The following is a 113,960-nucleotide window of genomic DNA, read 5'->3' on the forward strand; positions in this document are numbered from 1 at the left end:
AATGGTTCACAGCGTCCTCGCTGTGTTTTGTTTCAAAGGAACCTCGTCCCGACCGAACCGGCCGGAGACGGGGTATCAACATATCTGGCGTTGATTTTTGGCACGCTGTTGAGTTCTCAAGGAACGGACGCTTCCTTTGTACTCACCCGAGTATCTTCTCGGGCTTTCCTCCGGGCGCTTCCCTTCGGTGTTTCCAACACTATCAGTGTTTTTCCGTCCCCCTGACCACTCTCCCGTAGACATACGGAAGCGGACCCCGAGATAGGATCTGACAAGTTGGTTGCCGCTTGGGGTGGGACGCTCAGTGGCGCCGCTCGGCCCCGAGCAGGTCTACGACTGTACAGCGGGCTCCGGAGCAGGTGCAAATCCCCTGGACTGGTGGTCTAGACCACTAGGCGGTATCTTCCGTGGGGAACCCCGCATCTGACATACGCTGCTGGGCAGAGCCGCCCGTGGCAAGCGGTGCCGGCTCGCACGCGCAGCTCCACCCCTGGGAGGCTTCCCATGACCATCGTGACGTCCCCGCTCGCAGGACGCGCCATCGGACTGGCAGCAGTACCGGACCCCGTCTTCTCGGGAGCGATGGTCGGCCCCGGAACGGCGATCGACCCCGCGCGTGACGTGACCGAGGCCGTCTCCCCCGTGGACGGAGTCATCGTCTCGCTGCACCCGCACGCTTTCGTCGTGGTCGACGGCGAGGGGCACGGTGTGCTGACACATCTTGGGATCGACACCGTGCAGCTGAACGGCGAAGGGTTCGAGCTGCTCGTCAACAAGGGCGACACCGTGCGGCGCGGGCAGGCCGTGGTCCGCTGGGACCCGGCCGCCGTCGTGGCCGCGGGCAAGTCGCCGATCTGTCCTGTCGTGGCCCTGGAGGCCACGGCCGACGTCCTCTCCGATCTCCGCCTCGACGGGGACGTGAAGACCGGTGACACGCTCTTCGGCTGGCAGTGACGCCAGGTCCGTACCGCACGGGAAGTACCACAACCACCGCGGCGGCCGGGCCCGCCGCACAACCGGAGACGGGTGAGATGGAGACAACGCTGCGAGGCGTCGGTGTCAGCCACGGTGTGGCGATCGGCGAGGTTCGGCACATGGGCACGGCGGTACTGGAACCGCCTGCCAAGCAGATACCGGCGGAGGACGCGGAGCGCGAACAAGGACGAGCCCGCAAGGCCGTGGACGCCGTCGCGGCCGACCTGACGGCGCGGGGCAATCTGGCGGGCGGCGAGGCCCAGGCGGTGCTCGAGGCCCAGGCGCTGATGGCCCAGGACCCGGAACTGATGGCGGACGTGGAGCGCCGAATCGCCGTGGGGAGCACGGCGGAGCGGGCGGTCTACGACGCGTTCGCCTCGTACCGGGCCCTGCTGGCCGGTGCCGGCGAGTACCTCGCGGGCCGGGTCGCCGACCTCGACGACGTGCGGAACCGTATCGTCGCCCGGCTGCTCGGAGTGCCCATGCCAGGTGTGCCGGACAGTGACGAGCCGTATGTCCTCATCGCCCGCGATCTGGCTCCTGCGGACACCGCGCTGCTCGACCCGACGCTCGTGCTCGGGTTCGTCACCGAGGAAGGCGGGCCGACCAGCCACAGCGCGATCCTGGCGCGGGCGCTCGGTGTGCCGGCCGTCGTCGCGCTGCCGGGCGCCGGGGAACTCGCCGAAGGCACGGTGATCGCCGTGGACGGCAGCACCGGTGAGATCTTCGTGAACCCCAGCGCGGACAAGAAGGCCGAACTGGAGGCCGCCGCCGCGGAGCGCAGGGCCGCGCTGGCCGCGTCCAGTGGGCCGGGAGCCACCTCCGACGGGCACAAGGTGCCGCTGCTCGCCAACGTCGGCGGTCCCGCCGATGTGCCGGCGGCCGTGGAGGCCGGAGCCGAGGGTGTGGGACTGTTCCGCACCGAGTTCCTCTTCCTGGACGACAGCAAGCAGGCACCGTCGGAGGGGAAGCAGGTCGAGGCGTACCGGAAGGTGCTGGAGGCGTTCCCCGAGGGGCGGGTGGTCGTCCGCGTGCTCGACGCGGGCGCCGACAAACCGCTGGACTTCCTGACGCCCGCCGACGAGCCGAACCCCGCGCTCGGGGTGCGAGGGCTGCGGACGCTGCTGGACCACCCCGAGGTGCTGCGCACGCAGCTGACAGCGCTCGCCAAGGCGGCCGAGGGGCTGCCGGTGTACCTCGAGGTCATGGCGCCGATGGTGGCTGACCGCACGGACGCGAAGGCATTCGCCGACGCTTGCCGTGAGGCCGGGCTGCGGGCCAAGTTCGGGGCCATGGTCGAGATCCCCTCGGCGGCTTTGCGGGCGCGGTCGATCCTGCAGGAGGTCGAGTTCCTGTCGCTGGGGACCAATGACCTCGCTCAGTACACGTTCGCGGCCGACCGGCAGGTGGGTGCGGTGTCACGGCTGCAGGATCCGTGGCAGCCCGCGCTGCTCGACCTGGTCGCGCTGTCCGCGGAGGCGGCGAAGGCCGAGGGCAAGAGCTGCGGTGTGTGCGGTGAGGCGGCTTCGGATCCGCTGCTCGCATGTGTGCTGACGGGGCTGGGTGTCACCTCCCTGTCCATGGGTGCGGCGTCGATCCCCTACGTGCGGGCGACGCTGGCGAAGTACACGCTGGCGCAGTGCGAGCGCGCGGCGGCTGCCGCTCGGGCGGCGGACACGGCCGAGGAGGCGCGCGGCGCGGCTCAGGCGGTGCTGTCGGGCGAATGACCTCGTGCTGATCTCGTGTCGATCGGTTGCGGTCGAGGGGCGCTCCACCTGCGGGTGGGGCGCCCCTCGGGCGTTCAGTGGGGGTGTCCGTCCGAGGCGGTGCCTCCGTGGTCGGGGTCGTCCCCGAGGTCGGGCGGGGTGCAGTAGTCGACGCCGGACTCCGGGGAGACGAGGTCGCCGGACATCACGTCGGTGCAGTAGGCGTCGAAGACCTCTCCCGCGGTCAGGGGTTCGAGGCCGTCGCCGCGCAGGCGCCAGCCGTAGACCCGGTCCATGGTGTCGGGGGCGCTGGTGCGCATGACGAGTCCGCCGGGGCTTCGGGTGGCGATGCCGAGGGCGAGGACGGTGGCGAACTCCAGGGCCTCGGTCTCGTCCAGGCGGGTGGCTCCGTCGGGGTCCTGTTCCGCGCGGATGACGGCGACGAGTGCCTGGGGCTTGGAGGAGACGCTGCACACGAGGTGCCGTTCGCCCGGAGCGGCCGTGTCGAGGATGCGGGTGAGGAGGTCGGTGGCCCGGGCGAAGGATGTGCGGCCGATGTCCTCGCCGCAGCAGGCGCAGGTCCCGATCCGGGCGAGGAGCGTGGTGGCGTACTCCCAGGTGGCCTTGCGGACCGCTTCGTCGATCAGTTCGGGGACGAGTTCGGTGAGGGGTTGTCCTTCGTAGGGGACGGCGGCTCCCGTCGCGGCCAGTTCGGCGGTGAAGCGGGTGCGGCTGGAGGGGATGTCCGGTTCCAGGCCCGCCTCGGTGCAGAACTCCGCGTACTCCTCGGGGTCGAAGAGGGCGACGGTGGTGTGGTTGCCCTGCTCGGCGCGGGTGCGGAGCAGGGCTTCCACTTGGTCGAGGTAGGTCGTGTGGTCGTCGAAGGTGAAGCTGCGGTAGCGCCGCATGGCCGTGAAGTCGTGCTCGTCCGCGAGCAGGCCGATGGTGCCCGCGATCTCGCGGCGCAGGACCCTTCGCATGCTCTGGTGGCCGGTGTGTGCCATGGTTTCCCCCTGTGCGAGCAGTCGATCAATGCTCACTCACGGTAACCGGTGGCACTGACAACGGCTGCCGGCCCGGTGTGCGGCCGCGACGCCTGCCCGGCACCCGACGCCCGCTGCCCCGTCAGGCTCGGTCGCGCGCTCGTTCGCGGGCCAGGCCCTCGTAGAAGTGCAGCAGGTCGAGGTTGTCGATGGAGCCGGGGTTGACCGCCTTCTCCATGGGGGTGCCCTGGAGGAGGCGCTTGACGGGGACCTCGATGCGTTTGCCGGTGAGGGTGTGGGGGATGCCGGGGACCTCGATGATCTCGTCGGGGACGTGGCGTGGGGAGAGCTGTTCGCGGATGGTGCGCTTGACGCGGTGCAGGAGGGCCTCGTCGAGGGTCGCTCCCGGGGCGAGGTGGACGAAGAGGGGCATCCAGTAGCCGCCGTCGGGCTGTTCGATGCCGATCACGAGGGATTCCTTGATCTCCGGGAGCCGTTCGACCGCTTCGTAGATGTCGGCCGACCCCATGCGGACACCCTGGCGGTTGAGGGTGGAGTCGGAGCGGCCGTGAATGACGACGGAGCCCCGTGAGGTGACGGTGATCCAGTCGCCGTGGCGCCAGACGCCGGGGTAGGTGTCGAAGTAGCTGTCGTGGTAGCGGGTGCCGTCGGGGTCGTTCCAGAAGTGGATCGGCATGGACGGCATCGGGTTGGTGACGACGAGTTCGCCGACCTCGTCGGTGAGGGGTTTGCCGCTGGGGTCCCAGGACTGGAGGTCGGTGCCCAGGCAGGGGGCCTGGAGTTCGCCGATGTGGACGGGGAGGGTGGGGACGGCGCCGGCGAAGCAGGAGCAGACGTCGGTGCCGCCGCTGACGGAGGCGATCCACAGGTCCTCGCGGACCTCGTCGTGGAGCCAGCGGAAGCCGTCGGGCGGGAGCGGTGAGCCGGTGGTGCCGACGCACCGGACGCGGGAGAGGTCGTAGTCGCGGCCGGGGTGGACGCCGGCCTTGCCACAGGCCATGACGTAGGCGGCGGAGGTGCCGAAGAGGGTGGCGCCGGTGCGTTCGGCGACGCTCCACTGGGCGCCGGTGTCCGGGTATCCCGGGCTGCCGTCGTAGAGGACGACCGTGGTGCCGGTGAGGAGGCCGGAGACGAGGAAGTTCCACATCATCCAGCCGGTGGAGGTGTACCAGAAGAAGCGGTCCTCGGGGCCGAGGTCGCAGTGCAGGCCGAGTTGTTTGAGGTGCTCGACCAGGATGCCGCCCTGGGACTGGACGAGGGCCTTGGGCAGGCCGGTGGTGCCGGACGAGTAGAGCACCCACAGGGGGTGGTCGAAGGGGACCTGTTCGAAGGTCGGCTCGGTGTCCGCGCCCGTGAGGGCGGACCATTCCAGGGCGCCCTCGGGGGCGTCGGTGCCGAGCAGGGGGATGTGGACGACGGCGCGCAGGGTGGGCAGTTCGCGGCGGAGCTCGGCGACGGTGTCGCGGCGGTCGTGTTCCTTTCCGCCGTAGCGGTAGCCGTCGACGGTGAACAGGACGACCGGTTCGACCTGCTGGAAGCGGTCGAGGACGCTGCGGGCGCCGAAGTCGGGGGCGCAGGAGGTCCAGACGCCGCCGACGGCGGCCGTGGCGAGGAGGGCGACGACGGCCTGGGGGATGTTCGGCAGGTAGCCGCTGACGCGGTCTCCGGGGCGTACGCCGAGGGCCCGCAGGGCGTCGCTGAGGGAGCCGACCTGGCGGCGTAGTTCGGCCCAGGTCACGGGGCGTGCTTCGTGGGTCTCGTCGACGTGGAGGAGGGCCGGTTCGTCGGCGCGGGTGTTGGCGGCGCGCAGGGCGTGTTCGGCGTAGTTGAGGGTGGCTCCGGGGAACCACTGGGCGCCGGGCATGGCGCGGTCGCCCAGCACGCGCGCGTAGGGGGTGGAGAACCGTACGTCGAACCACTCGGTGACGGCTTTCCAGAAGGTCTCGAGTTCGTCGACGGACCAGCGGTGCAGGGCCGCGTATCCACCGTCGGCGGGGGCTCCGTGGTGCTCGGCCGCCCAGGTGTGGAACTGGGTGATCCGGGCCCGGGCGATGCGGTCCGCGTCGGGCTGCCAGAGCGGCGAGGGGTTCGCTGAGGTCATGGGTCGGCTCCCGGACTGTGCGCGTCGTGTGCGTCGGGCGCGCACGAACGGGGTGTGCGCGTGACGCGGCCACCACGGACGATGCCATGTGATCGACTTTGGCACCAGGGTGTGCCGGAGTTGGTCGGCGACATGAAGTGTGCCGTCACCATGGGTGAACGGAAGTTGAACGACTCACACAAACGGGCCGGTCAATGGCAGGGTGAGCCGCATGGACGGTCGTGACCTGGTGCGTTCGGTGAAGGCGATCGGTTCGGCGGGGGCGGTTCAAGGGCTGCGAACCGTGCGGGCCGCGTGGCGCAGGAGGCGTTCCGACGCCACCGGGTTGGCGGCGCGGGGCGCCGAGCGGGCGCGGGTGCCGGGGCCGGTGCGGGATGTGGAGCCGGGGCCGGGCGGCGGGATCCTGCGGTTCGACCGGACGGAGTTGCGGATCACCGTCGATGTGAACGGAGCCGTCTTCTGGGGCTGGGACGGGGCCGGGCAGGAGCCGTCGTACGCTCTCGCGGGCCGGTGCCCGGAGCCGGATCCGCGGGCCGAGCTGGAGCCGGACAAGGACGGCGGCTGGCGGGTCGTGGCCGAGCGGGTGACGGTCGTGGTGTCACGGCACGGCGCGGTGGAGGTGTGTACCCCAGGTGGGGTGATGTTGCGGCGTGATCTGCCGCCCCGTTGGTGGGAGCCGGTGGGCGGGGGCGAGGCGCGGTGGACGCAGCGCTCGGAGGTCGCGGCCGATGCCCGGTTCTTCGGTCTGGGCGGGCGCGCGGCCGGGCCCCGGCTGCGTGACGGGACGTATCGGCTGTGGAACACGGATCCCGGGCACGCGTTCGAGCCTGGTGATGATCCGCTGTACATCACGATGCCGGTGCAGATGGTGGTGGCCGACGCGGGGACGCATCTGGTGTTCCACGACTCCACGTGGGACGGCACGGTGACGTTGCGCGGGGGCGAGGAGGGCGCGGGGTCGGGGCACGACCGGGCCGGCACGTCGGAGCTGCGGATGTCCGGGGGGCCGCTGCGCTGTTGGGTGATCGTCGGTACTCCCGCGCGTGTGCTGCACGCCTGGGCGGCGCTGACGGGCGCTCCGGCGCTGCCGCCGGCGTGGGCGCTCGGGCACCATCACGCGCGGTGGGGGTTCGGCAGCGAGCAGGAGGTGCGGCGGGTCGTCGCGGGGTACCGGGAGCACGGGCTGCCGCTCGACGCGATCCATCTGGACATCGACCACTTCGACGGTCACCGGGTGTTCACGGTGGACGCCGAGCACTTTCCGAAGCTGCCGGACCTCGCCGAGGAACTGCGGGGGCAGGGCATCCGGCTGGTGTCGATCGTCGACGCGGCGGTCGAGGCGGAGCCGGGGAACGCCGTGTACGACAGCGGGACGGCGGAGGACGCGTTCGTGCGGGATGCCGCGGGGCGGGTCGTGGAGGGGTTGGTGTGGGCCGGGGAGTCGGTCTTCCCGGACTTCACGCGGGCGCGTACGCGCGCGTGGTGGGGCGGTCTGTACGAGGAGAGGCTCACACGGGGCTTCGCCGGTTTCTGGCACGACATGAACGAGCCGACGTCGTTCGTGGCGTTCGGGGAGAACACGCTGCCGCGGTCGGCCCGGCATGATCTGGAGGGCCGGGGCGGCGACCATCGGCAGGCGCACAACGTGTACGCGCTGTGCATGGCGCGGGCCGGCTACGAGGGGCTGCGTGAGCTGGTGCCCCAGGAGCGGCCGTTCATCTTCTCGCGTTCCGGGTGGGTGGGGATGCAGCGGTACGGGGGCGCGTGGTCCGGGGACGTGGCGACGGGCTGGCCTGGGCTGCGGGCGTCGCTGTCGCTGGTGCTGGGGCTCGGACTGTGCGGGGTGCCGTACTCGGGTCCGGATGTGGGCGGTTTCGACGGGAGCCCGTCGGCGGAGCTGTTCCTGCGGTGGTTCCAGCTGGGGGCGTATCTGCCGTTGTTCCGTACGCACGCGAGCATGCGGGCCGGGCGCAGGGAGCCGTGGGAGTTCGGGGACGAGGTCGTCGAGCACGCGCGCGTGGCGCTCGTCGAGCGGCGGCGGCTGCTGCCGTACTTCATGACGCTGGCCCACTGGGCGCGGCGTACCGGGGCGCCCTATGTGCGCCCGGTGTGGTGGGGCGCGCCGGAGAACAGGGCGTTGCGGGACTGTGAGGACGCGTTCCTGCTGGGTGGCTGTCTGCTGGTGGCGCCGGTGCTGGATCCGGGGGTGGAACGGCGTGCGGTGCAGCTGCCGCGGGGGCGCTGGTACGACACGGTGACCGGGAAGGCGTATCAGGGGCCCGGGCAGGTGGTGGTCGACGCTCCCTTGTCGCGGATCCCGGTCTTCGTGCGCGCGGGTGCCGTGGTGCCGGTCCGGGGCGCCGACGGCGGCCTGGAGCTGGAGGTGTGGGCACCCGCGCGCGGGCGGACGGGGGGCGGGCTCGTGGTGCCGGACGCGGGCGACGGCTGGGACGAGCCGGAGGTCGAGCGGTACACGACGCGCTGGGAGGGGCGGCGTGTGGTGGTGCAGCGGGACGGGGACGAGGGGCCGGTCGAGCCCGCGTACCCGGTGCGGGTCCGGGGGCTCGACACGGACTGAGCGCGGGTTCGGCTCAGATGTAGCGGCCGTCGAAGAACGCCTGTACCGCCAGGGTGTGCAGCGGGAAGGCGAGTTCGGTCGGTCTGCGCAGCAGGTGCCAGCCCTCCGTCTCGTCGGTGGCCGCGGGCGGCGGGAGGTTGGCCGCCGGGCGTTCGGGAAGCAGCCCGAACAGGAGCAGGTGGCCGTCGGGTGAGCTCATGGCGTCGGCGAGGCGGACGTCGCGGTCGGCCGCGCAGATGCCCGTCTCCTCCTTGAGCTCGCGGACGACGGCGTGCCGCCAGTCCTCCCGGTGGTCGATGAAGCCGCCGGGCAGGGCGGTGCCCCCGCGCGCGGGGGCGATGGTCCGTGTGATCACGACGAGGGCTGTGCCCTTGGTGTCGTACACGGGCTGGAGGGCCACCGCGACGGGGAGCGGATTGCGGTAGGCCACGGTGTGGCAGGCCTCGCAGGTGCGGGGCCAGCCGGAAACGCCCTCACCGTAGGGCGCTCCGCAACTGGAACAATGCGAGTCCGGTGCGGAGTTGGCGGTTGGGTGTTGATTTGCGGACACGCGGCGGACTGTATCCGATCATCTGCTGGTCGTCCTGTCGGGGCGCCGCAATGCGCCACCGCGCGGTCGGTGGGCGGGTGCGGGTGAGGGGCGGCCGGAACCACCCCCGTGGGCCCCGGCCACCCCTCACGGATACTGCGACGCCGGGAGGGGCCGGTTGGTTCGCTCCGGGGCCTGCTCAATTCGAATCGCCCGTGACAGACTTCTGACCGGTTCATATTTCTGACGGTCCATCAGATCTGTTGCCGGGGAGGCGCCTTGTCGCACGGTCGCACACCTGTGGTCACCGGCTGGTTCACCGGGGAGGACGACGGGTTCCGTCTTCTCGGCACGTGCTGCTCGGCGTGCGGTTCGGTGTTCTTCCCGCGCGAGGACGTTTTCTGCCGCAATCCGGGGTGCGGCGGGGGCGAGTTGCGGGAGGTGCCGCTGTCCCGGCGGGGTCGCGTGTGGTCGTACACCGACGCCAGGTACCGGCCTCCGTCACCCTACGTGTCCGATCCGGAACTTCCGTGGGAGCCGTACGCGTTGATCGCTGTGGAACTGGCCGCGGAGCGTCTCGTGGTGCTGGGACAGGGCGTTCCCGGGGTCACCGTCGCCGAGCTGGCGGTGGGCATGGAGGTGGAGGTCGTCCCCGGCGTACTGCACGAGGACGCGGAGACGACCTGGACGACGTGGCACTGGCGGCCGACGGGGGTGACGGCGTGACGGGTGAGGTTGCGGTGCTCGGCGCGGGCATGCACCCGTGGGGCAAGTGGGGCAGGAGTTTCGTCGAGTACGGCACGGCGGCCGCGCGGGCCGCGCTGGACGACGCCGGGATCGACTGGCGGGACGTCGGTTCGATCGTCGGGGCCGACACGGTGCGTGGCGGCTATCCGGGGTACGTGGCGGGGGCGACCTTCGCCAAGGCGCTGGGCTGGCAGGGGGCGCGGGTCACGAGCGTGTACGCGGCCTGCGCGTCGGGGGCGCAGGCGGTGGCCGCCGCCCGGGCCCAGATCCTGGGCGGTCTCGCGGACGTCGTGCTCGTCGTGGGTGCGGACGCGGCACCGAAGGGGTTCTTCCGGCCCGCGGGCGGGGACCGACCGGACGACCCGGACTGGCTGCGGTTCCGGGTCCTCGGCGCGACCAACCCGACGTACTTCGGGCTGTACGCGCGGCGCCGGATGGCGGTGCACGGCGACACCCAGGAGGACTTCGCCCGGGTCAAGGTGAAGAACTCGGCGCTGGGGGCGCTCAATCCGTTCGCGCGGTACCGCAAACGGGTCACCGCGGAGGAGGTCGCGGCCTCCGCCGTCGTCGCGGACCCGTTGCGGCTGCTGGACATCTGCGCAACCTCGGACGGGGGTGCGGCACTCGTGCTGTCCAGCGTGGAGTTCGCGCGGCGGCACGGCGTGGCCCGGCCGGTGCGCATCCGGGCGGTGTCCACGGTGACGCCGCGCTACCCCACCACGGTGCTGGATCTGCCGGACATCGCGACGGACTCCGCGGTGGCCGTGGAGCCGGGTGCCGAGGCGTTCCGGGCGTCGATCGCGCGGGCGGCGTACGAGGAGGCCGGCCTCGGACCGGACGACCTGTCGCTCGCCGAGGTCTACGACCTCTCCACGGCGCTGGAGTTGCAGTGGTACGAGGATCTGGGGCTGTGCGGCGAGGGTGAGGGGGCGAAGCTGCTGCGGGAAGGGGTGACGGCCCTCGGCGGCCGTATACCGGTGAACACGAGCGGCGGCCTCGCGTCCTTCGGCGAGGCGGTTCCGGCGCAGGCGATCGCCCAGGTGTGCGAGCTGGTCCGGCAGTTGCGGGGCGAGGCGGGTGACCGGCAGGTCGCGGGGGCGCGTGTGGGGCTCAGCGCGAACCAGGGGTTGTTCGGGCATGGGTCGGCGGTGATCGTGGTGCGGTGACGCGTGCGCGTCATCATGCTGCCGTGCCGTTTCGTCGGACACGCTCCGCTTCGTCGTCCCGGACCATCGGCTTGGACACGCGCGCGTGAAGGCAGTCATGGGCGCCGACCCGACCGGCAGAGGCCACGCAGCGACACATGCGCTGGGTCCGGTCGCACCGCTGACCGCCACACGCCCGTCCCTCGCCCCTGACCGCCGCGCCCCCTTCCGTGTCCCTGACCGCCGACACGCCCGTCCTCGCTTCTGACTGCCACGCCTCCGCCGCCACCACCGAGCCCCCGAGTCGCGCCCCTCCAGCGCTGCCGGGCCGTCGTCGTGGGCGGGCTGTCGGTGGTCCTTCGTCAGCATTGTTCGTCCGTGTCCTTGACGCCCCCTGGGTGCCGGTGAACACTTCCGGTGTCAGTCGGCATCGCCGCATTCGGGCGTCTTTGTGCACTGCGCCGCTCGGGTCTCCCGCCTGCCCATCGGGCCGTCCCCCACGGGCGATTCGGCTGCTACGGCACGCTCGTCACGGACGCCGGGCGGGGCGCGGGACCCTCCCTGCCTTCGGCTGAAGTAGCCATGGGAACGCACCCTGCACGCATGGTCCGGGGTCGATCACCCCGGGCCGGGGCCTAGGAGCCGCCATGAGCAACGGAGACATTTTCCTCGGCGAGGTCATCGGTACGGCGATCCTGATCCTGTTCGGCGCCGGTGTGTGCGCCGCCGTCACCCTCAGGTTCTCGAAGGCGAGGGCGTCGGGCTGGATCGTCATCGCGTTCGGCTGGGGCTTCGCCGTCCTGGCCGGCGCCTACACCGCCGCTCCCCTGTCCGGCGGGCACCTGAACCCGGCGGTGACCGTGGGCGTCGCGGTCGACACGGGAACGTGGGACAAGGTCTGGGTGTACCTGCTGGGCCAGTTGGTGGGCGCGATGCTCGGCGCGGTCCTCGCCTACCTGGTCTATCTCGCGCAGTTCCAGGCGAACGTCCGCAAGGAGGGCACCACGGAGGGCACGGCGGACGAGCCGACACCGACCCTCGGGATCTTCTCCACCATCCCCGAGATCAGGAACCCCGTCGCCAACCTGATCACCGAGATCATCGCGACGATCGCGCTGGTGCTCCCGATCCTCGCCTTCGGCCGCAACACGGGGATCGGCATCGGTCAGATCCCCGGCGAGGAGGCCGGCGTCTACGGCTCCGGCATCTCGGTGCTGCTGGTGTCGTTCCTGGTCGTGGGCATCGGTCTCTCCCTCGGCGGGCCCACCGGCTACGCGATCAACCCGGCGCGTGACCTCGGCCCCCGCATCGTTCACACCTTCCTGCCGATCCCGAACAAGGGCACCTCCGACTGGGGTTACGCCTGGATCCCGGTCGTCGGCCCGCTGGTCGGCGGGGTCCTCGCGGGCCTCGTCTACAACGCGGCCTTCTGACTCACCGCCGCAGCACGGGCGTCGAGGCAGGAAAACGACATGGAGACGCGCAGAGGCACAACACGCGCAAAGACGCGGAGCGCGTAGCGACGCAAGACGTGTATCGACGCAAGACGTGTATCGACGCAAGACGTAAGGGGATGTCATGCCGGACAACGCCCAGAAGTACGTCGCCGCCATCGACCAGGGCACCACCTCCAGCCGTTGCATCATCTTCGACCGGGGCGGCGCCATCGTCGCCGTGGACCAGCGCGAACACCGCCAGATCTTCCCCAAGCCGGGCTGGGTGGAGCACGACGCCACCGAGATCTGGTCGAAGGTGCAGGCGGTCGTCGCCGGGGCGATCGCCAGGGCGGGTCTGCGCCCGGACCAGATCAGCGCGCTCGGCATCACCAACCAGCGCGAGACGACCGTCCTGTGGGACCGGGCCACGGGCAAGCCCGTGCACAACGCGATCGTCTGGCAGGACACGCGGACCTCCGCGCTCTGCAACGAACTCGGCGGCCCCGACGGGCAGGACCGGTTCCGCGAACAGACCGGCCTGCCCCTGGCCAGCTACTTCTCCGGTCCGAAGGCCGCCTGGCTGCTCGACAACGTGCCGGGCCTACGGACCCGCGCCGAACGCGGCGAGATCGCCTTCGGCACGATCGACTCCTGGCTGATCTGGAACCTCACCGGCGGGACGGACGGCGGCCGGCACGTCACCGACGTCACCAACGCCGGGCGCACCATGCTGATGAACCTGGAGACCCTCCAGTGGGACCCCTCGATCCTGTCCGCGATGGACCTGCCGGAGGCCGTCCTCCCGGAGATCCGGTCCTCCGCCGAGGTGTACGGCACCGCCGTGGGCCAACTCGCGGGCGTCCCCGTGGCGTCGGCGCTCGGCGACCAGCAGGCGGCGGTGTTCGGGCAGGCCTGCTACGACGTGGGCACCGCGAAGAACACGTACGGCACCGGCAGTTTCCTGCTGCTCAACACCGGCAACCGGCCCGTGGCGTCGAAGAGCGGACTGCTCACGACCATGGGGTACAAGATCGGTGACGAGGCGCCGGTGTACTGCCTGGAGGGGGCGATCGCGATCACGGGCGCCCTGGTGCAGTGGTTCCGTGACCAGCTCGGCATCATCCGTACCGCCGACGAGATCGAACCGCTGGCCGCGAGCGTCGACGACAACGGCGGGGCGTACATCGTGCCCGCGTTCTCCGGGCTGTTCGCCCCGTACTGGCGCTCCGACGCCCGCGGGGTCGTCACCGGGTTGACGCGGTACGTCACCAAGGCGCATCTGGCGCGGGCCGTACTGGAGGCGACGAGCTGGCAGACGCGGGAGGTCGTGGACGCCATGTTCCAGGACTCGGGGGTGCGCATCACGACCCTCAAGGTGGACGGCGGCATGACCGGGAACAATCTGCTGATGCAGCATCAGGCGGACGTCCTGGGTGTCCCGGTGATCCGCCCCCGGGTCTCCGAGACGACGTGTCTGGGAGCCGCGTACGCGGCCGGGCTCGCGACCGGGGTGTGGAACGACCTGGACGAACTGAAGTCGCACTGGAGCAAGGACGCCGAGTGGACACCGTCCATGGAGGACTCCGTCCGCGACCGCGAGTACCGCAACTGGCGCAAGGCGGTGGAGAAGAGCTTCGGCTGGCACGAGGACGGCGCCGGCTGAGGGCGCGCCCTGAGGCCACGGCCCGTACCCCGGTCGGCGGGGGTGCGGGCCGTGCTCAGGTCGTGACGGTCTGGCGGTGCTCCGTGGTGTACGCCATCGCGTGCCGGACGACGGCGACCAGGACGTCCTTGACGGATTCCCGCCGGCGCGCGTCGCACAGCACGACCGGGACGTCGGGGTCGAGGTCGAGGGCCTGGCGGACGGTCTCCGGCGGGTAGTGCGCCGCCGTGTCGAAGCAGTTGACGCCGATGACGAAGGGGATGGAGCGGCGCTCGAAGTAGTCGACGGCGGCGAAGCAGTCCTCCAGGCGGCGGGTATCGGCGAGCACCACGGCACCCAGGGCGCCGGACGCCAGCTCGTCCCACAGGAACCAGAAGCGGTCCTGGCCGGGCGTGCCGAAGAGGTACAGGACGAGGTCCTCGCGCAGGGTGATGCGCCCGAAGTCCATGGCCACGGTGGTGGTGTGCTTGCCCTCCACACCGGTGGTGTCGTCGACCGGGCGGCCCGCCTCGGTCAGCACCTCCTCGGTGCGCAGCGGCTTGATCTCGCTGACCGCGCCGACGAGGGTCGTCTTGCCCACGCCGAAGCCGCCGGCCACGAGGATCTTGAGCGTGACGGGCTCGACCGGAGGTGTGCCGCGCTCAGTGCGCCCGAGGATCATCGGTCTCTTCTCCTGCTGGATGGTTGTCGCGCGACGGCGGACCGCGGCCCGCTCACAGCGCCCTGAGGCCGCTGATCACGTCGCGCAGAATACTCTCGTCCACCAGTTCGGCAGGCGGAACTGGACGATTCACATGGACCAGTTCCTCGTCGACGAGGTCGCCGACGAGGACCCGGACCACTCCGACGGGCAGGTCCAGTTCGGCGCCGAGTTCGGCGACGGACTGCGGGGTGTCACGGCACATCTCCACGATGCGGACGTGCTCCGGGGACAGCGAGTGGTCGTCCTCCGGATCGTCGACGTGGGGCTCCGCGACGACCACGGCGATCAGATCGAGGCGGTGCTGCACCGCGTGGCTGGTCCGGCCGCGCGTCATGGCGTACGGACGGACCACCGGTCCGGCCTCGTCGTCGAACCAGTGGCTTCTTCCCTGACCGTCTCGGCTCATGCCATCCCACTACCCGCCCTGGGGCAGATCGGTGCGTGGGGCGGAGCCCAGATGTACGCCGACCCGCTTGACCAGCAGCGTCATCTCGTAGGCGACCTGCCCGATGTCGGCCTCCGCGTCGGCGAGGACGGCGAGGGCGCTGCCGTCACCGGCGGCCGTGACGAAGAGGAAGGCCTCGTCCAGTTCGACGACGGTCTGACGGACGTTGCCCGCCTCGAAGTGGCGGCCGACGCCCTTGGCGAGGCTGTGGAAACCGGAGGAGACGGCGGCCAGGTGCTCGCTGTCCTCCCGGGTGAGCTCCTTGGAGACGCCCGTGGGCAGTCCGTCGCCGGAGAGCACGAGCGCCTTGCGGATGCTGGCGACGCGCTCCACCAGGTCGTCCAGGAGCCAGTTCAGCTCGCCGGACGTGCCGGTCGCGGTGGGCCCTTCGGCCTTCGGTGCGGTCATCGACCGTCCCCCTCTGTCGTTCCTCGTGGTGCTGAGACGTCCCGGGCGTCGTCGCCCTCGGCGTTCTCCTCGCGGCCGCGCTGCCAGCCCCGCTGGAGCGAGGCCATACGGCTGCGTACTTCGTCGGCGTCGCGTTCGGCGGTGTCCGGTCGGTCGGCGCGAGTCCTCTCGCGCTCGACCCGCCGGGCGAGGCCGTCCTTCAACTGCGGGGCCAGATTGGCCTGTCGGACTCGGCGGGGCAGCGGGCTCGGAGCTGATTCTGCCTGGTCGACCGTCGCGTCCGTACGCGGGGTGGGCGCACCCGGAACCTGCCGCGGTGCGCGGGGGTCCGGGCCGTCGGCGGCGGTCGTGCGCCGCCGTTGGGGCAGTGCCGGGGGCTCGTCCCCGCCGGGCAGGGCTCCCGGGCGGTAGCCGTCGGGGAGCGGGGCCGGCACGGGGCGGGCGGAGGGTTCGGCGCGGTCGCCGCGCAGGGCGGTGAACGGCCGTGCGTCGGCGATGCCCGCCTCGCGGCCCCGCGGGGGCTCGTCCTCGGTGCGGCGCGGCTTCTGACCCGTCACCGGGCGGCCGTGGGAGCTGACCAGGTGGGGTGTCCGGCGCTGCGGCAGCTGTACGGGGCCGACCGTGGGGTCGGGGTCGGTGAGGGGCGTCCGCTGCGCCTCACCGTCGTGGGCCGTGCGCGGGTCGCCGTCGACGCCGGTGAGGGGGCGGCGCGGCCGGAACTCGCCGCGCTCGCCGTCGCCGCCGAGGGTGGTCGGGAAGCCGCCGAGGGGGTCCAGTTCGACCGGCGCCTCCAGCTCCACGGGGCCGTCGAGGATGGCGGAGGAGAGGCCGGGCAGCCGGACCGGCACCTGGGAGAGGGCGGCGTTGCGCTCCTCCTCCAGCTGGGCCTCACGGGTGGGGTGGGCACGGTCGAGGCGGAAGCCGATGCCGTTGGTGTCGGGGACGTCGTCGGTGAGGAGGGCGTCGGGGATGAAGACCACGGCCGTGGTGCCGCCGTACGGCGAGGGCTGGAGGGAGACGCGGACCTTCTGCCGCTGGGCGAGCCGGCTGACCACGAAGAGGCCGAGCCGGTCGGTGTCGGACAGTTCGAAGTCGGGGGTCTCGGCGAGCTTCAGGTTGGCGTCGAGGAGCGCCTCGGCGGCCATGCCGAGGCCCCGGTCGTGGATCTCCAGGGTGAAGCCGTTGGCGACGCGCTCGCCGAGGACCTGGACCGCGGTGTGCGGCGGCGAGAACACCGTGGCGTTCTCGAGGAGTTCGGCGACGAGGTGGGTGAGGTCGGCGACGGCGGGGCCGGTGACGGCGACCCGCGGCAGCCGGCGGACCTCGATGCGCTCGTAGTCCTCGACCTCGGCGACGGCGGCGCGGACGACGTCCATGAGCTGGATGGGCTTGCGCCACTGCCGTGAGGGGGCGGCGCCGGAGAGGATGACCAGGCCCTCGGCGTGGCGGCGCATACGGGTGGTCAGGTGGTCGAGGCGGAACAGGTCCGCGAGTTCCTCGGTGTCGTCGGTCCGCCGTTCCATGGTGTCGAGGAGGGTGAGCTGCTTGTGGAGCAGGACCTGGCTGCGGCGGGCGAGGTTGACGAAGACCTCGGAGATGCCGCTGCGGAGCTCGGACTGCCGGACGGCGGCCTCGACGGCGGCCCGCTGGAGGGTGTTGAGGGCTTGACTGACCTCACCGATCTCGTTCTTGTCGTACTCCAGTCGGGGCACTTCGGTCTCGACGTCGACCTGTTCGCCCGTGGCGAGCCGGCGCATCACGCTGGGCAGGCGCACGTCGGCCGTCTCGTGGGCCTCCTGGCGCAGTCGGCGCAGGTCGCGGATGAGGACACGGCCGATGCGGACGGACATGAACAGCGAGACCAGGAGGGCGAAGAGACCGAGGACTCCGGCGATGACGGCCTTGAGGATGACGCCGGTGGCCAGGGGTCGCACCCGGTCCTGGTAGCGGTCGCCGGCCTCGATGCTGAGGTCGCGGAGGTCGCGGAGGACCGGTTCCACCGCGCTGTCCCAGCTCTTGGCGCTGACGCCCGCCCGCTGTCCGGCGACGGAGCCGATGACGTCCTGCTCGACCGAGCGCAGCGGCGCGGTGTTCGCGTTCCGCCAGTAGCCGGCGATGCGGTCGCGCTCGGAGGAGGGCAGCAGCGGCAGGGTGATGTCGTACAGCAGGGTCCGCTGCGCCACGAGGTCGGAGAAGTCGCGGATCTCGTCGCGGCTGATCCGGCCGGCGACGAGGACGGAGCTGAACAGGGCGTCCTCGCGGGAGAGGAGCTCACGGGCGCGGCCGAGGTTGACCAGGGCGCGGCCCTGCTTGTCCATCTCCACGTTGTCCAGCGCGGGGAGGTTGGACAGGAGGGCGAAGCACGGGTCGACCAACTCGTTGTAGAACTTGAGGCCCTGGGCGACGGTGACGGTGCCGTCGTCGACGCCCGTGCGCAGGGCCGGGAGGCCGTCGAGCGCGTTCAGGATGGTGGTGAGCCGCAGCGCGGTGGACTCGCCCATCTCGTCTCGCAGTTCCGCGTTCGTGGCGTGGTCGCGGAACTCGGCGACGGCCTTGTCGGTGGCGTCGCGGCTGCGTTCGAGGGCCTCGGCGGCGTCGGAGCCGCGCGGATCGGCGAGGAGGACCAGCGTCTGGCGGCGTTCCTGCTGGAGGACCCGGATGGTGTCCTCGGTGGGGAAGCCGATCTCCTCGACGATGTCGGCCACTCGGAAGAGGTCGCTCGCCGCACGCCCCGTCAGCACCGTGGCGAACGCCCAGACGCTGGTGAGGGCGATCAGGGGCACGAGCAACAGCGCCACGATCTTCCGGCGGATCGATTTCCCGCGAAAGCGCATGGCCTCCCCCAGCTCAACCCCCACCGGCCCGGGGGCACACATGTGCGTCAACAAACGGCGTGAGCCTACTACCGACACGGGGGTATCTCGAAGGGCCGTCGGATCCCACCACCCGCCCATGGCGAACCAGACATGGGGAGTTGTCCGTTCATTGGGGGAGATTGCCTCCCCCTGTCGGGCAGTTGAACCCATGGCATCCCGTCGGGGAAGTTGGCCGGTTGGCCGGATTTTTGCGTTCCTTGGGAATCTTTCGGCGTTCCTCGATCGTCTTTCTGTACGGGAATGGGGTGCGGAAGGGGCGACAGGCCCCGCAAGCCGCCCCCGGGTGGCGTAATTCGGAGGAAGTCGGGCACCAGAGGGGGGCCGGGTCTCGTGATCCCGGAGCTCTTGGTCCACCGGCGGTGGGGAGTGACAAGTTGATGGGCACGGCGGAGCGGCACATGGCGCTCGAGAAGGACACGGTGACACCACAGGCCGCGGCGAAGGCCGTTCGGGCGTCCGAGCGGGCCCCCGGGGCGGGCGAGGGTGCCACGGTGAAGGAGAAGAAGCCCGCCGCCAGGGACGAAGAGCGCGGGCATGACCGGGCGTTGTGGATCGAGGAGCCGGCACGCAGGCGCCGACTGCCCGACCCGGTGCGGACCGCGGCGGTGCGCGCGGTCCTCATCATCGCGGTGACGCTGATTCAGGCGATGGTGGCGGTCCTGTCCACCCTGGCCGGTTCCTGGCTGGCGTTCCCGATGGTCCTGAGCAGCGTCGCCAGCACGGTCGCGGCGACCTGGGGCGTCCTGGACGTCTGGGTGACCCGGCAGGTGTGGAGCCAGCGCAACGGCGTGGTGTCGGCCCCCAGCAGCACCGCGCGCGCCCTGCGGCGCGAGCGGCGGCGGGCCCGCCGTGAGGCGCGCGCGGCGGAGCGTACGCAGGCGCGAATACGCCGTCGGAGCGGGGCCGGCCAGCTCTCGCACCCGTAGGGGCGCGCGGCCCGTCCACTCGTTCCTCCTGGCGCTCCGTGCGGGCCCCCTGCGGGCTCCTCGGGTCGCTCCTCGGGGTGCGCCTTCCGGGGATCCCCTTCGGCGCCTCGTGTGCTCCACGCGGCGCGCCTTCCGGGGGTCCCCTTCGACGCTCCCGCACGGGTTCCTTCTGCCGTTCTTTCCGACCGGACGTGTCAACCGTCACATTTGGCCGGATGGTCTGCATAGAACGCGGTCTTCCGGTTAGGCGCTCAGCCGCAAGGGCGCCGGCACGGCGCTGACCAGGAGGAACGAGAGACATGCCCGAACTTTTCATCGGCGGAGCGTGGCGTGGCGCGCTCGACGGGCGGACCCGTGAGATCCGCTGTCCCGCCGACGGCAGCCTGGTCGCCGTCGTCGACGAGGCCGGCCGCGAGGACACCGTGGAGGCGATCGCCGCCGCGCGTCGCGCCTTCGACGAGGGCCCGTGGCCCACGACCCCGGCAGCCGAGCGGGGCGCCCTGCTGCTGCGGGTCGCCGACCTGCTCGTACGCGACAAGGACGCGCTCGCCCGCGCCGAGTCGCTCGACACCGGCAAACGGCTGGTGGAGAGCGAGTACGACATGGACGACATCGCGAACTGCTTCCGCTACTTCGGACACGCGGCCACCGCCGAGACGGGCCGGGTCGTGGACACCGGGCAGGACGGCGTCGACAGCCGGGTCGTGTACGAGCCGGTCGGGGTGTGCGCGCTGATCACCCCGTGGAACTACCCGCTGCTCCAGACGGCCTGGAAGGTCGCCCCGGCGCTCGCGGCCGGCAACACGTTCGTGCTGAAGCCCAGCGAACTGACCCCGCACACCGCGATCCATCTGATGCGGCTGCTGGAGGAGGCCGGGCTGCCGCCGGGCACGGCGAACCTGGTCCTCGGCGCCGGTCCCGAGGCGGGCGCCCCCCTCTCCGAGCATCCGGACGTCGACCTCGTCTCGTTCACGGGCGGCCTCCAGACCGGCCGGCGGTTGATGGCCAACGCCGCCGCGAGCGTGAAGAAGGTCGCGCTGGAGCTCGGCGGCAAGAACCCGAACATCGTCTTCGCCGACGCCGACTTCGACACCGCCGTCGACATGGCCCTCACCGCCGTCTTCCTGCACTCGGGCCAGGTGTGCTCCGCCGGCGCCCGGCTGCTGGTCGAGGACGCGCTGCACGACCGGTTCGTCGACGAACTCGTACGCCGGGCGGAGCGGATCCGGCTGGGCGGCCCGTTCGACGAGCGGGCGCAGACCGGACCGCTGATCTCGGCGGCGCACCGCACGAAGGTCGAGGAGTACGTCGCCAAGGGCGTCGCGGAGGGCGCGGTCCTGCGCTGCGGCGGCGAGCGGCCCACGGGTGAGGCGTACGACCAGGGCTTCTACTATCCGCCGACCGTCCTGGACGAGTGCGCGAGCACGATGTCCGTGGTCCAGGACGAGTCGTTCGGCCCCGTCCTGACCGTGGAGCGGTTCGGCGACGAGGCCGAGGCCGTACGGCTCGCCAACGACACGATCTACGGCCTGGCCGGCGCCGTGTGGACGACGGACGAGGCCAGGGCCCGGCGGGTGGCCGCCCGGCTGCGGCTCGGCACGGTGTGGATCAACGACTACCACCCGTACGTCCCGCAGGCGGAGTGGGGCGGTTACAAGCAGTCCGGCTTCGGACGTGAACTCGGGCCCGCGGGGCTCGCCGAGTACCGCGAGGCCAAGCACATCTGGCGCAACACGGATCCGGCACCCCAGGGCTGGTTCTCGTAACTCCCTTGCGACGAGGGGGACTTGAGGCGTGGGCATGACTCCTCTTCCGTGTCCCGCGGATGTGGTCCCCTTCCCTGCCCGTGCCCACGGGCACCTCACCCCGGCCCCCATCCCAGCCCCCTCCCGGCACACCGTAAGAGCCGCTCCCCCTTTCCCCGAGGCCCCCCAGGAGTCCGCTCATGACGACCATCGAGCAACCGACCGGACCAGAGAAATCGAACGACGACGCCGAACTCGCCGAGTTCGGCTACAAACCCGAACTCAAGCGCACCCTCGGCAACTTCCACACCTTCGCCGCCGGGATCAGCTACATCTCGATCCTCACCGGCACCTTCCAGCTGTTCTACTTCGGCTACAGCAGCGGCGGCCCCGCCTATTGGTGGTCGTGGCCCATGGTGTTCGTCGGCCAGTTCATGGTCGCGCTCTGCTTCGCCGAACTGGCGGCGCGCTACCCGGTGGCGGGCTCCGTCTACAACTGGTCGAAGAAGATGGGCAATCCGCATCTGGGCTGGCTCGCCGGCTGGATGATGCTGACCGCGTCGATCGTGTCCATCGCGGCGGTGGCGCTCGCCTACCAGCTGACGCTGCCGCAGATCTCCGATGTGTTCCAGTTCGTCGGGGACGGCACCGGCACCTACGACGTGGCGACCAACGCGGTCATCCTGGCCGCGGTGTTGATCCTTTTCACCACGCTGGTGAACGCCTTCGGCGTGAAGCTGATGGCCACGATCAACACGGCGGGCGTGTTCATCGAGTTGATCGCCACCGTGGTTCTGATCGCCCTGTTCGCCGTGCATATCACACGTGGCCCACAGGTCGTCCTGGAGACGAACGGCACCGGCGAGGGGTTCGGCGGCGCCGGGTACCTGGGCGCGTTCCTCGTGGCCTCGCTGGCGTCGGCGTACGTCATGTACGGCTTCGACACGGCCGCCTCGCTCGGTGAGGAGTCGCTGGACCCGTCCCGGAACGCGCCGCGCGCCATCATCCGGGCGATCATCGCCTCCTTCGTCCTCGGCGGTCTGATCCTGCTGCTGGCGCTGATGAGCGTCTCCAGCCTGAAGGGCGAGAGGCTGTCCACGGACGGTCTGCAGTACGTGGTGCTCGACGTGCTCGGCCCGACAGCCGGCAAGGCGATGCTCTGGTGCGTGCTGATCGCGGTCACGGTGTGCGCGCTCGCCGTGCACACGGCGGCGATCCGCCTGGCCTTCGCGATGGCCCGCGACAACAACCTGCCCGCGTCCTCACTGCTGGCCAAGGTCAGCCCGCGCTTCCAGACCCCGGTCCTCCCGGCCGTGATCATCGGCGTGCTGGCCCTCTCGATCCTGGTCGTGAACATCCGCCAGCCGCAGATCTTCACCGTGGTGACCAGTATCGGCATCATCATGATCTACCTCGCCTACCTCGGCGTCACCGTGCCGATGCTGGTGGCGCGGCTGCGCGGCACGTGGCAGCCGGCGGATGACGGCAAATTCTCCCTGGGCCGCTGGGGCGTCCTCGTCAACGCCCTCGCCGTCCTGTGGGGCACGGGCATGACCCTCAACCTGATCTGGCCCCGGGCCTCCGTCTACAACGCGACCGAGCCGTTCCACTGGTACCTGCGCTGGGGCGCGGTCCTCTTCGTCGGGCTCATCGCGGGCGGCGGCTTCGCCTACTACTGGTTCGTCCAGCGCCACAAGACCGGGGTGCTCGCCGACCACGCCATGACGGCCACCGGGACCGCCACCGGTCCGTCCACCACCGGTCCGTCCACCACTGGTCCGTCCACCACCGAGTCGTCCGCCACCGAGCCGTCCGGCCCGACGACGCCCCCCGCCCCGCCCGTCGCCTCCCCGGCGGCCGACTGACCGACCCGGTCACGGGCGGGCCGGGCCACCGACAGGGCCCCGCTCCCCGGGACCGGACACAGCACGCAACGCGCGGTCCCCGGCGCCGATCCGCCGGGGACGCCTGCAACGCAAGGAGGACAACTCCCCATGAGCCCAGAAGAGTTCGACTACGTCGTGGTCGGCGGCGGCACCGCGGGAAACGTGGTGGCGGCCCGACTGTCCGAGGACCCGTCGGTCACGGTCTGCGTCCTGGAGGCGGGACCCAGCGACGTCGGCGACGACGCCGTCCTGAGACTGGAACGCTGGATGGGCCTGCTGGAGTCCGGCTACGACTGGGACTACCCCGTCGAGCCGCAGACCAGCGGGAACAGCTTCATGCGGCACGCCCGCGCGAAGGTCCTCGGCGGCTGCTCCTCCCACAACTCCTGCATCGCCTTCTGGGCCCCCGCGGAGGACCTGGACGACTGGGCGGCGGCCGGCTGTACGGGCTGGTCCGCGGCCGACCTCTTCCCGCTCTACCAGCGGCTGGAGAACAACGACGCCCCCGGTGACCACCACGGCCGCAGCGGCCCGGTGAAGCTCCGCACGCTCAAGAGCGACGACCCGTGCGGGAACGCCCTGCTGGAGGCGTGCGCCCAGGCCGGGATACCGACGACGCCCTTCAACTCCGGTACGACGGTGGTCCGGGGCGCCAACTGGTTCCAGATCAACTCCGACGAGAACAACATCCGGCAGTCCTCCTCGGTGGCGTATCTGCACCCGATCATGGGCAAGCGGCCCAACCTGGAGGTCCGCACCGGCGTCCGCGCCAAGAAGCTGGTGCTGGAGGGGCGGCGCTGCGTCGGCGCCGAGTACCTCGACCCGGACCAGATCCACACCCGTACCGTCCGGGCCCGGCGTGAGGTCGTCGTCTCCTGCGGTTCCATCGACACGCCGAAGCTCCTGATGCTCTCCGGCATCGGGCCCGCCGAGCACCTGCGCGAGGTGGGCGTGGACGTCGTCGTCGACTCGGCGGGCGTCGGCGAGAACCTCCAGGACCATCCCGAGGGCGTCATCATGTGGGAGGCCGCCCAGCCGATGACCACCACGTCCAGCCAGTGGTGGGAGGCGGGCATCTTCTACGACACCGAGCCCGGCCTGGACCGCCCCGACCTGATGTTCCACTACGGGTCCGTGCCGTTCGACATGAACACCGCCCGGCACGGCTACCCCACGACCGAGAACGCGTTCTGTCTGACGCCGAACGTGACACGGGCGAAGTCGCGCGGCACGGTGCGGCTGCGCACCCGCGACTACCGGGACAAGCCGAAGGTCGACCCGCGGTACTTCACCCACGAGCACGACGTGCGGGTGATGACGTACGGGCTGCGGCTGGCCCGGCGGATCGCCGCGCAGCCGGCCCTGAGCGGATGGGCGGGGGCCGAACTGGCGCCCGGCCCCGACGTGCGGACCGACGACGAGCTGTTCGACTACATCCGCAAGACGCACAACACCGTCTACCACCCGGCCTGCACCGTGAAGATGGGCGCGGACGACGACCCCTCGGCGCCGCTCGACGCGCGGCTGCGGGTCAAGGGGGTCGAGGGGGTGCGGGTGGCCGACGGGTCGGTGATGCCGGATCTGGTGACCGTGAATCCGTGCATCACGACGATGATGATCGGCGAGAAGTGCGCGGATCTGTTGAAGGCCGACGCCTGAGCGGCCGGCCGCGCAGTTCCCCGCGCCCCCGGGAGGGGCTGCGCCCCTCCTTGGGCGCGGCCCCCGTCAGGCGGGGTTCGGTGTGGGGCGCTTGTACATCCTCGTCGCCGTGATCTCGCTGTGCACCGCCTCTCCCGCCCGGGGCTGCTGCGGCAGTCCCGGGCGGAGGTGTTCCTCGACGCTGATGTACTTCAGGCCGGCGCGGAGGTCGGCGTCGTTGCGGAGGCGGATGACCAGGGGGAACTCGGCCAGGGCTGTCGTGTCGAAGAGACCGGTCGTGTAGAGGAGCTGGACACCGAGGGCGTCCGACACGGCCCGCTGCAACTCCAGCAGGTATGTCGCGTTGGCCCGGCCGATGGGGTTGTCGAGGAACAGGGTGCCGGCGTGGCGGTGCTTGTCGCGGCCCCGGTCGTTGCTGCGGAGCGCGGCCATCGTGCAGTACAGGGCGATGGCGGCGGTGAGCAGCTGACCGCCGGAGAAGACGTCACCCATCTGTCCCACGGGGACGCGCTCGGCGCGGAGCACTGCGTCGGGTTTGAGGATCTCGACGGCGACGCCCTTCGGCTGGAGGGCCGCGCTGACGCCGCGCAACAGCAGGGACATGCCGTCGCGCCGCATGTCGGAGTTCTTCTTGACGGCCGCGCGGGTCGCCTCGTCGACGACCTCGCCGAGCCGCTCGGTGAGCGTCGCCTGGTCGGGTTCCTCGAAACGGATGCGGAGGAATTCCTGGCCGGACCACTCCCCCAGTCCCTCGGGGAGCCGGGACAGCCGCTGGGCCGAGCGCAGGGTGGCGAGCGCCGACTCCACGAGCCCCCGCAGCCGGTCCACGATCGAGTCGCGGTTGCGCTCCAGCTGCGCCAGTTCGTCGGTGAGGACCCGCAGCCGGGGCGCGAAGGCGTCCGCCCACTTCTGGGCGTGCTCGGGCAGCGCGGAGGCGGGCAGCTCACGGATCTGCTGGCGCGCGGGGGTGCGCACCTGCTCGTAGCGGGTGGAGTTGGCGTGCCGTACGAGGATGTCGCTCGCCTCGCGCACCGCGCCCTCGGCGGCGGAGAGGTCGGCGGCGCAGCCGCGCAGGGAGCGGCGGGCCTCGGCGGCGGCCTTGCGGGACTCTTCGAGGCCGCCCGGGTAGGGCTCGGGCTCCTCCTGGTCGTCGTCCGGGGTGTGGTCCCGCAGGAGATCCCTGAGCAGGGCGGCCGTCTCGTCGAAGCCGCCGGCCGCGTCCTCGGCGGCGCGGTGGGCCGTCAGCAGCTCCGCGTGGGCCTCGCGGGCCTGGGCCAGCGCCTCGGTGCGGGAGGCCAGTTCGGCGGTGGCGGTGCGCAGCAGGGCCTGGGCGTGGTCGGCGTCGCGCGGGACGGTCTCCTCGGGCAGCTCGGTGTGGGCCTCGCCGTCCTCGGGGGCGTGCCGTTCGGCCTCGCCGCGCAGCCGTCCGAGCTGTTCGCTCGCCGTCGACATACGGGTCTCCAGCAGTTGCACCAGCTCCTCGGCGCGGGCCGACGCGGCCTGCCGGGAGGGGCCGTCGGAGCCGTCGGGCGACTGGAGGAGCTGCTCGGCGCGGTTGCGGACCTTGTTGCTGAGCCGGTCCAGTTCCGCGCGGGCGGCGCTCTCGTCGCTCTCGGCCCGGGCCTGCTCGGCGCGCAGGTCGGCGCCCACGCCGACCTTCTCGTACACCTGGGAGGCGGCGCGGTAGGCCTCGCGGAGGGCGGCGAGGGGCTGCTTGGGCGCGTCGGAGTCCGCTTCCGGTACGTCGTCGGGGGCGCCCGCGATCTCCGCGCGCTCGGCGCGCAGCGCGCGGGCCGTACGGCGGGCGTCGTCGGCGGCGCGCTGGGTGGCGCGGCGGTCCTCGTCGGCGGCGCGGGCCCGCTCCAGGCAGACCTGGGCGCGGGCCTCGGACTCCGCGGCGTCGTCGGCGAGTTCACGGAGCTTGACCTGCCAGCCGGCGCGTTCACGCAGCCTGAAGGCGAGTCCGGCGAGGGCGTCGGCGGCGCGCCGGGCCTTCTGCGCGGCCTCCTGCCGTTCGTCCCGCACCTGGGCGGCCTCGGCCGCCGCCTCCTCGGTCTCCGCCCGCACGGTCCGGGCCTCGGCCAGCTCCGCCTCGGCCTCCTCGGCGAACGCGCGGGTCTCCGCCGCCGACGTGGCCAGCTCGGTGAGCCGGCCAGCCGGACAGCCCGTGCGCCAGGAGGCGAGACGGGCCGCGAGTTCCCGGTCCTTGCCGAGGCGTGCCGCCAGGGCCCGGATCTCCTCGTCGCGCTCGGTGGCGCGGGCGCGCAGGGCCTGGCGCTCCTCGTCGGCGGCGCGCTCGTCGTGCATGGCCGGGTTCGGCGGGACGAGGAACACCTCGGACGAGGCGCCGTCGCCCGCGTCCAGGGGCGGTGTCGGCGCGAGCAGGGCGGCGGCCGTGCCGACGGCGACGGCGGACCGCGGGAGCAGGGCCGCGTCGCTGAGCGCCGCACGGGCGCGGACGTGCGAGTCGGGGTCGGTGATGATGACGCCGTCGACCAGCTCCGGGCGGGCGGCGAGCACGCGCGCGTGGTCGGCGGGGTCGACGGCCTGGGCGAGGTACCGCCAGCCGGGCAGGGCGGGGATGCCGTGCTCGCCGAGGAACTCGACGGTGGCCAGGACGTCGGGGCCCGGCGGCAGCAGGCCGCCGTCGCCGAGGGCACCGAGGATGCGGGAGTCGTCGGCCGCGGCGGTGCGCAGCTCGAACAGGGTGCGCTCGGCAGAGGACACGTTCTCGTCGAGCAGCTCGCGCAGCTCGTCCGCGAAGCGGTCCAGCTCCTCGGGGGTGAGGGGGCCCTCTCCCGGGGAACCGGAGGTGTCGGCGCCGTCGCCCCCGGTGCGGGGTGCGGGTACCCCGGCGCGGTTCCTGCGGGCGGCCCCCGGCAGGCTCAGCAGTTCGGCGAGGCGCTCCTCCGCCGCGAGGGCCTCGGCGGTGCGCCGCTCCCCGTCGTACGCGCGCTCGGCGGCGACGGCGGCGTCGGCGGCGCGGGCGGCCGTCAGCTCCGCGCGGGCCTCGGCGGAGGCCGCCTCCCTGGCGTGCTCGGAGGCGCGTCGTGAGGCCTCCCGGGCGGTGTCCCAGGCGGCGACGGCGGTCTTCTCGGCGTCGCTGGCGGCGAGGGCGGCCCGGGCGGGGTCGGCGTCGGGCGCGCTGTCGTCGAGCCAGCCGGCCCGGACCGCCTCGGCGGTCTCCTGCTCGACCTCGCTGAGCCGCTGCTTCAGGTGCCCGATCTCGCTGCGGGCGCGCTGCGCCTCGGTGGCGGCGGCGGTGGAGTCCCGGTGGGCGGCCTCCCCGAGCTCCTGGAGGGCCGCCGACCGCTCCTCGCCCTCGTTGGCGAGGTTCTCGGCGCTCTCGGCGGCCGCGTGCAGGGCCCGTACGAGGTCGACGGCGGCCTTGGCGCGGGCGGCGAGGGCGGGGGCCGCGTCCCGCTCGGCCTCCTGGATGGCGGCGGCCACGCGGGCGACGCGGTCGGCGGCGGCGCGGTGCCTGAGCACGGCCTCGGCGGCCTGCCAGGCGGAGTGCAGGGTGCGCGCGTCGGCCAGTTCCCGTTTCTGGGCGGCGGCCGACTTCTCGGCGGCGGCCAGCGCGAGGGAGGCGTGCCGGTAGGCGAGTTCCGCCGCGATCAGCGCGCTGCGCTCGCGGGCGCCCTCGGCGTGGGTGACCGCGTACGCGGCGGCCGTGACCCGCTGGGCCAGATCGCTGCCCCTGACCCGTTCCCGGGTGGCCCGGGCGGAGAGTCGCCGGGCCAGGGTGCGGGTCCGCCGCTCGGCGGCCGTGTGGATGTCGCGCGCCCGTGACCGTGCCTCGGCGGCCTCCACGATCCGGCCGAGCAGGTCCACGGAACCTGCGGTGAAGTCGCGTTCGGCGATCAGCTCGGCCCGGCGGCCGAGCTTGTTGCCGAAACCGCCGACGAGGTCGGCGAGCCCGTCGGTGTCCCGGGTGTCCGTGACCGCGCGGAGCAGCAGGTCGGTGAAGTCGGAGTCCTTCTTCACCGCGAACAGGCCGGCTGCCTCGCCCTCGTCGGCGTTCATCTCCCGCTGGTAGCGGAAGAGTTCGGGGTCGAGGCCGAGGTCGGTCAGATGCTCGTTCCAGCGGTCGTGGATCTCCTCCCAGTGCACTTCGAGGTGCGGATACGCCTTGCCCGCCTCGGTGAGGGCGTCCCGGAACCCCTTCATGGTCCGCCGCCGCCCCTGCGCGCCGGAGGCGCCCTCGACGGGCGGCCGGACGGCGGTGGACTCGGCGACGGGGAGGTTGTCGAGGCTGAGGCCGGGGCCGGGCCGGAAGGAGTACCAGGCCTCCGCGAACTTGCGGGGGTCGTTGGAGACCTGACGTCCGCGCCACTCGCTCACCTTGCCCACGACGAGGCACTCACCGGTGAGGGTGTGCTGCCACTCCAGCGCGACGTGTCCGCAGTCGTCGGCGAGCAGGAACTTGCGCAGCACGCCCGAGCTGGCGCCGCCCAGGGTGTTGCGGTGACCCGGCAGCATCACCGAGAAGATCAGCTTGAGCAGGACCGACTTGCCGCCGCCGTTCTCCAGGAAGAGCACGCCCGCGGGCGCGGGCCGGCGCGGCGGCCCGGTGGGCTCCTCCTCGAAGAACTCCGCCTGCTGCGGCGCGGGGTCGGGCACCGGCTCGCCGACACCCCTCAGGTCCAGCACGGTGTCGGCGTAGCGCGCACCGGCCGGCCCGATGGAGTAGAGGCGGACCCGGGACAGCTCGTACATGGTGGGGGACTTTCGCGGTCGTGAGGGTGGTTCGTGCGGAGAGGTGGTGCGGGCGGGCGGTTCGGGGCGAGCGCGGGCGGTGTCCGCTGGTCGGGGCGGGTGCGGGCGGGTCAGGAGTGGAACGGCAGCCCGGCGTCGGCCACCAGCTCCAGGTCGTCGGTGTCGTCGGGCGGCAGCAGGCTGGCCGTGCCGTCGGTGACCGGGACGATCCCCAGGTCGAGGAGTTCGGCCATCGCGGCGCTGCCCGCCATGTCCCGCACCTGGAGCTGGTAGCGGGCGGTCGTGCGGTACGTACCGCCGTTGTCGTCGCCCGTGCGCTGGAGGAACCCGGAGTCGGTGAGGAAGCCCACCGCCTTGCCGACGATGCCGGTGGTGGAACCGGCGAGTCGGCGGGCGTCCTTGGTGGCTCCGGTGGAGCTGCGTCTGGCCCAGATCCGCCAGGCGGCCTCCAGTCCGGGCGCGTCCGTCGCCGGGTCGGTGTTCTCCCCCTGCTCCTCGGCGCGCTCCTCCAGCCGCCGGCAGGCCTGCCGTACGAACGAGTCGACCCCGTTGACCGACACGCGCCCGATGTAGCCGTCGTCCGCGAGGTCCTCCGGGCGGGGGAACGCCATCGCGGCGACCGCGAGGTGGGCGAGCCCGTGCAGGAAGCGGTCCACGGAGTCGGCCGAGGTGCGCCGCGCGTAGTCCCCCATGCGCACGGCGAACACGGAGTCCTCGGCGGCCGTCACCGCCATCCCGGCTCTCGGCGACACCTCCAGCACCACCAGTCCCAGCCCGGTGGCGACGGCGTCGGCGAGCCGGGCGAAGGCCGGGTCCTCGCGGTAGCGGCGCAGCAGGTCGCCGTACTCCTGGTCGCGGGCGGGCTGGAGCTTGGGCTGGAGCCCGAAGGCGACGAGCCGCGCCGCGTCGGCGGCGTCGGCGGGGGTGACGGCGGCGGCCACCGGAGCGGGGGCGGCCTCCGGCTCACTCCACTCGACGTGCTCGCTCACGGCAGCAACTCCTCGGTCTCGGAACAGGTCTCGAAGCAGCTGTCGCCGCGGGTCTCGGAACGGGGGACAGCGACAGCGGGGGCGGGTGGCAGGCGGCGTTCGGCCGGGAACCGGACGTGGGCCGGGCCCGGCCGGGGGCCGGAGGGCGCTCTCATGCCGCCTCCGAACGGTCCGCCGCCATCCCGGCCGCGTCCAGCAACGCCGTCCCCACGATGAGGTCGGCGCCGCCGAACTCCGGGTCGTCCAGCTCCGTCCCGTCGTCCACGGCGAAGAGCAGCTTCCCCTCCCCCTGCCGGTAGGCCGTGCCGACCGGCGGGCTGGCCGCGTGCACGGCCAGCAGGGCGACGAGGTAGGGCAGTTCGGGGTCGGACCGCCGGGCCTCGGCGAGCAGTCCCGACAGCCGTCGGGGCGCGTCGGCGGGCAGGTCCAGCAGCCGCATCGCCACGGCCAGCTGCTCCTCGCTGAACCGGCTGTCGTCCGGGGTGGCGATCAGGTCCGGCTCCGGCATCTCCGCGCCCAGGTGCTCCCGCTCCACCGGGGGTGTGAACAGGAGGTCGACGAGGTCCCCGAGACGCGGGGATCCCGGCGTACGCAGCCCCGTCCCGCGGGCGAAGAACGCGTCGGTCACCCGCCGGGCCTGCTCCACGGGCAGCGGCAGCAGCGGTGCGAGCAGATGGCCGTAGAGGTCGGTCCCCGAGGTCGTCATGGGGGTGGCGAAGGCCTGCCGGTCCTGCTCCGCACGGAACAGTGGGCCGGCCTCCAGCAGCCGGGACTGCAACTGGGTGTGCCGTCGGATGCAGTCCTTGACGATGTCGACGAGCTCGGCGGCGCGCCGCTTCTGCTCGGGGTCCTCGGACTCGTCGCGGGCCTTGCGGATGTTGGTGAGGATCGCGTTCTCGTGGCGGTAGCGGTCGGCGACGTGGTCGAGCGCCTCGGCGATCATGTCGGGGACGGCCTGGAGCCAGTCGACCGCGCGGACGTTGCGCCGGGTGGCGTCCAGGGCCTTGCGGAGGGTCTCCGAGTACTGCACGGTCCGGTAGCGCGCCTGTTCGGCGGCGAGCTGGGCGTCGGCGAGCCGGCCCCGGCTGATGAGGACCTCCAGCTTGACCTCTGCGGCGATCTGCGCGCTGGTGACGTCGGTGTCGAGGGCGCCCACGAGGACGTTGACGGCCTCGTCGGTCGTGCGGAGGTAGACCCCGCCTCCGTAGCCGGGGACCTCCTCGATCAGCTTGAAGTCGTAGTCGCGGCGCACATAGGTGCCGTCGGAGGCGAAGGTGCCGTAGACGGCGCGGAATCCGCGGTCGACGCTGCCGACGTTGATCAGGTTCTCCAGGACCCAGCGGGCGACCCGCTCGTGCTCCTCGACGGGTCGGCGTGGGGCCTGGGCGGCGATACGGGGGATGAGCCGGGCGACGATCTGGTCGTGGTCGGCGCCGGTGTCGAAGTCCATGTTGAGCGTGACCAGGTCGATGGCGGCGAGGGCGACCTCCGCCATGCCGTACACCGAGTACTCACCCGCGAGGTTGGCCTTGCGCGCGTCGAGGTCGTGCAGCGGCGCGGTGCAGGCGAGCGCGCGCAGCCGCCGCGCCAGGCCCTCGTCGGCGGCCGGGCCCGGCGCCGGGCGCGGCCCCGCGCTGAGCTGGGGCGGAACGCTGTCCGTCGATACGGGTGAAGTCACGGTGCACAGATTAGGTCCTGGGTCTGACAGCGACCCAAATCGCGGCGCCGGGCGGGCCACCGGGCCGGACGGAGAACGCCACGCCACCGGGCCGGGCGAACGCCGTGCCACCGGCCCTCACCCGAGATCACCGTCACCGGGCCGGGTCGCAACCCGCTCAGGACACGTCGGCCACCCGACGGCCGTAGACCTCGACCAGGCCCCGCAGCGAGTCGTCGAGGTACTCGGCCAGCATCTCCTCGGCCCGGTCGCGTTCGCCCCGCTGGAGGGTCCCGAGGATCAGCTGGTTCCGGGCCAGGTACGGCTCGTAGAGCTTGCGCGGGTTGTCCACCACGTGGAACGCGAGCCGTAGTTCGGCGAAGACGCTGCGCATGAGCTCGTCGGTGCGGGCGCTGCCCGCGAGGGCGACCAGTTCGCGGTGGAAGTGGATGTTGGCGGTGGAGACGCCCTTCCAGTCGCCCTCCCGCGCCTGCCGCTGACCGTCGGCGACCGCCTCGGCGAGCCCGTCGAGGCCGTACGGCGGCTCGCCGAGCCCCCGGACGACGGCGCACTCCACGAGCCGTCGGGTGCGGTAGATGTCCTCGACGTCCTGGACGGTGAGGACCCGCACGAAGACCCCGCGGTTCAGCTCGTGCACGAGGAGCCGTTCATGGGTGAGCAGGCGGAACGCCTCCCGGAGGGTGTTGCGGGAGACCCCGAGGGCGCCGCCGATGCTGTCCTCGGACAGGCGGGTGCCCGGCGGGAAGAAGCCTTCGGCGATCCGGCTCCGGAGGATGTCCGAAACCCGCTCGGCGGTGCTGGTGCGGCCCAGCAGGGCCCGGTCGTCGGCAAGTCCCGTCAGTTCGGCGGCCATGCGCCGAATTCAACCGCAGTCATCAGAACGAGACAACATGGGTATTGAAGGATCGTTCAACGATCCTCTACCTTGCTGGACAGGCGCCACGAACATGGCTCGGCACGCCGACACGGCACGACGGCACGACGGCACGACGGCACGGCTCACCCCTCACGCACCCTCCGTCCCTCATTGCGAGGTGCTCATGAGCTCGATCCCTCCCTCCTCCCCGGCCTCCACGACCACGTCTCAGCCCTCGGCGGGCGCACAGGCCGCCGACGACGGCGCGTTCGGCTGGTTGCGCGCCCTCGGCCCGTGCGGCCGCCGCGCCTTCGGTGGCGCGTTCGGCGGCTACGCCCTCGACTCGTACGACTACTTCACGCTGCCGCTGAGCATGGTCGCGCTCGCGGCCTACTTCGGGCTGGACAGCGGCCAGACCGGCCTGTTCACCACGGTCACGCTGGTCGTCTCCGCGATCGGCGGCGCCGCCGCGGGTGTGCTCGCGGACCGGATCGGCCGGGTGAAGGCCCTGATGATCACCGTGATCACCTACGCGGTCTTCACCGTGGCCTGCGGCTTCGCGCCCAACTACGAGACGCTGCTGGTCTTCCGGGCCCTCCAGGGCCTCGGCTTCGGCGGCGAGTGGGCGGTCGGCGCGATCCTGGTCGCCGAGTACGCGAGCGCCAAGCACCGGGGGCGCACGCTCGGCGCGATCCAGAGCTCCTGGGCCGTCGGCTGGGGACTCGCCGTGATCGTCTACACGGTGGTCTTCTCCGTCTTCGGCGACGACCTCGCCTGGCGCGTGATGTTCTGGACGGGCGCGCTGCCCGCGCTCCTCGTCGTCTGGGTGCGCCGCTCGGTGGAGGACGCCCCGGAGGCGGCCGCCGCGCGGGAGCGGAGCGCCGAGAAGGGCTCGTTCGCGGCGATCTTCCGGCCCGGTACCGCGGCGGCTCCCGGACTGCTGCGCACGACGCTGTTCGCGGTGCTGCTGTCCACGGGTGTCCAGGGCGGCTACTACACGCTGGCGACCTGGGTGCCGACGTATTTGAAGACCGAGCGCGACCTGTCCGTCGTCGGCACCGGCGGCTATCTCACGTTCCTGATCTCCGGTGCCTTCATCGGCTACCTCACCGGCGGCTACCTCACCGACCGGCTGGGCCGCAGGCGGAACATCTGGCTCTTCGCGGTGCTCTCGGCGCTGTGCATCCTGGCCTACGCGAACATACCGAGCGGCGCCAACGGCCTTCTCCTGGTGCTCGGTTTCCCGCTCGGGTTCTGCATGTCGGCGATCTTCAGCGGCTTCGGGTCGTACCTGAGCGAGCTGTACCCGGCGGCCGTGCGCGGCACCGGCCAGGGCTTCACGTACAACACCGGGCGCGCCGTGGGCGCCGTGTTCCCGACGACGGTCGGCTTCCTGGCGGACGGCTGGGGGGTGGGCGGCGCGCTGGTCTTCGGCGCGATCGGCTACGCCCTGGCGGCCGTCGCCCTCCTCGGCCTGCCGGAGACGCGCGGGAAGGAGCTGGTGTGAACCCCGCGACTGGTGTGAACCCCGCGACCGCACGAGACCTCCGGCTGTCCGACACCGACCCGACGCGGGACGGCGCTTCCTCCCTCACCTCCGACGACCGTCCCGTGACCCTGGTCGAGCCGCACGCGCACGCGTGGAGCCCCGGTGAGGCCCGCGCCCGGTTCCGCGCCGGGCTGCCGGGGCCCACCGCCGGGGTCGCCGCCGGGCACACCCAGGCGAACCTGATCTCGGTGCCCGCCGACTGGGCGTACGACATGCTGCTGTTCTGCCAGCGCAATCCGAAGCCCTGTCCGGTGCTCGACGTGACGGACGCGGGAGCCTGGACCACCCCGCTCGCCGAGGGCGCCGACCTGCGCACCGACCTCCCCCGTTACCGGGTGTGGGAGCACGGCGAGCTGGTGGCCGAACCGACGGACGTGGTCGACGTCTGGCGGGACGACCTGGTGTCGTTCCTCATCGGGTGCAGCTTCACCTTCGAGTGGGCGCTCACCGAGGCCGGCGTCCCGATGCGCCACATCGAGCAGGGCCGCAACGTCCCCATGTACGTCACCGGCCGTCAGTGCCGGCCCGCGGGCCGGCTGCACGGCCCGATGGTGGTGTCGATGCGCCCGGTGCCGCCCGAGCACCTCGCCGCCGCGATCCGGGAGAGCGCTCTGCTCCCGGCGGTGCACGGCGGCCCGGTGCACTGCGGGGAGGCGGCCGGCCTCGGCATCGCCGACCTGTCCCGCCCGGACTTCGGCGAGGCCGTGACCGCCGAGCCGGACGACATCCCGGTGTTCTGGGCCTGCGGGGTCACCCCGCAGGCCGCCGTGATGGCGTCGCGTCCACCGTTCGCGATCACCCACGCGCCGGGGCGGATGTTCCTGACGGACGCCCGCGACGAGCAGTACCGCGTGGCCTGAGCGAGAGCCCGGAACGAGCAGAATGGGAACCATGACCTCCATCGACCTCAACGCCGACCTGGGCGAGGGCTTCGGCCGCTGGCGGCTGACCGACGACGCGGAGTTGCTCACCGTCGTCACCAGCGCCAACGTGGCCTGCGGCTTCCACGCCGGGGACGCTGCCACCATGCGCCGGGTCTGCGAACAGGCGGCCGAGCGCGGCGTACGGGTCGGCGCCCAGGTCTCGTACCGCGATCTGGCGGGCTTCGGGCGGCGCGCGATGGACGTGCCGCCCGCCGAACTGGCGGCCGAGGTGGCCTACCAGATCGGTGCCCTGGAGGTCTTCGCACGCGCGGCGGGCACGCGCGTGTCGTACGTGAAGCCGCACGGCGCGCTCTACAACCGGGTCGTGCACGACGAGGCGCAGGCGGCGGCGGTGGTCGACGGGGTGGTCCTCGCCGACGCCTCGCTGCCGGTCCTGGGCCTGCCCGGCTCCCGGTTCCTCGACCTGGCGGCGGGGGCGGGACTGCCGACGGTCACCGAGGCGTTCGCCGACCGCGCGTACACCGCGCGGGGCACCCTGGTGCCGCGCGGCGAGGACGGCGCGGTGATCACGGACGCCGACGCGGTGGTCGGGCGGTCCGTGGAGCTGGCCCGCTCCGGCACGGTCGTCGCGCACTCGGGGGAACGCGTCCCCGTCCGCGCCCGCTCGCTGTGCCTGCACGGCGACACACCGGGGGCCGTGGGGCTGGCCCGCCGGGTGCGGGCCGGGCTGGCGGCGGCGGGGGTGCGTGTGGAGGCGTTCGTATGAGGGCGCTGCCGGTCGGTGATCGCGCGCTGCTGATCGAGGTGGACTCGGGCCAGGAGGCCGAGGCCCTCCACGCCGAGCTGCTGCGCCGCCGCGCCACGGGTGAGCTGACCGTGGAGGAGCTGGTCCCCGCGGCCCGTACGGTCCTCCTGGACGGTCTGGACGCCCCGTCCCGCCTCGCCGAGCGGCTCGTCTCGTGGGAGGTGCCGCCGGTCCCGCCACGCACGCAGGACGTCGTGGAGATCCCCGTGCGGTACGACGGGCCCGACCTCGCCGAGGTCGCCGCGCACTGGGGGGTCGACGAGGCGGAGGTCGCCCGTGTCCACGCGGCGGCCGAGTTCCGGGTGGCGTTCTGCGGGTTCGCCCCCGGCTTCGGCTACCTCACCGGGCTGCCGCGCGAGGTGCCGCGCCGGGCGACGCCCCGCACGGCGGTCCCGGCGGGTTCCGTGGCCCTGGCCGGTCCGTACACCGGTGTCTACCCGCGCTCCTCGCCGGGCGGCTGGCAGCTGATCGGTACGACGGACCTCGTCCTGTGGGACCCCGCGCGCGTGCCGGCCGCGCTGCTGACGCCGGGCACCCGTGTCCGCTTCACCCCGGTGGCGGCGCCATGAGCGACCGTGCCCTCGCCGTCGTCCGGGCCGGTGCCCTGACCACCGTCCAGGACCGGGGGCGGCCCGGCCACGCGCACCTCGGCGTCCCCCGCTCCGGGGCCCTGGACGGGCCCGCCGCCGCCCTGGTCAACCGACTGGTGGGCAACGCCCCCGAGGCGGCCGTCCTGGAGACCACCCTCGACGGCTGCTCCGTACGGCCGCGCGCCACGGTCACCGTCGCCGTCGGGGGCGCGCCCTGCCCGGTCACGGTGGACGGCCGCCCGGCGGCCTGGGGAGCGCCCGTACGCGTTCCCGGTGGCGCGCTGCTGGACATCGGGGCGGCACGCGCGGGGGTACGCGGTTATCTCGCCGTCTCCGGCGGCGTGACCGTCGAGCCGGTCCTCGGCAGCCGTTCCACGGACCTGCTGTCCGGTCTCGGTCCTCCCCCGTTGACGGACGGCACCGTGCTGCCCCTGGGACGCCCGACCGGGCCGCACGCGTACGTGGACGCCGTTCCGTATCCGGCGCCGCCCTCGGAGCTGGTCCTGCGGGTCACGCTGGGCCCCCGCCACGACTGGTTCACGGACTCGGCGCTCACCACCCTGGCCGCCCGGCCCTACACGGTGTCGTCGGCGAGCAATCGCATCGGGCTGCGCACGGAGGGCCCCGCGCTGGACCGCGCGCGGCCGGGTGAGCTGCCCAGCGAGGGCATGGTGCTGGGAGCGGTCCAGGTGCCGCCGGACGGCCGCCCGGTCGTCTTCCTCGCCGACCATCCGACCACCGGCGGCTACCCGGTGATCGCGGTCGTCGACCCGGCGGACCTCCCCGCCGCGGCCCAGGCCACACCCGGCACACCCGTGCGGTTCATCGCCGTGCGACACCGCCGCTGACCGCCCGCGCGACGCCGCCTCCACCCCTCTTCCTCAGCCGTCGCCTCACGCCACCTCCGGCCGCTGCTCGGACCCCGTCAGCGCCGCGAGGGCCGAGGCCACGGCGTGGGACGCGGTCAGGTCGAGGCGGGCGCTGGTGCCGCGTGCCCTGTGGCGTACCTCGGCGGCGGCGAGGGTGAGGAGCTGCGGCAGCAGATCGGTGCACCGCCGGGCCACCCACCCCGTGCCCGCCGTGGCCAGCCACCACAGACCGGCGGCGCGGGTCGGCACGGGCGAATCGGGTTCCGGTGAGGGCGCCGGGCCCGTCGCGAGCCCGGCCTCCGTGAGCAGCGCGTGGCAGCGGACGGCGAGCTGCCGGTGTCCGCGCTCGCCTGGGTGGAGCCGGTCCGCGCTCCACATGGCGCGGTCCGTCAGCCAGGCGCCCTCACTGGCGTGCAGATGGACCGCTCCATGGCGCTGGGACAAGGCGTGCACGACGGTGTTGACGGCCCGCTGCCGACGGGCGAGCGGCCGGGCGAGGGCTCCGGGCAGGCCGAGCATCGCGCCGGGGTCCGGCAGGCACGCGGTGAGCAGCTCGGCGCCCTGGTTCCGCAGGGCCCCGTACACCTCGTCCAGGCGGGCGGCGACGGCGTGGATGTCGAAGGTGCAGCGCAGGGTGTCGTTGACGCCGATGACGACGGAGGCGAGGTCCGGGCGGAGCGCGAGCGCGGCGGGCAGCTGGCGTTCCAGGACGTCGCGCGTCTGGGAGCCGCTGACGGCGAGGTTGGTGAACTCCCCCTCGGGGGCGAGTCCGTCGGCGAGCAGCGCGGCCCAGCCGCGCCGGCCGTCCGCGACGGGGTCCCCGACACCCTCGGTGAGGGAGTCACCGAGGGCCACGAAGCGCAGGGGTCTCATCCGACGCCCTCCCATGCCGGGCGGCCGACGTGCGCGTCGTGGGCGGCGAGGAAGGCGTCCACGGCGGTCTGCCAGCCGAAGCACTCCGCACGCGCGCGTGCCGCGTCCCGGCGTTCCCGCTCGGGTCGGTCCAGGAGCGACTCGACGGCGTCCGCGAAGGACGTGCCGCTGTCCGCCGCCGTGGCCCCGGCCGACCCGACGACCTCGGGCAGCGCCGAGGAGGAGCTGGCCACGACCGGCGTGCCGCAGGCCATCGCCTCCAGCGCGGCCAGCCCGAACGTCTCGGCGGGCCCGGGCGCCAGGCACACGTCGGCGGATGCCTGGAGGGCGCCGAGCAGGTGGCGGTCGGCGACATGGCCGAGGAAGGTGACGGGCAGCCCGCGGGCCCGCTGTTCGAGCCGGGCCCGCAGCGGTCCGTCCCCGGCGACCACCAGCACCGCGCGCCGTCCGCGCCGGAGCAGCGCCTCCAGCGCGTCGAGCGCCGTGCCGGGACGTTTCTCCACCGAGAGCCGGGAGCACATCACCAGCAGCACGTCGTCCTCGCGCGCGTGTCGCTCGCGCACCTCCGGATCCCGCAGCCCGGGGTGCCGCCCCACCAGGTCGACGCCCAGGGGGGCGCGGACGACGTTCCGGGCGCCGATCCGTACGAACTCCCGCTCGGCGAACTCGGTGGTGCACACCACGCGCGCGTAGGTGTGGGCGGTTCGGACGTTGAGGGCGTCGGCGGCCCGCCGGGCCATCGTCTCGGAGAGGCCCCAGGTGCGCAGCACCCCGTCGGCGGTCTCGTGGCTGACCATCACCGCGGGCACCCGGGCGCGTCGCGCCCATGCCCCGGTCCAGCGCAGGGTGGTGCGGTCGGAGACCTCCAGACGGTCGGGGCGGAGGGACTCCAGGAGGGACGCGACCCGCCGCTTGTCCATGAGGACGCGGTAACCGCCGGTGCCGGGCAGCAGGGGCCCGGGGAGGGTGATGACGCGGCCCTGCTCGGTCTCGCGGTCGGTGTACCGCTCGCCGGGCACGACGAGCACCGGGTGGTGCCCCGCCGCCCGGTAACCGCGGCCCAGCTCCCGCAGTGCGGTGCGCAGTCCGCCCGAGGCGGGCGCGACGAAGTTGGCGAGCCGCACGATCCGCAGGCCCGAGCGGGCGGCGTCGTTCCGTGCGGCCCCGGAGGAATCGCCGTTCGTGCGGGAGGAAGCCCCGTTCGTGCCGGAGGAAGCCCCGTTCATGCCGCCACCGCCGGGCGCGCCGCGAGCACCTCGGCGTAGTGCCCGATGAGCTGGTCGCCGACGGCGGCCCAGGTGCGCCCCTCGACCATGGCCCGCCCGGCGGCGCCGTAGGCCGCCCGTAGGGCCGGATCGCCGGCCAGCGACGCCACGGCGTCCCGCACGGCCGCGGCGTCGCGCGGCGGCACCAGCAGCCCGGTGCGGCCGTGTGCCACGAGGTCGAGCGGTCCGCCGGCGGCGGGGGCGACGACGGGCACGCCGCTGGCCATGGCCTCCTGCACGGTCTGGCAGAAGGTCTCGAAGGGGCCGGTGTGGGCGAAGACGTCCAGGGAGGCGAAGATCCGGGCGAGGTCGTCGCCGGTGCGGCGGCCGAGGAAGACGGCGCCGGGCAGGGCCTCGCGCAGCCCCGGTTCGCTGGGGCCGTCGCCCACGACGACGACCCGTACGCCGTCCAGGCCGCACACCCCGGCCAGCAGTTCGACCTGCTTCTCGGGGGCGAGGCGGCCGACGTAGCCGACGATCAGCTCGCCGTTCGGTGCCAGTTCGCGGCGCAGCGCCTCGTCGCGCAGGGCGGGCCGGAAGCGGACGGTGTCCACGCCGCGCTGCCACAGCTTCACCCGGGGCACGCCGTGTGCCTCCAGGTCACGCAGGGCGACGCCGGACGGGGCGAGAGTGAGGTCGGCGGCGGCGTGGACGGAGCGGATGCGCCGCCAGGCGGCCGCCTCGCCGGCGTGCACATAGGTGCGGGCGTAGCCGGCGAGGTCGGTCTGGTAGATGGCGACGGCGGGGACCCCGAGGCGCGCGGCGGCGGCCATGCCGCGCACCCCGAGGACGAAGGGGCTGGCCAGGTGGACGATGTCGGCCCGGTGCTCGACGATCGCGCCGGCCACCCGGCGGCTGGGCAGGGCGACGCGGACCTGGGGGTAGCCCGGGAGCGGGAGGGAGGGGACTCGGACGACGGGGCACGGCGCCTGGAGGTCGGCGCCGACCGCTGTGCCCGCGGCGGTGGCCGGGGCCACGACGAGCGGCGAGTGACCGCGCGCGACGAGGTGCCGCGCGGTCTGCAGGGCGCAGTGGGCCACGCCGTTCACATCGGGGGGAAAGGACTCGGTCACGATGACGACACGCATACCCGTGTTGTCGTCGTACCGGACGTGGCCGCGTCAACGTGGATCTTTCCGGACGAGGAACGTCCCATGAGCGTTGCGCTGCACATATGTCCAGGTCAGACCGTGTCCATGCCCTCCTGGCCTCCGGGTCACCGGCTGTTCACATTGCGGGCATGTCAGGACCGATTCGGCTGCGTACGGCTGTCTGGACCTCGGCCTCCTCGGCCGGGTCGGCGGCCAGTCGGCGGAGCTGGTCGACGACACGCGTGTCGCCCGTCTCGGCGTGCCGGGCGGCGATCTCGCGGGTGGTCTCCTCGCAGTCCCAGAGGCATTCGACGGCGAAGCCGGCCGGGAAGGAGGGGTCGGTGGCGGCGAGTGCGCGGGCGGCGCGGCCGCGTAGGTGGGAGGACGCCGTCTCCCGGTAGATGTGGCGCAGCACGGGTGCCGCGCAGGCGATGCCGAGGCGTCCGGTGCCGTCGACGAGGGTCCACAGGGTGGGCGCGTCGGGGCCCTCGCCGCGTACGGCCTCGCGCAGGGCGCCCAGCACCAGGTCGCTGTCCTGTGCGCCGCCCCGGCAGGCGAGCACGCGCCCGGCGGCCGCGCCCAGCGCGTCGGGCCGGTGCACCCAGCCGCGCGCCCGGTCGACGGCTGCCAAGCTGCGCATCCGTTCGAAGGCGTCGACGGCTGCCTCCACGACCATCGTGGTGCCGTCGGTCACCGCGCCCTCGATGAGATCGAGGGCGTCGGGATCGTTGCCGTCGGCGAGATAGCGCAGGGCGGTACACCGGGCGGCGTCGTCGCCGGACCGGGCGGCCTCGATGATCTCCGGCCGGTCCTCGGGGCCGGCGACGGCCGTGAGGCAGCGCGCGGCCGGCACATGGAGGACGGCTCCGCGTTCGACGCCTTGTCGGGCCCACTCGAAGACGGCGCTGACGCTCCAGCCGGGCCGGGGTCCGCTGGGCCGCATCTGCCGCTGCCAGCGGTCGAAGCAGCCGGTCTCGTGGGCGGCACGCACGCGGGTGGCGACCGCTTCGCGGGGGTCGTCGGCCCACAGCCGCCAGGGCCGGGGTTCGAAGGCGTCCCGGACGGTGGCGGCGAGTTCCGCCTCGCCCTCCGGGTCGGTGGTGAAGCGGGCGAGGACGGGCTCGGCGAGGGCGCGCAGCCCTTCGTCGTCGTCCCTGAGGGCCAACTCGTCCAGGGCCCACGCCCAGTTGGTGCCCGTGGCGGCGTACCTGCGCAGCAGGTCGAGCGCGTCCCGCCTGCCGTACGAGGCGAGGTGTCCGAGGACCGCGAGGGCGAGTCCGGTGCGGGACTCCTCGGTGTCCAGGACGTCCTCGGCGTCGAAGAGATGCCGTTCGATCTCGTCGAGTTCGCCGTGCAGGTCGAGGTAGAGCCGGGCGTAGTAGAGCGAGCGGTTCTCCACCTGCCAGTCGTGGCGGGGGTCGCTCAGCACACAGGTGTTCAGTGCCGCGAGCGCCTCGGCCCGCGGGGCGGTGAGCGCGTGCAGCGTGCCGTCGCCACGGCCCCGCTGCAGCAGGCCGAGCAGCGTACCGCTGGGCGCTATGAACGGTTCGAACATGGGAAACAGCCTCACATCAAGCGTCGACGCAACCGGGGATCTTGCTCTACCTGGCCGCGTGACAACACGTCGGGGCGCCCGCCGTTTCCTGCTTGCTGTAGACCATCTTCCTCTGCCTCTCGTCAGTGGCCCATGCGGACCGCATCACGGTCCACGTGGTGCGGCAACACCTGCCCAGCCATCGCGTCCGTGAATCACGACGTCATGATGACCCGGCGGTTCTTCCTGCCGCGACCGATATTTCCGGCGGCCCTGTACCGCCTCCCCCGTCTTTCGTTTTTTACCTGGTCAGAACATGTGGATCAGTGTGCGCCGAAGAGTTCCAGCAGCTCGGTCCTGCCGAACATCCGCGCTGTGTCCACGGCGTTCGGCGTGCCCTCCAGCGGGTCGGCGCCGCCCTCGAGAAGAACCCGGATGACACCGGCCTCTCCCTTGAAGACCGCCCCCGCGAGGGGGGTCTGCCCCCGGTCGTTGACGCGGCCCGCCTCGGCGCCACGGGCCAGCAACTCCCGTACCGCGTCGGCGTGGCCGTGGTAGGCGGCCAGCATCACGAGCGAGTCACCGCGGTCGTTGGTGAGTTCGGCCGGGACGCCGGCGTCGACGTACGCCACGAGCGCCTCCGTCTCGCCCCGCCGGGCCAGATCGAAGACCTTGGTCGCCAGCTCCACGACCTCCGGGTCGGGGGCTTCGCTCATCGCCCGGTCCACCTCTCTTCGCGTTGCCGCCACGAGCACGTGTGCTTCTGAGCGTACGACGACGGCGCCGCCGTACGGGTGAATCGCCAGAGTACTGGCTTCTCGCGCACATGAGCGGTCGCGGCCGAGGCAAAGATCACATCGAGTCACGCGTCGCGCGACAGCGCAGCTCGGGCGGCCGTACGTCCCCTCACCCACCCAGATGAAAACGTCGGAATTTCCATCATTTGCACCTTTAATCGTATGGATACATGCTGTGACCTTGGAAGAACTCATGGTGACTGTCCCCACCTACCAGGAGAACCCACATGATCCTCAACATCTCCGGCGTCGTTCTGCTCGGCGTCATCGTCTTCCTCTTCTTCCGCAAGGACGGCCTCAAGGCCTCGCACGCCATCGTGGTCACGCTCTTCGGCTTCTACCTGGCCAGTACGGGTATCGCCCCGAGCATCACGGCGGGGGGCGAGAGCCTCGCAGGCCTCCTCGGCGGGATCAAGTTCTGATCCCGTCCCCGTCCGTACGCACCTCCAGGAGACAGCCGTGGCCCGGGTCACCCTCCCCCGCATTCTGAGCAACGGCGGCGCGCATCTCGCCAAGAGCCGTGAGCTGGCCCGGACGGCGGCCGACGGCGCCACCGACGTCCTCCATCCGCTGATCACGATCACCCGTGGACTGCGCCGGCTGGCAGCGGCCGGCCGGCGCAGATGGGTGGAGACACCGGCGGACCGGCGCGGGTCACTGCTGTTCCTCGGCGCCTCGGTGGTCCTGGTGGTGACCCTCGCGCCGTACGGAGCGCTGCTCGCCGTCATCGCCCTGATGGCGGCGGCAGCCTGGGCGGGCCGCGACGGCGCGGCCCGCGAACCCACCGGCCCCGACGAGTCACAGACCCAGCGTCTGCGCTCCCTCTACGAGGCCCTGGTCCCCTGCTTCTCGGCCGCCGAGGACCCCGAGCCGCTTTACGCGCACGGCGGCGCCTGGGACAAGGTCTTCCCCACCTACGCGTTCGACGGCACCGGACGGATCTGCCATGTGCTGATCCACTACCCGGCGTACTTCGCCGACGGCGAGCCCGAGTCCCGGGCGCGTGTCGAGCACCTGCTGCACGCCAAGGCCGGCCGCGGCCGCGAGTACCGCTTCGACTGGGACGAGGAGGGCAACACCCTGTCCGTCAGCGTCCTGCCCCCGCTCGCCACCGACATCGCCGCCCAGCGCTTCGTGACGGCTCCGGGCGAAATGGTCCTCGGCTTCACCGACCCGGCGCAGGTCCAGCGCACGCTCCCCCTCTCCTTCGGGGAGGAGAAGCGCGACGTACCGCCGGTCGTCTGGCGCACCGACGCCCGCTCCACCGAACCCCATCTGCTGGCCGTGGGCGAACCGGGCAGCGGTACGACCACGCTGCTGCGCTCCATCGCCCTCCAGGCGCTGCAGCACGGCGACGTCGTCATCGTCGACGGCGCCGGCAGCGGCGACCACGCGTGCCTGACCGGCCGGGACGGCGTCCTCGCCGTGGAGAGCGGGCTCTCCGGGGCGCTGGCGAGCCTGGAGTGGGCGTCCCAGGAGACGGAACGCCGGCTGATCGCCACGAACCGCGCCCGCCAGGCGGGGCATCCGGCCCCGGACGACACCCAGCGCCCCCTCTGGCTGCTGCTCGACCGCCCGACCGTCCTGGCGCATCTGGCGGCGGCCGACGGGGGACGCGACCCGCACTCCCTCCTCCAGGTCCCCCTGCGCCACGGCCGGGCCGCGAACGTCACGGTCGTCGTGGCCGAGCACTTCGACCACCTGGACGCCCTCGGCGAGGCGGTGCTGCGTCACACCCGTGCCCGCGTGGTCCTCGGCCCGGCCACCCCCGAGCAGCTTCAGTCCGTCCTCGGGGCACCACCCCCCACGACCCCGACCGCCGACGTCCCCGCCGGCCGCGGTTACGCGCGCCTCGGCACCGCTCCCGTCCTGCGCCTCCAGGTCCCCGCCACTCCGGACCCCCACGACCCGGACGCCCCCGAGCCCCACCGCGAGTCGGTCCTCGCCCTTCTCCCGCCCCACACGACCCCGGCCGACGACCTGGAGGAACTCGCGGCAGCCGACAACTGACCGGCCTGTCGAGCACCGCGCCGGCCTGTCCGAGCGCAGCGTCGGGAGCCGCCCGATCCCCCTCGCGCCCGGCCGCGGACAGTCGTGCCTCCTACGCCACGAACGTCCGCGGCCCCTCGTTCCCCCCGGACGCCCCGCTCCGCACCAGCCGCGCGGCCGCGGCCAGGCGGGTCGCCGCCTCCTCCGCGACCGCCCCGCCCACGGTGAACGGCAGGCGCACATACCCCTCGAACGCCCCGTCGACCCCGAACCGCGGCCCGGACGGCACCCGGACGCCGACCCGCTCCCCCACCTCCGCGAGCCGCGACCCGGACAGACCCCCGGTGCGGACCCACAGCGTCAGCCCGCCCCGCGGCTCGGTGAACTCCCAGTCGGGCAGCTCCCCGCGCACGGCGGCGACGAGCGCGTCCCGGTTCTCCCGGGCCTGCTCCCGCCGCATCCCGACGGCCTGCTCCCAGCCGCCGGAACCCATCAGCCAGTTCACGGCCAGCTGCTCCAGCACCGGGGTCCCCAGATCCGCGTACGCCCGCGCCGCCACGAGGCTGCGGATCACCTCGGGCGCGGCCCGCACCCACCCGATCCGCATGCCCGCCCAGAACGCCTTGCTGGCCGAACCGACCGTGATCACCGTGGAGCCCGCCGGATCGAACGCGCAGACCGGCCGGGGCATCTCCACCCCCTCGTCGAGGTACAGCTCGGCCATGGTCTCGTCCACGACCAGCACCGTCCCCGCGGCCCGGGCCGCGTCGACGAGCCCCCGCCGCCGGTCCTCGTCGGCGAGCGCCCCCGTCGGGTTGTGGAAGTCGGCGACGACGTACGCGAGCCGCGGCGCCGCCTCCCGCAGCACCTGCCGCCAGCGGTCCATGTCCCACCCGGCGAGCCCCTCGGCCATCGCGACCGGCACCAGGCGGGCCCCGGCCTCCCGCATCAGCTGGAGGATGTTGGCGTACGAGGGCGACTCCACGGCGATTCGCTCACCGCGCCCCGCGAAGAGGTGGCAGATGGCGTCCATGGCGCCCATGGCACCCGTGGTCACCATGATCTGCTCGGGCATCGTCGGGATACCGCGCGCGGTGTACCGGTCGGCGAGCATCGAACGGAGCGCTGGCAGCCCGGCCGGATAGTCGCCGTGCGTGTGCGCGTACGGCGGAAGCTCCTCCAGGGCGCCCTGCACGGCGCGGGTCAGCCAGGGCTCGGGCGCGGGCAGCGCCGCGCACCCCAGGTCGATCATCGAGCCGAGCGCCTCCGGGGGCAGCGGCTCCAGACCGCGCGCCGGCAGCGGCTTGCCGGCCGGTACGGCGGTCCAGCTGCCCGCCCCGCGCCGGGACTCCAGGAACCCCTCCGTGCGCAGCGCCTCGTAGGCCGCGGCGACGGTCGTCCGGGAGACGGAGAGCGCGAGCGCCAGCTCACGCTCGGCGGGCAGCCGGGCCGCCACCGGCACGCGCCCTTCGAGGACCAGCAGCCGGACGCCGTCGGCGAGGGCGCGGTAGGCGGGCGGACGCTTGCTGCCGGGCCCACTGGGGCGGTCCTGCTGGGAGTTGAGCATACGAGCGAGCTGCGCGGCCCCGACCGCGGAAGTCCACTGAGACACGTTTCCAGTCCACCTTCCCCGAATTGGCCATGGAGCACATCACTCCTCAAGCCACAGGGTGACATGCGACAGGCCACTACCACCAACAAGGGGGACATCTCGTGTCCGCACACGGGCATCTCACGCGGCGCCTGCTTCAGCTCTACGTCGGTCTCGCCCTCTACGGCGTGAGCTCGGCGCTCCTCGTCCGGTCGGGTCTCGGGCTGGAGCCTTGGAACGTGCTCCACCAGGGCCTCTCCGAACGGACCGGCCTGTCGATGGGGATCGTCCTCACCATCGTGGGTGCCTCGATCCTGCTCCTGTGGATCCCGCTGCGCCAGCGCCCCGGCCTCGGCACGGTCTCCAACGTCCTGGTGATCGGCGCCGCCATGGACGCGACGCTCGCCCTGACCCCGGACGCCCGCACCTGGGCGGCCCGTATCGCGCTGATGGTCGTCGGGATCGTCCTGAACGGCGCCGCGACCGGCCTCTACATCGCCGCCCGCTTCGGCCCGGGGCCCCGCGACGGCCTGATGACCGGCCTGAACCGGGTGACCGGCCTGTCGATCCGTCTCGTCCGCACGGGCATCGAGCTGACGGTGGTCGCGACCGGCTTCGTCCTCGGCGGCACGGTCGGCGTCGGCACCCTCCTGTACGCCGTCTCCATCGGCCCGCTCGCCCAACTGTTCCTGCGCGTGTTCGCCGTCCCCTCGGCGTCCGGCAGCACGGTCGTTGCCACCGGTCCATCGGAGCGGGCCATACTTCCCGGGTGACCGCCCTGATACGCCACCCCTATCTCGACCATCCGGGCCCGATCGCCTTCGCCCACCGGGGAGGGGCGGCGGACGGCCTGGAGAACACCACGGCCCAGTTCCGGCACGCGGTGGAGTCGGGCTACCGCTACCTCGAGACCGACGTGCACGCCACGCTCGACGGCAAGCTCGTCGCCTTCCACGACGCCACCCTGGACCGGGTGACCGACGGGGCGGGCCGGATAGCGGACCTGCCGTGGAAGGAGGTGGGGCACGCGCGCGTGGCCGGCGTCGAACCGGTCCCCCTGTTCGAGGAACTCCTGGAGACGTTCCCCGACGTCCGCTGGAACGTGGACGTCAAGGCGGAGTCGGCGCTCCACCCCCTGCTCAACCTGATCGCCCGCACCGGCACCTGGGACCGCGTCTGCGTCGGCTCCTTCTCCGAGCCGCGCGTGGCCCGGGCCCAGCGCCTGGCCGGCCCCCGCCTGGCCACCTCGTACGGCACCGGCGGCGTCCTCGGGCTGCGGCTGCGCTCATGGGGGATCCCCGCCCCGCTGCGCCGCTCGGCGATCGCCGCTCAGGTACCGGAGTCGCGGTCGGGCGTGCCGGTCGTCGACCACCGTTTCGTGCGGGCCGCCCACGCACGGGGGCTCCAGGTCCATGTGTGGACCGTGAACGAACCGCAACGTATGCACCGTCTCCTCGACCTCGGCGTCGATGGCATCATGACCGATCACATCGACACGCTGCGCAAGGTGCTCGAAGACCGGGGGACCTGGGTCTGAGGCCGTCGCGCGGCCCTTCCCGGGGAAGCGAGGGGGCACGGGTGGGCACCGACACCGTGCGGACGGACGAGGCCGACGAGGCCGCGGACCGGCGACGCGAACAGCGCGGCTGGTACTTCTACGACTGGGCCTGTTCCGTCTACTCGACCAGCGTCCTGACCGTGTTCCTCGGCCCCTATCTGACCGAGGTCGCCAAGTCCGCCGCCGACCCGGACGGTTACGTCCATCCGCTGGGCATCCCGGTCCGTGCCGGCTCGTTCTTCGCGTACTCGGTGTCCCTGTCGGTGATCGTCGCCGTGGTGATCATGCCCCTGGTGGGCGCCGCCGCCGACCGCACCGGCCGCAAGAAGCCCCTGCTGGGAGCGGCCGCCTATCTGGGCGCCACCGCGACGGCCGGCATGTTCTTCCTGGACGGCGACCGCTACCTCCTCGGCGGCGTGCTCCTCGTGGTCGCGAACGCGGCGCAGTCCGTCGCGATGATGCTCTACAACTCCTACCTCCCCCAGATCGCGGCGCCCGAGGAACGCGACGCCGTCTCCTCCCGGGGCTGGGCCTTCGGCTACGCGTCGGGCTCCCTGGTCCTCGTCGCGAACCTGATCCTCTTCACCTCGCACGACAGCTTCGGCCTCTCGGAGGGCATGGCCGTCCGTATCTGCCTGGCCTCGGCGGGCCTGTGGTGGGGCGCCTTCGCCCTGATCCCGCTGCGCCGGTTGCGGGACCGCCGCAAGCCGTCGGCGGACACCGGGGAGGCCACCGCGCCGGGGCTGCGCCAGTTGGCGGCGACCGTCCGGGACATGCGCCGCCACCCCCTGACGCTCGCCTTCCTCCTGGCGTACCTGATCTACAACGACGGCATCCAGACGGTGATCTCCCAGGCGTCGGTCTACGGCTCCGAGGAACTCGACCTCGGGCAGTCCACGCTGATCGTGGCGGTGCTGCTGGTGCAGGTGCTCGCGGTGTGCGGCGCCCTCGGCATGGGCCGGCTGGCCCGCCGCTACGGCGCCAAGCGGACGATCCTCGGCTCCCTGGTCGCCTGGACGCTGATCCTCTCCGCCGGCTACTTCCTCCCGGCGGGGGCACCGGTCTGGTTCTTCGTCCTGGCCTCCGGCATCGGTCTGGTCCTCGGCGGCAGCCAAGCCCTGTCCCGCTCCCTCTTCTCCCAGCTCGTCCCGCCCGGCAAGGAGGCCGAGTACTTCTCGGCGTACGAGATGAGCGACCGGGGGATGAGCTGGCTCGGCCCGCTGCTGTTCGGTCTCACCTACCAGCTGACCGGAAGTTATCGGGACGCGATCATCTCGCTGGTCCTCTTCTTCGTGCTCGGATTCGCCCTGCTCGCGAGGGTTCCGGTGCGCCGGGCGATCGGCGACGCCGGCAATCCCGTTCCCGAGAGGATTTAGCACAGGAAGCGAAAGGGCTGTAGTGTACGCGTTTGGCCTGCCAGGCGTACCGTTACTGCGCGTCAAAGATGCCGAAACGCTGGGTGACATCTGCTGTCAGATGTGACAAACCGGGCGCCGGTGGGTACAACAAGGGCGGCTACGACGGCGACGCATGACCCGGAACGGGACACGGAACGGGAATCTTTACCGCCGACCGGACGTTGACCGGATGACGACGACAGCGACACCTGTCCTGTGGGCGACAAGCCCGGGAGGCACGATTCATGAGTGAGCGAGCTCTTCGCGGCACGCGCCTCGTGGTGACCAGCTACGAGACGGACCGCGGCATCGACTTGGCTCCGCGCCAGGCCGTGGAGTACGCATGCGAGAAGGGGCACCGCTTCGAGATGCCCTTCTCGGTGGAGGCGGAGATCCCGCCGGAGTGGGAGTGCAAGGTCTGTGGGGCCCAGGCACTCCTCGTGGACGGCGACGGCCCCGAGGAGAAGAAGGCCAAGCCCGCGCGCACGCATTGGGACATGCTGATGGAGCGGCGCACCCGTGAGGAACTCGAAGAGGTCCTCGAGGAGCGCCTGGCCGTTCTCCGCTCCGGCGCGATGAACATCGCGGTCCATCCGCGAGACAGCCGCAAGTCCGCGTAGCCCCCGAGGGGGCTGGGCGGCAGACCCAGAGCGCACGAACACCGCGGGCGCCGTACATCACGTACGGCGCCCGCGGTCTTCGTGCTTTCCCTGAGCGGCTTCCCGCCGACCCTCAGTACCCCAGGGGCGGCCGCGCGTCCCTCGGCTCGTCGGCGCTGCCCGGCGCCGCGTCCCTGATGACCTCGCCCGGGACGACCTTGCCGTCGGGCCGGTGGATCCGGGCCCGGGTGTACGCGTCCCCGAGCCCCCCGGCTCCCGCCTCCCGCAGTTTCCGCTCGAAGGCGCGCTCCGTGTACCGCCCCAGGGCCTTCTGCACCGGCGGCACCAAGAGCACCAGCCCGACCACGTCCGAGACGACGCCCGGCAGCATCAGCAGCAGGCCGCCCAGCATCAGGAAGCTGTTGCCCTCGTTCCTGCCGGCCTCGACCCCCGACGCCGCGCCGCCGCCCTGCTGTTGCAGTGTCTCGGTCAGTGACCGGAACGCCCGCCGCCCGGCCCGCTTGACCACCGCGGACCCGGCGAGGAACCCGGCGACCAGCAGCACGATCACCGCGAGCCCACTCGCCGCGTCCGCGACGACCGTGAGCAGCCAGATCTCCAGCACCAGCCACGTGGCGATCCCCAGGGGCAGGAACGTGCGCAGCCGGGAGCGCCGAGGCCGGGCGGGGTACGTCGGGGTCGAAGCGCCAGTCGTCATGCCCCCAGTGTGCCTGCCGCCGTCTCAGGACGGGATAAGGGAAACGATCAGCTCTTCGTGTCCGGGGCCGCGCTCCTGCTGTCGCGGCCGAGGACCTTGCCGACCCGTTCGCCGACGCCCCAGGCGGTGACCCGCCACAGCGCCTCGACGAGGATGTCGCGGCTCATCTTGGAGTCGCCGAGTTCGCGCTCGACGAAGGTGATGGGCACCTCGACGACGTGGTATCCGGCCCTGATCGCCCGGCGGGCCAGGTCGACCTGGAAGCAGTAGCCCTGGGAGGCGACCTCGTCGAGGCCGAGCCCTTCGAGGGTCTCCCGACGGAACGCGCGGTAGCCGCCGGTCACGTCGCGGACGGGGACGTCGAGCAGGACCCGGGAGTAGAGGCTGCCGCCGCGGGAGATGAACTCGCGGGACTTGGGCCAGTTCACCACGCGCCCGCCCGGCACCCAGCGGGACCCGAGGACGAGGTCGGCGCCCTTGAGCGCGGTCAGCAGCCGGGGCAGTTCCTCGGGCTGGTGCGAGCCGTCCGCGTCCATCTCGATCAGGACGCCGTAGCCGTGCTCCATGCCCCAGCGGAAGCCCGCGAGGTACGCGGCGCCGAGTCCTTCCTTGCCCTTGCGGTGCAGCACCTGGACCTGGTCGTCCTCGGCGGCCAGTTCGTCGGCGAGCTTGCCGGTGCCGTCGGGGCTGTTGTCGTCGGCCACCAGGACGTGCGCCTCGGGAACAGCCTTGCGCACCCGGCCGACGATGGTCTTGATGTTCTCCGCCTCGTTGTAGGTCGGAATGATCACCAAGGCCGTGCCGAGCGGGCCGAAGCGCCTCTCCTGGCCTGCTGCCGCGAGGGTCCCGTCGCCGTCGTTCACTGCTGCCCCTTCAAGTCCGTACGCAGGGGTCCACCATAGTGGCCACGGCCTGCGCCGGAGTGTCGCCTCCTGTCCAGAGGGGTCTCGATTCGACAGGGGGTGTGCGGGAGCACGCCTCGCGGGGCGTGTACGCCGGGACAGCACGCGGGGCGACCGGCGCGGAACGGACCGGGGCCGGCCTTCCGCCGACCACGGCCGGGGGCCGTCCGCCGCGGCGGACGGGGGCCCGGTGCCCTTCGGGCCGACCTGGGGCCCGCTGGCTGCGGGTCGACCGAAAGCCGTTGTCTACTGAGCTGCCGGGCCCCACCCACCCGACCGGGCCGGAACGTTCCCTCGCCGAGCGCGAACCCTGGGCCTGGCTGCCAGCGGTGGTGCGCCGGTGAGGCGCACCACCCCTGACCCAGCGGCGCTTCGACGACCGCGCGAAAGCTCCTCGGCCGGACGTCCGGTGGTGGACCCGGCCGAACCTACCGGCCTCCCTCCGCCCGCTGTCAAATGCCGTCTGACCTGCGGGTTTTTCGTATGCGGCCTGGTGAGCGGGGAGGATGCGCAGGTCGCACCGCGGGCGGGGCGGGCCGGCGCCCTCCCCCGCCCGCCGAGGAGATCACTCGCCCGGCCGTACGAAGACCGTGCGTCCGGCCACGACGGTCCGCAGACAGACGGGCAGGTCGGTGCCGGGGCTGAGATCGGGCAGGCCGGGGGTGCCGGAACGGGGGTCGGTGGACCAGCGGGCGACCCGGTCGTCGGGGGCCTGGACGACCAGCTCACCGGTGCGCCAGACCGCGTAGTCGGCGGGGGCGCCCGGGACGAGGACGCCCGCGTCGTCCCGTCCGACGGCCCGCCAGCCACCCCGCGTGTGGGCCGTGAACGCCGCGCGCACGGACACACGGTGCTCCGGTGTGCGGTGGAAGGCCGCCGCACGGACCGTGCCCCACGGGTCCAGGGGGGTGACCGGGCTGTCGGAGCCGAAGGCGAGCGGCACCCCGGCCCGCAGCAGGGCCGCGAACGGATTGAGGGCACGGGCGCGCTCGGCGCCCAGCCGCTGGGCGTACATGCCCTCCTCGCCGCCCCACAGCGCGTCGAAGGCGGGCTGCACGGAGGCGGTGAGGCCGAGTTCGGCGAAGGCGGCGACCGCGTCCGGGGTGAGCATCTCCGCGTGCTCGACGCGGTGACGGGCTGCCCGCACGCGGGCCAGGCCGACCTTCTCCGCCGCCGCCCGGACTCCGTCGACCACGGAGGTCACGGCGGCGTCCCCGATGGCGTGGAAGCCCGCCTGGAGGCCCGCCTCGGTGCACGCGACCACATGGGCGGCGACGGCCCCGGCGTCGAGGTACGCGGTGCCGGTGTGCGGGGCGTCGGCGTACGGCTCGTGCAGGCACGCCGTGTGCGAGCCGAGGGCGCCGTCGACGAAGAGGTCGCCCGCGGCGCCGACGGCCCCGAGCGCCTGTGCCTTGGCGACGTCCCGCTCGGCCCAGTAGCCGACGACCCGGGGGCCCTGCTCCTCGGCGGCGAGCCGCAGCAGCCCCGTGAAGTCGTCCTCGGAGGAGATCTCCGGGCCCGCGCACTCATGGACCGAGCCGATACCGAGGGAAGCGGCGCGGGCGAGGGCCGCGCGCTGGGCCTCGGTGCGCTGGGCGGGGGTGATGGCGCCGAGGGCGGTGGCCCGTACGGCGTGGTGGGCGTCGCGGGTGAGCGGGCCGTCGTCGAAGCGGTCGGCGCCCGGGACGAGGTCGAGCAGGGCCGTGGTGGCGACCGCCGAGTGGACGTCGATACGGCTCAGGTACAGCGGGCGTCCGCCGGTGGCCTCGTCGAGTTCGGCGCGGGTCGGGGGGCGGCCGCCGGGCCAGCGGGCGGCGTCCCAGCCGTGGCCCAGCAGGACGCGGTCGGCCGGGCGGGCGGCGGCGAATTCCCGGACGAGAACGAGTGCGGCCTCCAGGGAGGGGGCGGCCGAGAGGTCGAGGCCGGTGAGCGCGAGACCAGTGGAGGTCGTGTGCACATGGGCGTCGGTGAACGCCGGGGTGACCAGGGCGCCTTCGAGGTCGATCACCTCGTCGACGCCCTCGGCGAAGGCGTCGGCGGCGCCCTCGGACCCGACCCAGGCGATCTGTCCGTGTTCGACGACCATCGCGGTGGCGAACGGGTCGGCGGGGCTGTGGACCTCTCCCCCGCGCAGCAACACGGTTTCCGACGAGGCGGTGCGTTCACTCATGGGGGACAGTCTCGCGCCTGCCGCCGAGGAGGCCGCATCTGGGCCCGGGCCGGCGGCCGCCGCCCCCGGGGTCAGATCCGGGGCGGCCTGGCCTCGTAGGGGGTGGACAGCACCACCGTCGTGCGGGTGGAGACGCCCGCGAGGGAGCGCAGCCTGGCCAGCAGCTCCTCCAGCTCGTGGGGGGTGGCGACGCGGACCTTCAGGATGTAGTTCTCGTCGCCGGCGACGCTGTGGCAGGCCTCGATCTCGGGCACGCCGGCGAGGCGTTCGGCGATGTCGTCGGGGGCGCTGGGGTCGAACGGTTTCACCGAGATGAACGCGGTCATGGGCAGCCCGACGGCCTCCGGGTCCACGACCGCGGCATAGCCCCGGATGACACCGCGCTGCTCGAGTCGGCGCACGCGCTGATGCACGGCCGACGTGGACAGGCCCGTGGCCTTGCCCAGGTCGGTGTAGCTCATCCGCCCGTCCGCGACGAGCAGCTGCACGATCTGTCGGTCCAGCTCCTCCATGGCGCAAGAACCTACAGGGCGGTTGATCTCCTCGGATACCTCAGCGGCGCAGGTCATGACCGGTTCGTGATGTGACCGGGGGCCCGCCGCGGGCCGTCGGGGCGATCGGGCCGGTGGGCGGGGCATCTGCGAGCGGCATGTGACGAAGGCCACAGTGCCCGAACAGGCTTCGTGATGATCTCGTGATTACCGCCAACACGGGACGGGAAGTGCTTGCTGTGGTCGAGGCCGCAGTGCCCGAACGGCCCAGCCCGAGGGGGAGAATCCCATGCAGAGTCTTAAGCGCCCTGGTCGTACCGCGCCCAAGCGCCTCCAGTCGGTCATCGAGCCCGAGCCGGAGGGCGTCGAACCGGACGACGAGTTCGACGCGTACGACACCTTCGAGATGTTCCGGGTCATCTGCCCGGACTGCGCTCAGCCCATCGCCCTGCTGTCCGACGAGGACGCCCTGCCGGAGCACGCGCAGGTCGTGTCGCCGTGGAACCCGTTCGGGCTCACGGTCTGTGCGGGTACGGGCCGCGCGGCCACCGACGCCCGGTCCGCGGACGAGTCGGTGGAGCCGCAGGAGCAGGACACCGCCCTCCTGTTGACGCTCCCGCAGGGGCTCGACTGGCGGACGCAGCCTTTCTCGCACGTCGGCGGCCCGGGTTCGCGCCCGATGCGTGTGCCGATGACGCGCCGCCAGGCCGCCTGATCCACGGGCCGTTCGGCACTCCGTGTCCGCGGCCTCCCCGCCGTCGTGACCGCTCCTGAGACCTTCTGTCGTGGTCGCCCGCGCCATGGCGTCCTCCAGGCCGCCCTGGTGCGGGTCCGGTGCGTCCGGCGCACGGGCGTGCGCACGCCACGCCGACCGGGCGGTCGCGAACGCAGGCCCGATTCACCTGAGCGGTGACCGCCGCGGCGGTCACCGCGTTGACCCGGTATGACCCCTACGTACCCGGTGGCCGGACGTCGCCACCACATCTTCGTCCCGGCCCCGGCAGAATCGGTTTCCCAGGGGGCGGCCTCCTCACAGGATCCGCCCATCTACCGGGCCCTGATGCGGACATGGGCGGACGGGGGCCGCACCCTGCCGGGGCGTCATGACCCGGAGTGGGCGCGGCTGACGGCGCCCCCGAGCAGCCTCGGTCAGTTCGGCGCCGCCGGGGACCCGTTCGCCACGAGCAGCTCGTTCGGCAGCTCGGCGCTCGGGTTCCACGGGCCCTTCGCCGGCTCCCCCGTCGACTTCGTCAATTCGTTCAGCGTGACTCGGGACCCGCGAGGTGGCGGGCGATGACCATCCGCTGGATCTGATTGGTGCCCTCGACGATCTGCAGCACCTTGGCCTCGCGCATATAGCGCTCGGCCGGGAAGTCGGCCGTGTAGCCGTATCCGCCGAGGATCTGCACGGCGTCCGTGGTCACCTGCATCGCGCTGTCGGTGCACAGCAGCTTCGCCATGGCCGCCTGCTTGGAGAACGGCCGGCCCGCGTCCCGCAGCCGGGCGGCGGAGAGATACAGCGCGCGGCCCGCCTCTATCCGGGTCGCCATGTCGGCGAGCATGAAGCGCAGCCCCTGGAAGTCCGCGATCGGGCGCCCGAACTGCCGGCGGGACGTCGCGTAGGCGACCGCCTCGTCCAGTGCGGCCTGGGCCACGCCGATCGCGCACGCCGCGATGCCGAGCCGCCCGGAGTCCAGCGCGGACAGGGCGATCGCGAAACCCTGGCCCTCCTCGCCGAGGCGCCTGCCGTCGGGGACGCGCACCCCGTCGAAGTGGACCTGCGCGGTGGGCGAGCCCTTCATACCCATCTTCTTCTCGGGTGCCGCCCCGCTCAGCCCCTCGGCGTCGCCGGGCACCAGGAAGGCCGTGATACCGCGTGAGCCCTCGCCGCCGGTACGGGCCATGACCGTGTAGAAGTCGGCGATCCCGCCGTGCGTGATCCATGCCTTTGTGCCGGTGATCACCCAGTCGTCGCCGTCCCGCACCGCCTTGGTCCGCAAGGACGCGGCGTCCGAACCCGACGAGGGCTCGGAGAGGCAGTAGGCGCCGAGCAGGCCACCGCCGAGCATCGCCGGGAGGTGCTCGACCTGCTGCTCCTTGGTGCCGTAGGTGGCGAGGGCGTGGCAGGCGAGGGAGTGGACGCTCACACCGAGACCGACGGTGAGACGGGCCGCGGCGAGCTCCTCCAGGACCTGCAGATAGACCTCGTACGGCTGGTCGCCACCGCCGTACTCGGATCCGTACGGCAGGCCGAGCAGTCCCGACTCCGAGAGCAGGCCGAAGAGTTCGCGCGGGAAGCGACCGGCGTCCTCCTCCTCGGCCGCGTACGGGGCGATCTCCCGCTGCGCGATCTCACGGACGAGCGAGATCAGATCCCGGGCCTCTTCCGTGGGCAGTTGACGGTCCACCGGCTGCGGGGCGCGGTCGGGCATGGCGACGCTCTCCTCCCTGTCGGGCACTGCGGCGGCGCACACCAGGGATGGGGTGGCCCCGCCGGGTCTTACGGGCCGCGGCCGATGCTGCCCCCTCCGGATCTCGGAAGTGTGCTGGTCAGCGGCTGTGGCGCTTGGAGTATGCCCGATCGGCGGCATCGAGTCACCAGTTAACGACCGCTAATTAGAAGAAAGGTCGGGCGGCGAGCCGCCGAAGTCAATTGGTCCAAACCATTGACCGAATGGTCTAGTCCTCCTACTGTTCCGGCAACGCGCCATCGCGTCCATGCCAAGCGGCGGCCCCGCAGCCGCGCGAGGCGACACCCCGGCGCGCCACCAGCAGGTCGGCTTTCCTCCCCCGCTCACTCCCCGCCCCCTCACGAGGAGACCCCATGCCCCGACCGTCCCACCCCCGCGCCCGCTCCCGGGCACTGCTCTCCACCGCGTGCTGCGCCGCCCTCGGCGCGGGACTCCTGGCCGGCGCGGGCCCCGCGTCCGCCGGCGAGACGGCGGCCGGTGCGGCCGCACGGCAGGCGGCCCCCGGCTCCAAGGTCGTCGGCTACTTCATCGACTGGGGCATATACGGCCGCCAGTACTACGTCAAGAACATCGAGACGTCCGGTTCGGCGGACCGGCTCACCCACATCAACTACGCCTTCGGCAACGTCGTCGACGGCAGGTGCGCGCTCGGCGACCCCTGGGCGGACGCCGACAGGCCGTTCACCGCGGAGGAGTCCGTGGACGGCGTCGCCGACACCGACGGCCAGCCGTTGAGCGGCAGTTTCAACCAGCTCCGCAAGCTCAAGAAGCTGCACCCGAAGCTCAAGATCGTATGGTCGTTCGGCGGCTGGACCTGGTCCGGCGGCTTCGGCGAGGCGGCGAAGAACCCCGAGGCCTTCGCGAACTCCTGCTACGACCTCGTCGAGAACTCCCGCTGGAAGGACGTCTTCGACGGCATCGACATCGACTGGGAGTACCCCAACGCCTGCGGTCTCACCTGCGACACCAGCGGCAGGGAGTCCTTCGAGGAGCTGATGGCGGCCCTGCGCACACGATTCGGCAAGAAGGAGCTGGTCACCGCCGCGATCACGGCCGACGCCTCGAAGGGCGGCAGGATCGACGCGGCCGACTACGCGGGCGCCGCGAAGTACGTCGACTGGTACAACCCGATGACGTACGACTACTTCGGCGCCTGGGACGCGACCACCGCCCCGCACTCGCCGCTGTATCCGTACCCCGGCATCGCGAACCCGGTCTTCAACACCGCGTCGACCATCGCGAAGCTCAAGAGCCTCGGCATCCCGTCCTCCAAGCTGCTGCTCGGCCTCGGCTTCTACGGGCGGGGCTGGACGGGGGTCACCGCGTCGGCGCCCGGCGGCACCGCCACCGGCCCCGCCCCGGGCACGTACGAGGCCGGCTACGAGGACTACAAGGTGCTCAAGACCAGGTGCCCGGCGAACGGCAGGGTGGGCGGCACCGCCTACGCGAGGTGCGGAAACGAGTGGTGGAGCTACGACACCCCGGCGACGGTCAAGGGGAAGATGAAGTACAGGAAGGCGCAGGGCCTCGGCGGCACCTTCTTCTGGGAGCTCAGCGGTGACACCCCGGACGGCGAGCTGATCAAGGCGATCAACTGACACCGAGGCACCGCACGCGGGGCGGAGGGCCGACGGCGGGTCTCCGCCCCGTCCTCGATGGTCCGGCCGGTCAGCCGTCGCGGCGGGCCGGTGCCGGGGCGGCGTACGACGGGTCGATCTCCTCGATGGCGCGCAGCGCCCCGCCCAGCATCTTGACCAGCAGCTCGCGCATCGTGTCGCGGTCCAGCCCCGGGCGGTCGATCCAGTCGAGGGTGGCGCCCTCGACCCCGCAGACCCAGCCGAACAGTCCCATGCGGACCACCGGGGCTATGTCGCTCCTGCCGTAGGCACCCTCGGCGATGGTGGTGACGATGGCCTCGCGAACGCCGTCCCGGATGGCGTGCACCTGGGTGTCGAAGCCGACGCCTCCGCTGACGATGGTGCGGTAGGCGGCCTGGTTGTCCTGGGCGTAGCGCAGATAGCAGTCGATGGTGCGCTGCACCCGCTCCACCGGGGGCAGACGGAGGCCACCGGCCGCATGCGTGATCAGGTCGGCCACCGAGTCCTCGACGATCGCGAGGTAGTAGCCGCGCTTGGACTTGAAGTAGTAGTAGATCAGTCCCTTGGCCACATGCGCCTGCTTCGCGATGTCGTCCATCGACAGCGTGTCGTAGGACGTGTCCGCGAACAACCTGCGCCCGATGGAGATGAGTTCGGCGCGGCGCGCTAGGGATCGGTCGGTGCCCCGGGCCCGCGGACGTTCGATCCCACGCTGTTGACTGCTATTCAATTTCGGTCCTGGTCTCCAACTGCCAGCGGGACAACCCGCAGTATGGCAGACCCGCACCACCAGCTTGTTCGACTCTGATCGACAGGATCGGACGGTGGATCAGGCCTCGGGATCGGCAGGGGGGCGGGTCACAGCAGACCCAGCTGAACCACCAGCATCGCGACGACCACGACGAGGGTCCAGCCCATGAGGTGTTCGACGATCTCGGGGCCGTCGTCCTCGGGGCCGCCCGTGCGGGTGCGGACGTCGGCGGTGGCAGAGGTCGCGGTCATGGCAGCTCGCTGGTGTGATCGACGTGCGGTGGACTTCCCCCCTACCGTGCGTCCACCTTGCCACCGGTCGGGGCGGTCACGGCCGAGACCTTGGTCACACACGCACCCCGACCGCGGTGAGCGCCGCGCGCTGGCGGGCGGTGGGGCGCGCCGGGAAGTAGAGGTAGCAGACGCCGCCGGTGCCGGAGACGACCTTGCCCGAGGCGTTGTACCGCTTGGTCCGCAGCCAGATGTTCTCCCATTCGCGTCGCAGGTAGACGCGGCGCACCGCCTCGTTGGTCGCGGAGTTCGGGTCGTTGGCGATGACATCCCCGTCGGCGGTGAAGCCGATGACCGTCATCAGGTGGCCGGGCGTGCCGTAGCCCGCGCCCGTCAGCTCCGCGGCGAGGAACGACTGGGAGGTGATCACCGGGATGCCCGCCGCGATCAGCTTCTCCAGGTCGGTGAGCGAGCCCAGCCGGGTCACCACGCCCTGGAGGTCCCGGTAGCCGGCGGCGTAGGCGGCGTTGAAGGGCCAGTTCCCGCAGCCCTCGTACGCGTAGTCGTAGGTGAACCGGGCGGCGTGGCACACCTGCGGGTCCGCGAACTCCGGATTGACCCAGGCCAGGTCCTCGGTGCTGGGCCTCCGTCCCCAGTACTCGATGATCATCTGGGAGGAGGTGGGGCTGCACCAGGCCTCGCCGCCGTTGTCGTACTCCGGGTACTGGCCCTTGTGGGTCTCCTGGGAGTAGCGCGGGACGTCCAGCTCGCGTGCGAGGCGGGGGGTGGAGGCCGGGACGGTGAAGCGGTCGGGGACGTCGGAGCCCATCGCGCCGGCCCGCCAGACCGTGGGGGTAAGGCGGGTGCCGGGGGTGCGGTGGAGCGTCAGCCGCAGCCGGTACGAGGCCAGGCGCAGCCCCGTGGCCGGGTCGTCGATCGCGAAGGTGTCCGTCCAGACGCTGCTCCGGCCGTCCTTCTGCCCGTCGAGGGAGGTCCGCCGGATGTCCTTGTCGCCCGACGCCCACCGGCCCATCACGTACCAGGGGGTGTCGGTGCCGTCGGAGTAGGTGCCCCGCAGTTCGATCTGGATCCAGGTGCCGTCCGGGGTGCGGGCGTTCCAGGAGGGGATGACCTCCGTTGCGGGCACGGCGAGCCGGTGCGCGGGCGACGTCCAGGTCGCGTACTCCCAGGTGGCCGTGCGGCCGGTGTGCGGGTCGGTGTAGTCGGTGGTGCCGGCCGCGGAGCCGATCACCAGCCCCGGCCGCTTCCCGGCCCGCGCCCGGGTGCCCTGGGAGGTGCCGCCGCACCAGTCGGTGTACGACGTCCAGCCGTGGTGGTCGACGAGGCGCTCCGGTGCGCGCGCCGGGCGCGCGGGCGCCTCGGTCCGGACCGGTGGCGCGGCTGCGGCGGTGGCCGGAACCGCGGCTGAGCCGGCCGCCGCGGCGGCGGTGGCGACGGCTGCGGTCAGGACGGTCCTGCGGGACGGCTCGGAAAGTCTCGACATGGGCGGGTGACCCCCAGTGGTCCGGGAAAGACAGTTCAGACGCACGACTGTTCGCCAACTATGGACGCCGGACGCGGACTTCTGCCAGCATCTCGGGCCTCGCCACGCCCTCCAATATTGGTCGATACCACTGGCGCGTTCCGGTGCCGCCCCTCCCGGTGTTCAATCGCCCCATGCGTATCTCCCCCGCCTCCGAGGACCCCGCCGTCAGCGATCTGGCAGACCGGCTGCGGCTGCTGCCGCCCTCCTGCGGGCCGGTCCGGCTCATCGGCGTCGACGGGCACGCGGGCTCCGGGAAGACCACGTTCGCCGGGCGTCTGGCCCATGCGCTCGGAGACGCCCCCGTGCTCCATCTGGACGACATCGCCACCCACGAGGAACTGTTCGCGTGGACCGAGCGGCTGCTGGTCCAGGTGGTCGAACCACTGCGGCTCGGCGGGACCGCGCGCTACGCCCCCTACGACTGGCGGGAGCGGACCTTCGGTCCCCGCGTCGCCCTGCCGCCGGAACCCGTGATCGTCGTCGAGGGGGTCGGTGCGGGACGTCGGGCGTTGCGGCCGTATCTGGCGGGGCTGGTGTGGATGGAGCTGCCGGACGAGGAGGCCTGGGCGCGGGGGCGGGCACGGGACGGGGCGGAACAGAGTGAGTTCTGGGCCGGATGGGTCCGGGCGGAACGCCGGCACTTCGCCGAGGACCCCTCCCGGCCCTTCGCCGACCTGCTGATTCGTGGGGGAAAGGCGGGGTACGAGGTGCTGGCGGGACCTGGTGTGACTCCCCCTTCGAGGCCCGGCCTCACTCAGGGTGACGACCCATCGGCAATGTGCTGAACTTGTGAAGAGCAGCGCCGGAGAACTTCTCCGAGTGCCTCAACTCGGCTTGACCGAGGGCCCGTACAGGTCTTACGTTCTGAATGTGCGGCCCTTGGGAGCCGCCCTCCTACGCGAAGCCCCCGATTGTTCCCCCGTGATCGGGGGCTTCGTTTTGCCCTCGACCGGTCTCGGGGGCCCTCTGCCCCGCACGATTCCTTCACCCTCGGTCACCGTGCGCGATGCGCCCCGTCTGCTCCCACCTCGCGATTCGAGCCCTGCGGCACCCTTCGAAGGGCGCCCGACCCGCAGGTACGATGCCCTGGGTGCGACCTTCGGACGGTTGCGGCAACGTGACCCAAGCAACTCCCGTCCGCGGCACAGCGGTTCGAGAAGGCTGCCGACGGGCACCGGCCCGTTCGGTTTCCACACGGGGGCACGGTTTGTGGGGGACGTGATGGACTTCGGCTCTCGGGGCCCCGAGGCTCCGGCCGACCTCGCCTGGCTGCGAGGCGTGGACGCCTACACCATGGGCGCGTATCCGCAGGCGGAGGAGGAGTTCCGCGCGGCGGTGCGGATGGATCCGGGCATGGCCGACGGCTGGCTCGGGCTGCACGCGCTGCGGGTGGACACGACGACCGCCCTGCTGCGGATGTTCCGGCACCGGGAGCGCTTCGGTGAGCAGCGGGCCCGCCATCGGCGCCCCCTCAATTCCTGGTACTGGCTCGGCTGGTGGGTCCAGCCGGTCCTGGAGACCCCGCGCGACCTGCTCCTCGCCCATGCCTCGCACTGGCTGGACGGGCGCCACGTCCCCGAGCTGGACCGGGCGCTCGCGGGGCTGCCGCCGGTGGACGCCGACCCCCAGGTGCGCTTCCTGCACGCCTGCCGCGCCTACCTCGTCAAGGACTGGGAGCAGCTCGTCCGGCACACCGATCCCCTTCTCGACGATCCCCTGCTCGGAATCGAGGCCGGCCTCTTCGGCGGCATGGCCCGGGTACGGCTGGAGACGTACGGGCAGGCCGAGCCGCTGCTGTCCGCGGCGCTGATGCGCTGCCGCAGCGAGCAGCCGCAGCGCAAGGAACTGCGGTACTGGCTGGCCCGGGCGCACGAGGGGACCGGGCGCAGCGCCGCCGCGCTACCGCTGTACCGGGCCGTGCACCGGGTCGACCCGGCCTTCATGGACACCTCCGCGCGGCTCGCGGCCATCGACGAGGGCGACGGGTACGACGACGCGGCCGACCTCGCGGCGATCGCGCTCGCCGGGATCGGGCAGGACGCGCTCGACGGGGGCGACGGTCTCGACCCGCTCTTCGACGCCGACGGCCGGGACCTGAAGCTCTCCGATCCGGACCCCGTGCCGCCGGGCGGGCTGCCGCCGGAGGCGGGCGACACCTTCGTACGGCAGAAGTCCGCGGTGCGGGTCGATCCGCTGCCGGCCGGGCCGACCGACCCCGAGCTGCTGGAGGAGGCCCTCGCCGAGCTGGAGCGGATGGTCGGCCTGGAACCGGTCAAGCGGCAGGTCAAGGCGTTGTCCGCGCAGCTGAACATGGCGCGGCTGCGGGCCGGGCAGGGACTGCCCGTGCAGCCCCCCAAACGGCACTTCGTCTTCTCCGGGCCGTCCGGGACGGGGAAGACGACCGTCGCCCGAATACTGGGCCGGGTCTTCTACGCGCTCGGGCTGCTGGGCGGCGACCACCTGGTGGAGGCCCAGCGGGCGGATCTCGTCGGCGAGTACCTCGGCCAGACTGCCGTGAAGGCCAACGAGCTGATCGACTCGGCGATCGGCGGGGTGCTGTTCGTGGACGAGGCGTACTCCCTGTCCAACTCCGGGTACGGCAAGGGGGACGCGTACGGCGACGAGGCGCTTCAGGTGCTGCTGAAGCGGGCCGAGGACAACCGGGACCATCTCGTGGTGATCCTCGCGGGGTACCCGGAGGGGATGGACCGGCTGCTCGCCGCGAACCCCGGACTGTCGTCGCGGTTCACGACGCGGGTGGACTTCCCGTCCTACCGGCCGCTGGAGCTCACCTCGATCGGTGAGGTCCTCGCGGCGGAGAACGGGGACGTGTGGGACGAGGAGGCGCTGGAGGAGCTGCGCTCCATCGCCGGTCATGTCGTCGAGCAGGGGTGGATCGACGAACTGGGCAACGGGCGGTTCCTGAGGACGCTGTACGAGAAGAGCTGCGCGTACCGGGATCTGCGGCTGTCGGGGTATCCGAGCGTGCCGACGCGGGACGACCTGTCGACGTTGCGGTTGCCGGATCTCATGCAGGCGTACGGGGAGGTCCTGTCGGGGCGGGGGCCGCAGGATCCGTCGGCGTAGTGAGGGGGCGCCTTGTAGCTCGGGGGTGCGCGTCGGTTCGGCGGGTGCGGGTGGTTCGTGGTTGCTCGCGCAGTTCCCCGCGCCCCTGAAGGGAACGGGCCTACGGCCCGCCCCCACCCACCCGCACCCGAATTCGCGCCCTGCCCTCAGCTCGCCAGCACGTTCTCCGGGGATCCCGTCGTCCTCGGTTCTGCCAGGCGTACCGGCGGAGCCTGACGGTGGGCCGGGTCGCGGACCTCGCCCACGAGGAGTTCCAGGACGTCCTCCAGGGCGACCAGGCCGAGGACCTTGCCGGACGCGTCGACGACCTGCGCGAGGTGCGTGGCGGCGCGGCGCATGACCGTGAGCGCGTCGTCGAGCGGGAGTTCCGAGCGGAGGGTGGTCATGGGGCGCCACACCTGCTGGGGGACGGCCCGGTCGGAGTCCTCCACGTCGAGGACGTCCTTGACGTGGAGGTAGCGGCCCATGAACGCGCCGGTCTCCGCGACCACCGGGAAGCGGGAGTAGCCGGTGCGGGCGGTCAGGGCCACCACCTGGGCGGGGGTGACCGAGGGGCCCACCGTCACCAGCGAGTCGCGCTTGAGCAGGACGTCCGTGACCGGGCGGGAGCCCAGCTCCAGCGCGTCCTCCAGGCGTTCCTGTTCCTCGGGGTCCAGCAGTCCCGCCTGGCCCGAGTCCTCGACCAGCCGGCCGAGCTGGACGCTGGTGAAGACCGCCTCCACCTCGTCCTTCGGCTCGACGCGGAAGATCTTCAGGATGACCCGGGCGCAGGCGCCGAGGCCCACCGTGACCGGTCCGCAGACACGCGCGAAGGCGACGAGGCCGGGGCTCAGCCACAGCGCCGTCTTCTCGGGCGCCGCCATCGCCAGGTTCTTCGGCAGCATCTCGCCGATGACGAGGTGCAGGAAGACCACCACGGCCAGCGCGATGACGTACCCCAGGGGGTGGATCATCCCGTGCGGCAGATGGATCGCCTCGAACGCCGGTTCAAGCAGCTTCGCCACGGTCGGCTCCGCGACCGCGCCGAGCGTCAGGGAGCAGATCGTGATGCCGAACTGGGCCGCCGCCATCATCCGCGGCAGGTTCTCCAGGCCGTGGAGGACCTGCCGGGCCCGGGCCGTGCCGAGCGGTTCGATCTGGCTGCGGCGGACCGAGACCAGGGCGAACTCGGCGCCGACGAAGAAGCCGTTGGCGAGCACGAGGAGCAGGGCGAACAGGAGTTGGAGCGCGCTCATCGGGCCGCCTCCGCCAGGGTGAGGGGTTCGGGGGCGGGTGCCGTGCGCACGAGGCGTACCCGCTCGGCGCGGTAGTGCCCGACCTGGCGCACCGCCAGCCGCCAGCCGGGCAGCTCCGCCTTGTCGCCCGGCGCCGGGATCCGGCCGAGCAGGTCGGCGACGAGGCCCGCGACCGTCTCGTAGGGGCCCTCGGGCACATCGAGGCCTATGCGCTGGAGCACGTCGACCCGGCAGCTGCCGTCGACGTCCCAGGCGGGGCGGCCGTCCTCGGGCGGGGCGACGGCCAGTTCGGGCAGGTCCTGCCCGTCGTGCTCGTCGCGGACCTCGCCGACCAGTTCCTCGACGATGTCCTCCAGGGTCACCACGCCGGCCGTGCCGCCGTACTCGTCGACGACGACGGCGATGGGCTGTTCGCTGCGCAGCCGGGCCAGGAGCGGCTGCACGGGCAGCGACTCCGGCACGAGCAGCGGGGCCTTGGCGATATGGCCGACCGGGGTGTGCAGCCGATCCCGGGCCGGGATCGCGAGGGCGTCCTTGAGGTGGACCATGCCGACGATCTCGTCGATCCGCTCCCGGTAGACGGGGAAGCGGGACAGGCCGGTGGCGCGGGTCAGGTTGACCACGTCCTCGGCGGTGGCCGAGGACTGAAGGGCGCTGACCTTCACGCGGGGCGTCATCACGTTCTCCGCGGTCAGCTCGCCGAGGGACAGGGTGCGGACGAAGAGGTCGGCCGTGTCCTGTTCCAGGGCGCCGGCCTGCGCGGAGTGACGGGCCAGGGAGACCAGTTCGTCGGGGGTGCGGGCGGAGGCCAGTTCCTCGGCGGGCTCGACGCCGAGCGCGCGGACCAGCCGGTTCGCGACGGCGTTGAGGCCCGCGATGACCGGGCGGAACAGGCGGGAGAAGACGTACTGGGGGCCCGCGACGAAGCGGGCGACCTGCATCGGCCGCGACACCGCCCAGTTCTTCGGGACCAGTTCACCGATCACCATCTGCACGGCGGACGCCAGCAGCATGCCGACGACGACGGAGACCCCGGAGACCGCGCCTTCGGGTATGCCGATCGCGGTGAACGGGCCGTGGAGCAGCTCCGCGAGCGCCGGTTCGGCGAGCATGCCGACGACGAGGGAGGTGATGGTGATGCCGAGCTGGGTGCCGGAGAGCTGGAAGGACAGCTCCTTGAGGGCGCCCACCACCTTGTGGGCCCGGCGGTCGCCCTCGGCAGCGGCCTTCTCGGCGTCCGGTCGCTCGACCGTGACGAGGCCGAACTCGGCGGCCACGAAGAAACCGTTGGCGAGGATCAGGAGGAACGCGGCTGCGAGCAGCAGCACAGGGATGGTCATGCCGCCGCCTCGATATGTCGGGAGGGGGCGGCGCAGGTACTACAGGACGATCCGTCCATCGCTGGAAGGAGTCACTCCTCGAAGTAGCAGGGGGCCACTGGCGTACCCGGTGGCACAACAGTGGCGGAGGCGCAACGAAAACGCCTCCGCCAACAGATTAATCAAGACATGGGCCGGTACGGCAGGGGCGGCGGCCCTGAGTCGGCCCCGATCTTCCCCTGCGTCGGCCCCGAGCCTGCTCGGGGGCGCCCCGGATGCGCTCGCTGTCAGTCCGGGGTCACCCGGTGTCAGCCCCGGGGCTGTTCGGGTTCACCGACGGAGCGGGCCTCGACCAGTGCCCTCAGGGTGCGGGCGTCCTCGATGGCGTGCTGCTTGGCGATGCCGGGCTGGATGCCGAGCGCGGGCAGGCTGGTGCCGTCGGTGAGGTCGAGGAAGACCCAGGGGTCGCCGACCCGCAGGTTCACCTGGACGATCTCCGCCCAGCCGAGCCGGCGCCTCCCGGCGATGTTGACGACGGTCACTCCGGACTCGTCGGCGACCACCTTGGGCCGGGAGAGCAGACACAGCACCCCGGCGAGCAGGGCCGCCGTGAAGACGAAGCTGAGCCGCTCCCCCGGGCCGAGGGTCGGCAGCAGCAGGGCGACCACCGTGATGACCGCGAAGATCGCCGCGGCGGCGGTCAGCAGGACGGCCCGGGTGCGCCCCGGCCGGAAGGTGACCGGCAGGGCGGGCAGATCCGACATCGCGTACGACTCCCCGGAACTCAGAGGCGGCAGGCGTGGATGGCGGTGGTCAGGATGGCCCGGGCACCGATGTCGTACAGGTCGTCCATGATCCGCTGGGCCTCCTTGGCCGGGACCATGGCGCGTACGGCGACCCAGCCCTCGTTGTGCAGCGGCGAGACGGTCGGCGACTCCAGGCCCGGGGTGAGGGCGACGGCCTTCTCCAACTGCTCGACGCGGCAGTCGTAGTCCATCATCACGTAGGTGCGGGCCACGAGGACGCCCTGGAGGCGGCGCAGGAACTGCTGCACCTTGGGCTCGTTCTCCGAGGAGGTGTCGGCGTCGACGCGGCGGATGACGACGGCCTCGGATTTCATGATCGGTTCGCCGAAGACCTCCAGGCCCGCGTTGCGCAGGGAGGTCCCGGTCTCGACGACGTCGGCGATGACCTCGGCGACACCCAGTTCGATCGCGGTCTCGACGGCGCCGTCGAGGTGGACGACGGAGGCGTCGATGCCGTGGTCGGCGAGGTGTCCCGCGACGATGCCCTCGTACGAGGTGGCGACGGTCTTGCCCTTGAGGTCGGCGATGCCGGCCGCAGTGCCGGGCTTGGCGGCGAAGCGGAAGGTGGAGCGGGCGAAGCCGAGCGGGAGGATCTCCTCGGCGTTGGCGCCGGAGTCGATCAGCAGGTCACGGCCGGTGATGCCGATGTCGAGCCGGCCGGAGGAGACATAGATCGCGATGTCGCGGGGGCGGAGGTAGAAGAACTCGACCTCGTTCCCCGGGTCGACGATCCGCAGTTCCTTGGACTCCCGGCGCTGGAGGTAGCCGGCCTCATGCAGCATCTCCCCCGCAGGGCCGGACAGGGAACCCTTGTTGGGGACGGCGATGCGCAGCATGAGGCAGGCTTCCTTCGTTCTCGTGGGTGCTCGGATGTGTGCGGGGCGACGGCTCAGAGGTGGGCGTACACGTCGTCCAGGGAGATGCCGCGGGCGACCATCATCACCTGGACGTGGTAAAGCAGCTGCGAGATCTCCTCGGCGGCCGCCTCCTTGCCCTCGTACTCGGCGGCCATCCAGACCTCGGCGGCCTCTTCGACGACCTTCTTGCCGATGGCATGGACGCCCTTCCCGACCAGTTCGGCGGTGCGGGAGGTGGCGGGGTCGCCGTGGGCGGCCTTGTGCTGGAGCTCGGTGAAGAGCTCCTCGAACGTCTTCTTGGACATGGTGGGCCCCACACTACGCCGTCACGGGCGTGCCTCAGCGCCAGGGTTCGGATACTGAGCGGAGCGTCGCCGCGGTCGCCACGGCCGCGGTCACCGCCTCGTGCCCCTTGTCCTCGTTGGAACCCTCGATACCGGCGCGGTCCAGGGCCTGCTCCTCGGTGTCGCAGGTCAGTACGCCGAAGCCGACGGGGACTCCGGTGTCGACGGAGACCTGGGTGAGGCCCTGGGTGACGCCCTGGCACACGTACTCGAAGTGGGGGGTGCCGCCGCGGATGACGACGCCGAGGGCGACGATGGCGTCGTAGCCGCGGCCGGCGAGGACCTTGGCGACGACGGGGAGCTCCCAGCTGCCGGGGACGCGCAGGAGGGTCGGCTCGTCGATGCCCAGGTCGTGCAGCGCGCGCAGGGCGCCGTCGACGAGGCCGTCCATCACCTTCTCGTGCCACTGGGCCGCGATGACCGCGACGCGCAGGTCGCCGACGTTGCTGACGGACAGTTCGGGTGCGCCCTTGCCGCTCACGTTGCTCCTTGGTTCCTGATTCTCGTGCGTGTTGTTCGTGCCGCTGGTGTTACTGCTCGCCGCAGGTGGTCACGGTGGTCGTGTCCAGCCAGGGCAGGTCGTGGCCCATCCGGTCCCGCTTGGTGCGCAGGTAGCGGAGGTTGTGCTCGCCCGCGCGGACGGGCATCGGCTCGCGGCCGGTGACGGCGAGGCCGTGCCGGACGAGGGCGTCGGTCTTCTCGGGGTTGTTGGTCAGCAGTCGGAGGCTGCGGACGCCGAGGTCGCGGAGGATCTGGGCACCGGCGCCGTAGTCTCGGGCGTCGGCGGGCAGGCCCAGTTCGAGGTTGGCGTCGAGGGTGTCGCGGCCGCGTTCCTGGAGTTCGTAGGCGCGCAGCTTGGACAGCAGGCCGATGCCGCGTCCCTCGTGGCCGCGGAGGTAGACGACGACGCCGCGGCCCTCGGTGGCGATGCGTTCGAGGGAGGTCTCCAGTTGGGGGCCGCAGTCGCAGCGCAGGGAGTGGAAGACGTCGCCTGTGAGGCATTCGGAGTGGACGCGGACGAGGACGTCCTCGCCGTCGCCGATCTCGCCGTGGACGAGGGCGACGTGCTCGACGCCGTCGACGGTGGAGCGGTAGCCGTAGGCGGTGAAGTCGCCGAAGGCGGTGGGGAGCTGGGTCTTCGCCTCGCGCTTGACGGTGGGCTCGGAGGAGCGGCGGTAGGCGATCAGGTCCTCGATGGAGATGATCGTCAGGCCGTGCTTGCGGGCGAAGGGGATCAGCTCGGGCAGGCGCAGCATGCGGCCGTCCTCGCCGGCGATCTCGACGATGGCGCCGGCCGGGCGGAGGCCCGCGAGGCGGGCGAGGTCGACGGCGGCCTCGGTGTGGCCGTCGCGCACGAGGACGCCGCCGGTACGGGCGCGCAGCGGGAAGATGTGGCCGGGGCGGACGAAGTCGGTGGGCCGGGCCGTGCCGCTCGCCAGCAGTTGGAGCGTGGTGGAGCGGTCGGAGGCGGAGATGCCGGTGGTGACTCCGTGCTCGGGGGCGGCGTCGACGGTGACGGTGAAGGCGGTGCGCATGGACTCGGTGTTCTGCTGCACCATCTGCGGCAGTTCGAGCCGGTCCAGTTCGTCGCCCTCCATGGGGGCGCAGATCATGCCCCGGCATTCGCTCATCATGAAGGCGACGATCTCGGGGGTGGCCTTCTCGGCGGCGATGACGAGGTCGCCCTCGTTCTCCCGGTCCTCGTCGTCGACGACCACGACGGGGCGGCCGGCCGCGATGTCGGCGATGGCCTGCTCCACGGGGTCGAGCCCGAAGTTCTCGATGTCGTCGGTGCTGTAGAGAATCGGCGCCATGGTCATGCCGGGGCTCCTTCCAGGGCGGGCTTGCGGGACCGCAGCCACCAGTCGCGCATGCCCCACAGGACGAGCGCGCCGTAGATGATGTAGACGAAACCGGAGAAGGCGTAGCCGTTGGCGAAGTTGAGCGGTACGCCCACGAGGTCGACCAGCAGCCAGGCGAACCAGAACTCGACCATGCCGCGTGCCTGGGCGTACATGGCGACGATGGTGCCGGTGAAGATGTACGCGTCCGGCCAGGGGTCCCAGGACAGGGTGGGGAACGCGGTGAACAGTCCGCCGACGGCGAGGGTGCCGAGGACGGCGCCGGCGAGGAGGTAGCCGCGTTCGCGCCAAGTGGCGAAGCGGGGGGCGATGGCGCCGTCCGCGGCCTGTCCCTTGGTGCGGTTCCACTGCCACCAGCCGTACGCGGCGACGGCCATGACGATGACCTGCTTGCCGGCGCTGCCGGTGAGGTGGCCGGCGAAGGCGCCGAAGAGGATGAGCCCGGAGAGGAACTGCACGGGCCAGTTCCACAGGGAGCGCACGGCGCCGAGCGCGAGGGCGATCAGGCCGAAGATGTTCCCGATCATGTCCGACCAGCGGATCTGCTGGTCGAACACGGTGAAGGCGACCGAGTTCAGCGAGTTCACCGCGTGGCCCCTTGCGATCCGAGGAGCCGCTCGACGTACTTGGCGATGACATCGACCTCGAGGTTGACCGGGTCGCCGGGCTGCTTGCGGCCGAGGGTGGTCAGGTCGAGGGTGGTGGGGATGAGGCTGACGGTGAAGTGGTCGGTGCCGGCCTCGACGACGGTGAGGCTGATGCCGTCGACGGTGATGGAGCCCTTCTCCACGACGTACCGGGTGAGGTCGGCCGGGAGCGAGATCTTGACGATCTCCCAGTTCTCGGACGGCTTGCGCTCGATGACCTCGCCCGTGCCGTCGACGTGGCCCTGCACGATGTGGCCGCCGAGGCGTTCGCCGACTGCCATGGGGCGTTCGAGGTTGACGCGGGAGCCGACGGTGAGGGCGCCGAGGCTGGAGCGGTCGAGGGTCTCCGCCATGACGTCGGCGGTGAACCAGTCGTCCTCGTGCTCCACGACGGTGAGACAGACGCCGTTGACGGCGATGGAGTCGCCGTGCTTCGCGCCCTGGGTGACGACGGGGCCACGCAGTCGGAAGCGGGAGGCGTCGCCGAGGTTCTCGACGGCGGTGACCTCACCCAGCTCTTCGACGATTCCGGTGAACACTTCCCGGGTCCTCCTGCCTCGTAGGGCACGGACTCCGGGGCTGTCGAAGACGACAGGGATCAGCGGACAACGGCACAGGGGGCGACGCCGTGTGGAGGGCCCACTCCTGCTGGAGCAGGCCGACAACAGTCGGCGGCGCGCACACATGCCCACCCGCCGCGCACTGCCTCCCATCCGGACTTTAACCGTCGGTCCAGGAATTTCACCTGGTCAACCGGCCGCTGGAAGCGACCGGGTCGCGGACTATAACCGCCGGTTCGGACTTTCACCGACCCCGGAGTGCGCTGCTTCTGGTACATGGCCAGTGTGCCACGCCTGATCGGCACCCATGCGGGTGATGACTGTGGGGTGGCTCACAGATGGTGTCACTGGACTTCTACGGCGAGTGACGCGGAGGCCGGCCCCTGACTGACCACGAGTCAATGTCCGCCCCACCGGCCCCAGTCGGACCACGTCGAACCCAGTCGAACCACGCACCGGACCCATTGACCGAGTTGGTCTAGTCCTTTTAAGGTCGGCGATCGCGGTTACTCGTCCCGAAGGCGCACCGGCCGCCCCCAGTCGGCCCGGCGGCGGTGACGACGGCCCTTGCCCCGCCGCCGGGTCCCCCTTCCCCCTCGCCGACCGGGGGTTCCCCGCCCCCGTGTCACATTCCACGGGTGCTCTCCGGTCATAGCTACCGAAGGCGTTCGCGGGGAGCGCCGGTGTCGAAAGGGTGGACAGCATGACCACGATCCTGGTGACCGGCGGGACCGGTGTCCTCGGCCGGCGCGTCGCCGAGCGGCTGCGGGCGGACGGGCACGAGGTGCGGGTGCTCAGCCGGCACGCGCGGCCGTACGCAGTCGATCTGGTCGCGGGCGGGAGCGGGCTGGACCCGGCGCTGGCGGGGGTGGACACGGTGGTGCACTGTGCGTCCTCGCCGCGCGGCGGCGACGAGAAGGCGGCGGCGAACCTGATCGCCGCGGCGCGGCGAGCCGGGGTGGGGCACCTCGTGTACATCTCGATCGTCGGCGTCGACCGGGTGCCGTTCGGCTACTACCGGAGCAAACTGGCGGTCGAGCGGCTGGTCGAGGAGTCGGGGCTGGGCTGGACGACGCTGCGGGCGACCCAGTTCCACGATTTGCTCGTGACGCTCTTCGAGGGCCTGTCGAAGTCTCCGGTCATGCCGGTGCCGGCCGGGGTGAGCGACCAGCCGATCGCCGTCGCCGAGGTCGCCGACCGTCTGGCCGAGCTCGCCGTGTCCGCCCCCGCGGGCCGGGTCCCGGACATGGGCGGCCCGGAGGTCCTGAGCCTGCGCGCGCTGGCCCGCACCTACCTGACCGCCACCGGCCGCCGCCGCGCCCTGCTGACGGTGCCCCTGTTCGGCAAGGCGTACGCGGGCTTCCGCGCCGGGGGCCACCTGAGCCCGGAAAGGTCGGCGGGCAAGGGGACGTTCGGGGAGTACGTGGCCGAACGGTTCGGCGGGGGCCGGAGGACGGGGTGACCCGAGGGGCCACCGGGTCGGGGGCGGCCCAGGTCCGGGTCGGCGGCGGGCCACCCGAACCGGGCCGCCCTCGGCATCCCCCGCCGGGTGGGACTCCTACCGCGGCGGCGGTGTGAACAGCTCGTCCTGGGCCGTGTCCCTCGCCATGAGCAGGGCCCCTCGCAGGACGGCGGCGCCGCCGAGGGCGCTGGGCCGGACCTCGGTGGGCAGCGGCGACAGCGCCGCCAGCCGCGCCTCGACCCGGGCGGCGAGCTCCTCCCCTCCGGCCTGCCCGACCTCCCCTCCGAGCACCACACAGCCGGGGTCGAGTACGGCGACGACGGAGGCGGCACCGATGGCGAGACGATCGGCGAGGGCGTCGAGGAAGCGGACATGGGCGTCGGCCGACGGGCGGGTGCCCGGGATCGCGCGCGCGTCGCCCAGGGGGAGTACGGGAGTGACCGTCCCGTCCGACGAGGCGCCGGCCCCGCCCGCCGGACGCGCCTGCGGGGCGTTCGCGCCGGCCGGTGCAGCCGCGCTCCCGTCCGCCGGGGGTCGGCTCGTCGCCGCCTCCGCGGCCGCCCTCACCTGAGTGGCCGCGTACGGCTCGTTTCCGGCGGGGGCGGCGACCGACAGGCCGTACTCCCTGGCCAGGGAGTCGATCGCGGCGGCGGCGCCCAGGGAGTGGAAGCCACCCTCGCAGTCGGTGGCCGAGGGCAGGGCCGTGGTGCCCGGGACCGGGAGGAAGCCGATCTCGCCGGTACCGCCGGAGGCGCCGCGGCGGAGGGTGCCGTCGAGGACGACGGCCGCGCCGGTGCCGAGGCCGAGCCAGAGGAGGACGAAGGTGTCGCGGTCGCGGGCGGCGCCGTCCCGCTGCTCGGCGAGCGCCGCGAGGTTGGTCTCGTTCTCGACGAGGACCCGGGCCGGGAGGCGTTCACCGAGGGCGGCGGCCAGCCGGCGGTGCCATTCGGGCAGCCCGGTGCTGTCGCGCAGTTCGCCGGTGGCCGGGTCGATGAGGCCGGGGGCACCGACGACCATGGTGTGCAGCCGGTCGGCACCCGCCTCCTTCGCGGCGCGCTCGACGAGGCTGACGGCCTGCTCGACGGCGGGCCCGGTCCCCGCGTCGTCCGCGACGAGCACGGACGCCCGCGCCAGTTCCGTACCGAGCAGATCGGTGACGACGACCGTGACGCCCTCGGTGCGCACGTCGAGCGCGGCGAGGTACGCGCGGTCGGCGACGATGCCGTAGAGGCGGGCGTTCGGCCCACGCCGCTGCTCGCCCGACTCCCCCACCACCGAGATCAGTCCGGCCTCGGTGAGGCGCTCCACGAGGTCGGCGACGGTGGGCCGGGACAGACCGGTGAGCTGCTTCAACTGCCCCGCCGTCAACGGCCCTTCCTCCTGCAGCAGCCGCAGGGCGAGCCGGTCGTTGATGGCTCGGGCGGTGCTGGGTGATGCGGGCATGCCGGGATCCTCCCAGATCGACGACGCGGACAGCGCTCTCTATCTATCAGGCAGGGTTCCTGATAGTTTACGGCGGCGCGAGAGCGGGCCGGGAGGTCCGGAAGCGGACGGGTACGCCTGGAGTGCGGGTTCGAGGGCATTCGAGGAAGCCAGGGAGGGCGGAGAATGAGCGCGGTGGTCTACGAACGGCGCGATGTGCGGCGGGCCCGGTACGCCGTGGCCGCCGTCTTCGCCGTGCACGGAGCGGTGACCGGCTCGTTCGCGACCCGGGTGCCCTGGATCCAGGACCACGCCCGGCTCAGCGCGGGTGAGCTGGGGCTGGCCCTCGCGTTCCCGGCGATCGGCGCGTCCGTGGCGATGCCGCTCGCCGGCTACGTCAGTCACCGGCTCGGCGCCCGTACGGCGATGCGGGCCCTGATCTCGCTGTGGACCCTCGCGCTGATCCTGCCGTCCCTGGCGCCGAACCTGTGGACGCTGTGTGCCGCCCTGTTCGTGTACGGCGCGACGGCCGGGATGGCGGACGTGGCGATGAACGCGCTCGGCGTCGAGGTCGAGGCCCGTCTCGGCAAGTCGATCATGTCGGGGCTGCACGGCATGTGGAGCGCGGGCGCCCTCGTCGGCTCGGCGGCCGGCACGCTCGCCGCGCACCTCGGCTCGGACGCCCGGCTCCACCACGCGCTCGCGGCGGCCACCCTCACCGTGCTCGGCCTGGTCGCCTGTCAGTGGGTGCTGGACATCCGGGCCACCGAGGACGAGGAGCCGCCGCCCCGGTTCGCGTTGCCGCCCAGGTCGGCGCTGCTCATCGGCGCGGTCGGGTTCTGCGCGGTCTTCGCGGAGGGGGCGGCCCTGGACTGGTCGGCGGTGTATCTGCGGGACGAGCTGGCGACCTCGGCGGGCCTCGCGGCGGCGTGCACCACCGGGTTCATGCTCACCATGGCGGTGGCCCGGCTGGTGGGCGACGCGGTGGTGAACCGCTTCGGCGCGGTGCGCACGGTGCGGGCGAGCGGCGTCCTCGCGGCGCTCGGCGGTGTGCTGATCGTCGTCGCGAACCACCCGGCGGTCGCCATGGCCGGGTTCGCGCTGATGGGGCTGGGCATCGCCGTCGTCGTACCGCTCTGCTTCGCCGCGGCCGGGCGCAGCGGCCCGAACCCGAGCCTGGCCATCGCGGGTGTCGCGACCATCACGTACACCTCGGGACTGATCGCGCCGAGCGCGATCGGTGGTCTGGCGCAGCTGACCAGCCTGGTGGTGTCGTTCGGTCTGGTGACCCTGCTGGCGTGCGGGCTCGCCGTGTTCGCGGGGGTGCTGCGGGCCGGGGAGGGTGACCGGACGCGGATCAGTCGGCCGGACGCAGCAGTTCCCGACCCGAAGCCCTGAAGCCGTCGCTCCACGCGGTGGGCCGCAGGGTGTCCGCGTCCAGCCTGACGAGGACGCGGGTGCCCTGCGCGTAGGTCCGCGAGCCGTCGGCCGAGCAGAAGCGGAAGCCGTAGGTGAGGCCGGTGGTGCCGAGCCTCTCCAGCCACAGGTGCACGGCGTAGGTGCCGGGCCGGGTGACCGGCGCCTCGTAGCTGATCCGCAGTTCCTTGACCACGTTGCAGAAGTCGCCGGCGGCGGCCCAGTCGCCGTCGAAGCCGTAGCCCTGCTCCCGCCAGTGCTGGGTCCAGGCGCACTCGACCATCACCGGGTAGCGGGCGTTGTGCAGCATGCCGAGGGCGTCCAGGTCGTCGAAGTGCACGGTGACGGGGACGAGCCTGCCGTGGGCGAGGGCGGGGGCTGTCGGGGCTTCGGCGGTCACGGGTGGTGCTCCTGGGGAACGTCGGCACGGAACGGGACGCCCTCATCCTAAGCAACCGCTCAGTGCGGGCCGTGGGCGCGGGGCGCGGACCCGACCGCCGTGGACGGGAGCCCACGCCTCGGCCCGCCGGTACGGACGCGGGCCTCGCTCACCCCCGTGCCAGGTCGTACGCGTACCCCGGTGAGAACTCGCCGGCCTCGCCCCGGCACCCGTCGGACTCACCCGGCAGTTTCACCCACAGATAGGCGTCGATGCGGGACTCGCCGGTGGTGAGCGTCGGCGGGCGGCCGAGGCCCCGGCCCGACGGGTCGCACCAGGCGCCGTCGGTCGGGGCGCCGTTGCCGTTACGGCTGGTGTCGATGACGGCGCCGAGGTCCGCCGGGCCTCCGAGGGCGTCCAGCACCTTCCGGGTGTAGGCGATCTCCGCGTCGGTGCGGTTGAAGTTCGACACGTTGCTGAAGACGCCGTCGGAGGAGGCCGGTGCGGCGGCGCCCGCCAGGCGCAGCAGGGTGGCCTGTTTGTCGGGGGCGTTCCACTGCGAGTGTCCGGCGTCGTAGTAGACGCGGGCCTTGGGGTCGGCGTCCTTGAGGACGCGGCCGGCACGGACGAGCGAGGTGAACCGGTCGGCCCGCTCGTCGGCGGGGAGGCAGTCGGACTGGGCGATCGCGTCGGGTTCCAGGATGACGATGACCTCGTCCTCGCCCAGCCCGGCGGCGAACGCGTCGATCCAGGCGTCGTAGGCGTCCAGGTTCCTGGCGCCGCCCTGGGAGGCCCCACCGCAGTCCCGGTCCGGGACGGCGTACGCCACGAGGACCGGCACCCGGTCGTGCTCCGCGCCGCCGGAGGCGACCGCGGCGACCTCGGCGGTGACGGTGGCCGGGTTCGGGTCGGTGAACCAGACGGCCGCGGGACGGTCGGCGATACGGGACTCGATGACGGCGCTGCGCGGGTCGTCGGGGTGGGCCCGCACCCAGTCGCGGACCTGGGACCCGGGGTGCCGGTAGAGCTTGACGGGGGCGTCCGGCCGGGGCCCGGTGCGCCGACGGGTCTCCTCCACCGAGGGGCGCGCCCCGGGCGTCCGGGACGGTTCGGACGATGCCGGTGGTGAGGGCGAGGTCCCCGACGGGGACGGGGAGGCCGGACCGGGGTGGGACGGGTGGCCGGGCGGGCCGCCGGACAAGGTCCGGGCCTCTGCGGTGCCTCCGTCGCCGTCCAGTCCGGCCATCGCACCGGTGACGGTACCGGCGACGGCCACCAGCGACGCCGCGGCGATCATGGCGCCGCGGCGCACCTTCCGCCTGTGCGCGGCGCGGCGTGCGGCCAGTCGCTGGGCGCGTAAGCCTGCCACGTGGTGCTCCCCCCTGCTCCCGGACCGGGACTCACCGGCTTCCCGGTACGCGCCGCCGAGTCCGCGTTCCCCCGATCCGGGGATGTGCCGGGCACGGCGGCGTCGGTGTCAGCCTAGGCCTGGGACCCTGCCCCTTATGGCGCAGTTGGAACATTTCACCAATTCCGTGGACTCGGTGGACGCCGTCGTCGCCCGTATGCGGGCCCTCGACGCCGCCCTGCCCGAGCGGGACGGGATCGCGGTCTTCAACCGTGTCTACCTCACCGTCACGGAGGCCGTGGGCCGGCGTGTCGACGCCGGTTGCTTCGCGGATCCACGGGCCGCGATCGCCCTCGACGTGCGCTTCGCGGAGCGGTACCTGCGGGTGGCGGAGGGCGGCCCCGCACCCGCCTGCTGGCGGCCACTGCTGCAACTCCGGCGCCATCCCGGCGTACGTCCGCTGCAGTTCGCGCTCTCGGGCATCAACGCGCACATCGGGCACGATCTCGCGCTCGCCGTCGTGGACGCCTGTCGTACGCTCGGCTGTGAACCCGTCGACCTGGAGGACGAGTTCGAGCACGTGGGCGACCTCCTCGTCTCGCTGGAGGAGCGGGTGCGCGAGGAGCTGATGCCGGGCCCCGATCTGCTCCAGGTCGCCGATCCGCTCACCCATCTGCTCGGTGCGTGGAGCCTGGAGCGGGCCCGCGAGGCCACCTGGGCGGCGGCCAGGGCACTGTGGGCACTGCGCGGACTCCCCGATCTCGCCGAGGAGTTGGCCCACCGCCTGGACGCGGCGGTGGGGTGCGCGGGGCGGATGCTCCTGACGCCGCTGCCGCACTGAGCGGCGGCCGGCTCAGAGCCTGTGAACAAACCCCCGTCGCTCTCAGTCCTCCGGGAGTTCCACGGGCGCGATCTCGTCGTACACGTCGCCGGGGCCGGGGTTGGTCGCGTCAGTGGTGCCGCCGAGGTGGTGCATGACGCCCCAGACGGCGTTGAGCGCGGTCTGGATCGCGCCCTCCGCCCAGCCGGCCGTCCAGGAGATGTCGTCGCCGGCGAGGAAGATGCCCCGCTTGTCCTCGGGCAGCCGGTCCTGCATGAAGTGGGTGAACAGGCGCCGCTGGTAGCGGTAGTGGCCGGGCAGGTTGGCCTTGAAGGCGCCCATGAAGTAGGGCTCGTTCTCCCAGGACACGGTGACCGGGCTGCCGATGATGTGCTTGCGGATGTCGACCTTCGGATAGATCTCGCCGAGCGACTTCAGCATGACCTCCATCCGCTCGTTCGCGGACAGCGGCAGCCACTTCAGGCTGTCGTCGCACCAGGTGTAGGAGAGGCAGATGACGGCGGGCTTGTCCGGGCCGTCGTCGAGGAGGTACGTCCCGCGCGTCATCCGGTCGGTGAGCGTCATCGACATGACGTCCCGGCCCGTCGGGTTTCCCCTGTCGTCGACGGCCTTGTCCAGCCAGAACGGCCGGTCGACCGGCACGAACAGCTTCGAGCTCTCCATGTAGTGGGTCCGCTCGATCGCCGTCCAGTGGTCGATCGGGAAGAGCGAGTCGTCGCAGTCGATCTTCGACAGCAGCATCCAGGACTGGGCGGTGAACACGGCCGCCTGGTAGGTGCGGATGTCGCCGTCCGCGTCGGTCACGGTGATCCGGTTGCCGGCGGTGCGGTGCAGCCGGGTCACGGCGGGGCGGGGCGCGCCGTTCTCGTGCAGCGTGGCGAGGGAGGTGCCGTACGCCCAGTGCACGATCTTCTCGGGCTCGCGCTCCCACAGGCGCAGCGGGAGCTGCTGGCTGCCGCCGACGATGCCGCGGTGGTGGTCGTCGGCCTCGGTGTAGACGACGCGCAGGATCTCCAGGATGGAGTTCGGGAAGTCGGTGTCCCAGCCACCGGTGCCGAAGCCGACCTGGCCGAAGATCTCGCGGTGCCGGAAGGACTTGAAGGCCTCGGAGTCGCAGAGGAAGCCGTAGAAGGTCTGGTTGTCGAGCTTCTCCACGAGCCGCGCCCAGATCTCGCGGATGCGCGGGACGTCCCGCTCGCGCATGGCGCGGTTCATGTCGGAGAAGTCGGCGCCCTCGTCGAGGCACTTGTTCCAGGCTTCGGCGACATCGCGGTAGACCTGCGGGAGGTCGGCGATCGTCTCGGCGTAGTGCGACTCGCCCTTGAGGTCGACGACGGTCGAGGGCGTGGTCTCCGCGAGGGGGTTGGGGAAGGGCCGCGTCTTGAGGCCGACCAGGTCGATGTAGTGCTGGAGGGCGGTGGAGGAGGGCGGGAAGCGCATGGCGCCCATCTCGGCGGTGAGCGAGGGGTCGCAGCCCTCGAAGCCGACCGTGCGCAGCCGTCCGCCGATCCGGTCGGCCTCGTACACGACCGGCTTGAGGCCCATCTTCATCAGCTCGTACGCGGCCACGATGCCGGACAGCCCGCCGCCGATGACCGCGACCTCGGTGCCGTGCTCGGTCGCCGGGATCTGGCCGAGGCCCGCCGGGTGGGCCAGGAAGTCGTCGTACGCGTACGGGAAGTCCGGGCCGAACATGGTGATCGGCGGCTGCTGCTCGTCTGCGTGCTCGATGGCGTTGGGCACGGTGGACGTCATGGGGTACGGACTCCTTGCGGGAAAGCGGCGAGGGCGGGGCGGGAGGGAGACAGGCTCAGACGAGGGATGCGTAGAGACCCGGGCGGCGGTCCGTCAGATACGGGTTCGCCTCGCGGGAGGCCGCGACGAGGGCGGGGTCGACGTCGGCGAGGACGAGGTCCTCCTCGCGTCCGGCGCGGGTGCGCGCGACCCCGTCGGGCCCGGCCAGCGTGGACAGCCCGACGAACTCGAACTCCCCTTCCCGGCCGACCCGGTTGACGTACGCGACGTACATCTGGTTCTCGAAGGCCCGCACCGGGATCATCGACTCGGCGACGAACTGGAACGGATGCATCTGGGCCGTGGGCACCACCAGCAGGTCGGTGCCGGCGAGGGCGTGGGCGCGGACGTTCTCCGGGAACTCCACGTCGTAGCAGATCATGATCCCGACGCGGACGCCGTCCAGCTCGGCCTGGACGACGGGCTGCTCTCCCGGCGTGAAGTGGTCCCGCTCGAAGCAGCCGAAGAGGTGCGTCTTGCGGTAGTTGGCGAGCCGGGTGCCGTCGGCGGAGACGAGCTGCGCCGAGTTGAGGACGACCTCACCGGACCGCTCGGGGTAGCCGTATGCGACGGCGAGCCCATGGCGTTGGGCGATCTCCGCGACCGCGTCGGCCGAGTCGCCGTCGGCGGGCTCGGCGAGCCGGGCGATGTCGTCGCCGATCGCGTACCCCGTCAGGAACATCTCGGGGGCGATCAGCAGCCCCGCCCCGGCAGCGGCGGCGCGGCCCGCGGCCTCGCCGAGCACCTTGAGGTTCTCGACGACCGAGCCGGGGCGGCCGGAGCTCTGGAGCAGGGCGATGCGCATGCGCGTTCCTCACCGGAAGGAGGGGGTCTGGGGGTCATGTAGACGGTACGGGCGGCTGACCAGGCCGGACAAGGAGGAGCCGTTGCGCGCCGGTGAGCGGTTCATTGCGTCCTGGGGCGGGTCCGCGGCGATTCGTTGCGCGCTTCGGGCGGTGCTCTCCCGCCTGTGGGGCCCCGCGGGGCTGCCCCGTCACGGACGGTCTGGGGCAGCCCCACCGGGCGGGTGTCAGGGGCGTGCGGTGGACGTCCCCCTTCTCGCGACCAGGACCAGTGCCGTCACCAGGTAGGGCACCGCGAACACCGCGAAGACGGTGCTGTGGGCGTGGTGCGCGCCGAGCAGGGCGTACCCGGCGAAGACGGCGACGGTGGCCAGTTCGGTGCCCATGCTCGCCACCGAGGTGAGCGTCGCCCGGCGCTGCCCCTCGATACGGTCCTGGAGCCGGGCGTCGACGAGCACGTTGACCAGCTGGAAGCCGCCGAACGCCACACCCACGAGGGCGACACCGGCGGGGGTCGCCGTCAGGGCGCCCCCGGCGAGGGCGAGCGCCGAGACGGCGAGGACCACTCCGAGCCCGGTCGTGCCGAGGCGTTCGCCCACACCGGTCAGCAGACTGCCGACCGTGGGCCCGGCCCAGACCAGCAGCAGCAGGTACGGCACCGTCTGCTGGGCCACGCCGGTGTCGCGGACCAACAGCGGGGTGTACTCGTCGAGGGCGCCCCAGACAGCGCCGACCGCGGGGACCAGGAGCAGGGCTCCGCGCACGGAACGGCCGCGGCGGACCTCGGCGAGCCCGGTCCGCAGGGTCGTGAGGGTGGAGGCGCGGTCACCACCACCGGCGGCCGACGGACGGTGCTCGGGGAACCGGGTCGCCAGCGCCGCGGTCAGCACGCAGACCAGGACGCTCGCGGCGCCGACGGCCGGGTAGCCGCCGAGGTCGAGGACCGGCCCGGCCAGCGCCATCGCCGCCATCACGGCGATCATCCCGGCCGCCTGGGCCCGGCCGATCACGCGCGCGTACCGGTCGGCGGCGCCGAGCCGGTCCAGTTCGTCGTAGACCAGGGCCTCCAGCGCGCCGGAGCCGAGCGCTCCGCGCACGCCCCACAGCACGAAGCCGAGGGCGAAGGCCCAGTACGACGGCACGATCACCCACAGGGCGAAGCCGACGGCGGTGAGCAGCGGGCCGAGCCACAGCAGCAGCCGTCGGGAGACGGCGTCGGCCCAGGCGCCGGAGGGGACCTCCAGCAATATCCCGGTGATCGACCACAGGGCGAACAGCGAGGAGACCTGCCAGAGGGACAGACCGGTGTCGCTGAACAGCAGCGCGTACACCGGGTAGAGCAGCACGAAGTCGTCGAGGAACGCGTAGCCGTACAGCGTGGCCGTCAGCCGGCGGACACCGGTGGTCCGGAGGTCCGCGGGGCGGGGCGCACGCGCAGGTGAGAGTGTCATGGGGCCTTCCCGCAGGGGCGATTCGGACGTCGGAGGTACGGCGTCCGAGGCGGCCCTCGGGAGGCACGGCTGGTGGATCAATGTCGCCAGGTCATGGCACCGATGCTAGCCGGGCCGTCCCGCCCGGCCCAGGGAGTTTCGGTTGTCACTCCTCGGCGGCCGCGTCCAGTGCGAACGTCGTGACGACGGCGGCGTGGTCCGACGGCCAGTCGTTGTCCTCGACGTCCGGCCAGGTGCGGGGGGTGCCGCGCACGTAGGTGCGGGAGTCGAGCACGGCCAGGCCCCGGTGCAGGACGAAGTCGATGCGGTCCTGCGGCTCCGCGCGGCCGCTGCCGTCCTCGTGTTCGACATGGATCGGCGACCAGGTGTGGCCGGGCTCCCGCACGGGGTCGGGGTGGGCCTCGCGGTAGGAGTCGCGCAGGCCGGCCGCCTCGGCGGCCCTGGTCACCGGCCAGTCGACCTCGGGCCGGTCGAGGTGCGAGGGACTGTTGAAGTCGCCCACCAGGACGACCGGCACGGTGCCGTCGAGCTGCCGCAGGCAGTCCCGCAGCTGGCCGAGGCGCACCTCCTCGTGGGCGACCAGCTCGTCGGCGCCCAGCCCGTCGAAGGCGGCCTCGTAGGGTCCGTACGGCTTGTAGTCGAGATGGACGGTCCACACGTCGACCTCGGTGCCGGCGGGGGTCCTGACGCGGACGCCCGCCGCCCCGTAGAAGCCGACGTCCGGGTCGCCGAGGCGGGCCGTGATCGGGTGGCGGCTGATGACGCCGAGGTTGTCGCCGGCCCGGTGGTGGTGCCAGCCGAGCGCCTCGGCGAGTTCCTCGGCGGCGGTGCCGTACGTCTCCTGGAGGCCCACCACGTCGGCCCCGGTCTCGGCGATCACCGCGAGCTGTTTGGCGCGGTGGTCGCGGACCTTGGTACCGCCGTGCCAGAGGTTCCAGGTCATCACGCGCAGGGTGGGACCGGCGGGGGCGACCAGTCGGCGCAGGCTCGCCGGGGTCACGTCCTCCAGGCTCTCCCGTACGGTCCGGCCCGGCGCCTCGTCGATCGGCGCGAGCGAGGGCACCGCGAGGACCACGCAGCCCGCCGCCTCGGCCGAGGCGACACCGGTCTCGGTGTCCTCGACGGCCACACAGGCGGCGGGGTCGACGCCGAGGGCGCGGCAGGCGGCGAGATAGGGGTCGGGGGCGGGCTTGGTGTGCTCGGTGTCGTCGGCGGTGACGGAGACGGCGAACAGCTCACGGCCGAGGACGTCGAGGACGGTGTCGGCGACGGCGCGCGGCGACGCGGTGACCAGGGCGGTGGGGACGCCCTCGCGGGCCAGGGCCCGCAGCAGCTCCAGGGCGCCCGGCCGGGGCACGATCCCGGTGCGGACCCGCTCGGCGAACTCCCGGTGGAGCGCGGCGGCCAGTTCGCCGGGCGGCGCGTCGGTGATCGCGGCGAGCCAGGCGGCGGTGTGCTCGACCGGGCGGCCGAGGACGTCCGGCTGGTCGGCCCCGGTCAGCGCGTGTCCGAGGCCGGCGGCCACCTCTTCCACCGCGTCCCACCAGAGCCGCTCGGTGTCGACGAGCGTGCCGTCCATGTCGAACAGGGCGGCCTGCAACGGGGGTCGGGACAAGGGTTTCTCTTTCCGTGGGGGTGTCGGGACGATGCCCGGCTCGGCGGGAGCCGGGCGGGGTCATCGGTGTGGCACGTCGGCCGGGTGGCCGTCAGCGGATGGCACGCGGGCGAGGCGGGCGGCGCGGGGCCGCAGGGCTCGCTGGCAGCGCACCCCAAGACTCGGTGGCAGCGCACGGACCACAGGGCCCGGTCGCGGCGCGGCCCGCAAGGCTCGCTGACGGCACGTGGCCCGCAGGGCCCGGTCGCAGCGCACGGCCCACAGGGTCCGGTCGCAGCGCGGCCCGCAAGGCTCGGTGGCGGCACACGGCCCACAGGGTCCGGTTGCAGCACGTGGCCCGCAGGGCCCGGTCGCAGCGCGGCCCGCGGCGCGGGATGGCAGCGTCGCCCGGCGCGGGATGGCGGCGTGGCCCGGCGCGGGGTGGTCAGCGCGTGGCACGCGGGGCGACCAGCACCGGTCGCTCCGGGAGGCTCACGGTCACGGCCGCTCCCGCGCCGAGGGTCGCCGCCTCGTGGGTGGGCAGGTCGGCCTTGACCTCGGTGCCGTCGGCGAGCCGTACGGTGAGGCGGGTGGCGGCGCCGAGGAACGCGGAGGCGACCACGCGGGCGTCCCCGGCCTCCTCAGGCCGTACCCCGACCGCCTCCGGGCGCACGAGGACGTCCACCTCGTCGCCGGTCGGCGCCGTCCCGTCCACGGGCAGCCGCCGCCCGAGCACCTCGACCGTGGTGCCGTCCAGCCGTCCGGGGATCCGGCTCATCGTGCCGACGAACTCGGCGACGAAAGCGGTGGCCGGACGCCCGTACAGCTCGACGGGTGCCGCGCACTGTTCGAGCCGCCCGGCGTGCATCACGGCGACCCGGTCGGCCATGGACAGGGCCTCCTCCTGGTCGTGGGTCACGAACAGGGTGGTGATGCCCAGCTCCTGCTGGAGCCGGCGGATCTCCTCGCGGAGGGTGAGCCGCACCTTGGCGTCGAGGGCGGACAGCGGTTCGTCGAGCAGTAGAACGCGGGGCCGCAGGGCGAGCGCCCGGGCGAGGGCGACGCGCTGCTGCTGGCCGCCGGAGAGCTGGTGCGGGTACCGGTCGCCCTTGTCGGCGAGGCCCACGAGGTCGAGCAACTCGGCCGCCCTGGCGCGTCGTTCCGGCGTGCGCACCTTGCGCATGCGCAGCCCGAACGCCACGTTGTCGAGGGCGCTGAGGTGGGGGAAGAGGCTGTACGACTGGAAGACCATGCCGGCGTCGCGCCGGTGGGCCGGGACGCGGGTGACGTCCTCCCCGTCGACGAGCACCTCGCCGGCGTCGGGGTGTTCGAAGCCGGCGAGCATCCGCAGCGCGGTGGTCTTTCCGCAGCCGGAGGGGCCGAGCAGGGCGAGCAGTTCGCCGGGCCGGACGGTCAGGTCCAGTCCGTCGAGGGCGACGGTCGTCCCGAACTCGCGGCGCAGTCCCCGGAACTCGACGGTGGCGGCGGTGTCGGTGGTGTCGGTGGCGGTGGTCTCAAGGACGGTCATGGTTCATCCCCGTGAGGCGGAAGCGGTTCGGGCGCGTCCGCCGAAGGAGGCGAGCGCGAGGAGCATGGCCCAGGTGACGAGCAGGCTGAGCACCGAGACGGCGACGGAGAGCTGGGCCTGCGAGCCGCTGACGTTGACGATCCACACGGCGAACGGCCTGAAGCCCAGCAGTTGGGCGACGGTGAACTCGCCGAGGACGAGGGCCAGGGTGAGGAACGCGGAGTTCAGCAGGGCCCCGCGCAGATTGGGCAGCACGGCCCGCACCAGCGCCTGCGGCCAGTTCGCCCCGCAGCTGCGGGCGGCCTCGACGAGGGTGCGTACGTCCATGGCGCGCAGGCCGGCGTCGAGGGCCCGGTACACGAAGGGCAGCGCCATCACCACGTAGGCGAGGACCAGCACCACGGGGAAGTCGGGGTTCTGGATCGCGACGAAGGTCTGGAACAGCGGGGTGCGGGACAGGTGTTCGGGCCCCCACTTGAGCACGGTGCCGAGCCCGGCGACGAACGCGATCGGCGGCACCACCAGCGGCAGGGAGCACACGACCTCCACGACGGGCCGCAGCCGGGGCGCGCCGAGCCGCAGCGCGACCATGGCGGGCACCATCAGCAGCAGGACGACGGCGATGGTCGCGGCGGCCAGCTCCAGCGACAGCAGCAGGCTGGAGACGAAGCCGTCGGTGCCGAGGATCTGTGTGTACGCGTCGAAGGTGACGCCCTCCCCCGGCACGTCGACCGTGAAGACCACGGAGGCGGCGAGCGGGACGAGGAAGTACAGCCCGGCGCAGACGAGGACGAGCGGGCGCCACAGGGCGGGGCGCCGCAGGGCGCGCCCGGGGTTCAGGCCAGCCATCGGGCGCTCCGACGTTGCAGGGGCAGGTAGACGGCCATGACGAGTCCGGCGATGAGGACCATGTCGAGGCTGAGGGCGAGTGCCACGTTCTCCTGGCCGACGAGAACGTTGCCGGAGATGGCGTCGGCGATCTGGAGGGTGACCAGCGGGATCGAGCTGCCCACCATGGCCGCGGCGGTGGCGTACGCGGCGAAGGCGCTGCCGAAGAGGAGCACGAGTCCGCCGAGCAGGGAGGGCGCGAGGACGGGCAGGGCCACGTGGAGCCAGTACTGCAAGCCGGTGGCGCCGTTGTTCTGGGCGGCCTCCCGCCACTGGACGCGCAGTCCGTCGAGGGCGGGGGTGATGGTGAGGACCATCAGCGGGATCAGGAAGTACAGGTAGACGATGACCAGGCCCCAGAAGCTGTAGAGGTCCCAGCCCTTGTCCGTGAGGCCCAGCTGCCGGGTCAGCACACCGGAGTTGCCGAGGGTGGCGACGAACGCGAAGGCGAGCGGGACGCCGCCGAAGTTGGCGAGCACCCCGGAGGCGGTGAGCACGGCCTCGCGCAGCGCCGGGAAGCGGGAGGTCACCACGGCCTGGGCGAGCGGCAGCCCCAGGACGGCGGCGAGGCCGGCCGAGACGGCGGAGAGCTTCACGCTGCCGAGCATGGCCGTGAGGTAGGCCCCCTGCACGGAGGCCGTCATGTTTGCCGTGGTGTACGACGTGGCCCCGGTGCTCTGGTCCTTGACGGTGAACGCGCCGTTCAGCATGGCGAGGGCGGGCAGCCCGAAGGCGACGGCGACGAAGGCCAGCAGCGGGAGGACGGCGAGCCAGCCGCCGGCGCGGGGCCGCCGCTTCGGGGAAGCGGCGGCCACCAGCGGGGTGTCGGCCTCGGTGACGACGGCGGTCACCCGGAGACCGCCTTGGCCCAGCCCTGTCCGAGCACGTCCTTGGCCTTGGTCTGCTGGTCCTCGGTCGGGAACGCGGGGGTGCCCTCCACCTTGGGCAGCTTGGCCGCGGCCGTCTTGTCGAGCGTGCCGGCCTTCTCCATGGCGGGCATCAGGGCCGGGCGGGCGTATCCGGCGAGCCACAGGTTCTGGCCCTCGGCGCTGTAGAGGTACTCCTGCCACAGCCGGGCGGCGGCCGGGTGCGGCGCGTCCTTGTTGATGGCCTGGGAGTAGTACTGGGAGAACTTGCCGTCCGCCGGGACGACGACCTTCCAGTCGACGCCCTTGGACTTGAACTCGTCGGCGTACCCGGCGTTCAGGTAGTCCCAGTCGATGCTGATGGGCGTCTCGCCCTTCTCGACGGTGGCCGGGGTGGACTCGACGGGCGTGTAGTTGCCGTTCTTCTTCAGCTTGGCGAAGAAGTCGAGGCCGGGCTGGATGTCGTCGAAGGAACCGCCGCTCGCCAGGGAGGCCGCCCACACGCCGCCGAAGGCCGAACCGGACTTGGTGGGATTGCCGTTGAGGGCGACCTGGCCCTTGTACTTCGGCTTCAGCAGGTCGGCGAAGGTCTCGGGGCACTCCTTGACGCGCTTGGCGTCGCACCCGATGGATATGTAACCGCCGTAGTCGTTGTACCAGCGGGCCTTCGGGTCCTTCTGGCCCTCGGGGATGTCGGCGAACGCGGCGACCTTGTAGGGCGCCAGCAGCCCCTGCTGGGCGGCGCTCAGCGCGAAGGAGCTGCCGAGGTCGAGCACGTCGGGCGCGCGGTCCTGTCCCTTGCGGGAGGTGACGGCGTTGATCTCGTCCTGGCTGGCCCCGTCCGGGTTCTCGACCTCGATCTTGATCCCGTACTTCTTCTGGAAGCCGTCGATCAGCGCGCCGTAGTTGGCCCAGTCCCGGGGCAGGGCGATCGCGTTGAGCTTGCCCTCCCGCTTGGCGGCCGCGACCAGCGCGTCCATGCCGCCGAAGTCCTTGGCCGAGGTGGCGGTGGCCGCGTTGACGCCGTCGTCGGTGGTCGTGGACTCGGGTGCCGCGCCACAGGCGCTGAGGGTGAGGACGGCGGCGGCGAGGGCGCCGCCGATGACGGCGGTTCTCGGCGGGAAGAGGTTCACTGGGCTCTCCAGGGGTACGCGCAGGGGACGATCTGGGTGGAGCACTTGTCTGAACAAGTTGGCCTCATTAGGTCCGCGCTTCATATCACGCACGTAAACTCCGGCGAAATACTCGTGCACGTTTTCCCGCACAATCCCCGGCGGACGCGCTCCTTCAGCGGCCTCCTCCCCGGCTCGTTAGGCTGGTCGCGCTGTACACAGCCGGTGACCGGACGACGGAGGGGGATCATGGCCGCGCGACACGAGGAGATCGCCGAGGCGCTACGGCGCGCGATCGACCGTGAGGACTACACGGTGGGGAGTCTGCTGCCCCCGGAGACCGAACTCGCGGCCCGCTACGGCGTCTCACGCGGCACCGTCCGCCAGGCGGTGGCGACGCTGACCGCCGAGGGGCTCATCGGCTCACGTCAGGGCGCCCGCCGGGTGGTGCTGGCCGGCCGGCGCAGCCAGAGCTTCGCGGAGCTGCGCAGTTTCGCGCAGTGGGCGCGGGCGATGGGCCGGGAGGCGACGGGCCGGGTGATCACCCAGGAGTGGCGCACGGCCACGGCGGAGGACCGGGTCCGCCTCCAGCTCGACCCGGGCGCCCGCGTCCTGCGCGTTCTGCGGCTGCGGGGTCTCGACGGCCGGCCGGTCCTGCTGGAGCGCACGGTGTACGCGGACTGGATCTCCCCCGCCGTCGAGCACATCGAGGTGGACTGCCCGTCGGTCACCCAGCGTCTGCTGGACGACACCGGGCTGGTCTTCGCCTACGGCGAGCACGTCATCGACGCCGTGGCCGCCGGCGCTCAGGACGCCGAGCTCCTCGCCGTACGCCGGACCAGCCCCCTCCTCCGGGTCCGACGCGTCACCACCACCCGCGAGGGCCGCCCGGTGGAATGGTCCGACGACCGCTACCGCCCGGACGCGGTGAGCTTCAGCGTGCACAACTCGATCGGCAACAACGCGCTGGCCAGGAAGACCGCGGAGTGACGTGGAGCTCCCGGCCCACCGGACCCGCCGACGCCCCGGGCTCTCAGGTGGGCGACCCGGAGGAAAACCGCCGCAGCAAAGGTGAGAGAACGAGCACGGACTTCGTCCGCTCGACGAACGGCTCCCCCGCGATCCGCTCCAGCACCCGCTCGAAGTGCCGCATGTCCGAGGCGAAGACCTGCACCACGGCGTCGGCCTCGCCGGTGACCGTCGACGCCGCGACGACCTCCTGGTAGCGCTCCAGCCCCCGTTGGATGGTCTCCGGCGACGTGTTGCGCCGGCAGTAGATCTCGACGAACCCCTCGGTCTCCCAGCCGAGCGCGGCGGGATCCACCCGGACCGTGAACCCGGTGATGGCGCCGGTCGCCCGCAGCCGGTCCACGCGCCGCTTGACCGCGGGCGCGGACAGGCCGACGAGTTGGCCGATGTCGGCAAAGGAGCGGCGGGCGTCCTCGGCGAGGGCGTGCACGATGCGTTCGTCGAGATCGTTCAGCACTGCGGGTGGATCACTTCTCTGAAGTCGCGAGACGGGAGCGGCGATAGCCGTAACTGAAGTAGAACACGAGCCCGACGGCCATCCAGACCCCGAAGACGACCCATGTGATGGTGTCGAGACTGCCCATCATCCACACGCAGAACGCGAGCCCGAGCGCGGGCAGCACCGGCGACAGCGGCACCCGGAAGGTCCGCGGCATGTCGGGCCGCGTCCGCCGCAGCACCACGACCGCCACGTTGACCAGCGCGAACGCGAACAGCGTGCCGATGCTGGTGGCGTTGGCGAGCTCCCCGAGCGGAATCGCCGCGGCGAGCACCCCGCAGAACAGCGACACGATGACGGTGTTCACCCGAGGCGTGCCCGTCTTCGGGTGCACCCGCGAGAACACCTTGGGCACGAGCCCGTCCCGCGACATGGCGAAGAGGATGCGGGTCTGACCGTAGAGCACGGTCAGCACGACGCTGGCGATGGCGATGACCGCTCCGGCGGCCAGCAGCGTCCCCCAGAACGCGTCCCCCGTGACGTCCTTCATGATCCCGGCGAGCGCGGCCTCCGAGCCGTCGAAGCCCTTCCACGGCCGCGCCCCGACGGCGACGGCCGCGACCAGCACGTACAGCGCGGTCACGATGACCAGCGACAGCATGATGGCCCGCGGCAGGTCCCGCTGCGCGTTCTTCGCCTCCTCACCGGCGGTGGAGGCGGCGTCGAACCCGATGTACGAGAAGAAGAGGGTCGCCCCGGCGGCGCTGACGCCGGCCATGCCGAGCGGCATGAAGTTCTCGTAGTTGCCGGAGCGGAAGCCCTGGATGCCGATCAGGCAGAACAGCAGCAGCGCGGCGATCTTCACGACCACCATGATCGTGTTGGCGCGGGCCGACTCACGGGCGCCACCGAGCAGGAACGCCATGGCGAGCAGGACCACGATGAGGGCGGGCAGGTTGAAGATCCCACCGTCACCGGGCGGCGCCGACAGCGCGTCCGGGATGGTCACGCCGAGGGTCCCGTCGAGCAGCTCGTTCAGGTACTCGCCCCAGCCGACGGCCACGGCCGACACCGAGACCCCGTACTCCAGGACCAGACACCAGCCGCAGACCCAGGCGACCAGCTCACCCATCGTTGCGTACGCGTACGAGTAGGAGGATCCGGAGACCGGGATGCTGCCCGCCAGCTCCGCGTAGGAGAGGGCCGAGAACAGCGCGGTGAGGCCGGCGATCACGAAGGAGAGGGTGACGGCGGGCCCGGCCTTGGGGACGGCCTCGCCGAGGACGACGAAGATGCCGGTGCCGAGGGTGGCGCCGATGCTGATCATCGTCAGCTGCCACATGCCGAGGGAGCGCCGCAACGAGCCGCCCTCGCCCTGCCCACCCTCCGCGACCAGGCGTTCCACGGGCTTACGGCGCATCAGCCGTCCGGCGACACCGCCAGGTGGCGGGACGGGGTGACTCTGCTGCTGCGGGGGTGCGCCTTGGTCGAGCACGCGCCGGCTCCTTCGTCGAATGGGTTCAGGGCGAGAGAGGACCGACAGCACCGCAACCGAGGGCCACCGAGCAGGAGGTCCCCGCAACGCCACGTACAGCGCACGACCCTATGAGCCAGGGCTTTACATGCGTAATGCGGCAACCTTGCGCAGCCACGCAAGATCGTTGCGTTCCTCGGGGAGGGGCGTGCGTTCGTTGCACGCATGCTTCACACCGTTGCGATCGGTGTCTTTTCAGGCCGGCATGCGCGCAACGAAGTCACCCCTCACTCGGAGGACGTTCGGCGGCCGTTCAGCTCCAGCTGGCGTGCAGCGGCTTGCCTTCCGCGTACCCGGCCGCGCTCTGGACGCCCACGACGGCCCGCTCCGCGAACTCCTCCAGCGATCCCGCGCCGGCGTACGTGCACGACGACCGCACGCCCGCGATGATCGAGTCGATCAGGTCCTCGACCCCGGGCCGCGCCGGGTCCAGGAACATCCGCGACGTGGAGATGCCCTCCTCGAACAGCGCCTTCCGCGCCCGGTCGTACGCCGACTCCTCGCTCGTGCGGTTGCGCACCGCGCGTGCCGAGGCCATGCCGAACGACTCCTTGTACAGGCGACCGCCGGCGTCCTGCTGGAGGTCGCCCGGCGACTCGTACGTGCCCGCGAACCACGACCCGACCATCACGTTGGACGCGCCCGCGGCGAGCGCCATGGCGACGTCGCGGGGGTGCCGGACGCCGCCGTCGGCCCACACGTGCTTGCCGTACTTCCTGGCCTCCGCCGCGCACTCCAGGACGGCCGAGAACTGGGGCCGTCCCACACCGGTCATCATGCGGGTGGTGCACATGGCGCCGGGGCCGACACCGACCTTGACGATGTCCGCGCCCGCCTCGACGAGGTCGCGGACGCCCTCCGCGGCGACGATGTTGCCCGCAGCTATCGGCACCCGCGGGTCGAGGTCCCGCACCAGCTTGATCGCGCTGATCATCGACTCCTGGTGCCCGTGGGCGGTGTCGATGACGAGGGTGTCGACGCCGGCGTCGAGCAGCTGCTTCGCCTTGCCCGCGAAGTCGCCGTTGATGCCGACCGCGGCGGCGACGCGCAGCCTGCCGTTCGCGTCGACGGCCGGGGTGTAGAGCGTGGCCCGCAGGGCGCCCTTGCGGGTCAGGATGCCGGCGAGGCGGCCGTCCTGGTCGACGGCAGGCGCGTAGCGGCGGTTGGCGTGGTCAAGGCGGTTGAAGGCCTCGCGGGGGTCGATGTCCGCGTCGAGGAGCAACAGGTCCTTGGACATGACGACTTCGAGCTGGGTGAAGCGGTCGACCCCGGTCAGGTCCTGGTCGGTGACGACGCCGACGGGCCGCAGCTGGTCGTCGACGACGACGCCCGCGTTGTGGGCGCGCTTCGGCAGCAGGGCGAGCGCGTCGGCGACGGTCTGGTGCGGGTTGAGCACGATCGGGGTGTCGAGGACGAGGTGGCGGCTCTTGACCCAGGAGATGACGTCGGTGACGACCTCGATGGGGATGTCCTGCGGGATGACCACGAGTCCGCCGCGGCGGGCGACCGTCTCGGCCATGCGGCGGCCGGCGATGGCGGTCATGTTGGCCACGACGAGCGGGATGGTGGTGCCCGTGCCGTCCGGGGAGGCCAGGTCGACGCCCTGCCGCGATCCGACGGCGCTACGGCTCGGGACCATGAAGACGTCGTCGTAGGTCAGGTCGTACGCGGGCTGGATGTCATTGAGGAAACGCACGTGCCGCACATCCCAGTCGTTCAGAGGTGACCCCCTGACAGGACCGCCAGGGGGAAGAGCACGTACTTCATTGTCCCATGTCGGCGGGTATGGGCGTCCCCGACGGATCGTCCAGAGGACCGGGCGCGGGCTAGGAGGATCCTCCGAGCGCGAGCACGACGCGCAGGTCGGTGCCGGTGCCCGTCCAGCGGTCCGCGGCCTCGGCGAACACCTCCTGGGCGATGCTCCAGTCGTTCGGCTCGGCCAGCGCGTACTCACGCCACCCGTTGATCACGACCAGCCGTCCGCGTACGGGCGGGGCCCACGACAGGTCCGTGAGGCAGTCGGCGAGGGCGTCCCAGTTGCGGCCGAAGTGGTCGGGCAGGTCCAGGGCGCGGGCGCAGCGGTCCATGAACGCGGGTTTGTCGGTGACCCCGGTGAGGTCCAGCTCGACGTGGAGCCAGTCGCCGGCGCCCAGCACCTCCGCGAGTGTGCTGCCGCTCATCTCCGTACCGCCTTCGTCTCGGTACCGCCGTGACCGACGCCGGATGGCGCTCGGCCTCCTGCTCCGCGCGTTCTCCGCGTCCCCCGGTGCGCGGTCCCGCCGAGAGCGCGAGGGGCGGACCGCCGCGGCACCTTACGGTGCCGCCGCGCCCGCCCCTGCCCGGTTCCCGCCGGGACCCTCCGCTTCCGCTCCTGTGGCCGCTCAGTGCCCGTCCGGGTCCGCGCGGTTGAGCGCGGGGCGGGGGGTCTGTCCGGCCATCAGCAGGGAGTCCGCCGCGGAGGTGTCGGTGACGAGGCTGGTGACCAGCCCCGACCGCAGCACCGCGTCAATCGCCGCCGCCTTGCGCTGCCCCCCGGCGATCGCGACCACCTCGGGGATACGCCGGAGCTGATCGGCCTTGACCGTGATGCACCGCTCCCCGAGGTCCCGCCCGACCCGGCGGCCCTCGGCGTCGAAGAGGTGCGCGGACATCTCGGCGGCGACACCGAGGGAGGCGTAGTGGGCCCGCTCCTCGTCGCTGAGCATGTCGTGCACCGTGGAGATGCCCGCCTCCCAGGAGCCGATGGAGACACAGGCGACCGTGACCTTGTCGAAGTACTCGAAGGCCCGGGCGATCCCCGTCTGGTGGCGCAGCGCGGCCGCGGTGGCCGCGTCCGGCAGCAGCATCGGCGCGTAGATGGGGTGGGCGTCGCCGCCCGACACCTGCGCGGCCCGCCGTACCGCCTCCACCGAGCCGCGCTCGGCGGTCCCCGCGTCGTAGACACCCGTCAACTGCACCACCGTGCACGGCGGCAGCCGGTCGAGGGCGGCCGCCATGTGGATGGTCGAGCGCCCCCACGCCAGCCCGAGGACATCGCCCTCGTTGACCAGTTCACCGAGCAGGTCCGCGGCCACCTCGCCGAGGTTCTCGGGGTCGGGTGACTCCTCGGCCTCGGCCGGGGACTCGACGACCACGGCGTGCCGGAGGCCGTAGCGGGCACGCAGGGCGTCGGAACGCTCGGCGTCCAGTTCCGCGGGGACTCGGATCTCGATGCGCACGAGATCCCTTTCGAGGGCGGTCTCCAGGACACGGGCCACCTTGAAGCGGCTCACGCCGAACTCCTCGGCGATCTGGATCTTGGACTTGCCCTCGAGGTAGAAGCGGCGGGCCATCGCCGCCGCCTGAACCAGCTCAGCGGGTCCCATCCGCATGGCTGACCGGCCCGCCGACATACCCGACACGGCCATCTCCTCACTGCTCTTCACACATGGATACGCCGTTCATCCTTGCAGATCCGACGTTTTCGATCAGCCGGAAGGAACGCCGTTCACGTTTCCTTGGCCCGGAGGTCGTCTGACCTGCCCCGCTCGTCCGGCGGTCGCACGGTCGTACGACGAGATGGGTGCCTCAGTGGCCGCAGGCCCACCCCGCGGTGGCCGTGGCGGAGTCGGCCTGGGCGCGCAGCGCGCGGACCGCCTCGGCCGGGTCGTCGGCCCCGTACACCGCGGAACCGGCGACGAAGACATCGGCGCCCGCCTCCGCGCAGCGCTCGATGGTGGACGCGGCGACGCCGCCGTCGACCTGGAGCCACAGGTCGAGGCCGTGCTTGCTGATCAACTCGCGGGTCCGGCGGATCTTGGGGAGCATGATGTCGAGAAAGGCCTGGCCTCCGAAGCCCGGTTCGACCGTCATGATCAGCACCATGTCGAGCTCGGGCAGCAGGTCCTCGAACGGTTCGATCGGCGTCGCTGGCCTGAGCGCCATGGAGGCCCGGGCGCCCTTGGCCCGGATCTCACGGGCGAGCCGCACCGGTGCGGCGGCCGCCTCGGCATGGAAGGTGACGGAACCGGCACCCGCTTCCACGTACTGGGGCGCCCACCGATCAGGGGCCTCGATCATCAGATGGCAGTCCAGCGGCGTCTGCGTCGCACGGGCCAGGGACTCTACGACCGGCACACCGAGCGTGAGGTTCGGGACGAAATGGTTGTCCATCACGTCTACATGGAGCCAGTCGGCCCCTTCGACCGCCTTCGCCTCGTCGGCGAGACGGGCGAAGTCGGCGGACAGGATGCTTGGGTTGATCTGCGCGGCCATGGACCAAGCCTGCCATGCCCTCCGGGGGTAGCGGGGCCGGGGTGGGCACCGTGGTACGTCGGCCGCGGGCCGTCCGTGCGCGCTCGCGCGGTTCCCCGCGCCCCTGGGGCGGCGAGGTTGCGGGGGTCGTCATGACGGGGGGCCGGGGTGTCGGCCACCTGGTGTGCGGGCGGCGCGCGAAGTGGGTGGTGCTGGGGCTGTGGCTGGTCCTGCTCTTCGTGGTGGCGCCGCTCGCCTCCAAGCTGACCGACGCTCAGGACAACGACGCGGCGTCGTGGCTGCCCGGGTCCGCCGAGTCCACACAGGTCCTGCAGATGTCCGAGGACTTCCGGCCCGAGCAGATCCCCGCGGTGGTCGTCTACGCCCGGGAGAGCGGGCTCACCGCCGAGGACCGGGCGGCGATCGAGGAGGACGTGCGGGAGCTCAAACAGCTGACCGATCACGGGATCATCGGCGCCCAGACCCGGGGGCCGGTGTACGACCGGGCGACCGACCCGAGAGCCGCCCAGATCCATGTGCCGATCACGATGGACGAGAAGGGCTGGGAGCGGATCGCGCCCGCGGTCGACTCGATCCGCGACGACGTGGGTGAGGGCGGCGACGGGCTCGCCGTGCACATCACGGGGCCGGGCGGAACGAGCGCCGACTTCTCCGAGGCCTTCGAGGGCATCGACTCCACGCTGCTGCTGTCGGCGATGGCCGTCGTCATCGTGATGCTGCTGTTCACGTACCGCAGTCCGACCCTGCTGGTGATCCCACTGCTCGCGGTGGTCGCCGCGCTGTTCACGGCCCAGGCGCTGATCTATCTGCTGGCCGAGCACGCGGGGCTGACCGTCAACGGGCAGAGCGCGGGCATCCTCACCGTGCTGGTCTTCGGCGCGGGCACCGACTACGCCCTGCTCCTCGTCGCCCGCTACCGCGAGGAACTGCGCCGCCACGAGGACCGCCACGAGGCGATGGCGCTGGCCCTGCACCGGGCGGGTCCGGCAGTGATCGCCTCGGGAGCGACGGTCGTGCTGAGCATGCTGGTGCTGCTGGCCGCCGAGATGAACTCGACGAGCGGTCTCGGCCCGGTGGCGGCCATCGGCGTCACGGTCGCGCTGCTCGCGATGATGACACTGTTCCCCGCCCTGCTGGTGATCGTCGGCCGCTGGATCTTCTGGCCGGCCATCCCCCACTTCGGCACCGCCGACCCCACCGAGCGCGGGGTGTGGGCGCGGATGGGCCGACGGATCTCCGGCCGTCCACGGACGACCTGGATCGCCACGGCGGCCGCCCTGGCCCTCTGCTCGCTGGGCCTGATCCAGTTGCGCGCCGAGGGCATCGGCAACGCGGACGCGTTCACCGGGAAACCGGACTCGATCGTCGGTCAGGAGGTCTCCGCACGCTACTTCCCCGCGGGCAGCGGCGATCCCCTGGTGATCATCAGCAACCAGGCACAGGCCCGTGAGGTGGGCCGCACGGTCGCCGACACCGAGGGGGTCGTGCCGGACTCCCTGGGGCTGCCGCCGGGCACGAAACCCTTCCACGACGGCAAGGTCCTCTTCGAGGCGACCATGTCCGACCCGGCCGACAGCGAGGCCGCGAAGGACACCGTCGAACGGGTCAGGGACGCCGTCCACGCGGTCCCGGACGCCGACGCGCAGGTCGGCGGCGGCACGGCGGCCCTGCTGGACATGGACAAAGCCACCACCCACGACAATCTGCTGATCATTCCGCTGGTGCTGCTCGTGGTGCTGCTGATCCTCTGCGGCCTGCTGCGCGCGCTGATCGCCCCACTGGTGCTGATCGGCACGGTGATCCTGTCGTTCGCGGCGGCCCTCGGCATCAGCGCGCTCGCGTTCCGCCATCTCTTCGACTACGCGGGAGAGACGACGGACTTCCCGCTCTTCGTCTTCGTGTTCCTGGTCGCGCTGGGCATCGACTACAACATCTTCCTCACCACCCGGATCCGCGAGGAGGCCGCCCACCTGGGCACCCGCAAGGGTGTCGTGACGGGCCTCGCGGCCACGGGCGCGGTCATCACCTCGGCGGGCCTGGTCCTGGCGGGCACGTTCGCGGCGCTGACCACCCTGCCCATGGTCGCCTTCGCCGAGATCGGCTTCGCGGTCGCCCTCGGCGTCCTCCTCGACACGTTGATCGTCCGCTCCGTCCTCGTCACGTCCCTCTTCCTGGACATCGGCCCGAAGGTGTGGTGGCCGCACCGGCTGGCCCACGAGGACAACCACCGGCCCCCGTCGTCGGTCTGAATCGTCGTCAGGCGGTGGCGACGGGGTCCAGGGGGCAGCCGGTGAGCTGGTTCGACAACATGATGGACAAACTGGAGGACGTTCTGGAGGCGGGCGACCCGGACCGTCTGTGGACGGACTTCCTGGGGGCGAGCCACGACGTCTACGTCGCCGAGGAGGCGCTCCGGGAGGCCGAGGAGAAGCTGGCGGCCGCCCGGGAGCGCGCCCTGGAGGGCGATCTGGCGCCGGCACTCAAGAAGGAGATGCGCAGGGGCAGGCACACCCTGTCCGTGCTGGACCTGCTGCGCGAGGTGGGCGGCGACCACCCGGACCTGGTCCTCGCCCTGCTCCCCGAGCTGTACGACTGCTGTCTGGGCGTCAACAAGACGAGCATCTGGGGCCGAGAGATCCTGCACGCCCTCGGCCGGGCGACCGACCTCCACGACGCCCTCGCCCCGCTGGTCACCGGCACCCTGAACGACGACGACGAACTGTCGGACGTCTTCGCGATGAACGGCCTCGGCATGCTCCTCGACGACATCGGCGACACCCGCCTCCTGGCCCGGTGGCGCGAGGCGGTCCGCACATCACCGGACGCCGACGTACGCGACCTCGCGGACGACGACGACCCGGACGAGGAGACACCCGAAGAGACACCCGAAGAGACACCCGAGGAGACACCCGGGGAGCAACCGCCCGGCCGGGCGCGCCCCCGGGGTTAGACGGCGGAACCCGGCGTTCAGGCGGTGCGGCGGATCAGCGCCAGGTACATCGCGTCCGTGCCGTGCAGATGCGGCCACAGCTGGACGTCGGGTCCCTCACCGAGCGCCGGTACGCCCTCCAGCATGGGCCGGGCGTCGATGAGGTCGGCCGCGTCGCCGTACTGCTTGAGGACGTCCGAGACGACCGCACGGGTCTCGGCGAGGTGCGGCGAACAGGTCGCGTACCCGACGACACCCCCGACCCGTACGGACTCCAACGCGGTCTTCAGCAGGGCCCGTTGCAGCGGGGCGAAGTTGTCGAGGTCGTCGGGGCGGCGCCGCCAGCGCGCCTCGGGCCGCCGTCGCAGCGCCCCCAGACCCGTGCAGGGGACGTCCATCAGCACCCGGTCGAAGGAGCCGGGCCGCCACGGCGGACGCGTACCGTCGGCCGCGATCACCTGGTACGGCCCGGGGTTGCCGTCGAGCGCCTTTGCGACCAGACCGGCGCGGTGCGGCTGCTTCTCGGAGGCGAGCAGGACGGCACCGCGTTCGGCGGCGAGCGCGGCCAGCAGCGCGGCCTTGCCACCGGGTCCGGCGCACCCGTCCAGCCAGGCCCGGTCGGGCCCGTCGAGCGGCGCGTTCGCGAGGGCCAGCGCCACGAGCTGGCTGCCCTCGTCCTGCACACCGGCACGGCCTTCCCGTACGGCGTCGACGGCCCCCGGCTCGCCGCCCTCGGTGAGCCGCACGGCGTAGGGCGACCAGCGCCCCGGCATCGCGGAGTCCTCCCGGAGCAGTTCCTCGGTGGTGGCCCGGCCCGGCCGGGCGACCAGCGTGACCTCGGGCCGCTCGTTGTCCGCCTCCAGCAGGTCCTCGATCCCGGCCCGACCGCCGCCGAGCGAGTCCCAGAGCGCGGAGACGACCCATCGGGGGTGCGAGTGCACGACGGCGAGGTGGTCCTCGGGGTCGTCGTCGTACGGCGGCGCGACCCGCTCCAGCCAGCCGTCGAGGTCGTGCTGGGCGATCTTCCGCAGTACGGCGTTCACGAACTTGGCGCGGCCGTCGCCGAGCACGACCCGCGCGAGGTCCACGGACGCGGAGACGGCCGCGTGCGTCGGGATGCGCGTCCCGAGCAGCTGGTGCGCGCCCAGGCTCAGCACGTCCAGCACCGGCGGGTCGACCTCGCGCAGCGGCCGGTCCACGCACTCGGCGATCACCGCGTCGTAGGTCCCCTGCCGGCGCAGTGTCCCGTACACCAGCTCGGTCGCCAGCGCCGCGTCCCGCGCGTCGAAGGCGTCGGGTCCCTCCTTCTCCCGTGCCTTCCGCAGCAGCGGCGGCAGGACGAGATTCGCGTACGCGTCCCGCTCGTCGACGGCCCGCAACGCCTCGAAGGCGAGGAGGCGGACGGGGTCCTTCTGGGGCCGTCGGTACGGCTTGCCCGGCTTACGGGGAGGGCGGGACTGCTCACTCACGAAAAAGGTGCTCCGGATAAGGGATGAGATGCCACGACCAGCGTACGACGCGGGTCGGACGTGCGGTGGGGGCGCCGAGGAGCTGTCTCTCTAGACGGTGCGCTCGGTGCCGAGGGACTCCCCGGAGGAGATGCGTACACCGCGCGCCCAGTCGGCGGCCTTCATCGGCTTCTTGCCCTGGGCCTGCACCCAGAGCAGCTCCACGGCGTACGAGCCGGTCCCGGCGTACACGTTGTTCTTGCCGACCTCCAGCGCGCCCGGCGGGAGTTCGGTCCGCTCGGGGACCGGCGCGACATGGATGAGCTTCAGCCGCTCGCCCCGGAACGTGGTCCACGCGCCCGGCGCCGGTGTGCACCCGCGCACCACCCGGTCGACCCGCAGGGCGGGCGCCGCCCAGTCGATCCGCGCGTCGTCGACGGTGATCTTCGGGGCGAGGGTGATTCCGTCGGCGGGCTGCGGCACCGCCTTGAGGGCGCCGTCCTCGATCCCGTCCATGGTGGCGGCGAGCAGCCCGGCCCCCGCGAAGGCGAGCCGCGTCAGCAGGTCGCCGCTGGTGTCCGTGGACCGGATCTCCTCGGTGACCGTCCCGTACACCGGCCCGGAGTCGAGCCCCTCCTCGATGAGGAACGTGGACGCCCCGGTGATCTCGTCCCCCGCCATGATCGAGTGCTGCACGGGCGCGGCGCCGCGCCACGCGGGCAGCAGCGAGAAGTGCAGGTTGACCCAGCCGTGCGCGGGGACGTCGAGGGCGACGCGCGGCAGCAGGGCTCCGTAGGCCACCACCGGGCAGCAGTCCGGCGCGATCTCCCGCAGCCGGGCGAGGAAGTCCTCGTCCCGCGGCCGGTGCGGCTTCAGCACCTCGATGCCGGCCTCCTCGGCCCGCTGCGCCACGGGGCTCGCGACGAGCCGCCGTCCCCGTCCCGCCGGCGCGTCGGGCCGCGTCACCACCGCGGCCACCTCATGCCGCCCCGACGCGATCAGCGCGTCCAGGGCGGGAACCGCGACCTCGGGGGTACCAGCGAAGACAAGCCTCATGGGTGACTGTCGGCCTCTCGGACGGAACTTCAACAACCCCTGCACACAAGACACAGGACAACGCACCAGTCTATGCCCCCGGCTCCACACCGACCGCTCGCAGCCCGCACCTCGCGGTTCGGCCGTCCCGCACGGGCGGTGCGCGGGCGGGAGATCACGTCGCACAGCCATCCCCACGCGCCCTGCGCATATGCCCCCACGCCCCCACCCCGTTACCAGCGGAGCGAATCCGCGTTGGTCAAGAAAGAGTTGACCACTACCGACCGCAATCGCGGTACTTCCTTTTCAACGCCGGTTCGAGAGGCTTGTTCATGGCCGACCACGCAACCCACGACGCCCAGGCTCGGGCCAGCCTGCACTTGCTGGTGCGGGACATCGAGCGGGTCCGCCGGCAGGTGGACGCACTACGCACCCTCACCGCCCAACTGGGCAACGTCTACCGCCCGCGCCGCTCCGGCCCCTCCACGGGCTTCGTCGTCTACGGACGCGCCCCCGCCCCGACCGTCCGCCTCGCCCAGGAGCTGCGGGACAGCGTCGAGACCCTGGTCACGGCCGCCGTGGACTTCGACCGCTCACTCGGTTTCTCGTGGGACGCGGTGGGCTCGGCCCTCGGGGTGACCAAACAAGCGGTGCACCGCCGCTACGGCGCCCGCCGCGCCGCCGCCCAGGCAGCCGCCGAGGCGGAGCGCACGGGAGAGCCGCAGGGCACCCGCACCGTCAACGTGGGCTCCGGCCTGCCGACGGTTCCAGCGGCCCGCTCCATGCCGAGCCAGCTGCCCGGCCAGATGACGGGCCAGGTGCCCGGCCAGGTGCCCGGCCAGGTGCCCGGCCAGATGACGGGCCCGATGCCGAGTCAGATGCCCACGCAGCCGACAGCCGGCAGCCCCACCCTCCGGGACGAGGCAAGACCCACGGCTTTCCCCGGCCCGCGCAACGGCTGACGACACCCGGACCGCCTCCCGGCCCCCACCGGGAGGCAACGCCGTACGTCGGGCGGCGGCGCCCTGACGAGGCCCCGCGCTCCCCCGCTCCCCCCGCTCCCCCGCTCCCCCCGCTCCCCGGATCCTGACTCCCTGAGCCTCCTCACCCGATGTCGAGGGGATCCACCCGGATCCGCACCCCCTCGCCGCCCCCACGCGCCATCCGCGCGGCCTGCGCGGTCTTCAGCGCGGCGGCCAGCGCCGCACCGCTCCCCGGCGGCACCCGGATCAACGCCCGCTCCCACGCCTCCCCCGGCGGCGGTGCCCCCACCCGCCGGGCCCGCCCGGTCTCCACGACGGGCAACGGCACGGGCCCCAACACCTCCGCGTCCGGGGGCAGTTCCACGCCGCCCAGGAAGTCGGCCACCGCCTGGGCCGTACCCGACACGGCCGCCATCCGGGACACCGGCGGAAACCCCAGCTCGGCACGGTCAGCGAGCTCCCGCACCGCGTGCCCCACCGGATCCCACCGTACGAGCGCCTGCACGGGCCGCAGCGTCGGTTCGGCGACCACGACGACCGTGCCGCCCGCCCCCTGGTTCCGCACGAGCGCGGCCGCCCCGATCCACCGGCGCAGCGCCTCCTCCCCGGCCCGCAGATCCGGGCGCCCGAGCATGGCCCAGCCGTCGAGCAGCAGAGCGGCCGCGTACCCGCCCTCGGCGACCGGTTCGGCGCCGGGTGTACTCACGACCAGCGCGGGCGTCCCCGGCACGGTGTCGAGCACGTGTTCCCGCCCGGAGGTCCGCACCGGCACGGCGGGAAAAGCCCGCCCCAACTCCTCGGCGGTACGCCGCGCCCCCACGACCTGGGCCCTGAGCCGGCGGCTCCCGCACTCCGGGCAGCGCCAGCCCTCCTCCTCACGCCCGCACCATCCGCACACCAAGGCACCGGCACCCTCCCGCGCCTCCAACGGCCCCGCGCAGTGCCGGCACCGGGCGGGCTCCCGGCACTGCGCACAGGCCATCCTCGGCACATATCCACGCCGGGGCACCTGGACGAGGACGGGCCCGTCCCGCAGCCCGTCCCGGGCGACCTGCCAGGCGAGGCTGGGCAGACGCGCGGCCCGGGCCGCCTCGTCGCGCGCCAAGTCCCCGTCCCCGACGGTCCGCACCAGCGGCGCGACGGCCCGCACCTGCTCCCTGGTGGCGACGATCGGCGCGGCCCACCCGCTCTCGACGAGCTGGGCGGCCTCCACGGTGCAGCTCCAACTCCCCAGCAGGAAAGCGCCCTTGTCCCGAGTCGCCCGCAGCTCCAGCACCTCCCGCACATGCGGGAAGGGGGCGTTGTCATCGCTGTGGCCGGCGTCGCCGTCGTCCCAGACGACGACCAGTCCCAGGTTCCGCACGGGGGCGAACATGGCGGCCCGGGTCCCGACGACGGCCCGTACCGCTCCCCGCCGCACCGCCAGCCACTCCCGGTACCGCCGCTCCTGCCCCGCGTCGGCGGTCAGCAGCGCGTGCTGCCCCTCCCCCAGCAGCTCCCGGAGAGCCTCGTCGACCCGCGCGGCGGGCCGCCCCGCCGGTACGACGACGAGCGCGCCCCGCCCGGAGGCCAGGGCCGCCTGGACGGCCCGCCCGATCTCCTCCGCCCAGTCGGGACCCGGCAGGGCGGTCCACACGGCACGCGGCGAACGACCGGCGGCCAGCGCCCGCAGAAACTCCGGGCCCCGCGCGTACCTCGCCCAGGACCCCGGTTCCGGAGCGGCCGGAGCGGGCGGCGGCGCACCCGCCTCGGCCGCCTCGGCCCGACCGTGGCGCGGCGGCACGGCCAGCTGAAGCACATCCGCGAGGCTCCCGGCGTACCGGTCCGCCACCGCCCGTGCGAGCCCCAGCAGCTCCGGGCTCAGCACCGGCTCCGGCGACACCACCTGGGCGAGCGCGGCCAAGGGCCCCGCGTAGTCCGACTCGGCGACCCGCTCGACGAGGAACCCGTCGATCAGCGAGCCGCCCTCCCGCCGCCCCTCCCGGACATTGCGCCCCCCGGCCCCGAAACGCACCCGCACCCGCACCCCCGGCTGCGCGACGGCGTCCAGTTCCTCGGGCACGGCGTAGTCGAAGTACCGGTCGAGATGCAGCACCCCTTTGTCGACCAGCACCCGGGCAACCGGCAGCTCCTTCGCCAGGGCGGCCCCCCGCCACGTCCGCGGCTTGGCCCGCGGCGCCCTGGCCTTCTTCACGGCCTCCCGAATGAGCGCGAGCTGCTCCGGCCCCGCACCCCCCGCGTCACCACCACGCGTCCCGTCCTCGCTGCTCACGCCGGTATTCTCCCAAACCCCACTGACAACCGAGGGCGCCCGCCGGTCCGGGATCGGCGGGCGCCCTCGGCCCGGTGACAACGCCGAGGCCCGGCGCCCCCAAGGGGACGCCGGGCCTCGGAACGAACCGCGGGTTCCGCGTGCTACAGACCCGCCGCCTCGCGGAGGGCGTCGACGCGGTCCGTGCGCTCCCACGTGAAGTCGGGGAGCTCACGGCCGAAGTGGCCGTACGCGGCGGTCTGGCCGTAGATCGGGCGGAGCAGGTCGAGGTCGCGGATGATCGCGGCGGGGCGGAGGTCGAAGACCTCGTCGATCGCCTTCTCGATCTTGTCCGTGTCGATCTTGGCGGTGCCGAAGGTCTCGACGAAGAGACCGACGGGCTCGGCCTTGCCGATGGCGTAGGCGACCTGGACCTCGCAGCGGGAGGCGAGGCCCGCGGCGACCACGTTCTTGGCGACCCAGCGCATCGCGTACGCGGCGGAGCGGTCGACCTTGGACGGGTCCTTGCCGGAGAAGGCGCCGCCGCCGTGACGGGCCATGCCGCCGTACGTGTCGATGATGATCTTGCGGCCGGTGAGGCCGGCGTCGCCCATGGGGCCGCCGATCTCGAAGCGGCCGGTCGGGTTGACCAGGAGGCGGTAGCCCTCGGTGTCCAGCTTGATGCCGTCGTCGAGGAGGGCCTTCAGCTCCGGCTCCACCACGAACTCGCGGATGTCCGGGGCGAGCAGCGACTCCAGGTCGATGTCGCTGGCGTGCTGCGAGGAGACGACGACCGTGTCGAGGCGGACCGCCTTGTCACCGTCGTACTCGATGGTGACCTGGGTCTTGCCGTCGGGACGCAGGTACGGGATGGTGCCGTTCTTGCGGACCTCGGACAGGCGCTTGGACAGACGGTGCGCCAGGAAGATCGGCAGCGGCATCAGCGTCGGCGTCTCGTCCGTCGCGTAGCCGAACATCAGGCCCTGGTCGCCGGCGCCCTGGCGGTCCAGCTCGTCCTCGTCGCCCTCGACCCGGTTCTCGTACGCCGTGTCGACACCCTGCGCGATGTCCGGGGACTGCGAGCCGATCGACACCGACACACCACAGGACGCGCCGTCGAAGCCCTTCTTCGACGAGTCGTAGCCGATGGCCAGGATCGTGTCGCGGACGAGCTGGGCGATCGGCGCGTAGGCCTTGGTCGTGACCTCGCCGGCCACGTGCACCAGGCCGGTCGTGATGAGCGTCTCCACCGCGACACGGGACGTGGGGTCCTCGCGCAGCAGTGCATCGAGAATGGCATCGCTGATCTGGTCAGCGATCTTGTCGGGGTGACCCTCGGTCACGGACTCCGAGGTGAACAGGCGACGGGACACAACGCTCCCTGTGGTTGCAGCGGCTGCTGGCTGATCATTGGCGGACGGGACGGGGGCTGCGCCCGGCGTCGTCCTTGAACAGTTTATCGGTCGGTCTCGACCACCGGCCCACCCGTCTCGCCTCTCGGGAGCTCTGTGACCTGCGGCACGTGCATTCTGCCCAATGGCCGTCGCTGTCCGCCAGGGTCGCCACACCCCTAAGTTGCGGACTGTTCACGGTCCGTGGCGCGAATGGAGCAGTCAGCCCAGTCGGCGCACGACCAGATCCCACACCGTGTCGGCCAGGGCTTCCTTCGGACCGTGGGGTACGGCCGTCTCGCTCCCGTCGGCTCCCAGCACCACGGCCTCGTTCTCCTCGGAGCCGAAGGTCTTGCGTTCCCCCACCTCGTTCACCACGAGGAGGTCGCAGCCCTTGCGCGCCAGTTTGGCCCGGCCGTTGGCGAGGACGTCGTCGGTCTCCGCGGCGAAACCGACGACCAGTTGCTCCGGACGGGGGCGGTCGGCCGCTATCTCGGCGAGGATGTCCGGATTACGAACCAGGACGATCGGCTCGGGGTCCTGGCCGTCCTTCTTCTTGATCTTGCCGGTGGCGTAGGTCTCCGGGCGGAAGTCCGCCACGGCGGCCGCCATCACCACCACGTCCGCGTCCGGCGCCGCCTTGAGCACCGCCTCGCGCAGCTGGACCGCCGTGCCGACGCGGACGACGTCCACGCCCGCCGGGTCCGGCAACCCCGTGTTCGCCTCGATCAGTGTGACCCGGGCGCCTCGGGCCGCGGCCGTGCGGGCGAGGGCGTACCCCTGCTTGCCCGACGAGCGGTTGCCGAGGAAGCGGACGGGGTCGAGGGGCTCCCGGGTGCCGCCGGCGCTGACCACGACGTGCCGTCCGGCGAGGTCCGGCCCGGCGGTGCCGCGGGCGAGCACCCGACGGCAGACCTCGAAGATCTCGGCGGGGTCGGGCAGCCGGCCCTTGCCGGTGTCGACGCCGGTCAGCCGGCCCACGGCCGGGTCGATGACGAGGGCGCCGCGGCGGCGCAGCGTCGCCACGTTCTCCTGGGTGGCGGGGTGCTCCCACATCTCGGTGTGCATCGCGGGGGCGAACACGACGGGGCAGCGGGCGGTGAGCAGGGTGTTGGTCAGCAGGTCGTCGGCGAGGCCGTGGGCGGCCTTGGCGAGCATGTCGGCCGTCGCCGGGGCCACGACGACGAGATCGGCCTCCTGGCCGATGCGGACGTGGGGCACCTCGTGGACGCCGTCCCAGACCTCGGTGGAGACCGGGTTGCCGGAGAGCGCGGACCAGGTGGCGGCACCGACGAAGTGCAGCGCGGAGTCGGTCGGCACGACCCGCACGTCATGCCCGGACTCGGTCAGCCGGCGCAGCAGCTCGCACGCCTTGTAGGCGGCGATGCCACCACTGACCCCCAGAACGACCTTCGGCTTGCCCACCGGGCCTCCCCGCACTCGAACCCGAACCCGAACCTGACAGACGTACACCGCGGCGCGGGAGCGCGTCGGCGTACGCATCCATCACACACCACAGGCCCGACAGTCGCGCTGCCGGGCCTGTGGAAAAACCTACCGCGGTCCGCGGATATGACTATCCGAGGAAACCGTCGTGTGCTGCTTACGCGGGGCCGTCGATGGCCTCGGACGTCAGCAGACCCGCGTTGATCTCGCGCAGGGCGATCGAGAGCGGCTTCTCGTGGACGTGCGTGTCGACGAGGGGACCGACGTACTCGAGGAGACCCTCGCCGAGCTGCGAGTAGTACGCGTTGATCTGGCGGGCACGCTTGGCCGCGTAGATCACGAGGCTGTACTTCGAGTCCGTGGCCTCGAGGAGCTCGTCGATCGGCGGGTTGATGATGCCCTCGGGCGCGGAGATGGAAGAGGACACGCTCTACCTTCCGATGGATGGGAAAGATTCAGTGTGCATCGTCAGTGACGATCACACAACGTCCATCAAGGCTAGCAGCTCGCGGGCCACGTCCTCGACGGAGGTGTTGACCAGGGTGACGTCGAACTCCGGCTCGGCCGCCAGTTCGACCTTGGCCGCGTCCAGGCGGCGTTCGATCACCTCGGGCGGTTCGGTGCCCCGGCCGGTGAGCCGGCGGACCAGCTCGTCCCAGGAGGGCGGAGCCAGGAACACCAGCTGGGCGTCGGGCATGGTCTCTCGGACCTGCCGGGCGCCCTGGAGGTCGATCTCCAGCAGGACGGGCTCGCCGCGCTCCAGGCGTTCGAGCACGGCGCCCCGTGGGGTGCCGTAGCGGTTTCCGGCGAACTCGGCCCACTCCAGCAGCTCGCCGTTGGCGATCAGCTTGTCCATCTCGTCGTCGGTGACGAAGAAGTAGTGGACGCCGTCCTTCTCGCCGGGGCGGGGCTTACGGGTCGTCGCCGACACCGAGAGCCAGACCTCGGGGTGTGCCTTGCGCATATGGGCGACGACCGTGCTCTTGCCGACCCCCGAGGGGCCGGAGAGCACGGTCAGCCGCGGACGTACGTCCGGGGGCTCGGGGGTCGTCCCCCGGAATGTTGCAGCCATGCAGCGATTATTCCAGCAATCCCGGAGTGCCCGGGACTTCCTGTCCGGAGTACCCGGATCAGGAACCGGTGCTGCCGAACTCACGCTCCAGGGATGCGATCTGGTTGGAGCCGAGGCCGCGTACACGACGGCTCTCGGAGATGCCGAGTCGCTCCATGATCTGCTTGGCGCGGACCTTGCCCACGCCGGGCAGCGACTCAAGGAGGGCGGAGACCTTCATCTTGCCGATGACGTCGTTCTCCTGGCCCTGCTTGATGACCTCGTGCAGGGAGGCGCCGGAGTGCTTGAGTCGATTCTTGACCTCGGCCCGCTCCCGGCGAGCCGCGGCGGCCTTTTCGAGCGCGGCTGCGCGCTGTTCAGGGGTAAGGGGCGGAAGAGCCACGCCTACGTCACCTCGGATGTCGAACTGTCGGATACGGACCGGTGAGGAACCTAGTCGCCCCACACCTGGGGAGTACGGGCAACACGCCTGCCCGTTCTCCCCCTACTGCCTGGAGGGCGTGGGAGGTGCCCTCACTCGTCGGAGACTAGCGGCCAACTCCGCCAGAGTCAGCGAGAACAGCGGAAAAGTCCTGGTCAGCCTCCCTGGAGTCGGACATAAGCCGCATAATGCCCCGGATTTGAGGATGTATTCAGACTCAAGCCGTCCGGTAAGCGCCGCCGGAGCACTCATCGGAGGTCTCAGGCGGCCTCCACGGCGCCCCTGATCTCGTCCGCGAAACGATCCGAGGCGTCACGCAGCGCGACGACATCGGGGCCGTGACGAAGAACACCCCGGCTGACATTGGGCACCACATGGCGCACGGCCGCCCCGAAGACCGCCGGGAGATCGGACGGGGTGGCCCCCTGCGCCCCGATGCCGGGCGCGAGGAGAGGTCCGTTGATCTGAAGGTCGTACGAGGAGAGGTCGCCGAGCGTGGCGCCGACGACGGCACCGAAGGATCCCAGGGGCTCCTCCCCCGCGTTCTCGGCGGCAAGGTGCGCCAGCATCGTCGCCCCGACGTCCCGTCCGGCGGCGTCCTCCGTGCGCAGGGCGTGCTGCACCTCGCCGCCCTCGGGGTTGGAGGTCAGCGCCAGCACGAACAGCCCGGCGCCGTTCTCCCGCGCGAGGTCCACAGCCGGCTTCAGGGAGCCGTAGCCGAGGTACGGCGAGACCGTCAGCGCGTCCGAGAACAGGGGCGCGTCCTTGTGCAGGAAGGTCTCGGCGTACGCGGCCATGGTGGAGCCGATGTCGCCGCGCTTGGCGTCCATGACCACCAGCGCGCCGGCCGCCCGCGCCTCCTCGACGGACTTCTCCAGGACGGCGATGCCGCGCGAGCCGAAGCGCTCGAAGAACGCGCTCTGCGGCTTGAGGACCGCCACCCGGCCCGCCAGTGCCTCGACGACGGTCCGGCTGAAGCGCTCCAGGCCCGCGATGTCGTCGTTCAGGCCCCAGGCGGTGAGCAGGGCGGAGTGCGGGTCGATCCCGACGCACAGCGGGCCGCGTTCGTCCATGGCGTGGCGCAGTCGCGCGCCGAAGGGCTCGGTCATGCCGTCTTCTTCCTCACGTCGGCGCCGACCGCGTCGGCGAGGGTGGCGTACGGGCTGGTGCGCAGCCGGGCGGCGAGGCCCTTGTGGACGGCGCGCGCCCAGAAGGGGCCCTCGTAGACGAAGGCGCTGTAGCCCTGGACGAGGGTGGCGCCGGCGAGGATGCGCTGCCAGGCGTCCTCGGCGTTCTCGATGCCGCCGACGCCCACCAGGGTGATCCGGTCGCCCACGCGCGCGTAGAGGCGGCGCAGGACCGCGAGGGAGCGGGCCTTCAGCGGGGCGCCGGAGAGTCCCCCGGTCTCCTTCACGAGGGAGGGCTCGGAGATCAGGCCGAGTCCCTCGCGCGCGATGGTGGTGTTGGTGGCGATGATCCCGTCCAGGCCCAGCTCCACGGCGAGGTCGGCGACGGCGTCGATGTCCTCGTCGGCGAGGTCGGGGGCGATCTTCACCAGCAGCGGCACCCGGCGGGTGCGCACCGTGCGGTCGGCGGCCTCGCGGACGGCGGTCAGCAGGGGCCGCAGCGCCTCGGTGGCCTGGAGGTTGCGCAGACCGGGCGTGTTGGGCGAGGAGACGTTGACGACCAGGTAGTCGGCGTACGGGGCGAGGCGCTCGGTGGACTTCACGTAGTCCGCGGCGGCCTCCTCCTCGGGGACGACCTTGGTCTTGCCGATGTTGACGCCCACGACCGTCCTGAAGACGGGGTTGCGGGAGGCCAGTCGGGCGGCGACGGCCAGTGAGCCCTCGTTGTTGAAGCCCATGCGGTTGATCAGTGCCCGGTCGCCGACCAGGCGGAACAGCCGCTTCTTGGGGTTGCCGGGCTGCGCCTCGCCCGTGACGGTGCCGATCTCGACGTGGTCGAAGCCCAGCATCGACATCCCGTCGACGGCGACGGCGTTCTTGTCGAAGCCGGCGGCCAGCCCGAACGGGCCGTGCATCCGCAGCCCGAACGCCTCCGTGCGCAGTTCCTCGTAGCGGGGCGCGAGCGCGGCCGCGACGTAGGTGCGCAGCACGGGGACGCGTGCGGCGAGGCGGATCCAGCGGAAGGCCAGGTAGTGGGCCTCCTCGGGGTCCATCCGGGTGAAAACCAGACGGAAGAACAGCTTGTACATCTCGAAGTCCTCGGGTCCTCATGAGGGCTCACGGCCTCATGACAGGTGTCCTCATGAAGAGGGGGACACCGTTTCCGGTGTCCCCCTCAGGGCTGCTAGTCGCGGGCCGCGATCAGGTGTTCGGCGTGTTCCTGGAGTGAGCGCACCCCGACGTCACCGTGGTTGAGCGCGTCGATGCCCTGGACGGCCGCGGCGAGCGCCTGGACCGTCGTCAGGCACGGCACGGAGCGGGCCACGGCGGCCGTACGGATGTCGTAGCCGTCGAGGCGGCCACCGGTGCCGTACGGGGTGTTGACGATGAGGTCGACCTCGCCGTCGTGGATGAGCTGGACGATGGTCTTCTCGCCGTTCGGGCCGGTGCCCTCGGACTGCTTGCGCACCACGGTGGCGTTGATGCCGTTGCGCCTCAGCACCTCGGCCGTGCCGGACGTGGCGAGCAGTTCGAAGCCGTGGGCGACCAGTTCGCGGGCGGGGAAGATCATCGAGCGCTTGTCCCGGTTGGCGACCGAGATGAACGCGCGGCCCTTGGTGGGCAGCGGGCCGTACGCGCCGGCCTGCGACTTGGCGTACGCCGTGCCGAAGACCGAGTCGATGCCCATGACCTCGCCGGTGGAGCGCATCTCCGGGCCGAGGACCGTGTCGACGCCGCGCCCGTGGATGTCGCGGAAGCGCGACCACGGCATGACGGCCTCCTTGACGGAGATCGGCGCGTCCAGCGGGAGCTCGCCGCCGTCGCCGTTCTTCGGCAGCAGGCCCTCCTCGCGCAGCTCGGCGATGGTCGCGCCCAGCGAGATCCGGGCGGCGGCCTTGGCGAGCGGCACCGCGGTCGCCTTCGAGGTGAAGGGGACCGTGCGGGAGGCGCGCGGGTTGGCCTCCAGGACGTAGAGGATGTCGCCGGCCATCGCGAACTGGATGTTGATCAGTCCGCGGACGCCGACGCCCTTGGCGATGGCCTCGGTGGAGGCGCGCAGGCGCTTGATGTCGAAGCCGCCGAGGGTGATCGGGGGCAGGGCGCACGCCGAGTCGCCGGAGTGGATGCCGGCCTCCTCGATGTGCTCCATGACGCCGCCGAGGTACAGCTCCTCGCCGTCGTAGAGGGCGTCGACGTCGATCTCGATCGCGTCGTCGAGGAACCGGTCGACGAGTACGGGCCTGGAGGGGCTGATCTCGGTCGACTCGGCGATGTACGCCTCCAGGCGCGCCTCGTCGTAGACGATCTCCATGCCGCGTCCGCCGAGGACGTAGGACGGCCGGACGAGGACGGGGTAGCCGATCTCGTCGGCGATGGCCTTGGCGCCGGCGAAGGTGGTCGCCGTGCCGTGCTTCGGGGCCGGGAGGCCGGCGTCGGCGAGGACCTGGCCGAAGGCTCCGCGGTCCTCTGCGGCGTGGATGGCCTCCGGGGAGGTGCCCACGACCGGTACGCCGTTGTCCTTGAGCGCCTGCGACAGTCCCAGCGGGGTCTGGCCGCCGAGCTGGACGACGACGCCCGCGATCGGGCCGGCCAGCGACTCGGCGTGCACGATCTCCAGCACGTCTTCCAGCGTCAGCGGCTCGAAGTACAGGCGGTCGGAGGTGTCGTAGTCGGTGGAGACGGTCTCCGGGTTGCAGTTGACCATCACCGTCTCGTAGCCCGCGTCGCTGAGCGCGAAGGAGGCGTGGACGCAGGAGTAGTCGAACTCGATGCCCTGGCCGATGCGGTTCGGGCCGGAGCCCAGGATGATGACGGCCGGCTTCTCGCGGGGCGCGACCTCGCTCTCCTCGTCGTAGGAGGAGTAGAAGTACGGGGTCCGCGCCGCGAACTCGGCGGCGCAGGTGTCGACCGTCTTGTACACCGGGCGTACGCCCAGCGCGTGCCGGACCTCGCGCACGACGTCCTCGCGCAGCCCGCGGATCTCGCCGATCTGCTGGTCGGAGAAGCCGTGCCGCTTGGCCTCGGCGAGCAGGTCGGGGTCGAGCTTGTCGGCGGCGGCCAGCTCGTCCGCGATCTCCTTGATGAGGAAGAGCTGGTCGACGAACCAGGGGTCGATCTTCGTGGACTCGAAGACCTCCTCCTGGGTGGCGCCGGCGCGGATGGCCTGCATGACGGTGTTGATCCGACCGTCGGTCGGCCGGACCGCCTCGCGCAGCAGCTCCGCCTTGTCGCCGGGCTCCCCGACGAAGGTGAACTGGCTGCCCTTCTTCTCCAGCGAGCGCAGGGCCTTCTGGAGGGCCTCGGTGAAGTTGCGGCCGATCGCCATGGCCTCGCCGACCGACTTCATGGTCGTGGTGAGCGAGGAGTCGGCGGAGGGGAACTTCTCGAAGGCGAAACGCGGGGCCTTCACGACGACGTAGTCGAGCGTCGGCTCGAAGGAGGCCGGGGTCTGCTCGGTGATGTCGTTGGGGATCTCGTCCAGCGTGTAACCGACGGCGAGCTTCGCGGCGATCTTGGCGATCGGGAAGCCGGTCGCCTTGGAGGCGAGGGCGGACGAGCGCGAGACACGGGGGTTCATCTCGATGACGATGACCCGGCCGTCCTCGGGGTTCACCGCGAACTGGATGTTGCAGCCGCCGGTGTCGACGCCGACCTCGCGGATGATCGCGATGCCGACGTCACGCAGCACCTGGTACTCGCGGTCGGTGAGCGTCATCGCGGGCGCGACGGTGATGGAGTCACCGGTGTGCACGCCCATGGGGTCGAAGTTCTCGATGGAGCAGACGACCACGACGTTGTCGTGCTTGTCGCGCATCAGCTCCAGCTCGTACTCCTTCCAGCCGAGGATGGACTCCTCCAGGAGCACCTCGGTGGTCGGCGACAGGGTGAGGCCCTGGCCTGCGATGCGGCGCAGCTCCTCCTCGTCGTGCGCGAAGCCG

General features: G+C 72.3%; 95 protein-coding genes and 1 riboswitch (1 of these 96 running past the window's edge). Of the genes, 33 read left to right on the forward strand and 62 right to left on the reverse strand.

The genetic code is table 11. The features are described from left to right. Window positions 1-504: 504 nt before the first annotated feature. Window positions 505-954 carry a PTS sugar transporter subunit IIA gene (locus SMA5143A_RS09005; protein WP_107462381.1) on the forward strand — a complete coding sequence of 150 codons (450 nt, stop codon included), beginning with the start codon at window positions 505-507 and terminating at the stop codon, window positions 952-954. Between the two features lie 77 nt (window positions 955-1,031). After that, complete coding sequence (gene ptsP / locus SMA5143A_RS09010) at window positions 1,032-2,702, forward strand: phosphoenolpyruvate--protein phosphotransferase (protein ID WP_107462382.1); 1,671 nt, start codon at window positions 1,032-1,034, stop codon at window positions 2,700-2,702. Between the two features lie 74 nt (window positions 2,703-2,776). Here ptsP and SMA5143A_RS09015 read toward each other — a convergent pair whose 3' ends face one another. After that, complete coding sequence (locus SMA5143A_RS09015; protein ID WP_107462383.1) at window positions 2,777-3,685, reverse strand: hypothetical protein; 909 nt, start codon at window positions 3,683-3,685, stop codon at window positions 2,777-2,779. A gap of 121 nt (window positions 3,686-3,806) precedes the next feature. After that, window positions 3,807-5,786, reverse strand: a complete 1,980-nt coding sequence (locus SMA5143A_RS09020; RefSeq protein WP_107462384.1) for an acetoacetate--CoA ligase — start codon at window positions 5,784-5,786, stop codon at window positions 3,807-3,809. A 211-nt stretch (window positions 5,787-5,997) separates the two neighbouring features. Between SMA5143A_RS09020 and SMA5143A_RS09025 the strand changes: the two genes are divergently transcribed. Further along, on the forward strand, window positions 5,998-8,364 hold the full coding sequence (locus SMA5143A_RS09025) for a glycoside hydrolase family 31 protein (protein WP_107462385.1): 2,367 nt from the start codon (window positions 5,998-6,000) through the stop codon (window positions 8,362-8,364). Between the two features lie 13 nt (window positions 8,365-8,377). Here the strand turns inward: SMA5143A_RS09025 and SMA5143A_RS09030 are convergent, their stop codons facing one another. Then, window positions 8,378-8,914 carry an NUDIX domain-containing protein gene (locus SMA5143A_RS09030; RefSeq protein ID WP_055521558.1) on the reverse strand — a complete coding sequence of 179 codons (537 nt, stop codon included), beginning with the start codon at window positions 8,912-8,914 and terminating at the stop codon, window positions 8,378-8,380. 279 nt (window positions 8,915-9,193) lie between these two features. Between SMA5143A_RS09030 and SMA5143A_RS09035 the strand changes: the two genes are divergently transcribed. From SMA5143A_RS09035 to glpK, 4 genes are all read left to right on the forward strand, one after another. Beyond that, complete coding sequence (locus tag SMA5143A_RS09035; RefSeq protein ID WP_107462386.1) at window positions 9,194-9,619, forward strand: Zn-ribbon domain-containing OB-fold protein; 426 nt, start codon at window positions 9,194-9,196, stop codon at window positions 9,617-9,619. After that, window positions 9,616-10,806 carry a lipid-transfer protein gene (locus tag SMA5143A_RS09040; protein WP_107462459.1) on the forward strand — a complete coding sequence of 397 codons (1,191 nt, stop codon included), beginning with the start codon at window positions 9,616-9,618 and terminating at the stop codon, window positions 10,804-10,806. Before SMA5143A_RS09035 ends, SMA5143A_RS09040 begins: the two co-directional genes overlap by 4 nt. 626 nt (window positions 10,807-11,432) lie before the next feature. After that, window positions 11,433-12,218 (forward strand): MIP/aquaporin family protein, encoded by a 786-nt coding sequence (locus SMA5143A_RS09045; RefSeq protein ID WP_107462387.1) that lies wholly within the window; start codon window positions 11,433-11,435, stop codon window positions 12,216-12,218. A 145-nt stretch (window positions 12,219-12,363) separates the two neighbouring features. Beyond that, window positions 12,364-13,884 carry a glycerol kinase GlpK gene (gene glpK, locus SMA5143A_RS09050; protein WP_107462388.1) on the forward strand — a complete coding sequence of 507 codons (1,521 nt, stop codon included), beginning with the start codon at window positions 12,364-12,366 and terminating at the stop codon, window positions 13,882-13,884. Between the two features lie 55 nt (window positions 13,885-13,939). On the opposite strand, the gene SMA5143A_RS09055 is transcribed toward glpK, so the two are convergent. The 4 genes from SMA5143A_RS09055 to SMA5143A_RS09070 are packed head-to-tail and all read right to left on the reverse strand — an operon-like array spanning window position 13,940 to window position 18,274. Further along, the gene (locus tag SMA5143A_RS09055; protein ID WP_107462389.1) at window positions 13,940-14,545 is read right to left on the reverse strand and encodes a GTP-binding protein; all 606 of its coding nucleotides are present in this window, start codon (window positions 14,543-14,545) and stop codon (window positions 13,940-13,942) included. A gap of 52 nt (window positions 14,546-14,597) precedes the next feature. Continuing rightward, complete coding sequence (locus SMA5143A_RS09060) at window positions 14,598-14,993, reverse strand: DUF742 domain-containing protein (RefSeq protein WP_055541244.1); 396 nt, start codon at window positions 14,991-14,993, stop codon at window positions 14,598-14,600. A gap of 9 nt (window positions 14,994-15,002) precedes the next feature. Next, complete coding sequence (locus SMA5143A_RS09065; protein ID WP_055717220.1) at window positions 15,003-15,440, reverse strand: roadblock/LC7 domain-containing protein; 438 nt, start codon at window positions 15,438-15,440, stop codon at window positions 15,003-15,005. Then, on the reverse strand, window positions 15,437-18,274 hold the full coding sequence (locus tag SMA5143A_RS09070) for a sensor histidine kinase (RefSeq protein ID WP_107462390.1): 2,838 nt from the start codon (window positions 18,272-18,274) through the stop codon (window positions 15,437-15,439). The genes SMA5143A_RS09065 and SMA5143A_RS09070 overlap by 4 nt, the downstream gene beginning before the upstream one ends. 440 nt (window positions 18,275-18,714) lie before the next feature. On the opposite strand from SMA5143A_RS09070, the gene SMA5143A_RS09075 reads away from it, so the two are divergent. The 4 genes from SMA5143A_RS09075 to SMA5143A_RS09090 all read left to right on the forward strand — a co-directional run bounded on the left by SMA5143A_RS09075 (window position 18,715) and on the right by SMA5143A_RS09090 (window position 24,532). Further along, a complete protein-coding gene (locus tag SMA5143A_RS09075) occupies window positions 18,715-19,242 on the forward strand; it encodes a hypothetical protein (protein ID WP_258193453.1) in 528 nt (175 codons plus the stop codon). 299 nt (window positions 19,243-19,541) lie between these two features. Then, window positions 19,542-21,008, forward strand: a complete 1,467-nt coding sequence (locus SMA5143A_RS09080; RefSeq protein WP_107462392.1) for an aldehyde dehydrogenase family protein — start codon at window positions 19,542-19,544, stop codon at window positions 21,006-21,008. Between the two features lie 179 nt (window positions 21,009-21,187). Then, a complete protein-coding gene (locus tag SMA5143A_RS09085; RefSeq protein ID WP_107462393.1) occupies window positions 21,188-22,852 on the forward strand; it encodes an APC family permease in 1,665 nt (554 codons plus the stop codon). Between the two features lie 129 nt (window positions 22,853-22,981). After that, entirely contained in the window at window positions 22,982-24,532 is a 1,551-nt protein-coding gene (locus SMA5143A_RS09090; RefSeq protein ID WP_107462394.1) for a GMC family oxidoreductase, read from the forward strand. A 66-nt stretch (window positions 24,533-24,598) separates the two neighbouring features. Here the strand turns inward: SMA5143A_RS09090 and SMA5143A_RS09095 are convergent, their stop codons facing one another. The 4 genes from SMA5143A_RS09095 to SMA5143A_RS09110 form a co-directional block, all read right to left on the reverse strand. Beyond that, entirely contained in the window at window positions 24,599-29,251 is a 4,653-nt protein-coding gene (locus SMA5143A_RS09095; protein WP_107462395.1) for a hypothetical protein, read from the reverse strand. A 110-nt stretch (window positions 29,252-29,361) separates the two neighbouring features. Beyond that, complete coding sequence (locus SMA5143A_RS09100) at window positions 29,362-30,240, reverse strand: hypothetical protein (protein ID WP_055540884.1); 879 nt, start codon at window positions 30,238-30,240, stop codon at window positions 29,362-29,364. Window positions 30,241-30,391: 151 nt separating this feature from the next. After that, a complete protein-coding gene (locus tag SMA5143A_RS09105; RefSeq protein ID WP_107462396.1) occupies window positions 30,392-31,918 on the reverse strand; it encodes a hypothetical protein in 1,527 nt (508 codons plus the stop codon). Between the two features lie 157 nt (window positions 31,919-32,075). Then, a complete protein-coding gene (locus SMA5143A_RS09110; RefSeq protein WP_055540886.1) occupies window positions 32,076-32,771 on the reverse strand; it encodes a GntR family transcriptional regulator in 696 nt (231 codons plus the stop codon). A gap of 187 nt (window positions 32,772-32,958) precedes the next feature. Here SMA5143A_RS09110 and SMA5143A_RS09115 point away from each other — a divergent pair, with 187 nt between their 5' ends. From SMA5143A_RS09115 to SMA5143A_RS09135, 5 genes are all read left to right on the forward strand, one after another. Beyond that, a complete protein-coding gene (locus SMA5143A_RS09115; protein ID WP_107462397.1) occupies window positions 32,959-34,281 on the forward strand; it encodes an MFS transporter in 1,323 nt (440 codons plus the stop codon). A 104-nt stretch (window positions 34,282-34,385) separates the two neighbouring features. Then, a complete protein-coding gene (locus SMA5143A_RS09120) occupies window positions 34,386-35,183 on the forward strand; it encodes a putative hydro-lyase (RefSeq protein ID WP_375136472.1) in 798 nt (265 codons plus the stop codon). Window positions 35,184-35,214: 31 nt separating this feature from the next. Next, entirely contained in the window at window positions 35,215-35,973 is a 759-nt protein-coding gene (locus tag SMA5143A_RS09125; protein WP_107462461.1) for a LamB/YcsF family protein, read from the forward strand. Continuing rightward, window positions 35,970-36,581: a 5-oxoprolinase subunit B family protein gene (locus tag SMA5143A_RS09130; RefSeq protein WP_107462398.1), complete on the forward strand. Its 612-nt coding sequence runs from the start codon at window positions 35,970-35,972 to the stop codon at window positions 36,579-36,581. The genes SMA5143A_RS09125 and SMA5143A_RS09130 overlap by 4 nt, the downstream gene beginning before the upstream one ends. Beyond that, window positions 36,578-37,450, forward strand: a complete 873-nt coding sequence (locus tag SMA5143A_RS09135; protein WP_107462399.1) for a biotin-dependent carboxyltransferase family protein — start codon at window positions 36,578-36,580, stop codon at window positions 37,448-37,450. Before SMA5143A_RS09130 ends, SMA5143A_RS09135 begins: the two co-directional genes overlap by 4 nt. Before the next feature lie 45 nt (window positions 37,451-37,495). On the opposite strand, the gene SMA5143A_RS09140 is transcribed toward SMA5143A_RS09135, so the two are convergent. From SMA5143A_RS09140 to SMA5143A_RS09165, 5 genes are all read right to left on the reverse strand, one after another. Beyond that, window positions 37,496-38,344 (reverse strand): SGNH/GDSL hydrolase family protein, encoded by an 849-nt coding sequence (locus SMA5143A_RS09140; protein WP_107462400.1) that lies wholly within the window; start codon window positions 38,342-38,344, stop codon window positions 37,496-37,498. Continuing rightward, window positions 38,341-39,570, reverse strand: a complete 1,230-nt coding sequence (locus SMA5143A_RS09145; RefSeq protein WP_258193454.1) for a glycosyltransferase — start codon at window positions 39,568-39,570, stop codon at window positions 38,341-38,343. The genes SMA5143A_RS09140 and SMA5143A_RS09145 overlap by 4 nt, the downstream gene beginning before the upstream one ends. Then, a complete protein-coding gene (locus tag SMA5143A_RS09150; RefSeq protein WP_107462401.1) occupies window positions 39,567-40,697 on the reverse strand; it encodes a glycosyltransferase family 4 protein in 1,131 nt (376 codons plus the stop codon). Before SMA5143A_RS09150 ends, SMA5143A_RS09145 begins: the two co-directional genes overlap by 4 nt. 139 nt (window positions 40,698-40,836) lie before the next feature. Beyond that, a complete protein-coding gene (locus tag SMA5143A_RS09155; RefSeq protein WP_107462402.1) occupies window positions 40,837-42,255 on the reverse strand; it encodes a HEAT repeat domain-containing protein in 1,419 nt (472 codons plus the stop codon). A 302-nt stretch (window positions 42,256-42,557) separates the two neighbouring features. Continuing rightward, window positions 42,558-42,950 carry an ankyrin repeat domain-containing protein gene (locus SMA5143A_RS09165; protein ID WP_055519899.1) on the reverse strand — a complete coding sequence of 131 codons (393 nt, stop codon included), beginning with the start codon at window positions 42,948-42,950 and terminating at the stop codon, window positions 42,558-42,560. A 308-nt stretch (window positions 42,951-43,258) separates the two neighbouring features. Between SMA5143A_RS09165 and SMA5143A_RS09170 the strand changes: the two genes are divergently transcribed. Together SMA5143A_RS09170 and SMA5143A_RS09175 are read left to right on the forward strand one after the other, a co-directional pair. Further along, window positions 43,259-43,453, forward strand: coding sequence for a hypothetical protein (locus tag SMA5143A_RS09170; RefSeq protein ID WP_055714125.1), 195 nt, complete (start codon window positions 43,259-43,261; stop codon window positions 43,451-43,453). A 37-nt stretch (window positions 43,454-43,490) separates the two neighbouring features. Beyond that, the gene (locus tag SMA5143A_RS09175; RefSeq protein ID WP_107462403.1) at window positions 43,491-45,041 is read left to right on the forward strand and encodes an ATP-binding protein; all 1,551 of its coding nucleotides are present in this window, start codon (window positions 43,491-43,493) and stop codon (window positions 45,039-45,041) included. 91 nt (window positions 45,042-45,132) lie between these two features. Here SMA5143A_RS09175 and SMA5143A_RS09180 read toward each other — a convergent pair whose 3' ends face one another. Beyond that, window positions 45,133-46,632 carry an SCO1417 family MocR-like transcription factor gene (locus SMA5143A_RS09180; RefSeq protein WP_107462404.1) on the reverse strand — a complete coding sequence of 500 codons (1,500 nt, stop codon included), beginning with the start codon at window positions 46,630-46,632 and terminating at the stop codon, window positions 45,133-45,135. Window positions 46,633-46,733: 101 nt separating this feature from the next. On the opposite strand from SMA5143A_RS09180, the gene yczE reads away from it, so the two are divergent. From yczE to SMA5143A_RS09200, 4 genes are all read left to right on the forward strand, one after another. Continuing rightward, the gene (yczE, locus tag SMA5143A_RS09185; RefSeq protein WP_107462405.1) at window positions 46,734-47,384 is read left to right on the forward strand and encodes a membrane protein YczE; all 651 of its coding nucleotides are present in this window, start codon (window positions 46,734-46,736) and stop codon (window positions 47,382-47,384) included. Beyond that, entirely contained in the window at window positions 47,381-48,148 is a 768-nt protein-coding gene (locus tag SMA5143A_RS09190) for a glycerophosphodiester phosphodiesterase (RefSeq protein WP_107462406.1), read from the forward strand. The genes yczE and SMA5143A_RS09190 overlap by 4 nt, the downstream gene beginning before the upstream one ends. 41 nt (window positions 48,149-48,189) lie before the next feature. Continuing rightward, a complete protein-coding gene (locus SMA5143A_RS09195) occupies window positions 48,190-49,545 on the forward strand; it encodes an MFS transporter (protein ID WP_107462407.1) in 1,356 nt (451 codons plus the stop codon). A 266-nt stretch (window positions 49,546-49,811) separates the two neighbouring features. After that, complete coding sequence (locus SMA5143A_RS09200; RefSeq protein WP_003977404.1) at window positions 49,812-50,186, forward strand: RNA polymerase-binding protein RbpA; 375 nt, start codon at window positions 49,812-49,814, stop codon at window positions 50,184-50,186. A 112-nt stretch (window positions 50,187-50,298) separates the two neighbouring features. Here SMA5143A_RS09200 and fxsA read toward each other — a convergent pair whose 3' ends face one another. The 4 genes from fxsA to SMA5143A_RS09220 form a co-directional block, all read right to left on the reverse strand. After that, the gene (gene fxsA, locus SMA5143A_RS09205) at window positions 50,299-50,883 is read right to left on the reverse strand and encodes an FxsA family membrane protein (RefSeq protein ID WP_107462408.1); all 585 of its coding nucleotides are present in this window, start codon (window positions 50,881-50,883) and stop codon (window positions 50,299-50,301) included. 47 nt (window positions 50,884-50,930) lie between these two features. After that, window positions 50,931-51,746 carry a polyprenol monophosphomannose synthase gene (locus SMA5143A_RS09210; RefSeq protein WP_107462409.1) on the reverse strand — a complete coding sequence of 272 codons (816 nt, stop codon included), beginning with the start codon at window positions 51,744-51,746 and terminating at the stop codon, window positions 50,931-50,933. A gap of 604 nt (window positions 51,747-52,350) precedes the next feature. Next, window positions 52,351-53,955, reverse strand: coding sequence for an amidohydrolase (locus SMA5143A_RS09215; protein WP_107462410.1), 1,605 nt, complete (start codon window positions 53,953-53,955; stop codon window positions 52,351-52,353). 71 nt (window positions 53,956-54,026) lie between these two features. Next, window positions 54,027-54,467, reverse strand: a complete 441-nt coding sequence (locus tag SMA5143A_RS09220) for an Lrp/AsnC family transcriptional regulator (RefSeq protein WP_033532524.1) — start codon at window positions 54,465-54,467, stop codon at window positions 54,027-54,029. A gap of 268 nt (window positions 54,468-54,735) precedes the next feature. On the opposite strand from SMA5143A_RS09220, the gene SMA5143A_RS09225 reads away from it, so the two are divergent. Continuing rightward, window positions 54,736-55,161, forward strand: a complete 426-nt coding sequence (locus tag SMA5143A_RS09225) for a hypothetical protein (protein WP_107462411.1) — start codon at window positions 54,736-54,738, stop codon at window positions 55,159-55,161. 544 nt (window positions 55,162-55,705) lie between these two features. On the opposite strand, the gene SMA5143A_RS09235 is transcribed toward SMA5143A_RS09225, so the two are convergent. Beyond that, window positions 55,706-56,878, reverse strand: a complete 1,173-nt coding sequence (locus SMA5143A_RS09235) for an acyl-CoA dehydrogenase family protein (protein ID WP_107462413.1) — start codon at window positions 56,876-56,878, stop codon at window positions 55,706-55,708. Window positions 56,879-57,270: 392 nt separating this feature from the next. On the opposite strand from SMA5143A_RS09235, the gene SMA5143A_RS09240 reads away from it, so the two are divergent. Continuing rightward, window positions 57,271-58,515, forward strand: a complete 1,245-nt coding sequence (locus SMA5143A_RS09240) for a glycoside hydrolase family 18 protein (protein WP_107462414.1) — start codon at window positions 57,271-57,273, stop codon at window positions 58,513-58,515. Between the two features lie 70 nt (window positions 58,516-58,585). On the opposite strand, the gene SMA5143A_RS09245 is transcribed toward SMA5143A_RS09240, so the two are convergent. From SMA5143A_RS09245 to SMA5143A_RS09255, 3 genes are all read right to left on the reverse strand, one after another. Then, window positions 58,586-59,245, reverse strand: a complete 660-nt coding sequence (locus tag SMA5143A_RS09245) for a TetR/AcrR family transcriptional regulator (protein WP_107462415.1) — start codon at window positions 59,243-59,245, stop codon at window positions 58,586-58,588. A 128-nt stretch (window positions 59,246-59,373) separates the two neighbouring features. Beyond that, the gene (locus SMA5143A_RS09250; protein ID WP_107462416.1) at window positions 59,374-59,517 is read right to left on the reverse strand and encodes an SCO1431 family membrane protein; all 144 of its coding nucleotides are present in this window, start codon (window positions 59,515-59,517) and stop codon (window positions 59,374-59,376) included. Window positions 59,518-59,611: 94 nt separating this feature from the next. Continuing rightward, window positions 59,612-61,000, reverse strand: coding sequence for a peptidase C39 family protein (locus tag SMA5143A_RS09255; RefSeq protein ID WP_107462417.1), 1,389 nt, complete (start codon window positions 60,998-61,000; stop codon window positions 59,612-59,614). A gap of 173 nt (window positions 61,001-61,173) precedes the next feature. Here SMA5143A_RS09255 and SMA5143A_RS09260 point away from each other — a divergent pair, with 173 nt between their 5' ends. Beyond that, window positions 61,174-61,827, forward strand: a complete 654-nt coding sequence (locus SMA5143A_RS09260) for a uridine kinase family protein (protein WP_107462418.1) — start codon at window positions 61,174-61,176, stop codon at window positions 61,825-61,827. A 436-nt stretch (window positions 61,828-62,263) separates the two neighbouring features. Beyond that, window positions 62,264-64,129, forward strand: a complete 1,866-nt coding sequence (locus SMA5143A_RS09265) for an AAA family ATPase (RefSeq protein WP_107462419.1) — start codon at window positions 62,264-62,266, stop codon at window positions 64,127-64,129. Window positions 64,130-64,275: 146 nt separating this feature from the next. Here the strand turns inward: SMA5143A_RS09265 and SMA5143A_RS09270 are convergent, their stop codons facing one another. The 9 genes from SMA5143A_RS09270 to SMA5143A_RS09310 form a co-directional block, all read right to left on the reverse strand. Next, window positions 64,276-65,364, reverse strand: a complete 1,089-nt coding sequence (locus SMA5143A_RS09270; RefSeq protein WP_107462420.1) for a hemolysin family protein — start codon at window positions 65,362-65,364, stop codon at window positions 64,276-64,278. Further along, entirely contained in the window at window positions 65,361-66,704 is a 1,344-nt protein-coding gene (locus tag SMA5143A_RS09275; protein WP_107462421.1) for a hemolysin family protein, read from the reverse strand. Before SMA5143A_RS09275 ends, SMA5143A_RS09270 begins: the two co-directional genes overlap by 4 nt. 287 nt (window positions 66,705-66,991) lie before the next feature. After that, the gene (locus tag SMA5143A_RS09280) at window positions 66,992-67,447 is read right to left on the reverse strand and encodes a PH domain-containing protein (protein ID WP_107462422.1); all 456 of its coding nucleotides are present in this window, start codon (window positions 67,445-67,447) and stop codon (window positions 66,992-66,994) included. Between the two features lie 20 nt (window positions 67,448-67,467). Further along, window positions 67,468-68,325, reverse strand: coding sequence for an ATP phosphoribosyltransferase (gene hisG, locus SMA5143A_RS09285; protein ID WP_107462423.1), 858 nt, complete (start codon window positions 68,323-68,325; stop codon window positions 67,468-67,470). A 53-nt stretch (window positions 68,326-68,378) separates the two neighbouring features. Beyond that, window positions 68,379-68,651, reverse strand: a complete 273-nt coding sequence (locus SMA5143A_RS09290) for a phosphoribosyl-ATP diphosphatase (RefSeq protein ID WP_007491392.1) — start codon at window positions 68,649-68,651, stop codon at window positions 68,379-68,381. 34 nt (window positions 68,652-68,685) lie between these two features. After that, a complete protein-coding gene (gene ribH / locus SMA5143A_RS09295) occupies window positions 68,686-69,171 on the reverse strand; it encodes a 6,7-dimethyl-8-ribityllumazine synthase (protein ID WP_055537205.1) in 486 nt (161 codons plus the stop codon). A 49-nt stretch (window positions 69,172-69,220) separates the two neighbouring features. Then, window positions 69,221-70,510 carry a bifunctional 3,4-dihydroxy-2-butanone-4-phosphate synthase/GTP cyclohydrolase II gene (locus SMA5143A_RS09300; protein WP_107462424.1) on the reverse strand — a complete coding sequence of 430 codons (1,290 nt, stop codon included), beginning with the start codon at window positions 70,508-70,510 and terminating at the stop codon, window positions 69,221-69,223. After that, a complete protein-coding gene (locus tag SMA5143A_RS09305) occupies window positions 70,507-71,139 on the reverse strand; it encodes a nicotinamide mononucleotide transporter family protein (protein ID WP_107462425.1) in 633 nt (210 codons plus the stop codon). Before SMA5143A_RS09305 ends, SMA5143A_RS09300 begins: the two co-directional genes overlap by 4 nt. Next, complete coding sequence (locus tag SMA5143A_RS09310) at window positions 71,136-71,738, reverse strand: riboflavin synthase (RefSeq protein ID WP_099965450.1); 603 nt, start codon at window positions 71,736-71,738, stop codon at window positions 71,136-71,138. The genes SMA5143A_RS09305 and SMA5143A_RS09310 overlap by 4 nt, the downstream gene beginning before the upstream one ends. A 156-nt stretch (window positions 71,739-71,894) precedes the next feature. Further along, a riboswitch (FMN riboswitch) is annotated at window positions 71,895-72,025 on the reverse strand. Between the two features lie 437 nt (window positions 72,026-72,462). Here SMA5143A_RS09310 and SMA5143A_RS09315 point away from each other — a divergent pair. Continuing rightward, window positions 72,463-73,221: an SDR family oxidoreductase gene (locus SMA5143A_RS09315; protein ID WP_107462463.1), complete on the forward strand. Its 759-nt coding sequence runs from the start codon at window positions 72,463-72,465 to the stop codon at window positions 73,219-73,221. Window positions 73,222-73,317: 96 nt separating this feature from the next. On the opposite strand, the gene SMA5143A_RS09320 is transcribed toward SMA5143A_RS09315, so the two are convergent. Then, window positions 73,318-74,664: an ROK family transcriptional regulator gene (locus SMA5143A_RS09320; protein ID WP_107462426.1), complete on the reverse strand. Its 1,347-nt coding sequence runs from the start codon at window positions 74,662-74,664 to the stop codon at window positions 73,318-73,320. A gap of 165 nt (window positions 74,665-74,829) precedes the next feature. Here SMA5143A_RS09320 and SMA5143A_RS09325 point away from each other — a divergent pair, with 165 nt between their 5' ends. Further along, window positions 74,830-76,041, forward strand: coding sequence for an MFS transporter (locus tag SMA5143A_RS09325; RefSeq protein ID WP_107462427.1), 1,212 nt, complete (start codon window positions 74,830-74,832; stop codon window positions 76,039-76,041). On the opposite strand, the gene SMA5143A_RS09330 is transcribed toward SMA5143A_RS09325, so the two are convergent. Both SMA5143A_RS09330 and SMA5143A_RS09335 read right to left on the reverse strand, forming a co-directional pair. Further along, window positions 76,001-76,459, reverse strand: coding sequence for an acyl-CoA thioesterase (locus SMA5143A_RS09330; RefSeq protein WP_107462428.1), 459 nt, complete (start codon window positions 76,457-76,459; stop codon window positions 76,001-76,003). The two genes, SMA5143A_RS09325 and SMA5143A_RS09330, sit on opposite strands and share 41 nt — an antisense overlap. Window positions 76,460-76,607: 148 nt before the next feature. Then, window positions 76,608-77,735 (reverse strand): glycoside hydrolase family 6 protein, encoded by a 1,128-nt coding sequence (locus SMA5143A_RS09335; RefSeq protein ID WP_107462429.1) that lies wholly within the window; start codon window positions 77,733-77,735, stop codon window positions 76,608-76,610. A gap of 208 nt (window positions 77,736-77,943) precedes the next feature. On the opposite strand from SMA5143A_RS09335, the gene SMA5143A_RS09340 reads away from it, so the two are divergent. Beyond that, window positions 77,944-78,627, forward strand: a complete 684-nt coding sequence (locus SMA5143A_RS09340) for a DUF5995 family protein (protein WP_107462430.1) — start codon at window positions 77,944-77,946, stop codon at window positions 78,625-78,627. A 42-nt stretch (window positions 78,628-78,669) separates the two neighbouring features. Here SMA5143A_RS09340 and SMA5143A_RS09345 read toward each other — a convergent pair whose 3' ends face one another. From SMA5143A_RS09345 to SMA5143A_RS09380, 8 genes are all read right to left on the reverse strand, one after another. Next, complete coding sequence (locus tag SMA5143A_RS09345) at window positions 78,670-80,382, reverse strand: flavin monoamine oxidase family protein (RefSeq protein WP_107462431.1); 1,713 nt, start codon at window positions 80,380-80,382, stop codon at window positions 78,670-78,672. A 55-nt stretch (window positions 80,383-80,437) separates the two neighbouring features. Further along, window positions 80,438-81,226, reverse strand: a complete 789-nt coding sequence (locus SMA5143A_RS09350) for a carbon-nitrogen hydrolase family protein (RefSeq protein ID WP_107462432.1) — start codon at window positions 81,224-81,226, stop codon at window positions 80,438-80,440. A gap of 225 nt (window positions 81,227-81,451) precedes the next feature. Beyond that, a complete protein-coding gene (locus SMA5143A_RS09355) occupies window positions 81,452-82,675 on the reverse strand; it encodes an MFS transporter (RefSeq protein WP_107462433.1) in 1,224 nt (407 codons plus the stop codon). Window positions 82,676-82,820: 145 nt separating this feature from the next. Beyond that, window positions 82,821-84,290: an HAD-IA family hydrolase gene (locus SMA5143A_RS09360; protein ID WP_107462434.1), complete on the reverse strand. Its 1,470-nt coding sequence runs from the start codon at window positions 84,288-84,290 to the stop codon at window positions 82,821-82,823. Window positions 84,291-84,714: 424 nt separating this feature from the next. Next, entirely contained in the window at window positions 84,715-85,797 is a 1,083-nt protein-coding gene (locus SMA5143A_RS09365; RefSeq protein ID WP_107462435.1) for an ABC transporter ATP-binding protein, read from the reverse strand. A 3-nt stretch (window positions 85,798-85,800) separates the two neighbouring features. Then, window positions 85,801-86,646 carry an ABC transporter permease gene (locus tag SMA5143A_RS09370; RefSeq protein ID WP_258193457.1) on the reverse strand — a complete coding sequence of 282 codons (846 nt, stop codon included), beginning with the start codon at window positions 86,644-86,646 and terminating at the stop codon, window positions 85,801-85,803. After that, window positions 86,634-87,536, reverse strand: coding sequence for an ABC transporter permease (locus SMA5143A_RS09375; protein ID WP_099965461.1), 903 nt, complete (start codon window positions 87,534-87,536; stop codon window positions 86,634-86,636). The genes SMA5143A_RS09370 and SMA5143A_RS09375 overlap by 13 nt, the downstream gene beginning before the upstream one ends. Next, a complete protein-coding gene (locus SMA5143A_RS09380; RefSeq protein WP_107462436.1) occupies window positions 87,533-88,684 on the reverse strand; it encodes an ABC transporter substrate-binding protein in 1,152 nt (383 codons plus the stop codon). The genes SMA5143A_RS09375 and SMA5143A_RS09380 overlap by 4 nt, the downstream gene beginning before the upstream one ends. A 228-nt stretch (window positions 88,685-88,912) precedes the next feature. On the opposite strand from SMA5143A_RS09380, the gene SMA5143A_RS09385 reads away from it, so the two are divergent. After that, entirely contained in the window at window positions 88,913-89,653 is a 741-nt protein-coding gene (locus tag SMA5143A_RS09385; protein ID WP_107462437.1) for a GntR family transcriptional regulator, read from the forward strand. A 43-nt stretch (window positions 89,654-89,696) separates the two neighbouring features. Here the strand turns inward: SMA5143A_RS09385 and SMA5143A_RS09390 are convergent, their stop codons facing one another. The 6 genes from SMA5143A_RS09390 to rpe all read right to left on the reverse strand — a co-directional run bounded on the left by SMA5143A_RS09390 (window position 89,697) and on the right by rpe (window position 95,919). Next, window positions 89,697-90,149 carry an Lrp/AsnC family transcriptional regulator gene (locus tag SMA5143A_RS09390; protein WP_099965464.1) on the reverse strand — a complete coding sequence of 151 codons (453 nt, stop codon included), beginning with the start codon at window positions 90,147-90,149 and terminating at the stop codon, window positions 89,697-89,699. A 10-nt stretch (window positions 90,150-90,159) separates the two neighbouring features. Then, on the reverse strand, window positions 90,160-91,626 hold the full coding sequence (locus SMA5143A_RS09395; protein ID WP_107462438.1) for an amino acid permease: 1,467 nt from the start codon (window positions 91,624-91,626) through the stop codon (window positions 90,160-90,162). 292 nt (window positions 91,627-91,918) lie between these two features. Further along, complete coding sequence (locus SMA5143A_RS09400) at window positions 91,919-93,361, reverse strand: GuaB1 family IMP dehydrogenase-related protein (RefSeq protein WP_181361797.1); 1,443 nt, start codon at window positions 93,359-93,361, stop codon at window positions 91,919-91,921. 130 nt (window positions 93,362-93,491) lie between these two features. Next, window positions 93,492-93,845: a barstar family protein gene (locus SMA5143A_RS09405; protein ID WP_107462440.1), complete on the reverse strand. Its 354-nt coding sequence runs from the start codon at window positions 93,843-93,845 to the stop codon at window positions 93,492-93,494. A 201-nt stretch (window positions 93,846-94,046) separates the two neighbouring features. Next, complete coding sequence (locus tag SMA5143A_RS09410) at window positions 94,047-95,090, reverse strand: sugar-binding transcriptional regulator (protein ID WP_063799247.1); 1,044 nt, start codon at window positions 95,088-95,090, stop codon at window positions 94,047-94,049. Window positions 95,091-95,232: 142 nt separating this feature from the next. After that, on the reverse strand, window positions 95,233-95,919 hold the full coding sequence (rpe, locus tag SMA5143A_RS09415; RefSeq protein ID WP_099965468.1) for a ribulose-phosphate 3-epimerase: 687 nt from the start codon (window positions 95,917-95,919) through the stop codon (window positions 95,233-95,235). Window positions 95,920-96,050: 131 nt separating this feature from the next. Here rpe and SMA5143A_RS09420 point away from each other — a divergent pair, with 131 nt between their 5' ends. Beyond that, window positions 96,051-98,168, forward strand: a complete 2,118-nt coding sequence (locus SMA5143A_RS09420) for an MMPL family transporter (protein ID WP_107462441.1) — start codon at window positions 96,051-96,053, stop codon at window positions 98,166-98,168. Between the two features lie 41 nt (window positions 98,169-98,209). Further along, a complete protein-coding gene (locus tag SMA5143A_RS09425) occupies window positions 98,210-98,869 on the forward strand; it encodes a hypothetical protein (protein ID WP_107462442.1) in 660 nt (219 codons plus the stop codon). Window positions 98,870-98,886: 17 nt separating this feature from the next. On the opposite strand, the gene SMA5143A_RS09430 is transcribed toward SMA5143A_RS09425, so the two are convergent. Together SMA5143A_RS09430 and fmt are read right to left on the reverse strand one after the other, a co-directional pair. Next, the gene (locus SMA5143A_RS09430) at window positions 98,887-100,317 is read right to left on the reverse strand and encodes an RsmB/NOP family class I SAM-dependent RNA methyltransferase (protein ID WP_107462443.1); all 1,431 of its coding nucleotides are present in this window, start codon (window positions 100,315-100,317) and stop codon (window positions 98,887-98,889) included. Between the two features lie 90 nt (window positions 100,318-100,407). Continuing rightward, window positions 100,408-101,352: a methionyl-tRNA formyltransferase gene (gene fmt, locus SMA5143A_RS09435; protein ID WP_107462444.1), complete on the reverse strand. Its 945-nt coding sequence runs from the start codon at window positions 101,350-101,352 to the stop codon at window positions 100,408-100,410. A gap of 311 nt (window positions 101,353-101,663) precedes the next feature. Between fmt and SMA5143A_RS09440 the strand changes: the two genes are divergently transcribed. Next, a complete protein-coding gene (locus tag SMA5143A_RS09440; protein ID WP_107462445.1) occupies window positions 101,664-102,293 on the forward strand; it encodes a hypothetical protein in 630 nt (209 codons plus the stop codon). Window positions 102,294-102,435: 142 nt separating this feature from the next. On the opposite strand, the gene SMA5143A_RS09445 is transcribed toward SMA5143A_RS09440, so the two are convergent. The 9 genes from SMA5143A_RS09445 to carB form a co-directional block, all read right to left on the reverse strand. Next, window positions 102,436-104,586 carry a primosomal protein N' gene (locus SMA5143A_RS09445; protein ID WP_107462446.1) on the reverse strand — a complete coding sequence of 717 codons (2,151 nt, stop codon included), beginning with the start codon at window positions 104,584-104,586 and terminating at the stop codon, window positions 102,436-102,438. A gap of 143 nt (window positions 104,587-104,729) precedes the next feature. Continuing rightward, window positions 104,730-105,938, reverse strand: coding sequence for a methionine adenosyltransferase (gene metK / locus SMA5143A_RS09450; protein WP_055711458.1), 1,209 nt, complete (start codon window positions 105,936-105,938; stop codon window positions 104,730-104,732). A 240-nt stretch (window positions 105,939-106,178) separates the two neighbouring features. Beyond that, the gene (gene coaBC / locus SMA5143A_RS09455) at window positions 106,179-107,381 is read right to left on the reverse strand and encodes a bifunctional phosphopantothenoylcysteine decarboxylase/phosphopantothenate--cysteine ligase CoaBC (protein WP_107462447.1); all 1,203 of its coding nucleotides are present in this window, start codon (window positions 107,379-107,381) and stop codon (window positions 106,179-106,181) included. A gap of 178 nt (window positions 107,382-107,559) precedes the next feature. Beyond that, window positions 107,560-107,829, reverse strand: a complete 270-nt coding sequence (gene rpoZ, locus SMA5143A_RS09460) for a DNA-directed RNA polymerase subunit omega (protein ID WP_055521902.1) — start codon at window positions 107,827-107,829, stop codon at window positions 107,560-107,562. A 51-nt stretch (window positions 107,830-107,880) separates the two neighbouring features. Then, complete coding sequence (gene gmk, locus SMA5143A_RS09465; RefSeq protein ID WP_055521903.1) at window positions 107,881-108,474, reverse strand: guanylate kinase; 594 nt, start codon at window positions 108,472-108,474, stop codon at window positions 107,881-107,883. 58 nt (window positions 108,475-108,532) lie between these two features. Continuing rightward, window positions 108,533-108,856: an integration host factor gene (locus SMA5143A_RS09470; RefSeq protein WP_003977346.1), complete on the reverse strand. Its 324-nt coding sequence runs from the start codon at window positions 108,854-108,856 to the stop codon at window positions 108,533-108,535. 299 nt (window positions 108,857-109,155) lie between these two features. Next, window positions 109,156-110,004, reverse strand: a complete 849-nt coding sequence (pyrF, locus tag SMA5143A_RS09475; protein WP_107462448.1) for an orotidine-5'-phosphate decarboxylase — start codon at window positions 110,002-110,004, stop codon at window positions 109,156-109,158. Next, the gene (locus tag SMA5143A_RS09480; RefSeq protein ID WP_107462449.1) at window positions 110,001-111,110 is read right to left on the reverse strand and encodes a quinone-dependent dihydroorotate dehydrogenase; all 1,110 of its coding nucleotides are present in this window, start codon (window positions 111,108-111,110) and stop codon (window positions 110,001-110,003) included. Before SMA5143A_RS09480 ends, pyrF begins: the two co-directional genes overlap by 4 nt. 95 nt (window positions 111,111-111,205) lie before the next feature. Then, a protein-coding gene (carB, locus tag SMA5143A_RS09485; protein WP_107462450.1) for a carbamoyl-phosphate synthase large subunit crosses the window boundary here: on the reverse strand, window positions 111,206-113,960 show its 3' portion. Its footprint extends 554 nt past the window's final position; the window shows 2,755 of its 3,309 coding nt (coding positions 555-3,309); its start codon lies off the right edge, out of view; the stop codon is at window positions 111,206-111,208.

Source organism: Streptomyces sp. MA5143a (genome assembly GCF_900290235.1).
GTDB lineage: Bacteria > Actinomycetota > Actinomycetes > Streptomycetales > Streptomycetaceae > Streptomyces.

Excerpts from the sequence above, each read along its gene's own strand:
- SMA5143A_RS09025 (WP_107462385.1), top strand. The coding sequence starts at position 5,998 with ATGGACGGTCGTGACCTGGTGCGTTCGGTGAAGGCGATCGGTTCGGCG.
- SMA5143A_RS09140 (WP_107462400.1), bottom strand. The coding sequence starts at position 38,344 with ATGAGACCCCTGCGCTTCGTGGCCCTCGGTGACTCCCTCACCGAGGGT.
- SMA5143A_RS09250 (WP_107462416.1), bottom strand. The coding sequence starts at position 59,517 with ATGACCGCGACCTCTGCCACCGCCGACGTCCGCACCCGCACGGGCGGC.
- SMA5143A_RS09130 (WP_107462398.1), top strand. The coding sequence starts at position 35,970 with ATGAGGGCGCTGCCGGTCGGTGATCGCGCGCTGCTGATCGAGGTGGAC.
- SMA5143A_RS09260 (WP_107462418.1), top strand. The coding sequence starts at position 61,174 with ATGCGTATCTCCCCCGCCTCCGAGGACCCCGCCGTCAGCGATCTGGCA.
- SMA5143A_RS09315 (WP_107462463.1), top strand. The coding sequence starts at position 72,463 with ATGACCACGATCCTGGTGACCGGCGGGACCGGTGTCCTCGGCCGGCGC.
- SMA5143A_RS09300 (WP_107462424.1), bottom strand. The coding sequence starts at position 70,510 with ATGACCATGGCGCCGATTCTCTACAGCACCGACGACATCGAGAACTTC.
- SMA5143A_RS09150 (WP_107462401.1), bottom strand. The coding sequence starts at position 40,697 with ATGCGTGTCGTCATCGTGACCGAGTCCTTTCCCCCCGATGTGAACGGC.
- hisG (WP_107462423.1), bottom strand. The coding sequence starts at position 68,325 with ATGCTGCGCATCGCCGTCCCCAACAAGGGTTCCCTGTCCGGCCCTGCG.
- SMA5143A_RS09270 (WP_107462420.1), bottom strand. The coding sequence starts at position 65,364 with ATGAGCGCGCTCCAACTCCTGTTCGCCCTGCTCCTCGTGCTCGCCAAC.
- SMA5143A_RS09170 (WP_055714125.1), top strand. The coding sequence starts at position 43,259 with ATGATCCTCAACATCTCCGGCGTCGTTCTGCTCGGCGTCATCGTCTTC.
- SMA5143A_RS09275 (WP_107462421.1), bottom strand. The coding sequence starts at position 66,704 with ATGACCATCCCTGTGCTGCTGCTCGCAGCCGCGTTCCTCCTGATCCTC.
- SMA5143A_RS09365 (WP_107462435.1), bottom strand. The coding sequence starts at position 85,797 with ATGACCGTCCTTGAGACCACCGCCACCGACACCACCGACACCGCCGCC.
- SMA5143A_RS09385 (WP_107462437.1), top strand. The coding sequence starts at position 88,913 with ATGGCCGCGCGACACGAGGAGATCGCCGAGGCGCTACGGCGCGCGATC.
- SMA5143A_RS09355 (WP_107462433.1), bottom strand. The coding sequence starts at position 82,675 with ATGACACTCTCACCTGCGCGTGCGCCCCGCCCCGCGGACCTCCGGACC.
- SMA5143A_RS09325 (WP_107462427.1), top strand. The coding sequence starts at position 74,830 with ATGAGCGCGGTGGTCTACGAACGGCGCGATGTGCGGCGGGCCCGGTAC.
- SMA5143A_RS09155 (WP_107462402.1), bottom strand. The coding sequence starts at position 42,255 with ATGTTCGAACCGTTCATAGCGCCCAGCGGTACGCTGCTCGGCCTGCTG.
- SMA5143A_RS09220 (WP_033532524.1), bottom strand. The coding sequence starts at position 54,467 with ATGGAGGAGCTGGACCGACAGATCGTGCAGCTGCTCGTCGCGGACGGG.
- gmk (WP_055521903.1), bottom strand. The coding sequence starts at position 108,474 with ATGGCTGCAACATTCCGGGGGACGACCCCCGAGCCCCCGGACGTACGT.
- SMA5143A_RS09215 (WP_107462410.1), bottom strand. The coding sequence starts at position 53,955 with ATGAGTGAACGCACCGCCTCGTCGGAAACCGTGTTGCTGCGCGGGGGA.
- fxsA (WP_107462408.1), bottom strand. The coding sequence starts at position 50,883 with ATGACGACTGGCGCTTCGACCCCGACGTACCCCGCCCGGCCTCGGCGC.
- SMA5143A_RS09165 (WP_055519899.1), bottom strand. The coding sequence starts at position 42,950 with ATGAGCGAAGCCCCCGACCCGGAGGTCGTGGAGCTGGCGACCAAGGTC.
- SMA5143A_RS09065 (WP_055717220.1), bottom strand. The coding sequence starts at position 15,440 with ATGACCGCACCGAAGGCCGAAGGGCCCACCGCGACCGGCACGTCCGGC.
- SMA5143A_RS09335 (WP_107462429.1), bottom strand. The coding sequence starts at position 77,735 with ATGATCGCCGCGGCGTCGCTGGTGGCCGTCGCCGGTACCGTCACCGGT.
- SMA5143A_RS09005 (WP_107462381.1), top strand. The coding sequence starts at position 505 with ATGACCATCGTGACGTCCCCGCTCGCAGGACGCGCCATCGGACTGGCA.
- SMA5143A_RS09340 (WP_107462430.1), top strand. The coding sequence starts at position 77,944 with ATGGCGCAGTTGGAACATTTCACCAATTCCGTGGACTCGGTGGACGCC.
- SMA5143A_RS09290 (WP_007491392.1), bottom strand. The coding sequence starts at position 68,651 with ATGTCCAAGAAGACGTTCGAGGAGCTCTTCACCGAGCTCCAGCACAAG.
- SMA5143A_RS09110 (WP_055540886.1), bottom strand. The coding sequence starts at position 32,771 with ATGGCCGCCGAACTGACGGGACTTGCCGACGACCGGGCCCTGCTGGGC.
- SMA5143A_RS09345 (WP_107462431.1), bottom strand. The coding sequence starts at position 80,382 with ATGACGTCCACCGTGCCCAACGCCATCGAGCACGCAGACGAGCAGCAG.
- SMA5143A_RS09280 (WP_107462422.1), bottom strand. The coding sequence starts at position 67,447 with ATGTCGGATCTGCCCGCCCTGCCGGTCACCTTCCGGCCGGGGCGCACC.
- fmt (WP_107462444.1), bottom strand. The coding sequence starts at position 101,352 with ATGAGGCTTGTCTTCGCTGGTACCCCCGAGGTCGCGGTTCCCGCCCTG.
- SMA5143A_RS09085 (WP_107462393.1), top strand. The coding sequence starts at position 21,188 with ATGACGACCATCGAGCAACCGACCGGACCAGAGAAATCGAACGACGAC.
- SMA5143A_RS09320 (WP_107462426.1), bottom strand. The coding sequence starts at position 74,664 with ATGCCCGCATCACCCAGCACCGCCCGAGCCATCAACGACCGGCTCGCC.
- SMA5143A_RS09225 (WP_107462411.1), top strand. The coding sequence starts at position 54,736 with ATGCAGAGTCTTAAGCGCCCTGGTCGTACCGCGCCCAAGCGCCTCCAG.
- SMA5143A_RS09070 (WP_107462390.1), bottom strand. The coding sequence starts at position 18,274 with ATGCGCTTTCGCGGGAAATCGATCCGCCGGAAGATCGTGGCGCTGTTG.
- SMA5143A_RS09255 (WP_107462417.1), bottom strand. The coding sequence starts at position 61,000 with ATGTCGAGACTTTCCGAGCCGTCCCGCAGGACCGTCCTGACCGCAGCC.
- SMA5143A_RS09480 (WP_107462449.1), bottom strand. The coding sequence starts at position 111,110 with ATGTACAAGCTGTTCTTCCGTCTGGTTTTCACCCGGATGGACCCCGAG.
- SMA5143A_RS09235 (WP_107462413.1), bottom strand. The coding sequence starts at position 56,878 with ATGCCCGACCGCGCCCCGCAGCCGGTGGACCGTCAACTGCCCACGGAA.
- SMA5143A_RS09125 (WP_107462461.1), top strand. The coding sequence starts at position 35,215 with ATGACCTCCATCGACCTCAACGCCGACCTGGGCGAGGGCTTCGGCCGC.
- SMA5143A_RS09350 (WP_107462432.1), bottom strand. The coding sequence starts at position 81,226 with ATGCGCATCGCCCTGCTCCAGAGCTCCGGCCGCCCCGGCTCGGTCGTC.
- SMA5143A_RS09440 (WP_107462445.1), top strand. The coding sequence starts at position 101,664 with ATGGCCGACCACGCAACCCACGACGCCCAGGCTCGGGCCAGCCTGCAC.
- rpe (WP_099965468.1), bottom strand. The coding sequence starts at position 95,919 with ATGGCCGCGCAGATCAACCCAAGCATCCTGTCCGCCGACTTCGCCCGT.
- SMA5143A_RS09020 (WP_107462384.1), bottom strand. The coding sequence starts at position 5,786 with ATGACCTCAGCGAACCCCTCGCCGCTCTGGCAGCCCGACGCGGACCGC.
- ptsP (WP_107462382.1), top strand. The coding sequence starts at position 1,032 with ATGGAGACAACGCTGCGAGGCGTCGGTGTCAGCCACGGTGTGGCGATC.
- SMA5143A_RS09080 (WP_107462392.1), top strand. The coding sequence starts at position 19,542 with ATGCCCGAACTTTTCATCGGCGGAGCGTGGCGTGGCGCGCTCGACGGG.
- SMA5143A_RS09370 (WP_258193457.1), bottom strand. The coding sequence starts at position 86,646 with ATGGCTGGCCTGAACCCCGGGCGCGCCCTGCGGCGCCCCGCCCTGTGG.
- SMA5143A_RS09090 (WP_107462394.1), top strand. The coding sequence starts at position 22,982 with ATGAGCCCAGAAGAGTTCGACTACGTCGTGGTCGGCGGCGGCACCGCG.
- SMA5143A_RS09095 (WP_107462395.1), bottom strand. The coding sequence starts at position 29,251 with ATGTACGAGCTGTCCCGGGTCCGCCTCTACTCCATCGGGCCGGCCGGT.
- SMA5143A_RS09145 (WP_258193454.1), bottom strand. The coding sequence starts at position 39,570 with ATGAACGGGGCTTCCTCCGGCACGAACGGGGCTTCCTCCCGCACGAAC.
- glpK (WP_107462388.1), top strand. The coding sequence starts at position 12,364 with ATGCCGGACAACGCCCAGAAGTACGTCGCCGCCATCGACCAGGGCACC.
- SMA5143A_RS09015 (WP_107462383.1), bottom strand. The coding sequence starts at position 3,685 with ATGGCACACACCGGCCACCAGAGCATGCGAAGGGTCCTGCGCCGCGAG.
- SMA5143A_RS09045 (WP_107462387.1), top strand. The coding sequence starts at position 11,433 with ATGAGCAACGGAGACATTTTCCTCGGCGAGGTCATCGGTACGGCGATC.
- SMA5143A_RS09265 (WP_107462419.1), top strand. The coding sequence starts at position 62,264 with ATGGACTTCGGCTCTCGGGGCCCCGAGGCTCCGGCCGACCTCGCCTGG.
- SMA5143A_RS09055 (WP_107462389.1), bottom strand. The coding sequence starts at position 14,545 with ATGATCCTCGGGCGCACTGAGCGCGGCACACCTCCGGTCGAGCCCGTC.
- SMA5143A_RS09115 (WP_107462397.1), top strand. The coding sequence starts at position 32,959 with ATGAGCTCGATCCCTCCCTCCTCCCCGGCCTCCACGACCACGTCTCAG.
- pyrF (WP_107462448.1), bottom strand. The coding sequence starts at position 110,004 with ATGACCGAGCCCTTCGGCGCGCGACTGCGCCACGCCATGGACGAACGC.
- SMA5143A_RS09240 (WP_107462414.1), top strand. The coding sequence starts at position 57,271 with ATGCCCCGACCGTCCCACCCCCGCGCCCGCTCCCGGGCACTGCTCTCC.
- SMA5143A_RS09420 (WP_107462441.1), top strand. The coding sequence starts at position 96,051 with ATGACGGGGGGCCGGGGTGTCGGCCACCTGGTGTGCGGGCGGCGCGCG.
- SMA5143A_RS09200 (WP_003977404.1), top strand. The coding sequence starts at position 49,812 with ATGAGTGAGCGAGCTCTTCGCGGCACGCGCCTCGTGGTGACCAGCTAC.
- SMA5143A_RS09060 (WP_055541244.1), bottom strand. The coding sequence starts at position 14,993 with ATGAGCCGAGACGGTCAGGGAAGAAGCCACTGGTTCGACGACGAGGCC.
- SMA5143A_RS09135 (WP_107462399.1), top strand. The coding sequence starts at position 36,578 with ATGAGCGACCGTGCCCTCGCCGTCGTCCGGGCCGGTGCCCTGACCACC.
- SMA5143A_RS09405 (WP_107462440.1), bottom strand. The coding sequence starts at position 93,845 with ATGAGCGGCAGCACACTCGCGGAGGTGCTGGGCGCCGGCGACTGGCTC.
- SMA5143A_RS09075 (WP_258193453.1), top strand. The coding sequence starts at position 18,715 with ATGGCGCTCGAGAAGGACACGGTGACACCACAGGCCGCGGCGAAGGCC.